The following is a 115,343-nucleotide window of genomic DNA, read 5'->3' on the forward strand; positions in this document are numbered from 1 at the left end:
AGCATGATCTGGTCATGGATCTCGCCTGTCGGGACCACCCTGGGGGTTACGTTCCAGCACCATTGAATCTTTCGTGTGAAGGTGCGAGTGCTGGTAGCGAAATCGCCTCGTGGCTGCGTGCTGGTCAGCCATACGATGAAGCTGGTGAAGTCGGCCTTCTTCGCCGAATCGGTGCGCTTCTGAGTCGCTGAACAGCCGCAGTGTTTGCACCGCCATCTGGTGCGTCCGGCACCGGTTTTGCCATTCTTGACGAGCTTGTTTGCACATACACGACAGACGGGGTGATTTCTGGGATTGGGCACTGAACATGGTTGCAGAGCATGTTCAATCCAGTCTTGCGCCACTGGCTACTGGGCAAGCAGGCTATCCTGTACACACATTTTGGCCTATAGCCCTCATCTGCGGCTCTTGATCCCGGGACGGACTCGATTGTCCATCCGAGTCCGGTACGGTCGGAGCGCCTTGTCGGAGACTCCGCACCCGGCCTCGCACTCGAGCAGCGGGGCATTCGCCAGTGGCGCCTCGGCGCCGGGTTCGATGGTGCCGGCGGTGTCGATGAGACGGCAGTAGCAGTCCGGACACAGGAATGGTGCATATCTCATACAGATGCTCCTCATGGGCCAGACTCCGCTGACCTGTCATTGGGCATGCGGGCCACGGGCCGACATGAGCGCATGCAATCTGCACGCACCGTCGTTTTCAGACTAGCAGTCGCAGATGTGTGCCGGACGCGATTCGCTCAGGCTTGGCCGGCCCGAGCATAGGCGCCGAGGACCTGACGCTCGGAGTCTCCGAGGTAGGTTGCAAGCTTCTCCGCGGCGGCGCCCGGGCTGTCCTCGAGGTAGGTCTCGAGCACCTGGTGATTGCGGCCGATGAACGGCGCGTGCAGATAGTCGAGGACCTCGACCTTGAGGAAGGCCAAACGCAGCTCGGCGAGCACATTGGCAAACGAACGCATCAGCCGCCTGCTGTCCGAGAGCGAGACCACCGCGTTGTGGAAGGCCATGTTCGCCGTGCCCACGCTCATCCAGTCCTCGGCCGCCGCCGCAGTTTCCGCGGCTTCGATGGCCGCTCTCATCTGCGTCGCGTTCGGGTGGTTCCTCTGCGCGTGCTCGAGCACCGAGCATTCGACGTGATGACGGACCCGGTAGATGTCGATGACGTCGGCCGTGCTCGGCGAGGCCACGGACACGCCTCGGTGCGGGATATGTGTGACCAGCCCCTGCTCCCCGAGCACCCGGAACGCTTCGCGCAGGGTATTGCGGGAGACGTCGAACTCCTTGGCCAGAGACGTTTCGGACAAGCGGTCGCCGGGGCGCAACTCACCGGCGATGAGCCGCTCGGTGAGTCTGTTGACCAGGGAGGATTCGTGATTCACACCTCCATCCTAATGACACATGCCCATCATCGGTGACGTTCTGTCGACAGTTTCCGCAAGAAAATGTGATCTGGGTCTACCTCTGTTGAACAATCAATGCTAGATTGTATAGCGATCTTCCGGATTGCGGTCGAGCGCCGACACTGCGGTCACCTCGATTTCGCTTTCGGATCGTCACCACACCAGGCCCCGTCACACAGTCGGAGACTCCAATGTCGCAATCACCGGAACCCCAACCATCCGGTTCCTCCTCGAACGCCGCCACCGGTTCGCAGCCGAACACCTTAGACGGCAAGATCAGCCGCACCGCCATCATCGGTGCCATCTTCCTCATGGCCACCTCGGCGATCGGGCCGGGATTCATCACGCAGACGGCCACGTTCACCGCCCAGATGGGTGCGGCCTTCGCCTTCGCGATCTTCGTGTCGATCCTCATCGACATCGCCATTCAGCTCAATGTCTGGCGGATGGTGACCTCCTCGGGCAAACGCGCCGCGCAGCTGGCATCCTCGGCCGTCCCCGGATCGGGCATCGTCCTCTCGATCCTCATCGTCATCGGCGGCCTGGCCTTCAACATCGGCAACATCGCCGGCGGTGGCCTCGGCCTCAACGCGCTGCTGGGCATCGACCCGAAGCTCGGCGGTCTCGTCACAGGAGTGCTGGCCATCGGGATCTTCCTGTTCAAACGCGCCGGCAAGGTCGTCGACACCGTCGTGCTCGTCCTCGGCGTCGGGATGATCATCCTCACCTGCATCGTCGCGATCGTGTCGAATCCGCCCGTCGGCGAGGCGATCAAGCAGTCCTTCGTCCCCGACACCATCAACTTCGCGACCGTGACGACCATCGTCGGCGGCACAGTCGGCGGCTACATCACCTACTCCGGCGCTCACCGCTACCTCGACTCGGGCAAGATCGGACCGCAGCACGCTCCCTCGGTCATGCGCTCGGCGCTGTCGGGAATCCTCGTCACCGGCATCATGCGCTACGTGCTCTTCCTCGCCATCCTCGGCGTCGTCGCCTCCGGAGTCGCCCTCGACCTCGACTCGAATGTCGCGAACCCGGCCGGTCAGGCCTTCGCCGCCGTGCTCGGCGATGCCGGAATGCGCATCTTCGGGGCGATCTTCTGGGCTGCGGCACTGAGCTCGGTCATCGGCGCCGCCTACACCTCGGCGACCTTCCTCTCGGCGTTCTCCACGCGCCTCGCAGGCGGCTGGCCGCTGCAGCTGGCGACCGTGACCTTCATCGTCGTCTCACTCATCGTCTACCTCATCGTCGGCACCGCACCGGCTACGCTGCTCGTCTTCGTCGGCGGCTTCAACGGCCTCATCCTGCCCATCGGCCTGACGATCTTCATGTACATCGGCTGGTTCAGACCACGCCTGCTGAGCACGGACGCGTACCCGAAGTGGTTGCTCATCATCGGCACCGCGGCAACACTGGTCACGTGGTACACGGCTGTGCAGTCCATCGGCCCCATCTTCGCAATGATCGGAATCGGAGGGTGACAATGACCACCACGAACGAACTGAGAATCGACCTCAACTCTGACCTCGGGGAGAACGTACCCGACCGTGTCGTCAGCGACGATGCGGCCATGCTCGGCCTCGTCACGAGCGCCAACGTCTCGTGCGGCTTCCATGCCGGCAACCCCGAAGGCATCCGGGCCACCGTCGATGCCGCCACCCGCGGCGGCGTCGTCATCGGCGCCCACCCCGGCTACGACGACTACGAAGGCTTCGGTCGACGCGCCCTCGACGTCCCGGCCGCAACCCTGCAGGCTCAGGTCGAATACCAGATCGGCGCCCTCCTCGGCCTGACCACCGCGGTCGGCGGCACGGTCTCCTACGTCAAGCCGCACGGCGGGCTGTACAACGCGATCGTCCGCGACCAGGCGCAGGCGAAGGTCGTCGTCGATGCGGTCAAGGCCGTCGACGACTCCCTTGTCTTCTTGGGCCTCGCCGGCAGCGTGGCCAACCGGGTTGCCGCCGAGGCCGGTCTGACGGTCGCCGCCGAAGCCTTCGCCGACCGCGCGTACAACCCCGACGGTTCCCTGGTCTCCCGCAGCGAGCCGAATGCCGTCCTCCACGACCCCGAGGCCGTGGCCGCCCGCGTGCTGCGTCTCGTCCAGACCGGTCAGGTCGAAGCGATCGACGGCAGCCTCGTCGATGTCGACGCCCAATCGATCTGCTTCCACGGCGATTCGCAGGGATCGATCGACATGGCCCGCGCCGCGCGCGAGCTCCTCGAATCCGAAGGGGTCACCATCGCCGCATTCGCCGGAGCCGGGCGATGAGCGCGAAGTCCACCGCCGGTGCCGAAGCCCGCGCCCGCATCCGGGCCGGGGCCTCGGAGCCCACCTCGGGGATGGCGCCGGGCCTCGTCCAGGCGAACCTCATCTCCGTGCCCGCCGACTGGGCCTTCGACGTCCTGCTGTTCACCCAACGCAACCCGAAGCCGTGCCCGGTCATCGACGTCCTCGAACCCGGGCAGGTCGAATCGGGTCTGGCCCCGGGCAGCGATCTGCGCACCGACATCCCCGGCTACCGGATCTGGGAGAACGGCCAGCTCACCGGAGAGGTCACCGACGCCACGCATGCGTGGGAGGAACACCCGAACCTCGTGTCCTTCCTCATCGGCTGCTCCTTCACCTTCGAAAACGGACTCACCGAGGCGGGCATCCCGATCCGCCACCAGGACGCCGGACGCAATGTGCCGATGTACCGCACCTCCACCGCGTGCGCCCCGGCCGGTCGGATCAGCGGAGACATGGTCGTGTCCATGCGCCCGATCCCGGCCGCCCAGGTCGCCGAGGCGGTGCGCATCACCGACCGCTTCCCCGCCGTCCACGGCGCTCCCGTCCACATCGGCGAACCCGCTCAGATCGGCATCACCGACCTGAGCACACCGGATTTCGGAGACGCCCCGGCCATCGCCGACGGTGACATTCCCGTGTTCTGGGCGTGCGGAGTCACCCCGCAGGCAGCCGTCCAAGCCTCGGGGGTGCCGTTTGCGATCACGCACTCACCAGGGAAGATGTTCATCACCGACGAACCGGAAGACACCTACCGCCGATGACGACCGACCTGACCTTCCACACCGCTTCCCGGCGTCACCTCCTCGTCGAATGCGCCGACCTGGCTGCGACGATGACCCTGCACCAGAGCCTGGAGACGGCTGACCTGCCCGGCGTCGTCGAGCTCATCCCCGCCGCCCGCACCGTGCTCATCGACTTCGATCCCCGCCGCACCGGCGCCGGGATCCTCGAGCGGGCGATCCGCGGGCTCGACCGCACCGAATCCGCCTGGGCTGCGGCTCGGGAGGTCAGCATCCCGGTGACCTACGACGGGGAAGACCTCGCCGAGGTGGCCGAACTCCTCTCCGTCTCCCCCACCGAGGTCATCGCCCGTCACCAAGCGGCGACCTGGGAGGTCGCATTCGCCGGGTTCGCTCCCGGTTTCGGCTACCTCGCCGGTGACGACGAACTCTTCGATGTTCCTCGCCGCTCTTCCCCGCGCACCCGTGTGCCCGTGGGTTCGGTGGCCCTGGCCGGCGAGTTCACCGGCGTCTACCCTCGATCCTCCCCCGGCGGGTGGCAGCTCATCGGACGCACCGAAGTGAGACTGTGGGATCTCGACCAGCAGCCCCCGGCTCTGTTCGTCCCCGGCACGATCGTGAAGTTCACCGATGCGGAGCGGGACTCCATCAGCGTGGGACACGAGGCAGCGAGCGCGAGCGCGGACGAACAGGCCGGCGCGTCTGCTCCGGCGACGGAGGCGAGCGCGTCATCGGCACACACCCTCGAGGTCCTCCGCCCCGGTCTGCAGCTGCTCGTCCAAGACCTCGGGCGTCCCGGCTTCGCCTCGATGGGCGTCAGCAGTGCCGGAGCCGCCGACCGCACGGCCCTGACGACCGCGAACCGGCTCGTCGGAAACGCCGAAGACGCGGCCGGACTCGAGAGCTTCGGCGGCGGGGCACGGCTGCGGTTCACCGGTGAAGGAGTCGCCGCGGTCGCCGGAGCCGACGGGACGATCACCGTCACCGCCGGCGATGGCAGGGTGTACACGCCCCGCCTCGGCGAGGCCTTCGCTGTGGCCGACGGGGACGAACTCGAACTCGGCACCACCACCCGCGGCATCCACCGCTACCTCGCCCTCCGCGGCGGCATCGACGTCACCACGGCCTTGGACAGTGCGTCGGCGGACACACTCGCGGGACTCGGGCCGGCAGCCCTCGGCAAGGGCACGACGCTCGACCTGCACACCCCCGTCGCCGCACCCCACCTCGTCGATCCGGTCCCAGCTGCCGCACGCGACCTGCCCCAGCCCGGTCAGACCGTGACTCTGACGGTGACCTTGGGCCCGCGGGAGGACTGGTTCACCTCGGCCGGCATCGACACGCTCCTGTCTCAGGAGTGGACGGTCACCCACGAATCCGACCGGGTCGGGCTGCGCCTGTCCGGTGAGGTCCCGCTCGAACGTGCCCGCACCGGCGAGCTGCCGAGCGAGGGCGCGGTCACCGGGGCGCTGCAGGTCCCGCCGAACGGACAGCCGGTGCTCTTCGGCCCCGACCATCCGCTCACCGGCGGCTACCCGATCATCGCCAGCGTCGACGACACCGACCTCGCCGCGCAGCTGGCTCCGGGTGTCACGCTGCGCTTCACCACCTCTGCCCGTGCACACGAGGCACCCCGCACACACGAGAACGAAAGCTGAATCATGTCGACCATCCTCATCGCCAATCGCGGAGAAATCGCCGTCCGCATCATCCGCGCCTGCGCCGAACACGGGCACACCTCGGTGGCCGTCTACGCCGATCAGGACGCCGACGCCATGCATGTGCGCCTCGCCGACGAAGCCTTCGCTCTGCCCGGGACCGGTGCGGGTGAGACCTACCTCAACATCGAATCGATCCTCAGCGCGGCGCGGGCCGCCGGGGCCGATGCCGTCCACCCCGGCTACGGTTTTCTGTCGGAGAACGCGGACTTCGCCGCCGCCGTCGAGGCCGCCGGGCTCATCTGGATCGGCCCGAGCGCGGAGACCATCACGGCACTCGGCGACAAGGTCACTGCCCGCCAGCTCGCGCAGAAGGTCGGCGCTCCCCTGGCGCCGGGCATCGACCAGCCCCTGAAGGATGCGAGCGAGGTTGAGTCCTTCGCCGCCGAGGCGGGACTGCCGATCATCATCAAGGCCGCCCACGGCGGCGGCGGGCGCGGCATGAAGATCGTCCACGAGCTCACCGACGTGGCCGGCGCCTTCGATTCAGCGACCCGTGAGGCCGCCGAGGCGTTCGGTCGCTCCGAATGCTTCGTCGAGAAATACCTCGAACGTCCCCGTCACCTCGAAGTCCAGATCGTCGGCGACGGTCAGGGTCGTGTCGTGGCCGTCGGTGATCGCGACTGCTCCGCGCAGCGCCGCAACCAGAAACTCATCGAGGAGGCACCCGCCCCGGGTTTGTCGGCGGATCAGCGCGAGCGCCTGCACCGTTCGGCCGAAGCGATCTGCGCCGAGGTGGACTACCGCGGTGCCGGCACCGTCGAATTCCTCCTCGCCGCCGACGGCACCATGACGTTCCTCGAAGTCAACACCCGGCTCCAGGTCGAACACCCTGTCACCGAGGCGACGACCGGGATCGACCTCGTCGCCGAACAGTTCCGCATCGCCTTCGGCGACGGCCTGTCGCTCGACTCGACACCACGGCCGCAGGGGCATGCGATCGAGCTGCGCATCAACGCCGAGGACCCCGGCCGCGGCTTCCTGCCCACCCCGGGCCGCATCGACGTCCTCGACGTGCCCGGCGGGCCCGGCATCCGCTGGGATTCCGGTCTCCGTGCCGGTGACACGGTGCAGCCGGCCTTCGACTCCCTCTTCGCCAAGCTCATCGTCCACGGTCCCGGCCGGACTGCGGCAATCGCCCGGACGATCACCGCGGCCAAGGAACTCCACGTCGAAGGGCCGGCCACCGTGCTGCCGTGTTCGCTGGCGATCCTGTCCGACGAGGCGTTCACCCGCCTCGGGGAAGACGGCGTCGAGGGCATCCACACTCAGTGGATCGAATCCGAGCTGCTGCCGCGCTTCGAGGCGCAGGACCGTCCCACACCGGGATCGGGTGGTCAGATGCAGCGGATGCAGATCGAGATCGACGGGAAGCTCACGACCCTCGGGCTGCCCGCCGGGCTGCTCGCCGCCCTCGGTTCGGCCGGTGGGGCCGGTCAGGGCAGCACCGATCAGGGCGGTGACAGCAGTGCCGCCGGCCACGGTGGAGCCGCCTCGGCGAGGGGAGGCGAAGGAGGGGCCGTCGCCGGGGATGTCACCGCACCTGTGCCCGGCAGCCTCGTCGACTTCCTCGTCGACGACGGTGCCGAAGTCGCCGCCGGAGACGAGGTCGCCGTGCTGTCGGCGATGAAGATGGAGACCCGGGTCGAAGCACCGGTCGCGGGCACGTTCCACCGGGTCGCGGCCGTCGGCGATGTCGTCGCGGTCGACCAGGCCATCGCACGCATCGGCTGAGGCATCGGCCAGTCCATCGCACGCATCGGCTGCGGCATCGCCCAGTCCATCGCACGCATCGGCTGAGGCATCCCAGGCGACAACGGAATAGAGTGGTGGACAGCAATGGTTATCCACCACCGATAGCGTCCACCTCAGGAGGAACATTCATGTCACGTCTGTCAGTCGGCGACACCGCCCCGGACTTCACCCTCGTCAATCAGGACGGGAAGTCCGTGAGCCTCAGCGACTTCAAGGGCCAGCGGGTCGTCGTCTACTTCTACCCGGCCGCCATGACCCCGGGCTGCACGACCGAGGCGTGCGATTTCCGGGATTCGCTCTCGGCGCTCAAGGCCGCCGGGATCAACGTGCTGGGCATCTCTCCGGACAAGCCGGAGAAGCTGCAGCAGTTCATCGAGAAGGAGGGCCTGAACTTCGACCTCCTCTCCGACGAGGACAAGTCGATGATGACCGCCTGGGGTGCCTTCGGCGAGAAGAAGAACTACGGCAAGGTCGTCCAGGGCGTCATCCGCTCGACCGTCGTCGTCGATGCCGAGGGCAAGGTCGAACTCGCCCAGTACAACGTCAAGGCCACCGGACACGTCGCCCGCGTGCGCAAGGCGCTGGGCATCGACGCAGCCTGAGCGACCGCTCGCGCGACCGCGGCCGAGGTTTTCAGCATCCCGCGACGCCCCTGCTAATCTTGAGGGCGTCGCGGTCGCCTCGGCGGGCGTTCGGCGCGAGTGGCGGAATTGGTAGACGCGCTGGATTTAGGTTCCAGTGTCTTCGGACGTAGGGGTTCAAGTCCCCTCTCGCGTACCGCAGTCCCCGGTGTGGAGATCGAACAGTTTCCGCACCGGGGATCTTTCATTCTCCGACGCTCATCGTCCACGCTCGTTCGCCCATCACAAAAGATGCACACCGCCCTACATTTCGTACACCGATTTCCACATTGCGTCCCTGCCATCAGTACGCAAACAGAGGTGCTGAACGTAATGTGGTGATTGCCCCAGAACCGGAGAGGTTTGTTGCCCCGGGACCGCAGAGGTAGCCGCGCCGGAACCACAGAAAGGACGACGATGACGTCATCTTCAGCACCGACGATCCGCCCCACCGCCCCTGCCGACGAAGCCCGCTGGAAGGAACTCTTCCGCGCCTATCGTGAGTTCTACCGGCTGCCCGAGTCCGAAGAGATCGTCTCCCGGGTGTGGGGATGGATCACCGAGCCTGATCATGAGGTGCAGAGCCTCGTCGCCGAGGTGGACGGGCGGATCATCGCCATCGCCGACTACCGCCGCTTCGCTCGCCCGTCGACCGGGTCGACGGGAATCTGGCTCGACGACCTCTTCACCGACCCCGAGGAACGCGGTTCCGGCGCCGGACGTACCCTCATCGCCCGGCTGCAGACCATCGCCGCCGAGGAGGGGCGCTCCGTCGTCCGCTGGATCACCGCATCCGACAACGAGCGGGCCCAGGTGCTCTATGAGAAGGTCGCCTCGCGGACGAACTGGGTCACCTATGACGCGAAGCCGGCAGCCGAAGCCGCGGGCTCTTAGGCCATTCGTTCGCGCAGTTCGGCGCGGAAGAGGAGCCGGAAGCGTTCACCAATCGCACACCTCCTGGCGCAGACCCGCGATGAGGGCTCGCAGTCCGAGGTCAAATGCGGCCACAGCTGATGACGACTCAGCGAAGCGCGGGTCGAGTGCCGCTCGGATCTCGGAGAACCGCTCATCCGCAGAGTCTTGGGCGATGAGGTCGTCGGGGGCGATGATGTCGAGGGCAGAACCGAGGACGTGGGCTTCGACCGTGCGCATGACCGCCACCGTCCTCGTCTCCGGCCAGCCGCCTCGGCGCAGGCCCGCGACTACTGCGTCGTACATCTGATACGTCGAAAGATCGCTGATCGATGTCGTCGCGAGCAGGCGGATGAGGTTGGGGTGGGCGGCGAACGCACGCAGATACGAGCGGGCCCACGACTCGAGCGCTTCGTCCCAGCGCACCCTGTCCGCGGATGAGGACACCGAGGCGAACGGACCGACGTCGATGTCGGAGACGATGCGGGCGCGCATGAGTTCGATGAGTTCGGCACGCCCGGAGACATGGTTGTACAGGGAGGACACCTGTCTGTCGACACGTGAGGCCAGCGTACGCATCGACAGAGCTTCAGCACCCTCCTCGTCGACGAGGACGAGCGCGGCATCGACGAGCCGCTGCCGATTGAGCCTCATTTTGCTCCTGCCTTCCTCTTCCATCGTTCCCGCTAGGAGTGTATCGTGTTCTCAGTCACAGACACGAACACTGTTCGTATATCGTGACGGGACGACGAAGACGTGCAGCGAAGCGGGAGCAGAATCGACGTGACGATCTCACATTTCCACAATGGCACCATCTGGCTCGGGTCCGCCGGCGAGACGAGCGACGCACTGCTCGTCGTCGACGGCATCGTCGCCGCGGTGGGTTCGGCCCTGGTCACGGATTCGCTCGCCGAGGCGTCCCTCGCCTCCCGTGCAGACGTCGAGAGAGTCGACCTCGACGGCGGCTTCCTCATGCCCGCCTTCGGCGATGGTCACGCCCACCCGATCTTCGGCGGGCTCGAAGCGGAGGGACCGCAGGTGCGCTCGTGTCCCAGCGTCGACGAGGTCGTCGCCGAGGTGCGTCGTTTCGCCGCAGCGAACCCGGACATCGAGTGGATCACCGGCGCATCGTATGACGGCAGCCTCGTCGAGGGCGGACTCTTCGACGCCCGCTGGCTCGACGAGGCGGTTCCCGACCGGCCGGTCGTGCTGCGCGCTTGGGACTATCACACCGTATGGTGCAATTCGCGGGCCCTTGAACTCGCCGACATCACGGCCGAGACACCCGAACCGATGCTGGGTGAGATCCCCCGCCGGGGCGACGGGTCGCCGCTCGGCACGCTGCGCGAGTGGGGCGCGGTCGATCTCGTCGACGCCGTCCGTCCGCCGCTGGACGAGACCATTCGGCTCCGCGCTCTCGAATGTGCGGCCGACTACTACCTCCAGCGCGGCGTCACCTGGGTCCAAGATGCCTGGGTCGAGCCGGCCGACGTCGACACCTACTGCAAGGCCTCTGCCCAGGGGCGGCTCAAGCTCCGGTTCAACCTCGCCCTCTACGCCGACCCGCGCCATTTCGCGCACCAGATGCCGGACATGATCGAAGCCAAGCAGCGCGTGGATGCTCTGGCCGATCCGCACCTCAGTGCCAACACCGTGAAGTTCTTTGCCGACGGGGTCGTCGAGAACGAGACCGGGTCACTGCTCAATCCCTACTGCTCCTCGCTGCACAATCACGGGCTGCGGGTGTGGGAGGGAGAGACCCTCGCCGAGGCGGTGCGAGCCGTCGACGCCGCGGGCTTCCAGGTTCACATCCACGCCATCGGCGATGCCGCCGTGCGGCAGGCCCTCGACGCCATCGAATCGGCGATCGTCGCGAACGGGCCCCGCGATCGCCGCCCAGTGATCGCCCACGCCCAGATCGTCGATTCCGCAGATCTCGCTCGCTTCGCCGAGCTCGGGGTCATCGCGAACATGCAGCCTCTGTGGGCACAGCTCGATGACCTCATGACCGTCCTCACGATCCCCCGCCTCGGCGAGGAACGGGCAGCCACGCAGTATCGGATGCGCAGCATCCTCGACAGCGGAGGGGATCTCTCTTTCGGCTCGGACTGGCCGTGCACCTCGGGCACGCCCGTCGAAGGTCTGGCGATCGGCACAAGCAGACAGAACGAGCAGGGCGAACCAACCGGCGGATGGACACCGGAGGAGATCGTCGATATCGATCGTGCCCTCGACGCGTACTCGACGGCGGTGGCCCACCAAGCCTTCGCCGATCACTCTCCCGCAGCCTGGGGCGAGATTCGGCCCGGGGCGAGCGCTGATCTCATCAGATTCGACCGCGACCTTCGAGAACTGCCTCCGCGGGAACTCGCTGTGATGCCTGTTCACACCACCTACCTCGGCGGCGTTGCCGTGCATTCAGCACCCTGAGCGAAAGGACGACGATGCCCCACCCACAAGACACCACAGCCCCTCACGGCGACGAGAAACCTCAGGCTGGCGGCGAAGGACAGCTCCGTCGAGCGCTCGGGGTCCCGTCTCTGGTGTTCTTCGGCCTTGTCTACATGGTGCCCCTCACGGTTTTCACGACCTACGGCATCGTCACTCAGGTCAGCGGCGGTCGGGTGCCGCTGGCCTACGTGATCACTCTCCTCGCAATGGTCTTCACCGCCAGATCATACGCAAAGATGGCCCACGAACTGCCCTACGCCGGGTCCGCCTACACCTACACGCAGAAGAGCTTCGGGGCAGGCATCGGCTTCGTCGCCGGATGGGCACTGCTCCTCGACTACCTGTTCCTGCCGATGATCAACTACCTCGTCATCGGCATCTACCTGTCCGCCGCGTTCCCGATGATCCCCTCCTGGGTATTCGTGCTCACCGCGATCGTTCTCGTCACCCTCCTCAATGTCATCGGCATCGTCTCCGTGGCACGTGCCAATATCGTCATCATCGTGGCGCAGGCGATCTTCATCATCACCTTCGCGGCCCTTGGCATCGCCTCGATGTCGGGAACCGGCAGCGTCGACCTCGCCGTCCCGTTCACCGGCGATGGGACCGCGGAGGGATTCGGCAATGTCATGGCCGGCGCCGCGATCCTGTGCCTGTCGTTCCTCGGCTTCGATGCGGTCTCGACCCTGTCCGAGGAGGCCAAAGATGCCAAGCGCACCGTACCTCGCGCGATCGTCATCGCCACCATCACGGGCGGTCTCATCTACATTGTGCTCTCGTTCCTCGCTCAACTCGTCTACCCGTCGAATGACTTCGCCGACGTCGACTCGGGCGCACTCGATGTCATGGCCGCCGCGGGAGGTGAATTCCTCACGATCTTCTTCACCGCCGCCTATGTCGCCGGCGCCTGCGGGTCCGCACTGACCTCGCAGGCCTCGGTCTCACGCATCCTCTTCGCAATGGGACGTGACGGTGTCCTGCCGAAGAGATTCTTCGGACGCCTCTCACCGCGTTTCCACAGCCCGATTCCGGCGACGCTGTCGGTTGGAGTGGTCTCACTGTTCGCATTGGCCATCGACCTCGGGTTCCTCTCGGAGATGATCAGCTTCGGCGCGCTCATCGCGTTCTCCGCAGTCAACCTCGCGGTGATCAAACACTTCATCATCGATGGGAAGCGGCGCGGAGCCCACGCCGTGATGAGCTTCATCGTGCTGCCGGGAATCGGGTTCTGCCTCACTCTGTGGCTGTGGACGAGCCTGTCACCGCGCACCCTGCTCATCGGCCTGGTCTGGCTCGTCATCGGCACCAGCTACCTCACATTCGTCACACGAGGCTTCAGACGTCCGACGCCGATGCTTGACCTGAGCGAGTGACCCCTCGTCGATCATGCTTCGAAGGTCGGCAGAGGCCCAGCCGATTCGAACCGACCGGAAGGACACCTGCCCAGTTCAGCCCTCCTGCTGAAGAAACTGCTCAATCGTCTCGATCGTCGAGGCATTGCCACGGTGCACGGTTGCGTTCATGCCCACGGCACGAGCACCCTCTGCGCAGATGTCGTGGTCATCGATGAAGAGCACGTCCTGAGGTTCAGCGCCCATGCGTTCGAGCGCATTCTCATAGGCCTCCGGTTCCGGCTTGAGCAGACCGGTCTCGTGACTGTAGAGGATCGGATCGAAGACTGCACTGAACCCGAATCGGCGTTCCTCTTCGCAACGAGCGCCGTCGACCGAATTCGACAGGATCGCGACTCCAGCACGCGATCGGAGTGAGTCCGCATAGTCGAACAGTTCGGTGTTGAGTCGACCGCAGTACTCGTCCCACATGTCCGCCTGCATCGCCTCGGCCAGGTCCGAATCCATCTCCAGCGCTCGGCCCACCTTCGACCAATACTCGGTTCTCGTGTCCGCTCGACGATCGATGACCGGCAAGTCCGCCGCCCGGAGACGTGCTCGGTACTCCTCCACTGAAAATCCGGATCGCTCCTGCCACCGACGCTGGAATTGCGGCCGCACAGTGTCGTCATCAACAACCTCGAGGACTCCCCCGATGTCGAAGAGCACCCATCTTCTCAAGTCCATGCGGCAACCCTACCTGCCGATACCCGCACCCCTTGAGTGAATAGCCCAGTTAGAGGCGAATAGCCCAGGTTCAAATCTGGGCTGCCCACCTTAAACTGTGCCGTGGCGAAAAATACCCCGCCTCTTGCAATAGTGTGTCCCACACACTAAAGTGTGTCGCATGAACGAGGATGCGCAGAAGGCGCTGACCACACACGAACTGGAGCTGCGGCGCGGCACCGTCGTCTTCGCCAGTCTCGTCGCCTGCAGCCGCCCGCAGTACGGCTACTCGCTGCTGACGACGCTCACCGAGGCGGGAATTCCCACCGAGGCGAACACTCTCTATCCCCTGCTGCGACGACTCGAGAAGCAGGGCCTACTCACATCCGAGTGGAGCACCGAGCAGGCTCGCCCCCGCAAGTACTACACCGTCACTGACAGCGGCGCCGAAGTCGCTGCCGCACTCCACTCTCAGTGGCTCGAACTCGACTCCAGCATCACGAAGCTCTGGAAGGACGGCACACCATGAGTGCGCTCACCGAAATCTACGTCGACAACGTCGTCCGTCATCTGCCCGAGAACACGCGTGCGGACATCGCCGCCGAGATCACCGCCACGATCGACGATACGGTCGAGGCCCGCCTCGGCGAGGATCCTCAGCCGAACCCCGAACACACGGCCGCCGTCGAACGCGAAGTGCTCGAAGAACTCGGCGATCCGGCCGTGCTGTCGCGGGAGTATTCGAACTCGCCGCAGCACTTCATCGGCCCGAAGTCGTACCCCCTCTTCCTCTGGACACTGCGCTGGATCCTGCCCATCGTCGGTCTGATAGCGGTGCTCGCCAACGTGGTGGTCACCGTCGCCACCACCCCCGATGTCCAGCTCGGGGAACTGATCGGCAGCACTGTCGGCAACACCGTCTCCGCACTGCTGACCGCCTTCGCCGTCATCGCGATCATCATCGGCCTCGGCGACCGCCGTGCCGACGGCGCGGCCCTGCCCCGCATGCCCGGGCAGCAGAAGGGCGCGTGGACGATCGATGATCTCGATCGTCGCGATGTCCGCGGCAGGCAGATCCGCGCCGAGGCAGCCCTTGGGCTGGTCTTCATCCTCGCGTTGGCGACGATCCCCTTCATCCCGACGAGCCTGCTCTACGTCGGCCACATCAACCACGGCGGGACGTTCATCAATCCGGACCTCGGCACGGGCTGGCTGCTCGGCTACTGGGGCTTCCTCGCCCTCCTGGCCGTGGTCGAGATCATCAGGTTCGTGAATGCCTCGACGCGACCGACCGTGGCGATCATCGGCGGGATCATCGATGTGGCCATGGCCGTCTTCCTCACCATCGCCCTGCTCACCCAGCCGGTCCTCCACCCTGAGATCACGAGCGCTCCGAACGCCGACATCCAACAGATCATCGCGGCCGCAGCAATCTGGATCATCACGATCTGGGACCAGGTGAGTACGTGGCGGACGTATCGCGCCCAGCAGAGCCGATGAGGACGGCAGCAGTCCTCTGACGCCCGGCCGCAGTACTCGTGCAGCTCAGCTGCGGCGGCTGGAGATGACCGTGAACTTCTTGTTCCGGGCCAGCTGTTCGCTGGGCCCGATGATGGCTTCGAGGCGATCCCGGTAGCGCAGGTGCGTGTTGAACACGGTGATCACCTGTCCGCCGGGCGCCAGATGTGCCGCGGCCGTGGCCATGAGTGCCGCGGCGGTCTCGGTTTCGATCGTCGTGCCCTGATGGAACGGCGGGTTGAGGACGACGAGGTCGAACTCCCCCAAGGCCGCCACGTCGGCATCGGCGCCGTCCGCGGCATCACCGAGGACGATGTCGACGTCGATTCCGTTCGCCTCCGCTGTGGCCCTCGCCGAGGCGACCGCCGCCTTGGACACATCCACGCCGGTTCCCCGTGAAGCCCCCGTGGCACGCATGGCAGCGGTCAGCAGCCAACCGTTCCCGCAGCCGAGGTCAAGGATGGAATCCGCAACAGCGGCGGGTAAGGCGGTCGAGACCGTCGTCGGAGACGAAGAGTCAGAGTCAGTTCCGGGCAGAGTCGCCAACAGCGCATCGAGGAGCAGCGTCGAACCTTCGTCGCTGCGCACCCCGGAGAAGCAGGCACCGTGGGCTCTGACCTCAAGGTCTCCGACTGTTGAGTGAGCGATGATTCCGCGCTTCGGGAAGCTCGGCAGGCTCGGTGACGACAGCGGTCGGCTGCCGATGATCATCCGGTGCTTGCCCACTCCCGGAGAGACGTCGACCCGACCGAAGCCGCGGGAGAGCTCCTTGTTCACCGCCCGACTCATCGAGTCGCTGCGGCCGATGACGATGATCAGCGACACATGCGGCTGGAGTGCGGCAATGGACTCGGCGAGCGCGTTCGTGGCCTTCGGCGCGTTGATGATCGCCCAGGTCTCCCGGCCACTCTCCCCCGCGAGGACGTCTCCGCCGGCCGCCGTGTCGCACCCGAGCGTCGAGCGCCCACGCCCCGCCTCGGCGGGCGAGGCGATCTCCTCGAGGGAGGTGATCAGCGCAGCGTCGGCAGCCTCGGCGGCAGCACGGGATTCGTCGATGCGATCGTGATGGACGGCCACCTCGGCGAGTTCGCTGAGCAGGCGAGCCTGGAGTCCGCGGGCATCATCGACGACGATGAGGCGATGCGGGGCGTCGGCGATCGCTTCGGCGTCGATGAAGGCACCGGCCGCGTCACGACCGGACACGTCGAGTTCACGGAGGCGGCGGCCGATGATGTATTCGACGAGCATGCGCGCCTGCGGCAGACCAGGCACATCGCGCAGCTGCGGAAATTCCGCCAGCAGATCCCGGCTGCGATGGGCGGCGACAGAATCAGGGGACAGCAGGGAGGCGGACATTCGATCAGTCTAATCCGACCGGACCGCTTGCCGCCTCATCGGCTGTGCAGCGATCAGCCCTCAGCGTCGTGATCGGACTCGATGAGCTGTTTGAGGGCAGCCAGTGCCTCATCGGCACCGTCGCCTTCGGCGCGCAGAACGACCTTCTGCCCGTATTCCGCGCCGAGGCCCATGAGGGAGAGCACGCTGGCCGCGTCGAGAGCATCCTCGGCGGATTCGCCCTCGAGGGCGATGGTGATCTCGAGATCATAGTCTCCGGCCGCCTCGGCCAGCAGAGCTGCTGGGCGGGCATGCAGGCCGACGGTGCTTCCAACGGTTGCGATGGTCTCTGCCATGTCGCTGTCCTTCCTGTTCAGACCGCCCGGGTGCGGGTCGATCGAGTTCTTCGACGCTACTTGGTGGTGCGGTTGTCGCGCTGGGTGCCTCTCGGGCTCACGCCCGGACGAGCCGGCTCACAGACCGAGCTCGTCGAGGATCGGCAGCTCGGCTCGAACCGCGGCTTTCGCCTCGCCCGGACTCCGTGCCGTAAGAGCACGCCGGGCAATCTGCTGTGCTTGGTCCATGGTGACACCGGTCAGCACTTCTGCCACAGCCGACAGGGCACGCGGTGCCATCGACAGGCTGGTGACTCCGAGTCCGACGAGCACGACGGCCAATGCCGGATCGGCTGCGGCCTCTCCGCAGACCCCCACCGATTTCTCGGCAACGGTGCCTTGGGTCGCGGCCATGCCGATCAGTTGGAGGACGGCCGGCTGCCACGAGTCGCTGAGTTCTGCCAGACCGCCGAGCATGCGGTCAGAGGCCATGACGTACTGGGTCAGATCATTCGTGCCGATGGACGTGAACTCGACCTCAGCAAGGATCGATGACGCCTGCAGCGCCGCCGAGGGGACCTCGACCATGACACCGGCAACCGGCAGGCCGGCCGCGTGGACGAGCGTCGAGAACTGCTTGGCCTCCTCTGCTGTGGCGATCATCGGAGCCATGACGTGAACGGTGACCGCATGTTTCTGCGCGGCCACGGCGATGGCCTCCAGCTGACGTTCGAGCACGCCCTGGGCCCTTCGGCTGGTCCGGAATCCGCGCACCCCCAAGGCCGGGTTCGGTTCTTCGCTGTCGGTGAGGAACGGCAGCGGTTTGTCGGCTCCGGCGTCGAGGGTGCGCACGACGACCTTGTGATCGTCGAAGGCCGCGAACACCTCCCCGTAGGCTTCGGCCTGCTCTTCCACGGTCGGTTCGGTGTCACGATCGAGGAAGCAGAATTCCGTGCGCAGCAGACCGACTCCTTCGGCACCGGCAGCAGCAGCCGCCCGTGCCTGAGTTCCGTCACCGACATTGGCACGCAGCGGGATCCTGGTGCCGTCCTTGAGCAGGCAGGGACCGGTGAAGGACTGCAGCCGACCGGCCGTCTCCTTCCACGCTTCGACGAGCTCGGCCTCGGCGGCACCGGGTTCGGTGCGCAGGACGCCGGTGCCGCCGTCGACGAAGACGGAGGTGCGATCGGGGATGTCGCGGACCCCGGCGGCTGCGACTACGGCGGGAATGCCCAACGAGCGGGCGAGGATGGCCGTGTGACTCTGCGGTCCGCCCTCCTCGCAGACCAGGCCGAGCACGAGCTCGGGATCCAAGGTGGCGGTGTCGGCAGGAGCGAGATCCGTGCCGATGAGCACGAAGGGTTCGGCCGAATACGGGATGCCGGGTGCCGGCACTCCGCGCAGTCGGGCGACGAGGCGGGCACGCACATCGAGGACATCGGCCGCGCGTTCGGCCATATAACCGCCCAGCTTCTCCAACTGGGCTGCGGTCTCCTCAGCCACCGTCCAGATCGCGGTCTCCGCATCGGTGTCGGACAGGCGTTTGATCGCCGTCTTCACCAGCGTGGGGTCCTTGGCCATGAGCGCCGTGGCTTTGAGCACGTCGCGGGCATCACCGGTGACCGTTTCGGACCGCTCACGCAGTTCGGCGTGCACGGCGGCCGAGGCCTCACGGATCCTGTTCGCCTCCGCTTCCTGGTCGGCCGGGGCCGGCTTCGCCACGGGCGCGGACACCGGTTCGGGCATGTTCAGCGCCGGGGCGATGACACGCCCGGGCACGACTCCGATACCTGAGAACTCTGCGGACATCCCCATTCCTTCCTCTCTTGCCGATCTTGCCGAAGCGTTCAGACTCGCGAAGCGTCAGCCTTCGAGGACACCGGTTCGTCGGCCTGCGCCGCATCGGACGCAACGGCTCCGGAATCGGTCGATGCGGTCGCGGTCGACTTCGATGCCGCCGGAGCGGTCGCCTCGGCGAGGCCGGCTGCACCGCCCTTGCGGACGAAGATCTTCAGCACCAGCACCAGCAGGGCGCTGATGATCGTGCCGACGACGATGGAGAGCAGGAACAGCAGGAACGAGTCGATGGCGAAGAAGACGAACACTCCGCCGTGCGGGGCCTGGCTGGTCACGGAGAAGGCCATCGTCATGCCGCCCGTGACGCCGGCGCCGACGATCGAGGCGGGGATCACGCGCAGCGGATCGGAGGCGGCGAAGGGAATCGCTCCTTCGGAGATGAACGCGGCACCGAGCAGCCACGCGGCCTTTCCGTTCTCCTTCTCCGCTTGGGAGAAGATGCGGGGACGCAGCGCTGTGGCCAGCGCCATGGCCAGGGGCGGAACCATTCCGGCGGCCATGACCGTGGCCATGATCTCCCAGGGCACCGGGTTCTCGACGGAGCCTGCGGCGAGTCCGGCGACGGCGAACGAGTACGCGACCTTGTTGACCGGCCCGCCCAGGTCGACGGCCATCATGACGCCGAGGATGAGTCCGAGGAGGACGGCAGCGGTTCCGGTCATCGAGCTCAGCCAGCTGTTGAGGCCCTCGGTCAGGGCGCTGATCGGTCCGCCGAGGACCATGAACATCAGACCCGAGGAGACGAGGGAGGCCACCAGCGGAATGATCACGACCGGCATCAGCCCGCGCAGCCACCTCGGCGCGGCGAAGGAACCGATCCAGTGGGCGATATAGCCGGCGAGGAGTCCGCCGATGATGCCGCCGATGAAGCCGGCGCCCATGAGCACGGCCACGGCACCGACGGTGAATCCGGGGGCGATTCCGGGCCGGTCGGCGATTGCGTAGGCGATGTAGCCGGCCAGTGCGGCGACGAGGAAGCCCATCGACAGGTTGCCGATCTGGAAGGAGACGGCCCCCAGGTAGGCACCGACCGGTCCCAGCGCCAGGTCGCCGTATTCGGTGGGCAGGTTCCACAGGGAGTTGCCCAGGACGATGTCCTCGGAGTAGTCGGGAATGTCGAATCCGCCGAGGAGGAAGCCCAGAGCCATGAGCAGACCGCCGGCGGCGACGAAGGGGATCATATAGCTGACGCCGGTCAGCAGCACCCGCTTGAGGTGGGCACCGATGCTTTCCCGTGAGCTTGTCGAGTTCGACGATTCCTCGTCGGCGGTGTGAGCGGCGGCGAGTCTGCGGCCGTTCGGGGTGTCCGCCTCGGCGAGGGCTTTGCGGATGAGCCCCTGCGGATCGTCGATTCCGGCTTTGACCGGCACCTGCACATAGGGTTTGCCCGCGAAACGGGCCTTGTCGCGGACGTCGACATCGACGGCGAAGACGACGGCGTCGGCGCCATCGATGATGGACTGGTCGATCGGGGTCGTGCCGCTCGAGCCCTGGGTCTCGGTGACGACGTCGATGCCCATTTCGGACCCGGCCTGGACGAGGGCGTCGGCGGCCATGTAGGTGTGAGCGATTCCCGTCGGGCAGGCCGTGACGGCAACGACGCGGCGGGGGTCTTCGGCGGCCGAGGCTGAGTCTGCGGAGGCTGGGGCCGCGGCGGTTGCGGACGCTGCTGCAGTTGCGGACGCTGCGGCGGTGTCACCGGGGTTCGCTGCGGTGGAGCCGGCGGGTGCGTGCTCGGTGTCCGCTTCGCGCAGGCCGAGGGCGGTCTCGACGAGGTCGACGACTTCCTGCTCGGTCGCGGCAGCGCGCAGGGAGGCGACGAAGTCCTTCTTCACCAGGGAGCGGGCGAGCTTCGACAGCAGTGCGAGGTGTTCCTTCCCGGCACCGTCCGGGGCGGCGATCATGAATACGAGATCGGCGGGTCCGTCCTTGGCGCCGAAGTCGACCGGCGGGTTGAGACGAGCCATCGCCAAGCTCGGCGTGGTGACCGCGTCGGTGCGGGCGTGCGGGATGGCGATGCCGCCGGGAACACCCGTCGGGGTCTTCTCCTCGCGGGCGATCGCCGCGGTCGCCAGCCCTTCGGCGGAGTTCGCGCGGCCCTGTTCGGCGATTGCGGTGGCCATGGCGCGGATGACAGCGGACGACTCCGTCCCCTGATCCGCGTCGAGGATCACCAGTTCCGTTGTGATGAGCGATGTCATCGTGCCTCCTCGGCTTCGGGGACTGAGCCCTGTTGATGATGTCGGTGGGAAAGATCGTCGATCGGTGCGTATGCGGATGTGTGCTCGGGTGTGCCCGCGGATGGTGTTTCGGGGGCAGTCAGGGGTGTCACGGTCACCGCGTCGGTTCGTGCATCCTCCGGGCTCGGCACCCCGGTGCCGCGCATCCGGGCGGCAGCGGCTCCATAGGCGACGGCCTGGGCCAGCGCCTCACCGGGTTCACGACCGCGGGTGAGACCGAGCAGGTACCCGGCCAGAGTGGAGTCGCCTGCGCCCACGGTGCTCACGACCTCCATCGGCGGGTGCTTGGCGTGCCAGACGGTCTCGGGCAGAGCGAGAACTGCGCCTCCGGCACCCAGGGTCGCAAGTATCGAACGAGGGCGAGGGCCGGCCGCTGCGAGCAGGGTCGAAGCGGCTCGGGCGGTGAGCTGCGGTGACGATTCCAGCCGTGCGGCGATCTCGAACAGCTCCGCTGTTTCGAGCGGTTCCGGGGCCTCGAGCGGTTCTGTGGTCTCGAGCGGCTTTGGGACCTCGAGCGGTTGGGCCGATGCGGGCTGTCCGCTCGGGTGACCGTCGCAGTGCGGCTGAGCTTCTTCGCGGAGACCGGCGGCCTGCAGCAGTCCTGCGGCGCCGAGGAGCTCGGCGAGCTCTTCCGCGTTCGGCTTGATGAGATCCGGTGATGCCTGCAGTGCCGCAGCCAGGGGACCCCCGGAAGTGTCAACGGCGATGGAGGGAGGTTCGTCGAGTTCACGGATGCGTACGATGGCCCGGGCGTAGAAGTCATCGCCGACTCCCGGAGGCAGAGATCCGGCCAGGACGACCCACTCTGCCTCGGCGGCCAGCTCTGCCACGAGGTCGAGCAGATCGGCCTGGCTGTGCGGGCTCAGGGAGGAGCCGGGTTCGTTGATCTTCGTCGTCGTGCCGTCGGGCTCGGTGACGGTGATATTGGACCGCAGCGGTGTGCCGGTGGGAACGGAGCGGTGAGCCAGTCCGATCGCATCGAGTCCGGTGAGCACGGGATCGTCGCTGTCTCCGGGCAGAACCGCCAGGGTCACGCGATCGGCCGCTGCCACTGCACGAGAGACGTTGACGCCCTTGCCGCCGGGCTGCTGTCCGGCCCAGACCGCCCGCTGCACCTGACCACGGAGAACGGGGCCGCCGAGTTCGATGGTCCGGTCGAGACTCGGATTCGCTGTCAGGGTGAGGATCATGGAGCGACCACCTCGACCTCCGCATTCTCCAAGTGAGTCGACATCGGCTCGCCGGGCACCGCGTCGGTGATGAGGACATCGATCTGGTCCAATGCGGCGAAGCGCACCAGGGAGACGGCACCGAATTTCGCAGAGTCGGCGAGCACGACGACCTTGCGTCCGGAGTTGACGAACGCCGACTTCGTCGCCGCCTCGTCGTGGTCGGGAGTGGAGACGCCGTCGTCGCCGAGTCCGTTGGTGCCGAGCACAGCGAGATCGACACGGTGACCGTCGATGGCCGCAATCGTCTGCGGTCCGACCATGGCACGAGTGACCGGACGAAAACGACCGGGAAGGACGAAGATCTCGACCCCGGGTGCTCCGGCCAGACTGTCGATGACCGACAGGGAGTTCGTGATCACGCGCAGCTGCCGGGGAGCCTGTCCGGCAGAGCGACGTTCATGGGCTTCGTGTGCGATCGCTCGGGCGAACGCCGCGCAGGTCGTCCCTCCGTCCAAGGAGATGCTCATCGTCTCGTCCAACAGGCTCAGCGCGGACTGCGCGATCGTGGTCTTTTCGTCGAGATTGTGGATCTCGCGGTCATCGAATGTCAGCTCTTCGAGGCTGTGCGGGCGACACGGCACCGCTCCCCCGTGGACGCGCTGCAGAGATCCGGCCTTCTCGAGTGCGGCGAGATCGCGGCGGACGGTTTCCGTGGTGATGTCGAAGTCGGCTGCCAGATCGGTGACACTGACCCGCCCCGCTTCGCTGACCAGATCAGCGATACGTCGTTGCCGTTCTTCAGCGAACACGTCCGGCCCTTTCCTTCGCGCGGTTCGTCGTCGATCCGGACGAAACCCACGTGGTTATCTGTTGGTTTGAATGATCTTATGACGCTATTCACGTATCGTCAATCACACTCCAACGCATATCCACTTATTCCAACATCATGTTCTTACGGAACGTCACAGCGTCGGTCCGCGAGCGGCGATGCAGATGACAAGTGCCCCAGAACTCGGCGTTCTGGGGCACTCGTCAGACGCGGCCGCGGCGGGCCGCCTCGGTGATGGGATCAGGGCCGACGAATCAGCGCCCGACGCGCTTGTACGCCGAGGAATCGGCATTGTCGATCGTCGAATGCTTCCGGTTGTCGTGCATGAACAGCACGGCCACGAAGCCGACGATCGCGACGATGACGACATAGATGGCGAACCAGGTGGCCATTCCGGCGTCGCGGAACCACAGGGCGACGTACTCGGCGGACCCGCCGAAGAGCGAGTTGCCGATCGCGTAGGTGAACCCGACGCCGATGCCGCGGATGTGGGCGGGGAACATCTCGGCCTTCACGATGCCGGAGATCGAGGTGTACATGCTGATGAACGCCATGGCGATGATGATGAGGATGCCGGCGGTGACCATCGACTGGGCCTTGCCGATCATGCTCAGCATCGGGATGGGCAGGGCGATCATGCCGATGACGAAGATGAGCATGTTGTTCTTCCGGCCGATCTTGTCCGAGAGCATGCCGGCCAGGGGCTGCATGAAGACGAAGATGAGCAGACAGATCGTCATCAGATCAGCGATGGAGCCCTTGTTGAAGATCTCCTCGCCGGGGGTGCCTTCGTTCTGCAGCAGCAGGAACTTCTGCATATAGGTGGTGAAGACGTAGAACACGAGCGAACCGACGCAGGTGATGCCGAGCACGACGAGGAAGGCGCGAGGGTGACGCAGAACCTCGCAGAAGCTGCCCGAGTTCTCATCCTTGCGGGTGTCAGCCGAGGTGGTCTCGGTGAGTCCGCGGCGCAGCCAGATGGAGACGATGGCGGCCGCGGCCCCGATGACGAACGGCAGACGCCACCATCCGTCCTCGATCTGCTCGGTGCCCAGGGTGTGGGTCATGATGACGGCCAAGAGGCTGGCCAGCAGCTGTCCGCCGATGAGGGTGACGTACTGGAAGGAGGAGTAGAAGCCGCGCTTGCCTTCGGTGGCGACTTCGGACATGTAGGTCGCGGTCGCACCGTACTCACCGCCGACGGCGAGTCCCTGGACCATGCGCACGAGCAGCAGCAGGATGGCCGCCCAGGATCCGACGGTCGCGCTGGTCGGCAGGATCGCCATGCACAGGGAGCCGGCGCACATGAGCAGGATCGAGATGAGCATCGAGTTCTTACGGCCCATCCGGTCGGCGGCGCGACCGAAGATGTAGCCGCCGATGGGACGCATGAGGAAGCCGACGAAGAAGACGCCGGCGGACTGCATGAGCGACAGGGTCGGGTTGCCCTCGACGAAGAACTGCTCAGCGAAGTAGACGCTGAAGAAGGCGTAGATATAGAAGTCGAACCATTCGACGAGGTTGCCCGACGAGGCCGCGATGATGGCCTTGACGGTCTGCCATTCCGATTTCTTCTCACCATCGGCGCCGGAGGCGCTCACCCGGCCGAGCTTCTCTTGCGAATCTGTCACTGAGTCTTCCTTCTGTTTCGTGTATGACGCACAGAGCGCCCAGGTCACCTTACTGCCCCGGACAAGCGGCTGACGCATCGTTGCCGCCATCGAAATCCGCAACCGGACGCACGAAACCTCGCCGAATACGGCCAGGCGGTCGCTGCTGACGCCCGTGCTCTGGCGGGCCGAGTGAGGAATGTCTCAATCTCGTCTGCGCGATTCTCGCTCCGAGATGCGAACCGCCGCCCGGTGGACAGGGGCGGGTGTGCTACAAATTGAGGGAGCTTCGTCCAATGTCGCACCAGGAGAGATCATGACAATCCTCGTCGGTTATTCCCCCTCGCCCGAAGGCAAGGCCGCTGTCGAATTCGGAATCGAGCAGGCCCGCGCATTCGACGATGTCCTCGTCGTGCTCAATGCCGGAATAGGTGAGACTCCCGACGAACGCGGTGTGGCCACCAGCAAAGACATCGAAGAGCTCAAGGAGACGCTGCAGTCTTCCGAGGTCTCCCACGAGATCCTTCAATTCCTCCGCGGCAACGATCCCGTCGAAGAGCTCCTGGCGCTGGCCGAGGCGACCGCCGATACCCGAATGATCGTCATCGGCTCCCGTCGCCGCTCCCCCGTCGGCAAGCTCATCATGGGCTCGACGGCGCAGCGGATCATCCTCGACTCCGATGTTCCCGTCGTGTCTGTGAAGGTCGACCGCACGAAGAAGTAGTCGCGCGCGCCGGCTCGCCAACCGACTTCAGTCATCGGTGCGAACCGGTGCGTCCCATTCGTCCAGGTCGGATTCGCTCCAGTCGCCATAAGTCGGATTGGGCAGGACGATCCATTCGGTGCCGAACTTCGCACGGTTCTTCTCCACCAGCTCCCTCTGCTCGTCGACGGACGCATCCGCGAATGCGCCATCGAAATCGTGCAGGGTGTCACCGAGCTGCATGAGCAGGGTGTGGTTCGCCTCGACCTTCGCACGCCGTTCGTCCTTCGGCGGGCCCAGCAGCATCACGTGGTCGTCATCGGCCTGGGGCAGGCCCAGCTTGGCAATGGCTTCGACATTCTCCGCCCGATTCTCTTCCGTCCGGTCCGAGACGTAGTAGATGTCGACTCCGAGCTGGTCGGCATGTTCGAAGAATGCCAACGCACCGGGGATCATGGTCGGCTCCCCGTTCTTCTCCCAGTCGTCCCACGTGTCCCAGCCGCTGAAGTCATGGCACTTGGCGATATCGCGGGCCAGCAGCTTCGAATTGTCGATGGCAGTCTCATCGAGGTCGGTCATGATGGCCAGATCTTCCCCGTCCGGGGCCTTGGAAACGGCCTTGTCGAGCTGACGCGCAGCCATCTCATAGGTCTGTCCCTGCAGTGCCATCGCCTCGGCGCTCTGCTGCTGCCACTTCACACCCATGGTGTAGGCCGAGACGTCGCAGTCATCCGCCGCTTCGTCACCCGATACCGGACCCGAATTGAGGATGTATCCGATCACCCCGACGATGAGCACGAGCAGAATCGTCAGGGCAGGAACGAGGGCCTTCTTCATTCATCTTCCTTCTTCAGTGTTCTTCTTTACGGACAACTGTCAGCTCAGGCGGGCATCAGCCGTCGTGGCCGGCACGGCCGCTCGACGGCTCCGCAGCAGCCTGGGAGCGTCGGATCAGTCGTTGCCGGCGATGGCGGCGACGAGCGCGTCGACGTCCTCTCTCGTCGTGTCGAAGGCGCACATGAGACGGACGATGCCCGTCTCCAAGGGCCAGTCCGCGAAAGCGAACTTCTGTCGCGCACGCTCGGCCACCTCGGCGGGCATGCGCACGAACACGACGTTCGACTCGACCCTCTGCACGATCTCGAGCCCGACCATGCCCTTGCTCTCGGCGGCCTCGGCGAGTCTTTCGGCGAGGTACTCGGCCATGTCGTTCGACGCGGTCGCCGAAACCCGCCACAGGTCGCCTCCGTACAGCGCGTTGAGCTGGGCGGACAGGAAGCGCATCTTCGACGCCAGCTGCAGATTCATCTTTCGCAGGAAACGCATGCCCTGGCTGATGTCGGGGTTGAGGACGATGACTGCCTCGGCGCCGAGCAGGCCGTTCTTCGTTCCGCCGAGGCTGACGATGTCGACCCCGACCGCGGTCGTGATGTCGCCCAAACCGACCCCGAGATGGGCGGCGGCGTTGCCGAGGCGGGAGCCGTCGACGTGGACGAGCATGTCGAGTTCATGCGCGGTGTCGGCGATCGCCGCGCTTTCGTCGGGGGTGTAGGTCGTGCCCCATTCCGTGGACTGGGAGATGCTCACAGCCAGCGGTTGGGCATTGTGCTCGGAACCGCGGCCGACGATCGCACCCCTGATGGTCTCCGGGGTGAGCTTGCCGTTCTCGGTCGCGGCACCGACGATCTTGAGTCCGCCGACTTTCTCGGGTGCGCCGGTCTCGTCGTAGTTGATGTGCGCCGAGGCGGCCGTGATCACCGCAGCCCAGCGAGGCAGTGCCGACTGCAGGGCCAGCACATTGGCACCGGTGCCGTTGAAGACCGGGAACGCCTGTGCGCTGGGGCCGAAATGTCCCTTCATCACCTCGTGGAGATGCGCCGTCCACGGGTCGTCGCCGTAGCCGGGCGCATGGCCGACATTGGCCTCGGCGATGGCGGTGATGACCTCCGGGTGGGCACCCGCCCAGTTGTCCGAGCCGAAGTTGCGCGGATGGGCCGCGAGGGAGGATTCGGGTGCCGGGGCTGACGTCCGGCCGTCTGCTGTCAGTGTGTCGTCGTTCACAGCTTCAGGGTATCGCCACTTCCCGACCGGCGCATTCTGATCCGAAGCCATGGCTCATCCGCGATCGCTGAGCTGGGCTCTGGTCTGCCTGATCACCTCGGCGCTGTCGAAGCCGTGTCTGTCATTGTCGACGTCGACGATCCTCACTCCCCGCCACAGGCACTCGACGGCTGAGGCACGCGACCAGAATTCGTCCCAGTTCTCGAGCTTCCAATGATCGCGCGACAGCCCTCGGGCCGCTACCCGCTCGCGGATGGCCTCACCATCGACGGCGACGCGGACGACGACCCATTCGGCCTGCGGCCAGTCATGGTCGCCGGCATTGTCCTCGAGGAAGGAAGCATCGGGAAGGTAGCGGCCGAAGGGGGCGTCGAGGACGACGCTGCGGCCCAGCCGCAGGTTGTCGCCGGCGACCGCGAGCAGCGTCTGGTACTCGAGGTCCATCACGCGATCCTGATAGATGGGGTTGTCGTCTCGTCCGCAGGGGTCGGTTCCGGCGATCTCGAGCAGTGCCTCGGTCAGTCGCCCGCAGACGACGTCCTTGTCGAGGAGGGCGGCTCCGAATTCGGCGGCAAGTGCCGTGCTCACGCTGGACTTGCCGCTGCCGGCGGGGCCGATGACGACGAAGACCGTCGGGGTCTCTGAGCCGATCACTGCCGCTCCCGGCTGCGGTCCTTGACGAAGAAGCCATAGGAGATCGCTCCGATGACGAGCAGCACTGCGCCGACGAGGAACACCGAGTTGAAGTTTCCGGTGGTGTCGACGAGCCAGCCGGTGACGACCGGGGCCAGGGCAGCGCCGATGAACCCGCCGAAGTTCTGGATCGCGCCCAAGGAGGCGACCTGCTCGCTCGGTGCCACATCGGAGGCCAGGGTCCACAGGCAGCCGATCGGCACCTGCGAGAAGAAGTAGCCCAGGCACAGCAGCACGATGATCAGCGGCACATTGTCGACATAGGCCGTCGGGAACACCGAGGCGGCCGCGAGGACGGCGCCGCCGACGATCGGAACCTTGCGGGCGAAGATCGCGGGCCTGCCCTGTCGGATGAGGACGCCGGAGAACCATCCTCCCGCGAGGACTCCGAGCACACCCATGAGGAACGGCAGCGCCGCGAGCCACCCGGTCTCCTGCAGGCTGAAGCCGAGATCGGTCTCGATGTAGCTGGGCAGCCAGGTGAGGTAGACCCAGACCGTGTAGAAGATGCCGAAGGCGCCGATGATCATGAAGTAGGTGTTCGGCTTCGTGAACAGAGTCCCCCAGCCGACCTTCTCGGCGCCTTCGACCACGGCGTCGGCTTCGGCCTCGGTGGCCTCATCGAGCTGGTCCGAGATCTCGTCGGCTGCGGCATCGGCGGCGTCGTCGCCCTTGAGGATGTGCTCCTCACGCAGCGTCGGGTCGCGGTAGATGCGCAGCCACACGAGCATGACGATGATGCCGAGGGCGCCGACGATGATGAACATGCCGCGCCAGGACATCGTGAGCATCAGGAAGGTCAGCAGAGGTGGCGCCAGCGCGTTGGCGATCTGCGAACCGGTGTTGACCAGGGCGATCGGGAACGCGCGCTCCTTGGCGGAGAACCAACGTTCATTGACCTTGAGACCGGCCGTGAAGAACGGAGATTCCGCGACTCCGAGCGCCACTCGCAGCGCATAGAGCACGCCGAAGGAATTCGCCGCAGCGGTGACCATGCCCACCAGTGACCAGGCACCGGAGGCGAACGCGAACATCTTCTTCGCACCGAATTTGTCGACGAGGTAGCCGGCCGGCAGATTCGCGATCGCGTAGGGCCAGGAGAAAGCCGAAAGCAGAAGGCCCATCTGGGTCGCGCTGAGGTCGAACTCCTGCGCGATGGTCGTATTGCCCACGCTGAGGGTGGAGCGGTCGAGGTAGTTGACGATGCCGCCGATGACCAGCAGGGTGACGAAGATCCAGCGGATCCGTCGCGGGTTGCGCGTCCTCGCCGTGCGACGGGGGCTGGCCACGGCGCTCATTCCTGATCTCCGTGTCCGCGCGCCGAAGCGATGGCCGCGAGCATGGTGCGGGCAGCGGTGGTGACGTCACCGCAGTCTCCGCTGCTGCGAGCCGCCTTGGTCACTGAGCTGCCGACACCGATCGCCGCGGCACCCGCGTCGATCCACTCCGAGACGTTCTCGGGGGTCGCACTGCCTGCGGGCAGGATCGGCGCTTGGGCCAAGGGGGCGCGGACGGTCTTGAGATATCCGGGACCCGAGATCTCGGTCGGGAACAGTTTGACGATGTCAGCACCGGCGCTGAGGGTCTCGACCACCTCGGTGGGGGTGAACGCGCCGCTGATGCTCACCGCCTGGTAGCGGTTGGCGACCTCGAGCATCCCGCGGTCGAGGTTCGGGCTCACGAGCATCTGCGCGCCCGCCTCGATGCAGCTGTAGGCCGACTGCGCGTCAAGGACGGTTCCTGCCCCGATGACGACGCCCTGAGCGGAGTACTCTTCGCTCAGCGCTGTGATGATGCGCTTGGCGCCGGGCACCGAGAGCGTGATCTCAAGGGCACGGATTCCGCCGGCGATCGCCGCATGGGCGACGGCGAGTGCTTCGTCTTCGGAATCGAGTCGGATGATGAGCACGGCTCCGGTGTCATGGATGGCTCGGAGGGCCTCGAACTTCGTTAACATATTCACGCACGCTATCACATATATTCACACGCTTTGGGAATCGATGTGAACATGTGTGCATTGTTGGTACCCTGGAATCGTGCCCCCACATCCGAAGCCCTCCGCCCCGCTGATCCCCGATCAGCGACAGCACGAGATCGTCGAGCTGCTCCGTGCCTCCGTGGCGCTCAGCGTACGTGAACTCACCGAGACGATGAACGTCTCCCATATGACGGTGCGTCGCGATATAGCGGCACTCGAAGAGGCGGGTCTGGTCGAATCGGTCCCTGGGGGCGTCCGGCTGATCGGCTCTCCGCGCCAGCAGACACCCGTCGAGCGGGCACCGCGCACCGAGCTCGAGACGCCGGCGAAGCAGGCGATCGCTCGAGCGGCCGCCGCTCATGTCCGTCCGGGTTCGACGGTCTTCCTCGATGCCGGCACCACCTGCGAAGCGATCGTCGAACGCCTCCTGACCATCAGCGATATCACCGTCGTGACCAACGACTTCCTTTCGGCCATGCGGCTCATGGCCGAAGACGTCATGGCGATCCACACCGGCGGCACCATCGACAGCAACAGCGGCTCCTCGAGCGGTCCCCTGGCAGCAGCGACACTGAACGCCATGTCGATCGACATGGCCTTCCTCAGCGCCGGCGCCTGGGACCTCGATCATGGCCTGACCACCTCGGAGACGGACAAACTGACGCTCAAACGCGCGGCGGATCAGGCGGCGGAGCGCACGATCCTCGTGGCCGATTCGTCGAAGTTCGGCACTCATGCCAGGTTCAGGGCCCTCAACCTCGACGAACTCGACCTCATCATCACCGATGACCGTCTGCCCGAGAAGGAACGCACCCGCCTCGAGGACTCCGGAATCCACCTCGAGTACGCCTGAGACCTACGCTCGTCGGGCGTCTTCCACCGGGCATCACCCACCGGCAACTCCACACACTCCCGTTGCACCGGGGTGTTCCGCGGCCGCCGAGGCGAATTGTGCCGAACGCGGTGTTCTGCCGCCAACGGTGTGGGGCGCTCCCCACCAGTGCGGTTTGCTCCCGGTCCGGCTCAGTGCCGGCACGAGCAGGCACGAACCGCGCAGGCACGAGCCGAAAACCCGGTCCGAACGCGCACGATCCGAACGCGCACGGTCCGGATACGCACGGTCCGAACACACAACAGCGCGCCAGGAGTGCCTCCACACGTCACGTGTGACGTACGTGGGCACCTCTGGCGCGCTGGTGTCAGCCTCGGCCGGACCGCGCTGGTATCAGCGACGGCCGGTTCGCACTGGGACTCAGGCGAGGAGTTCGCGCATGAGTTCGGCGGTCTCGGTCGGGGTCTTGCCGACCTTGACGCCCGCAGCCTCGAGGGCTTCCTTCTTAGCCTGGGCGGTTCCCGAGGAGCCGGAGACGATGGCGCCGGCGTGGCCCATGGTCTTGCCCTCGGGAGCGGTGAAGCCTGCGACGTAGCCGACGACCGGCTTCGTCACGTTCTCCTTGATGAAGGCGGCTGCACGCTCTTCGGCGTCGCCGCCGATTTCGCCGATCATGACGATGGCTTCGGTCTCCGGGTCGGCCTCGAAGGCTTCGAGCGCATCGATGTGCGTGGTGCCGATGACCGGGTCTCCGCCGATGCCGATGGCGGTGGAGAAGCCGAGGTCACGCAGCTCGTACATCATCTGGTAGGTCAGCGTGCCGGACTTCGAGACCAGTCCGAGCTTGCCCTTCTTCGTGATGTTGGCCGGAATGATGCCGGCCAGCGACTCGCCGGGGGTGATGATGCCCGGGCAGTTGGGCCCGATGATGCGGGTGGCGTTGCCGGCCGCCTGAGCACGAGCCCAGACTTCGGCCGAGTCCTGGACCGGGATGCCCTCGGTGATGATGACGAGCAGCCCGATCTTCGCGTCGATGGCCTCGATCGCGGCGTCCTTGGAGAAGGCCGGCGGCACGAAGGCCACGGACACATCGGCACCGGTGGCTTCCATCGCTTCGGACACGGAGGCGAAGACGGGGAGCTCGACCTCGTTGCCGTCCTTGTCATTGTGCTTCACGGTGGTGCCGGCCTTGCGGGCGTTGACACCGCCGACGATGTTCGATCCGGCAGCGAGCATGCGAGCAGTGTGCTTCGAGCCCTCTCCGCCGGTGATGCCCTGGACGATGATCTTCGAATCGGAATTCAGAAAGACAGACATTGTTGTAAAGACCTTTCCTTACTTGGCAGCAGCCAGTTCGGCGGCCTTGTCGGCTCCACCGTCCATCGTGTCAGTGAGCGTGACGAGCGGGTGCGCGGCCTTCTGCAGGATGGCGCGCCCCTCTTCCACGTTGTTGCCGTCGAGGCGGACGACCAGCGGCTTGGTGGCCTGCGACCCAAGGATCTCGAGGGCCTTGACGATGCCGTCGGCCACGGCGTCACAGGCGGTGATTCCGCCGAAGACGTTGACGAAGACGGACTTGACCTGGTCATCGCCGAGGATGACGTCGAGTCCGTTGGCCATGACCTCAGCCGAGGCGCCGCCTCCGATGTCGAGGAAGTTCGCGGGCTTGACGTTCGAGTGCTTCTCACCGGCGTAGGCGACGACGTCGAGGGTCGACATGACCAGACCCGCACCGTTGCCGATGATTCCGACTTCGCCGTCGAGCTTGACGTAGTTGAGGTCGAGCTTCTTGGCCTTGAGCTCGAGAGGGTTCTCTGCGCTGATGTCGCGCAGCTCCTCGTGCTCCTTGTGGCGGAAGTCGGCGTTGTCGTCCAGGGAGACCTTGCCGTCGAGGGCGATGATGTCGCCGGCACCGGTCTTGACCAGAGGGTTGACCTCGACCAGGGTGGCGTCCTCGGACTCGAAGACGGTCCACAGGCTCGTCAGGACGGGAGCGATCTTCGCGGCGGTGTCGGCGTCGAAGCCGGCAGCCTCGGCGATCTCGGCAGCCTTGGCATCGTTGATGCCGTCGATGGCGGAGACGGGGATCTTGGCGAGCGCTTCCGGGCGTTCCACGGCGAGCTGCTCGATCTCCATGCCGCCTTCCTTCGAGCACATGGCCAGATAGGTGCGGTTGGAGCGGTCGAGGAGGACGGAGAAGTAGTACTCCTCCGCGATGTCGGCACCTTCGGCGATCATCACCTTTTCGGTGACGTGACCCTTGATGTCGAGTCCGAGGATGTCCTTGGCCCGGGCTTCGGCCTCATCAGGGTTCTTCGCGACCTTGACGCCGCCGGCCTTTCCGCGGCCGCCCATCTTGACCTGAGACTTCACGACCACGGTTCCGCCGCCGAGAGCCTCGGCTGCCTTCTTCGCTTCTTCTGGCGTCGTCGCGACCTGAGCCTTGAGCACGGGCACTCCGTGCTTCTCGAACAGGTCACGTGCTTGATACTCGAAAAGATCCACGTGTATTCCTTCGTTTCTGCTGCCGGGTGGTTGGCCCCTGCAGGTTCGTTGACGGATGCAACAACCAAGGACAACCATATTCCCAAAGGCACCCGTCCATCCAAACGCGCATGTCAAATAGACGTTGGGGGTAAGCAATGTCTCGTCAAAAAGTATCTTTGGCGTCAAGATTCTTGATATGGACGTAAAATCGTTGCATGGACGAAGTAGATCGAATAGTCGCAGCCTGGCGGCGTGAGCGTCCGGACCTCGATGTCTCTCCGATGGAGATCCTCTCCCGCGTCTCGCGATTGGCCAGGCAGTTGGATCTGGCTCGGAAGTCGAGCTTCTCCGATTACGGCATCGAGGGATGGGCCTTCGATGTCCTCTCCGCCCTGCGCCGCTCGGGCGAACCCTATCAGCTCTCCCCCTCGACGCTGCTGCAGGAGACCCTGGTCACCAGCGGGACGATGACCAACCGCATCGACCGGCTCGTCACCCGCGGCTGGGTCGAACGTCGGCCGGATCCCGGAGACCGACGCGGGGTGCTCGTCCACCTCACCGAGAGCGGTCGCGCCACCGTCGACTCCGCACTGGCCGATCTGCTCGTGAAGGAACGGGCGATCCTCAGCGGACTCACGGCCGCGGGAAGCCGCAATCTCGCGTCCCTGCTCCGAGAGCTCTCCACCGGATTCGACAGCGACGAGGACTGAGACCATGCCACCTGCTGACCTCACGGACTTCACCGGCGCACAGCCGCCTCGGCGAGAGACGATCCACGGTCGATTCGTCGACCTCGAACCCTTGGATTCGGCCGCTCACGGCGATGACCTCTTCGCGGAAGTCACGGCACCGACCGGGATCGACGACCGGTTCCGGTACCTGCCGCAGACTCCGCAGACCGATCGCGGGGAGTTCGATTCCTGGATCGCCGAGGCGGCCGGCAGCCCCGATCCCCTGTTCTTCGCCGTCGTCGACCGGTCCACCGGTCGGGCGCTGGGGCGGCAGGCGCTCATGCGCATCGATGCCGCCAACGGAGTCATCGAGATCGGGCACATCCTCTGGGGTCCGAGTCTGTCGCGGACCGCCGCGGCCACCGAGGCGCTCTTCCTCTGCGCCGAGCTCGTCTTCGCTTCCGGATTCCGCCGCTTCGAATGGAAGTGCGATGACGACAATGTGCCGTCGAAGCGGGCGGCCGAGCGCTTCGGCTTCACCTTCGAAGGCGTGTTCCGTCAGCACCTCGTGGTCAAGGGACGCAACCGCGATACCGCGTGGTTCTCGATCATCGACAGCGAATGGCCGTCCCTGCGGCAGGGATACCGGGCCTGGTTCGACGAGGCGAACTTCGATGCAGACGGCCGCCAGCGTGAGAGTCTGCGCGCGCTCATCGCCGCTGCCCGCCACGGCTGAGGCCCTCTGTGCGTCGCCGGCCCGTTCGCCGTTTCGCCGCGCGTCCGCCCGGGCTCGGGCACGGGCGGACATTAGGCTGGAACTGACACCACACGGCCCCTGACGACACCTCGAGGAACCATGCGACTTCGCCCCCTTGCCCTTCTGTCCGCCGCTGCGCTGCTGGCCACGACGACGGCCTGCGTGTCGACTCCCGAGGAGACCCGCCCCCAGCCCCGCCCTTCGGTGAGCAAGGAGGAGGTCACGCCGATCGAGACGCCCAAGGATGCGCCGAAGGTGTCCATCGTCGACTCCTCACCCGGCGGGGCGAAGGACACCGACCCGCTGTGGCAGGGCCTCGCCGAGGCGGCCGAGAAGAAGTCCGAGGCCTACCTCAAGGTCTACGTGCACACCGGCAATCCCGAAGTGCCCGACTCCGGAGAGATGACCGTGACCGCCGACAGCCCAGACAGTGTCAGCGTCACCCTCGATGCGGACAGCGTCGATGACGACCTCTCCCCGTTCCTGCTCCTCCACGGCACTTTCGAGGTCGAGGAGATCGGCAACTCGGCGTTCACGCTCAAGAACGTCGACGACAAGGACATCCCCGAGCTCGATCCGAAGGGCCCGGACGACGAGAAGCGCTGCACTGCCGAGGACGCGCAGGAGCGGATCGGTCTTGCCGCGGACGACCTCGCCGAGGATCCCGGCCGCCGCGAAGAGTTCCGACAGCAGTGGGGCGGCTCACCTCGCGTGTGGTGGGGTATCCAGATGACGGCGATCAGCCTCGGGGAAGAGGGCGAAGTCGCCGGCGACTTCCTCACCGAAGCCTGCGGCGACTACCTCCAGTAAGACCAGTCGCGTGAGCCTATGAAGATCGCCATCGTCGGAGCCGGAATCGGCGGGCTCTCTGCGGCCGTCGGGCTGCAGAGAGCCGGTGCCGAGGTGACCGTGTTCGAACGCGCTCCCGAAGTCAGGGCCGGCGGTTCGGGTCTGTCGATCTTCGCCAACGGTCTGGCGGCACTGGACGCATTGGGCCTCTCCGAGGACTTCGACGCGGTGACCGACCGCAGTGTCGAAGGTTTCGCCGCAGGTCAGCGTCGCGCCGATGGACGCTGGATCGCCCAGGTCCCCAACGACTCCGTCGGGGCGCTGCGCATCGTCGACCGCGCCGATCTCCACCGGATCCTCTTCGGGGCTCTGGCACCGGGGACCGTCCGCACCGACGCGGCAGCGGTCGCGTCCGCGACCGACGGCACCCTGACTGTCACCGCGGGTGCGGTCGGCACGGATTCCGAGGCACAGCTTGCGGCCGAGCAGCGTTTCGACCTCATCATCGCCGCCGACGGCCTGCACAGTCGGATCCGCTCAGTCGTCGCCGGAAGAACGGTCGCACCGCGGTACTCCGGTTATTCCGCGTGGCGGGGCATCACCTCGGTGCCGGTGGATCTGGAGCGTGCCGCCGGGGAATCGGTGGGATGCGGGCGCCGCTTCGGCATCGCTCCGCTGGCCGATGGCCGCGTCTACTGGTTCGCCGTGGCGAACATGCCCCAGGATGCCGTTTTCGCCCGTGAGAAGGCGACCGTCGAGGCGATGTTCGCAGGTTGGCACCGCCCCATCGCCGAACTCATCGAAGCCACCCCCGCCGAGGCGGTCCGTCGCACCCCGATCAGCGACCTCTCCCACCGGTTGGCTCGATTCCATCGGGGCCGGGTGGTGCTCCTCGGCGATGCCGCGCACGCGATGACGCCCGACCTCGGGCAGGGAGGCGGCCAGGCGCTCGAGGACGCGGCGACACTGACCGCGCTGCTCGCCCCGCTGGCTGAGCGCGGTGCTGCGCTGCGTGCAGAACTCGATGAGGCCCTGCACCGGTACGATGCGCTGCGCAGGCCGCGCTCACAGTCGATCGCCCGGAAGTCACGTCTCATGGGGCATATGTTCCAGCTCGACTCCCCGCTGTTGGCACGGGTCCGCAACGCGGTGTTCTCGGTCGTTCCCTCGCGACTCATCGCCGCGCAGGCCGCGAGCGTGCAGAGATGGTCACCGCCGGCTCCGCCTCGGTGAGTTCGCTCCCCCGCGGTGAGGAGTCCCCGCGGCCGAAACGGCACAGCGGTTCAGTCGGCCAGGGCGCGGTTCAGTCGGCCAGGGCGCGGTTGTAGGCCTCGACGACCGGGGGCAGGAAGAAGCCCATGATCACGGCGATGGCGGTGAGCAGGCAGGCCAGGCCCAGCCACAGAGATCCGCCGATGACGCTGAAGGCGAAGACGATGACGAGCAGCTCGAACGCGATCGCCGCGGGTCGCGCCCACCGGTGCAGCCGCCACGCCCCACGTGCCGCGGCACCGACTCCGGCCGCGAAGATGAGGAACATGACGGCCAGGCCGACCAGCGATGCGGCCAGCTCACCCGCGCCGATGGCCGTGATGATGAACGACAGCGCCGAACCGACCAGGGCCAGCGCCTGAATGCCGAGGACGACGACGACCAGGGTCATCGCCCGCGGAGTCGGGACACCGTGCCCGGCAGGATCCTGTGAGCCTCCGGGCACGGCAGACCGGTCACTGCGAGAACTCAAATGTTCACCCGAGCGAATCCGGGGATGAGGATCTCGTCGAGCATGCGCTCGCGCACATCCAGCGGCAGGAAGGCAGCGGTCACCGCGTTCACGGTGGCCCATTCGAGATCCGTCTGCGTCCATCCCGCCTCATCGACGAGCAGACGCATCTCCCGCGACATGGACGTGCCGGACATGAGCCGGTTGTCCGGGTTGATGGTCACGGCGAAGCCGAGATCCTTCAGCCCCGTGATCGGGTGGCTGGCGATGGTGCCGCCGATGTCGGTCTGCAGGTTCGAGCTCGGGCACAGCTCCAGCGGGATCTGCTGGTCGAGGACCCACGCGGCGAGGCTGCCGAGCTGTCCCTCTCCATCGACGATCTCCATGTCCTCGACGATCCGGGCGCCGTGGCCCAGACGCTGAGCGTGGCAGATGGTGATCGCCTCGTGGATGGATTCCTTGCCTGCGGCCTCACCGGCGTGGATCGTCACGGGCACATAGGCCTGATGGAGGGCGTTGAACGCGGAGAGGTGCGCCGAGGGCGGGAAGCCGTTCTCCGGTCCGGCGATGTCGAAGCCGACGACACCGGATTCCGAGCCCTTCTCACGGTGACGGATGGCCAGTTCCGCGATCGCCAGGGAATTGTCGGCCTGACGCATAGCGGTGATGAGCTGGCCGACGCGGATGTACTTGCCCTCGGCGGCAGCTTCCGAGACACCGGCCTCGAGCCCGTCCTGGACTGCCTCGACGACGGTGTCGAGCTCCAGCCCGCCCTCGAGATGCTGTTCGGGAGCCCACCGGGCCTCGGCATAGAACACGCCGTCGGCGACCTGGTCGAGCACCCATTCCTTGGCCACGCGACGCAGATTGTCTTCGGTCTGCATCACGGCCACGGTGTGAGAGAAGGTCTCGAGGTAGCGGACGAGATCACCGGAGTTCGCGGATTCCGCGAACCATCTGCCCAGCGACTCCGCGTCGGCGGCGGGCAGGGTGTGGCCGATCTGATCGGCCAGCTCGATCATCGTCGACGGGCGCAGCCCGCCGTCGAGGTGATCGTGGAGGGACACTTTGGGCAGCTGCAGGATGGGGTCGTCGGAGGCGACGCCGGCGGGTACATTCATCACCGTCTCAGCTTATCCGATGACACCGCCGTCGGCCGCTCATCATTTCTCCAGGTCGATGTCCCCGCTCTTGATCCGCTCGCGCAGGTCCGTGATGCCTCGACCGGCATCGGAGACGCGGGAGAGGAACCCGTCCTCGGCGATGATGCGGACCCCGCCGTTGTCGAGCGTGCCCATGTAGTCCCGGTCGCCGACGCGGAAGCCGCTGATCTCCTCCGGTCCGCGCTTCGGCGCGGGGGCCACCTCGTCGGGGTTCTTGCTCTGCGGCCAGTCGGGGAACATCGTGCGCAGCCCGCGGCGGACGTTGGGTTCGATGCTCGCCACGATCGACTGCGAGAACCCACCCGCGGTGCCGTACCACACGAGCTTCGGCAGGATCGGGCTCTTCTCGTCCTCGACCTCGGTGTCGTCGGCGGCCTCGGCCAGATCCTTGCGCTTCTCGTCCGCCGCGGTCACCGCCCCCATCGCTGCGGCCGAACCGAAGGGCACGAGGACGTCGGCGTCATCGTCGAAGGACTCATCGAAATAGTCCTCACCGGCCGTGCGGGTATCGGAGATCGATCTGCTCGCCGAGGCGGTGCTGCGATAGGACGTCACCGTCGCCGCGCCTTCGTCCTTCTCGTCGTTGTACAGATCGACCCCGGCGTCGAAGGCGCTGAGGATGGCTCCGGCCTGCGGGAACCCGTGGGAGACGACGACGCCGACCTTCCCCGTCTCCGAGGCGGTGGCCGCGGTGTACCCGGCGATGAACGCCGGCGGGACGAGGTCGAAGTCGATGCTCAGCACGTTCTTCGGCAGGTCTTCGGTGCCGCTGGAGACCCCGAGGAAGAGCTCCTTCGGATGCGCGGCGGCGAAGTCGGCGAGCTCGTCGGCACCGCCGGGTCCGATCACCGTGGTCAGTGCGCAGTCCTGCCGGTGCATCCGATCCAGGGCCGCCGAGGTGGCCGACCCTCCCGAGACCCGTTGACTCGAGGTGCCGGAGAAGACACCGGCTTCGCGGGCCAGTTCCGTCTCGGCGAGTGTGAGGGCACCGGCCGCATGATCGTCGAATCCGGCGGGAGCGGAGACGAGGCAGCCCAGCCGGGTCTCCTCGAGCGGTTCGGGAGCGGTCACGGAGCAGGCGCCGAGCGCCAGCGTGCTCACCGCACCGAGTGCGGCCAGCAGGGTGGACCGGGCTCTCATCCTCATGAGTCCTAGATTATCGGCCGGCGGTGCGGGCAGGGTAATCAGCCGGCAGGCCCGGGCCCGCGGCGGCGGGGCCCGTGCTCAGCTGCGGCTCGGGAGATCAGCGATCACGGTCGAGGACCCTGAGCGCGGTGGCGGTGAAGACGCGGGCTGCGATGGCCACCGCGCGTTCGTCGATGAGCAGATCACCCTGATGGATGTCATAGGTGATGCCGCCGGGCGTGCGGGTGCCCAGCCGGATGAGCGCGCCCGGGCAGTGGGTGAGGTACCAGGCGAAGTCCTCTCCGCCCATCGACTGCGGAGTCAGCTGCACTGCGTTCTCTCCCAGCTCACCGCGCACAGCGGATTCGATGAGTGTCACCTGGTCTTCGGTGTTGACCACGGGAGGCACACCTCGGCGGTGCTCGAGATCGACGTCGACTCCGTACGGACCGGCGATGCGATCGACGAGTTCGGGAAGCACCTCGGCGACCTGGTTCCACCCGTCGACGTCGAGACAGCGCAGGGTCCCGCGCAGAATCCCCTCGCTGGGAACGACGTTCGCGGCATGACCGGCGCTGATCTCACCCCACACCAGAGAGATCGCGTGGCGGGGGTCGATGAGACGGCCCAGCGTCGAGGGCAGATCGGTGGCGAGCTTGCCGAGGGCGTAGACGAGGTCCTCGGTCAGGTGCGGCCGGGAGGTGTGCCCGCCGTGCCCGGAGAGACGGATGATGACGGTGTCTCCGGCAGCCGTGATCGCACCGATGCGCGAACCCACCTTGCCGATGTCGACATTCGGATCGCAGTGGACGGCGTAGACCTCGGGCACATCATCGAGGACGCCCTGGGAGATCACGCGCAGCGCCCCGCCCGGGGTGACCTCCTCGCCCGGCTGGAAGATCAGGCGGACGCGACCGCCGAGTCCGCCGGGACGGGTCTCGTGGATGCGCTGCAGGGCGATGCCGGCGCCGATGAGGGAGGTCAGGTGCACATCGTGGCCGCAGGCGTGGGCGACACCGGGCACCGTCGAACGGAACTCCTCGTCGATGAGGTCGTCGACGGGCAGAGCGTCGATATCGGCACGCAGCCCCACGGCCACCGGCCCCTCCCCGACCTCGCAGACGACACCGGTGCCCTCGAGTCGCCGCGGCTGGAGCCCGGCGGCTTCGAGGCGGGCGACGATCTTGTCGGTGGTCTCGAACTCTCGGAAGGACAGTTCCGGGTGGGCATGGATGTCGCGGCGGAAATCGATGAGCTCTGCACCGATGTCAGCGATTGTCGAGCTGATCATGTCAGGTCCTTCGTCAGCGGGAAGTTCGGGGATGGCTGGTGTCGACCATTGGAAGCAATGCTAAGCACAGACCGTCACATCTGTGCTCACTGCGACCAATTTCGACATACTTCCCGCGACGGGCATCGGCCTTCCTGCGAAGGGCATCGGCTCAGAGCAATTCGTCGAGCCCCCGCTCCCCTGCCGCGGACACGGCCTTCTTCACATCCTGAGCGTGAGAGCGGGAGGTGATGAGCAGAACGTCGTCGGTGTCGACGACGACGAGGTCTTCGAGTCCGACGATCGCCACCGTCCGCGGCCCTTCGGAGAAGACCACGCCCGAGGCATCGACTTCGAGCAGATCGGTGTTGCCGCCGATGGAGATGACCCCACGCGGTTCGCCGGGCACGGGCTGGCGCAGTCGGGCCACGGAGTCGAAGTCGCCGACGTCGTCCCAGCCGAAGTCGCCGGGGATGACGATCACACGGCCGGCGGCAGCAGCGGGTTCGGCCACGACATAGTCGATGGCGCGCTTCTCCAGGCCCGGCCACACCTCCTCGAGCACCTCCTGATGCTCGGGGGTGTCCCAGGCCTCGGAGATCCGGGAGAGTCCGGCGAAGAGGGCGGGGTCCTCCTCGGCGAGGATCTCGAGCAGGGATTCCGCTTTGGCGATGAACATGCCGGCGTTCCACCGGTAGCGTCCGGAATTCACGTACCGACGGGCAGTGCTCGCGGCGGGCTTCTCCGCGAACGCCAGCGCCCGACGAGCGGTGGGCGCCCCGTCGAGGCCGAGCAGATCGCCGGTCTTGATGTAGCCGTAGGCGGTCGCGGGGTTGCGGGGCATGATGCCGACGGTGACGATGTCCCCGGTCTCGGCGGCAGCCACGGCTTGGTCGATGACGAGGCGGAACTCGTCGACGTTCGTGATCGAGTGATCGGCGGAGAACGACCCGACGATCGCCGCAGGGTCTTCGCGGGCGATGAGCATGGTGGCCAGGCCGATCGCCGCGGCGGAGTCCTTGGGTGAGGGTTCGGCGACGATCTGAGTCCGTGAGATCCCGGGCAGCTGGGAGGCGACCTGGTCGAGGTGGGTCTCGCCGGTGACCACCCAGACCTTGTCCTCACCGACCATGGGTGCCACCCGATCCCAGGTGGCCTGGATCAGGCTGCGACCGAGCCCGAGCACATCGTGGAGGAACTTCGGGTTGGCGCGACGGGACAGCGGCCAGAGGCGGGTTCCCGAACCGCCTGCGGGGATGATGGCGTGGAAATGGGTATTCACGGATTCAGTGTCCCAGAGTTCGGGCATCGCTTCCCCGAGGTTGTCCGCCGTGTCGGAAGAGCTCAGCTGCAGTGTGGCGGTGGGGACAACCCCACCCCGGGGCCGCCTCGGTGACGGTCGGGGACTGCGTCGACGTCAACCGCGGGGCTCGGAAGGGTCGTGCAGGTCAGGCCGGAGATCTCATCATTTAGCGCACACGACTGTGATGTAAATGAAAATCCGTGAGACGGGAAATCCCAGTTTTGAGGGAATTGCCAGGGTTGAGGTGTGATCCGGCACGCTGAGCGGTGTCTCGACTGGCACCGGAGCGGTCTTCGGCGTAGTTTCTAGACGTACACACCCCAATACTCAAGATGGAGGATGCTCCGTGGCCAAAGCGTCTACGGGCACTCTGTACCGAGGAAACGAAGGAATGTGGTCCTGGGTCGCGCATCGCGTCACAGGCGTCGGAATCTTCTTCTTCCTTCTGGTCCACGTGCTCGATACTGCACTCGTCCGCGTCTCGCCCGAGGCCTACAACGCAGTGATCGGAACCTACAAGACACCCGTCATGGCATTCGGTGAGATCGCCCTGGTCGCCGCAATCGCGTTCCACGCGTTCAACGGGCTGCGCGTCATTCTCGTCGATTTCTCGAAGAGTGGCCCGAAGAATCAGAAGAAGCTGTTCTGGGGAGTCATGGTCCTTTGGCTCATCATCATGATCGCCTTCATTCCTCGCCAGCTGATGCACACTTTCGGAGGCTGACATGAGCACAACATCCATTCCGGCTCCGCGGACCGGCTACTCCCGGCACAAGTCGACGCGTTCGAAGTTCGAGATGTTCGCATGGCTGTTCATGCGCGTCTCCGGCGTCATCCTCGTGATCCTCATCTTCGGCCACCTGTTCGTCAACCTGTGGGCCGGCGACGGTGTCCAGGCCATCGACTTCGGATTCGTCGCAGGCAAGTGGGCCAGCCCGTTCTGGCAGATCTGGGATCTGCTCATGCTGTGGCTGGCGATGCTGCACGGCACCAACGGCCTGCGCACCATCATCATGGACTACTCCGAGAAGCCCAGCACCCGCATGGCTCTGCAGGTGATCCTCTACATCGCCTCGATCATCGTCATCGTGCTCGGCACGCTCGTCATCTTCACGTTCGATCCCTGCCCGGCCGGAGCGGACCCCTCGGTCCTGGCTGAGTTCTGCAAGGCCTAAAGGAGAAACATGCAGGTACATCATTACGACGTCGTCATCGTCGGCGCCGGCGGCGCCGGCATGCGTGCGGCGATCGAATCGGGCCAGCGCGCCCGGACCGCCGTTCTCACGAAGCTCTACCCCACCCGTTCGCACACCGGTGCCGCCCAGGGCGGAATGTGCGCCGCACTGGCGAACGTGGAAGAGGACAACTGGGAATGGCACACCTTCGACACCGTCAAGGGCGGTGACTACCTGGTCGACCAGGACGCCGCCGAGGTGATGGCCAAGGAAGCCATCGACGCCGTGCTCGATCTCGAGAAGATGGGGCTGCCCTTCAACCGCACCCCCGAAGGCAAGATCGACCAGCGTCGCTTCGGCGGTCACACCCGTGACCACGGCAAGTCGGCCGTGCGCCGTTCCTGCTACGCGGCCGACCGCACCGGCCACATGATCCTCCAGACCCTGTATCAACAGTGCGTCAAGCACGGCGTGGAGTTCTACAACGAGTTCTACGTCCTCGACCTCGTCATGACCGAGGTCGACGGGGTCAAACGCCCGGCCGGCGTCGTGGCCTACGAACTGGCCACCGGCGAGATCCACATCTTCCAGGCCAAGTCGGTCGTCTTCGCCACCGGCGGAGTCGGCAAGGTCTTCAAGACCACGTCGAACGCCCACACCCTGACCGGCGACGGAATGGCCGTGACCTACAACCGCGGCATCCCGCTCGAGGACATGGAGTTCTTCCAGTTCCACCCCACGGGCCTCGCCGGTCTGGGCATCCTGCTCTCCGAGGCGGCTCGCGGTGAAGGCGGAATCCTCCGCAACTCCGACGGTGAGCGCTTCATGGAGCGCTACGCCCCGACGATCAAGGACCTCGCTCCGCGTGACATCGTCGCGCGTTCGATGGCCAACGAGGTCCGTGAGGGTCGCGGCTGCGGTCCGAACAAGGACTACGTCCTCCTCGACCTCACCCACCTCGAACCGGCGCATATCGATGCCAAGCTGCCGGACATCACGGAGTTCGCCCGCACCTACCTCGGCGTCGAGCCCTACACCGAGCCCGTGCCGGTGTTCCCGACCGCGCACTACGCCATGGGCGGCATCCCGACGAACATCAAGGCCGAGGTCCTCGGCGACAACGACACCGTCGTGCCCGGCCTCTACGCCGCAGGCGAATGCGCCTGTGTGTCCGTGCACGGCTCGAACCGTCTGGGCACGAACTCGCTTCTCGACATCAACGTCTTCGGCAAGCGCGCCGGCATCGCCGCCGCGGAATACGCCCAGACCGCCGATTCCGTGGAACTTCCGGAGAGCCCGGAGACACAGGTCGTCGAGATGCTCGAGAAGATGCGCACCTCGGATGGCACCGAACGCATCGGCGCCATCCGCAAGGATCTGCAGGAGATCATGGACTCCAACGTCCAGGTGTTCCGCACCGACGAGACTCTGCGCGAGGCACTCGACGAGATCGCCAAGCTGCGCGAACGCTACAACAACGTGGGCATCCAGGACCGCGGCAAGCGCTACAACCTCGATCTGCTCGAGGCTGTCGAGCTGGGCTTCCTGCTCGAACTCGCCGAGGTCATCTCCGTCGCGGCCATCCACCGCAAGGAATCGCGCGGCGGACACTTCCGCGAGGACTTCCCCGATCGTGATGACGAGAAGTTCATGCACCACACGATGACCTACCTCGATCCCGAAGCGGAGACCGACGGCATCAAGGGCATGCGTCTTGAGACGAAGCCCGTCATCGTCACCCGTTACCAGCCGATGGAGCGTAAGTACTGATGAGCACCGACACCACCCCAGAGCCAGCCTCGAAGATCGATCTACCCGAGCATGTCTCGGGCGAAGGCGGAAGCATTCCGTCCTTCGACTGCACCTTCCAGATCGCACGGTTCGACCCCGAACTCGATTCGGAGCCGCACTGGGAGGAATACAACATCACGATGTACGGCACCGACCGCGTGCTGGATGCCCTCCACAAGATCAAATGGGAGATCGACGGCTCGCTGTCCTTCCGCCGGTCCTGCGCCCACGGCGTCTGCGGCTCCGATGCGATGCGCATCAACGGCCGCAACCGCCTGGCCTGCAAGACGCTGCTGAAGGACCTCGACACGTCGAAGCCCATCATCGTCGAGGCGATCAAGGGCCTTCCGCTCGAGAAGGACATGATCGTCGACATGGAGCCCTTCTTCCAGTCGTACCGTGAGGTCATGCCGTTCCTCGTCACCTCCGGTCACGAGCCCACCCGTGAGCGTCTGCAGTCGGCCGAACAGCGTGCGGCCTTCGACGACACCACGAAGTGCATCCTCTGCGCGGCCTGCACCTCCTCGTGCCCCGTGTTCTGGACCGACGGTCAGTACTTCGGACCGGCCGCGATCGTCAACGCGCACCGTTTCATCTTCGATTCGCGTGACGAGGGCGGCGACATGCGCCTCGAGATCCTCAACGACAAGGAAGGCGTGTGGCGCTGCCGCACCACCTTCAACTGCACCGAGGCCTGCCCTCGCGGCATCGAGATCACCAAGGCCATCGCCGAGGTGAAGCAGGCGATCCTGCAGCGCGCCTTCTGATCGCGACTGCCTGAAGTCCTACTGCTGCGGCCCCGCACCGATCGGTGTGGGGCCGTTTTCGCATTCTGCCGCCTCGGTTCCGGTGGGGGGTGCCCCTATGTTTTAAGTCAAGGGGCAGATACGAGTTTCTTCAAGAATATCTGGTGGGCCCGAAACGGCAGGGATGATCGGTCCGGGAACCGTCTCCCGAACTGGTCAGGCACTTCGTGACCGGTCGGTTCAGGCGGCGGTCGCCGCCTCGGGTGCGTGGAAGTAGGCACCGTCGCGAAGCATCGCGTACAGGACGTTGCAACGACGGCGAGCCAACGCGATCAACGCCTGATTGTGCTTCTTATGCTCGGCGCGCTTCTTGTCGTAATACGCCCTCGACAATGGGTCCTTCAACGCCGCGAAGGCCGACAAGAACAGAGCCCGCTTGAGGATCTTGTTCCCCCGCCGCGACGAGTGGTCTCCCCGAATCGATGTCCCTGACCGCCAGGTCACTGGTGCCAGTCCGGCATAGGATGCGAGGTGTCCGGCGGATTCGAAGTCCTTACCCACGACCTCGGTCAGGATCCTCGCCGCGGTCCTGACGCCGACTGCCGGCATCGACGTCAGGAGCCCGAAAAGCGGATGCGTTTTCACCAGTTCCTCGATGCGCACCAACACCTCATCCCGCGACGCACGTATCTGCGCCAACGAGTTCGCCAACTGCGGCAGCACGAGTCCCGCCGCGTCCGTGCCCGACACCACCACGGTCTGCCCGTCCAAGGCGGTGAAGATCGCCGCGGCCCACCGCTTCCACGCCCTGGGCGCCTGTCTACGCAGCAGAGTCTCGACGCGGTGTTTGCCGGCATGCCGTAGCGCTTTCGGTGTCGGGTACTTCGCCAACACGGCCAGCATGGCGGGATGATCCAAGTGCGGGCCGATGACGGTCTCCAACCCGGGGTGGATCTGGGTGAGCAGTCCGCGGATCCGGTTCGACGTGGCCGTTGCCTGTTTGGCGAGGTCATCGTCGTAGCCACACAGCATCGACAACTCGGCGACGTTCTCATCCGCCACCCGGATACCCCGCAGAGTGTGGGGCATCGTCCTGGCGGCTTCAGCGATGATCGCGGCATCGCGTGCATCCGTTTTCGCCTCACCCGGGTGTAGGTCGGCGATGCGGCGCATCGCCAACCCAGGCAGATAGGCGACCGTGATGGACTCGGCTTGGGCGACCGCGACCGGCAAGGCGCCGATAGTGGCGGGCTGGTCGACGACCACCAGCAGAGTTCCGTGCTTGCGCAGCCGGCCAAGCAAAGCCCGGAGTTTCGTTTCGTTCTGCGGCAGAGCTTTTGACAGTAACTGTTTGCCGTCGCGGTCGAGTGCGACGGCGTGGTGGTTGTGTTTGCCGACATCGATGCCGATGAATACGTCGATGTCAGCGTGGTTGGTGATCATGTCACTCATCTTCTTCGACTCATGTGACCGAATATTTGGTTGTGGTTCGGCTGGCCGGTACTGCTGGATGGCTCCTGGGCTCGGCATCCACGTTACGGTCGGGCTCAAGGCATGTGTTCTGCCAGTGGTTCTGGCCCCTATCAGCGATTTCCCTGGTGCCTTCGAACCCCGGTGACTACACCCCCCGGATCATGATGACTGGGGGCATCAATCATGCCGGGGTCCTCAGGCCAGCGACCCCTTTCTATCCTGACGGATGAAGGGGCTACTTAAAAGGTAACGGGGCGTCCGGTCCACGGCGCCTCGGCGCGGGTGGAGGACGGCGCGTCGGCGCGGGTGGAGGATCACGACCTGCTTCACTTCGGTGCGGGTGAGGCAAACCTGAGGACAGCGGGACGGACGCGAAAGTAGACTGGGGCGCATGCGTTTCACCCGCTCGTCAGCTTCCTCACTGCTCGCACTGCTCCTCGGTGCCGTGGCCGCAACAGTTCTGGTCGCGGCCCAGCTCGCCTACTCCCCCGCACCGGCGAAGGCAGCGCCACAGCCGGCGGAGTCGACGGCGCCGGCGTACGTGACGCCTGACGACCTCGGCGATGGGGCGAAGCCGCCGAAGCCGGTGGGCGTCTCCTGGCTCGTCGGTGACCTCGACAGTGGGAATCTGCACGCGGCGAAGAACACCGAGAAGCGGCACGCACCGGCTTCGACGATCAAACTGCTCACGGCTCTCGCTCTCGTCGATGTGCTCGATGACAAGAAGCAGAAGGTCAAGGCCGAATTCGAGGACATGGAGATCGACGGCACGAAGGTCGGGCTCATGCAGACGAACAGCTACACGGTCGATCTGCTCTTCCACGCCATGCTGATGTCGAGTGCCAATGATGCCGCGAACGCCCTCGGGCGGGCCGCCGGTGGTCAGGACAAGGCCGTGAAGCTCATGAACGACAAGGCCGCCGAGCTGGGGCTGGAGAACACGCATGCGGTGAACACCTCGGGCCTCGACGCGAAGGGGCAGTACACGAGCGCCGAGGACCTCATGAAGCTCGCGTGGGCCGTCTGCGAGGACGACTATCTCATGAAGGTCATCGGGACCGAGACTTATAAATTCCCCGGCGGGAAGAATCCGCAGACGAAAGAGAAGTTCAAAGGCTACGAGATTCAGAACCACACAAAGATCGTCGGGCAGGTCGACGGCGGACTGGGTCTGAAGAACGGCTTCACTCGCGCCGCGAAGGGCTCGTATGTGGCCGTAGCCGAACGAGACGGACACCGTGTCGTGGCGACGATGCTCGGCATCGACAACAACTCCCGGCAGGCCGCCGTCGACCTCCTCGAATGGGACTTCGCGCAGAAGGATCCGAAATCGCTGCAGACCGTTCCGGTGGGGACTCAGGCAACCGCCGAGGCGGACCCCACCGCTTCGGGCAGCGGCAGCGATGCCGGTGGAACCGACGAAGGGACGGCAGCGGCGTCGGCGGAGAAGTCGACGCCCGAAGAATCGGAGGGGGCGGCTGCCTCGGTGGCGTCTCGCTCCTTGGGTGCGGCGATGGACAATCCCCTCGCTCTCGGACTGCTTGCCGTGGGCGTCGTTCTGCTCACCCTCACTGCCGTGTTCTGGGTCAGGCTGCGGGCGCGCATGCAGGGGCGTCGCTGAGCTCTCGTCGCCCTGCATCGGCACGAAGCACCCTTCTCGACGAAGGTCTCACGGCGGTCACCGGCCGCGCATCTATGACCTCACGGGCCTCGAGTGGACAATTCTCGCTCGCGTCGGATATGCTGGTTCTTTGCGTTCGAAGTTGTCCGCATTCATCGAACCGGTCGATGAGTTGCTCCTGACGACCGACAGTGAGAGTCGTAGGCCCCGATCCTGGTTCGCCCTTGCAGATGAATGTTCCGGACACCGTGTCTCTTCGAAACGCAGATCCCCATTGGCGATCACCCAGTCGCCGACTTCAGAACCTGACGAATAGCGTGCGTAGTTGCCTGCTATTCACAACCGAAGAAAGGAGGGAACCATGTCTGAGTTCCCACAGTGGGTCCAGCGCGGACTCATCCACGCAGGAATGATCGATCCCAAGATCAGCCGCGAATCCCGCGGTGAGACCACGATCGAAGATTCGACCGGTCGCATCGTGCTGTTCACCGGCACCTCGCTGCGCGAGATCACGCCGATGGCAGCCGCCTGACCGCCTGAACTGAAGAGGACGCCCACTCGCTGCCGGGTTTTACGCAGCGTGTGGGCGTCTGCTCATTCACTCCGGCCTCCGGCGGCCGGGTCCGACGCAGCCGACGATCGCCGTGAGCATGCCCATTCGCTCAGCGCATCGATTCCCGATACTGTGAATGCCGAAGAGACCTCCCAACCCCACCGGCTATGTCTGATCTCCGCACTGATTCTGCGCACCTGGACGCTTCCCCCGCAGCGTCGACCCGATTTCAGCATCTCGAGGGGCTCCGCGGGTTCTCCATTGCCTTGGTCGTCATCTTCCACGTCTTCATCGGACGCGTCTCCTCCGGGGTGGATGTGTTCCTCTTCCTCGGTGGCACACTCCTACTGTCTTCACAGATCCGCAACGCTGAGCGACTCCACGGACGTTCCTTCACCCGTTCGGTGCTGCGCGTCCTCCTGCGTCTGCTCCCCGCGCTCCTCGCAGTCGTCGCCGCGACCGTCGGCGGAGTCCTCATCTTCTACCCGCACCTGGACTGGGGACAGTGGCTGACGGATGCTTCAGCCGCCGCGAGCTTCTGGATCAACTGGCGTTTCGTCTCTCTCGGTTCCGATTACGATGCAGCGGGGATCGACAGCAGTCCCCTGCAGCATCTGTGGTCGATGTCGGTCCAGTTCCAAATCTATATTGCGATCATCGCACTCGTCTTCGCCTCACGTGGCCGTTCGGCACGGGTGCGGATGCGTCCACTGGTGTGGATCATCGCCCTGTTGTCGATGCTCTCGCTCCTCTGTGCGACCTGGATGACCCTCGCCGGCGATCAGGGGGTGAACTACTACTCGACCTTCTCACGCTTCTGGGAGATCGGTGCCGGTGCGCTCCTCGGCCTGGTGCTGTTCGACGCCGAGCGCATCCGGGGCTCATCATGGCCCCGGTGGCTCAGCGCCGTGCTGTCATGGGTCGGAGTGGTCATGATCTTCTCCGTCGGGCTGTTCTTCGACGGTGCCGAACAGTTCCCGGGACCGCTGACTCTCGTTCCCCTCCTCGGTGCTCTGCTTCTCATCGGGGCCGGGCTCGTGCGCCAGAGGAAGCCGCCGATCATCATCCGAGTTTTGGAGTCGGCACCGCTGACCCGCCTCGGCACGATCGCCTACTCCTTGTACCTGTGGCATTGGCCGCTGCTCATCCTCACCGTCAGAGTCACCGGCATCGATGCGAAGAACCCTCTCGTCGGCGTCCCGGTCATTCTCGCTTCTCTGCTGCTGGCCGAGCTCACGCATCGGTGGGTGGAAATCCCTCTGCGCCAGCGGACGGGGCCGGAGCCGCTGTCTCCCGCCATCGCCCGGGCGCGGGTCGGCATGGTGGCGGTTCTGGTCCTCCTCCTCGTCTCTCCCCCGGCCTGGGCCGTTGGTCTCGTCGCGAACAGGGCCTACGTCGAGCACAAGATCTCGGCTGTCATCGCTGAAGGCCGCCCCGACTCCTACCCGGGCGCCGGTGAGATCCTCGACGGAATCGAACCACGCCTCGATGTGCCGATCATGCCGGGCCTGGCCTCACGGGACCCGATGATGCCGCCGACGGAGGCCGACCGATGTACGACACCGCAGAGCGACGACGCGATCATCTTCGACAAAGCCGACGGCGATCCGTGCTGGTACGGTGACACCGACTCGGAGCGATCACTGTATGTCGTCGGCGGATCACACAGCGAACAGTGGCTTGGAGCTCTCGACATCATCGGCAAGCGCCGAGGCATCCGGATCGTGCCTTTCACCCGCGCCGGCTGCCCTCTGCACTACAGTCCCACCGATGATCCGGACTGCATCTCGTGGTCACGAAAGGTCGAAGAACACATCAGAATGCATCCGCCTTCGGAGGGCATATTCATGTCCTCGACCCGACCCACCGGAGACCAGGAGGAGGAGCCTGACTACGTCCCGGACGAGTACATCGACGTCTTCGAGCGTCTGGCCGAAGAGGAGAACACGATCTTCGCCGTTCGCGACACTCCGTGGCTGCAACTCGGCGACGGCGAGCACGTCGATCCGCGCGTCTGCGTTGGCGAGGACCCGAGCCGACGCTCATGCACCGTACCCGCCGAGTCGGTTCTGGCCGAGACCAACCCCGCTGCGGAAGTCTTCGATACCGACAGCTTCATCCATCTCGACCTGAGCGAATCACTCATCCAAGACGGTCACGTGCAACCCGTGATCGGAAACGTCCTGGTCTTCCGTGACTGGAACCATCTGACCCATCAGTATGTGCGCACTCTGGCCGCGGAGGTAGAACGGCAGATGTTCTCGGACGCCGCCGATTCATAACCGACCACACCGCACGCTGAGCCTGCGGTCAGCTGCGTCCGGCCATCTCGCAGGTCCACCCCTCAGGGATGTCCGGGTTCGCCAGAGTCTCGAGAATCTCTGCGCCGAGATCATCGGTGAGCAGATCGTCGCCAGCCGGGTAGAGGATCTTCTCCTCCTTCTCATTGTGCGCTTCGAGTCCGTCTTCGAGGGACTTCCAGACCGGGGCGATCTCGGCCTTGTCGGCACCCGCATCCAGCTTGGCTGCGATCTCGTCCATCCGATCCCACAGCTCACCATGCTCACGGAGCATGACGAAGACCGGACCCATGAGTCCTCCGGTCTTCATCGCCGGAAAGTGCAGAACCTCTTCGACATAGATGTGGTGGCGCAGCCCCGCTGCGCCCGTGTTGAAAGCCTCGACGTCGAGCGGTCCACCCGCCGACAACGTCCGCGCGAAGGTCTCGAAATATCCGTCGATGCGATGGTGGTCACGCTCAAGGACCTCGCCGACGCTGAGTCGTCCGTTCTCCTCTGTTCCTGAGCCTGTCATGGTGTGCAACTCCTTCGACTGTCGGTGCGAGGAAATCGTCCTCGTCTGTCGATTGTGCCACTTCTGCCGAGGCGTCGGGTGAGCAGAGAAAGAGCGGCCCACCCGAGCCGGATTGCTCGAATGGGCCGCTTCAGTTCTCAGGACTCAGCGGTCTCAGAAGTCCCAGTCGTCGTCTTCGGTGTTCTCGGCCTTGCCGATGACGTAGGACGAACCGGAGCCGGAGAAGAAGTCGTGGTTCTCATCGCTGCCGGGTGAGAGCGCCGCCAGGATGGCCGGGTTGACCTTCGTGACCTCCTTGGGGAACATCGCCTCGTAGCCGAGGTTCATCAGCGCCTTGTTCGCGTTGTAGTGGAGGAACATCTTGCAGTCCTCGGCCAGTCCCACCGAATCGTAGATGTCGTGGGTGTAGGCGACCTCGTTCTCGTAGAGCTCGAACATGAGATTCATCGTGTAATCCTTGAGCTCGGCCTTGCGCTCTTCGGACTGCGACTCCAAGCCCTTCTGGTACTTGTAGCCGATGTAATAGCCGTGCACGGCCTCATCGCGGATGATCAGACGGATGAGGTCAGCGGTGTTCGTCAGCTTCGCATGTGCCGACCAGTACATGGGCAGGTAGAAGCCGGAGTAGAAGAGGAACGACTCGAGCAGCGTCGAAGCGACCTTGCGCTTGAGCGGGTCGTCACCTCGGTAGTAGCTGAGGATGATGTCAGCCTTCGACTGCAGGTAGGTGTTCTCTCGCGACCAGCGGAACGCCTCGTCGATCTCCTTCGTCGAGCACAGGGTGGAGAAGATCGAGGAGTAGGACTTCGCGTGCACGCTCTCCATGAACGCGATGTTCGTGAGCACTGCCTCTTCGTGCGGGGTGACAGCGTCGGGAATGAGCGAGATCGCGCCGACCGTTCCCTGAATCGTGTCGAGCAGCGTCAGTCCCGTGAACACGCGCATCGTCAGCGTCTTCTCGTCATCGGTCAGCGTCGCCCACGAGGGGATGTCGTTGCTCAGCGGCACCTTCTCCGGCAGCCAGAAATTTCCGGTCAGGCGATCCCACACCTCGTCGTCGATCGGATCGACGACGCGGTTCCAGTTGATGGCGTCGACGTGCGAGGCCAGAGTCAGATTCTCCAACGCTATCTCTCTTCCCAAAAAGTCTTGTTCTGCAAAAATCACGAAGTCGTCTTCGTGCTGAGTTTCAGCGGTCTGCTCGACAGACGGATGTCCGCTGTGCAGGGCCCCTGCTGCAGCGGCCCTGCACAAAGCCGGCGGACCGATTCACATCGGTCCGCCGTGCCAGTGGATCAGAGCATGCAGGAGACGCAGCCTTCGACCTCCGTGCCCTGCAGAGCGAGCTGCCGGAGCCGGATGTAGTAGATGGTCTTGATGCCCTTGCGCCAGGCGTAGATCTGCGCCTTGTTGATGTCACGAGTGGTGGCGGTGTCCATGAAGAACAGAGTCAGCGACAGTCCCTGATCCACGTGCTTCGTGGCCTCGGCGTAGGTGTCGATGATCTTCTCGTAGCCGATCTCGTAAGCATCCTGGTAGTACTCGAGGTTGTCGTTGTCCATGAAGGGCGCCGGGTAGTACACGCGCCCGACCTTGCCTTCCTTGCGGATTTCGATCTTCGAGGCCACCGGGTGGATCGACGAGGTCGAGTTGTTGATGTAGGAGATCGAGCCCGTCGGAGGCACGGCCTGCAGGTTCTGGTTGTAGATGCCGTGCTCGGCGACCTGGGCCTTGAGCTCGCGCCAGTCCTCCTGGGTCGGGATCTGCACACCCGCCTCGTCGAAGAGCTCCTTGACGCGTGTGGTCCGCGGCTGCCACACCTCATCGGTGTACTTGTCGAAGTATTCGCCGGTGGCGTACTTCGAACGTTCGAAGCCGGCGAAGGTCGCGCCGCGCTCCTTCGCAATCTCCATCGACGCCCGTACACAGTGGTAGGCGACGGTGTAGAAGTACATGTTCGTGAAGTCCAGGCCCTCATCGGAGCCGTAGTAGACGTGCTCACGGGCGAGGTAGCCGTGCAGGTTCATCTGGCCCAGACCGATGGCGTGCGACATGTCGTTGCCGCGCGCGATCGACGGCACGGACTGGATGTCCGAGGTCTCGGCGACTGCGGTGAGGCCGCGGATCGCGGTCTCGATGGTCTGACCGAAGTTCTCCGAATCCATCGTCAGCGCGATGTTGAGCGAACCGAGGTTGCAGGAGATGTCCTTGCCGACCACGTCGTAGCCGAGATCATCGTCGTACTTGCTGGGTTCGGAAACCTGGAGGATCTCCGAGCACAGGTTGGACATGATGATCTTGCCGTCGATCGGATTCGCCTTGTTGACGGTGTCCTCGAACATGACGTACGGGTAGCCGGACTCGAACTGGATCTCGGCGAGAGTCTGGAAGAATTCGCGCGCTTTGATCTTCTTCTTCTTGATCGCTGCGTTGTCGACCAGCTCCGTGTACTTCTCGGTGACATTGATGTCGGAGAAGGGCACACCGTAGACGCGCTCGACGTCATAGGGGCTGAAGAGGTACATGTCCTCATTGCGCTTGGCCAATTCGAAGGTGATGTCGGGGATCACGACGCCCAGGGACAGAGTCTTGATCCGGATCTTCTCATCGGCGTTCTCGCGCTTGGTGTCGAGGAACTTGTAGATGTCGGGGTGGTGGGCGTGGAGGTACACGGCACCGGCACCCTGACGGGCGCCGAGCTGGTTGGCGTAGGAGAACGAGTCCTCGAGCAGCTTCATGACCGGGATGACGCCTGAGGACTGGTTCTCGATCTTCTTGATCGGGGCTCCGGACTCACGGATGTTCGTCAGGGCGAAGGCCACACCGCCGCCGCGCTTGGACAGCTGCAGAGCGGAGTTGATGGAGCGGCCGATCGACTCCATGTTGTCTTCGATGCGCAGCAGGAAGCAGGAGACGAGCTCGCCGCGCTGGCGCTTGCCGGCATTGAGGAAGGTCGGGGTGGCCGGCTGGAAGCGGCCGCTGATGATCTCGTCGACGAGCTGGGTCGCCAGCGTCTCATCGCCACGGGCGAGGAAGAGAGCGACCATGACGACGCGATCCTCGAAGCGCTCGAGGTAACGCTTGCCGTCGAAGGTCTTCAGCGTGTACGAGGTGTAGAACTTGAAAGCTCCGAGGAAGGTCTGGAAGCGGAACTTGTGATCGTAGGCCCGTTTCGACAGGTTCTCGATGAACTCGAAAGAGTACTGTTCGAGGACTTCGGGCTCGTAGTAGTCCTTCTCGACGAGGTAGTCGAGCTTCTCCTTGAGGTCATGGAAGAAGACGGTGTTGTTGTTCACGTGCTGCAGGAAGTACTGCCGAGCAGCCTGCTTGTCACGTTCGAACTGAATCCGTCCGCTCTCGTCATACAGGTTCAGCATGGCGTTGAGCGCGTGGTAGTCCAGATCCGTCTCTTCGCGGATGATGTCCTCTACATTGCGGTCTTCAGCGAGCTCGCGCACAGTTTATCCAATCCTAGATTCACAGCGTCGACGTCCTCCTGAGTGCCCAGGAGTTCGACTCGATACATGAGGGGTACTTGACACTTTGCTGCGACCTTGTGGGCCGCGCGGCAATAGTCCTCGCCGAAGTTCGTGTTTCCGGCGCCGATGACTCCGACCAAATGGCGGCGGTTCTCTTCGACATTGAGGAATTTGATGACTTGCCTGGGAACAGCCCCGCGATTGCGACCGGCCCCGTAGGTGGGGGTGACGAGAACGAATGGCTCATCCACTCGAAGCGTCTCTTCCTTGGTCAACGTCGGCAACCGCACTGCCGGGTGGCGCAGCTTGCTGACGAAGCGGTGCGTGTACTCGGAGTTGGCAGAGAAGTAGACCAGAAGCATTTCAGGCCACGACGGAAGCGTTCTGCTCGCCGACGAGAGTGGCGATCTTGTCCGGACGGAATCCCGACCAGTGATCGTTGTCGGTGACAACGACGGGGGCCTGCATGTAGCCCATGGCCTTGACGACGTCGAGGGCGTTCTCGTCGACGCTGAGATCGACCGACTTGTACTTCAGCCCTTTGGCATCGAGCGCACGGTAGGTTGCATTGCACTGGACACAAGCCGGCTTGGTGTACACGGTGATCATGACGACTCCTTCATTCTGCCTTGCGGCTCCGCGTTCTGGGTGGTGTGGCCGGCCTCTTCACCCGCCGATTCATGATGAAAATCACGAGGCGCAGGCTCAAGGGTGACCACTAGATGTTGTGTTCGGGTACGACCTTACCCCTATATCCAGTGTTACACCAGTGTGATTACGAGGTTCCACACCCTGTGACTTCACCGTCCACATTCGTCCACAGGCTGTGAACGACACCTATGTAGTTCGATGACCAGCGCGGACACTGGGAACAACGCTCGACAACCGAATTCTCTTCCCGTTTTCCACCGCCGTTATCCACCGGTTTCCACAGGAAAAATTTTTGCCTGTGGGTGTGTCGGGGCCTCCTCGGCGATCGTCTGCACACGGTGGAGTGAGGCACCCGTCACGCAGTCGTGGAGGCCGCGATCACACTGCTCTGCACTCCTTGTTCCGCGCTTCGTCCTCAACCTTCTTCCATCCGTCCCCCCGACCGATTCCCAGCGGTCCCTTGTCGTCTCACCGACGGTACAGATCGGTCCGGACATGAGATCTTCGCAGGCACCCCACGCCGGGACGTGTGTCAGCACTGGAACGACTTCGGCTGTCTCTGTGTCAGGGCCAACCAATATGCTGGAGACCACACCGCACCGAATCGAGAGGCTCCAGGACTATGACGGCAACGGCACCGGCCAATACTCAGGAGATCGCGCACGCACAGTCGATCCTCAACGGCCTCGAGTCCTACCTCGACCATTTCGTCGTCGGCCAGCAGCGTCTGCGCGAGTCGCTGCTCATCGGACTCCTCTCCAGCGGACACCTGCTGCTCGAAAGCGTCCCGGGCCTGGCGAAGACCACCGCCGCCGCGGCATTGGCCAATGCGGTCGCCGGGAAGTTCTCCCGCATCCAGTGCACTCCTGACCTGCTGCCGGCCGACATCATCGGTTCGCAGATCTACAACGCACATGAGGGCTCGTTCAACACCGTGCTCGGACCGGTGCATGCCAATATCGTCCTCCTCGACGAGATCAACAGGTCCTCGGCGAAGACCCAGTCGGCGATGCTTGAGGCCATGCAGGAGAAGCAGACGACGATCGGCGGCAGACGCTTCGAACTCCCCCGTCCCTTCCTCGTCATGGCCACACAGAACCCGATCGAGCAGGAGGGCACCTACCAGCTGCCCGAAGCCCAGCTCGACCGGTTCATGATCAAGGACCTGCTCACTCACCCGAACCCCAACGAAGAGGTCGAGATCCTCTCTCGCCTCGATTCCGGCGTCTTCGACAAGGACTCGGTTCCCGAACCCGCCTGCACGCTCGACGATGTCACGACCATGCAGCGCTACGCTCGCACCATCTACATCGACCCCGCGATCACCCGATATCTCGTCGAACTCGTCCACGCCACCCGCAATACGGGCAAATACCTCGGCCGGTTCGCCCCGTTCATCGAGTACGGGGCCAGCCCGCGCGCCTCGATCGCCTTCACGAACGCCGGCCGGGCGCTGGCGATGCTCCGCGGCCGCAACTACGTCATTCCCGAAGACATCAAGGATCTTGCCCACCGCGTGCTCGCCCACCGCATCCAGCTGAACTTCGAAGCCGCCGCCGAGAACATCACGAGCGCCCAGATCGTCGATGCCCTTCTCATGGCCGTTCCCACTCCCTGATCGGCGCACGCCCATGACTGTTCTGCTCAATCGCATCAAGGCGCGGATGACCATCCACGCTCACCGGCGGACCCGACGCCTCCTCGACGGCGACTACTCCTCGGTCTTCCACGGTCACAGCCTCGACTTCGACGACCTGCGCGACTACATCCCCGGCGATGAGATCCGCGACATCGACTGGAAGGCCACGGCCCGCCACACCGAACCGCTGGTCAAACGCTATGTCGCCCACCGTCGGCACATCCTCGGCCTCGTCGTCGACACCTCCCGGAACTTCGACGCAGTGACCTCCGCCGGCACCGACAAGCGTCACCTGGCGATCCTCATGGCCGGCATGGTCGGCTACCTCGCCGTGCGGCACGGGGACGATGTCATGCTCATCCACGGCGGCGCCGACCGCACCACCGCCTCGCCCAAGAAGGGCAGCGAAGCCCACCTCGAACACCTGCTGCAGCAGATCCTCGCCGAATCCGGGACCGACTCCCCCGGGGCGATCAGCACGCAGCTGCAGTGGATCACCAGCCATATCAGTCACCGGATGCTGCTCGTCGTCATCTCCGATCAGGCACCGTTGGGTCCCGAGGAGGAAGCGACGATCCGTCGGCTGCGTGCCCAGCACGAGGTCCTGTGGATCACGGTCACCGACGCGGACCTCGCGGGCCTTCCGGCCGCCTCGGCGCCGTTCGACGTCGCCCGGCCCGATCACGGGCTGCCCACCTCGGTGATGCGGAAGCCGCAGGTGAGACAGGAATTCGCCCTCGCCGAGGCGGCCCGCCGCCAACAGCGCAGCGACCTCCTCGCGAAGCTGGGCATCGCCCACACCGAGATCGACCACCCGAAGTCGGCCCTCGGCCGACTCCACACCCTTCTGCTGAGGCATCGCCGTGGGCCCCGCTGAACTCGTCGGACCGCTGCAGATCTCACCCGCGTGGTATGTCGCGGCGACGCTCGTGCTCCTCATCGTGCTCGGCAACTACTTCGCCCCGCTCTTCCGGCTCGCGGCCGGCGCCACGGGCGCATCCGGCCCGCGGGTCCCGATCCCCGTGCGCAGCACCTACCTCTCACGCATCGCCGCAGTCGAGACCGGGCTGAACACGGAGCGCCCGGACGTCCGCGATGCGGCCAGGCAGCTGGCGAAGATCGTCCGCGAATTCGCTCACGACGCCTGGGGTGTCAAGGCCGAGCATCTGACCTACCGGGATGCCGCAGTCGCCGGTCTCGACGACCTCGCCGCCTGCCTGCTCGGTCTCTACGAAGCGGAGTTCGCGAAGACCGAACCGGCCGGCCTGGATGCACAGATCGCCGATGCCAGGAAGCTGGTGGCTCGATGGTCCTGATGTTCTGGTGGCTGGCCCTCATCCTGCTCGTTCTCGCGGTCGTCGCCGTGTACTGCTTGCGCCGCCCCAAGGCCACCGCCTCGTCGTTGGCCGTGGCACACAGCGGTCGGATGACGAACCTGCCGAGTTTCCGGCGAGCGATGCGCACCCGCCTGACCATGACGGTCGCGTCCCTCGGCGTCATCGCCCTCACCGGTGTCTCTGCGCTGGCCGGAATCGCCCGACCGGCGTGGATCGAGACGGTCAATCCGGAGAAGAAGATGCGCGACGTCATGCTCTGCCTCGACGTGTCCGGATCCATGCTCGGCTACGATGCCGACCTGCTCGAGGCGTATCAGGAACTCGTCGACCGCTTCGACGGCGAACGCATCGGCATGACCGTCTTCAATGCCACAGCCGTCTCCGCGTTCCCACTCACCGACGACTACGACATGGTGGAGAACTTCCTCGCCGAGGCCGAGGACGGGTTCCGCACATGGGGGTCGGAAGGCACCGACTATTCGTGGTCGACCTCCCCACCGAACATCGGCGGCTCCTCGCTCATCGGCGACGGACTGGTCAGCTGCGTCGACAACTTCGACCGCAAGGACGAGGATCGTTCCCGCTCGGTCATCTTCGCCACCGACAATATGCTCGCCGGCGATCCCCTGTTCGAGCTCAATGAAGCCGCCGATATCGCCGTCGAGGCCAAGGTGCGCGTCTACAGCCTTTCCCCGCCGTCGATCCTCACGACCACACAGACGAAGGAGCTGCGTTCCGTGTCCGATCGCACCGGCGGCAAGCAGTTCGACATGGGGTCGGCGTCGACCATCGACCGCATCGTCGAGGAGATCCAGAGCCAGGAGGCCGAGAACACTCCCGGCCGTTCGTACACGGTCGTCCATGACATGCCGGCGATCCCGCTCGGTCTCGCCGTCTTCGGCCTCGCCGGAGTCTTCGTGCTCGCGTGGAGGACTCGCTCATGATCTTCGACCCCGCGTTCTCCTGGTTCGGGTGGGGCTTCATCGTCCTCGCCCTCCTCACCGTGTGCCTCATCCCCGCCATCCGCGGCGATGGCCCACGGTGGAAATGGTTCGCCCGCATGGGCACCGTTGCGGTCCTCGCCGTCGCTCTGGCCCGCCCGGGCATCCCGATCAAATCGTCGACCGAGGAATACGAGGCGCGGGCCGACGTCTACTTCGTCGTCGACACGACGACGTCGATGGCCGCCGAAGACTTCGCCGGTGACGGGACTCGCCTGTCAGGGGTGAAGAAGGACATGCTCGCCCTGGCCGATCAGTTCCCCGGCACCCGGCTGTCCATCATCACCTTCGCCTCGACCGCAGCGACCGTGATGCCGCTGACGACCGACCATGCGGCGTTCGCCTCCGCCGTCGATGTCCTCACCCCGGAGGCCTCTCAGAACTCGAAGGGCTCATCCATCACCGAGGCGGGTGAGGAACTCGAGAAGCGGATAAGCGCGAACGACGAGGACCGTCCCGAGAACAAGAACGTCGTGTTCTACTTCGGCGACGGCGAACAGACGACCACGCAGAGCCCCGACTCCTGGTCATCATTCGCCTCCCGCATCGACAGCGGAGCCGTCTTCGGCTACGGCACCTCAGCCGGTGGGAAGATGCGCGAATCCCAACCCTTCGGCTACGGATCGGGCATCGGCGACCCCGGTGGCACCGATGACGAACCCGGTCTCGGCAGTGACGACGACTCCCCGGACGAAGGTGGGGCCGGCGATTACGTGCGCGACCGCAACGGCAACCCCGGCATCTCGAAGATCGATGAGTCGAACCTCAAGCGCATCGCCTCTGACCTCGGCGTCGACTACCACCACCGTGACGGCAAGGGGGCGATCTCCAGCATCTACACGGCCCCGAAGTACGACCAGGCGCTGGTGAAGAAGGACGGCCGCGTCACCGTCGACGAATACTTCTGGATCCCCCTCATCCTCGTGTTCGCTTGGATCGCCGTGGAGTTCGTCTTCGGCTTCCGGGAATATCTCCGGCTCAAAGCGATCACTCCACGCCGGCCTCGCCGAGGCGGCCCGCCCGGTCCCGGAGGCGTGCCCCACCAGCCCGGCCCAGGACAGTCAGGAGCCCCGCGATGAACCGCTTGGTGACCCTGTGGTCGCGGTTGCGCCGGATCACGAAGATCAACCTCATCCTCGGCACCGTCTTCGCCCTGGTCTTCGGCTATGTCGCGATGGCCACGTACTTCGGCACCGCCTCCCAGGTCCGCTACACCTCGAATGACTTCCCCGGGGCGAAGAAGGCCGCGACCGCGTTCCTGCGCGTCAGCCCGATCCAACGCCACATCGGCTACTACAACCGAGGCACCGCCGAGGCGGCCGTCGGCGACTTCGACGCGGCGCAGACCGACCTCGAGTCCGCCCTGGAGATCGCTCCGACCTCCGCCGAATGCGCCGTGCGGATCAACCTTTCCTACGTCTACGAGAAGCAGGCCGATCAGATCGCCTCGCAGGACCCCGACCAATCACAGGAGCTCTACGACCGGTCGCTGAAGACGCTCGAGGAGGCCCCTGAGGAATGCCAGCCGGACAAGAGCGAAGAGAAGCAGAAGAACAAGCAGGCCAAGGAACGCGTCGAGGACAAGAAGAAGAGCGAAAAGGCCAAGGAAGACGGCACCGACGACGATTCGCAGGATCAGGACTCACAGGACGAGGACTCGAAAGACAAACCCGAGGACGGCTCCTCATCCGAGGACGACGATGAACAGGACGAGAAGGAGCCCGACGACTCCGAAGGCAGATCAGAGCGCGAGAAGAAGCGAGAGGAGCTGGAGAAGCGCGGTGAGGATTCCGACCGTCAGCAGCGCCAGCAGGGCCCCGGAGGCAACGGCGGACGCTCGACACCGGAAAAGCCGTGGTGAGTCGCGACCCCGTCACACCGGTTCGTCGCTGACCGGCGAGGACCGTTCGCTTCGCCGGCCGACGCCTGTGACATCATGAATCCATGAACGCCGCAGACTCGACCCCCACTGCCTCAACGACACCTCGCCTCCGGGCCGTGCTGGAGACCTTCCCGCCCTATATCCCGGGCAAGCCTCCCCGCGAAGTCACCGGGTTGCAGCCGTTCAAACTCTCCTCCAACGAGAACTTCCTCGCTCCGCTGCCCGAGGTCCTCGACGCCATGGTCTCCCACGCGAAGGATCCCGCTCACTACCCCGACGACGCGGCGGTGGCACTGCGTGAGGGCCTGGCCGATCGCCTCGGCGTCGGACTCGACGAACTCGTCGTCACCACCGGTGCCTCCGAACTCCTCGTCGCTCTGACCCAGATCACGTCGGATGCGAACACCGAGGCGATCTATCCGTGGCCGTCGTTCGAGATGTACCCGCAGACGACCGGGCTCGCCGGTTCGGTCCGCCGCGAAGTGCCGCTGAGCGCCGACGGCCGCCACGACCTCGACGCGATGGCCGAAGCGATCACCGATCGCACCGGCCTCATCATCCTCTGCTCACCGAACAACCCGACGGGTCCGGTGCTGCGCGATGCCGAAGTCCGCGCGTTCCTCGATCGGGTGCCCGCACATGTCCTCGTCGCCCTCGACGAAGCCTATTGGGAGTTCGCCACCGTCCCCGACCGGGTGCGCGGCCTCGACCTCGTCAGGGACTATCCGAACCTCGTGCTGCTGCGCACCTTCTCCAAGGCCCATGGTCTGGCGGGGCTGCGCGTCGGCTACGCCGTGGCACACCCGCCGGTCATCGAGGGTCTGCGCAAAGCCGTCATCCCCTTCGGCGTGACCGACATGAGTCAGGCCGGCGCTCTCGAATCGCTGCGCCACTGGGACGCCGTGCTCGACCGAGCGGCGCAGATCGCCGATACTCGCGACGCCTTCGCCGACGCCCTGCGCGAGCAGGGGTGGGAGGTGCCCGAAGCGCAGGCGAATTATGTGTGGCTGCCGCTGGGCGAGAAGTCCGCGGCCTTCGAAGACGCCTGCGTCGAACAGGCCGTGGCGGTGCGCAACCTCGACGCCGGCGTGCGCATCAGCATCGGCGAAGACGAAGCGCTGGCCCGCGTTCTCGAGATCGCCGAGAGATTCCGCGCCGAACACTTCGCTGAGGTTCGCTCAGAGTCTGCTGAGGTTGGCCCAGAGTCTGTGTAGCCGACCACCGTGCGCACCGGTTCGGGCCACGGCAGCAGCGGTTGTCAGAGTTCGGCGAGTTCAAGCGCGATCGATACCGCCTGGACGGTCTCGGCGCGGGAGAGGTCGCGACCCAGCAGCTTCTCGACCTTCGCCATCCGGGCCCGAACCGTGTGCCGGTGGATTCCGAGTTCTGAGGCAACGGCCTCCTTCGCCCCGGCCGCAGCGATATAGGCTCGCAGCGTCTCCAGCAGCTCCTGCCCGCCCCGCGCCCGGATGAGTTCACCGAGCACCCGATCGACGAAACGGTCCGCGGCTTCTTCATCGACCGCCGACAGCAGTGCCTTGACTTCGGAGGCCTCGGCTTCGTGCTGAGTCCTCCACAGCATCCATGCGTGGTGGATCTGCCCCACAGGGATCCGCTTCTCTGCCAGAGGTTCGAGCCCGGCCACCTCGGCGGCCTTCGTCACGAGGTCGCTGAGCCCCAGGTCTCCGGCACCCGCGACCCCGAGGAGGGAACCCGCGCGGGTGAGCAGGGAGGCACCGACGATATCGGCGATGAGATGCTCAGCCGTGTCACCGCGAACCCCGCCGAAGAACCTCACGTCCATCGTCGCCACCGGCGCCGCACCCGTGACTCGCGTCCATTCGGCGCGCTTCTCCTCGGCACTCAACTCCGACTCGAACAGCCGTGAGTACCCGGTGAGGACCGGCAGGTCGCTCAACGTCATCGCCAACAGAGCAGCGGCGGTCGACAGCAGCAGGGCACGTGTCTTCGGAGAACCGGCCGCCTCGGCGGGGGTGAGGATCCATCCGAGAGGATGATCGCTGCCCAAGGGCACGGCCTCGATGATCCGCGAACCGGTGCGGATCAGACGAGGGCTCAGCGTCGGAGTGAGGTACTCCTCGATGAGCGCCGCACGCACATCGTCTTCCGCATCCTCACCGGTCAGAGCCCTGCCCGTCGGCGAGACGAAACGCACCTCAGCGTCCAGGGTCTCGGCCAGGTCGGTCACCAGCGCGGCGGAACCCTGATGCGCCAGGGCATTGGCGAACCGACGGGCGGCGCTGCTCGCTCGGGTCAGCTCCCGGTTGGTCTCGGCTTCGCGCATACGGGTGAAGGCGTCGACGACGGCGACGAAGGGCACCGGCTCGGGCACGCCGAAGACGGCCAGGCCGACCGCCTCGGCGTGGGCGATGAGCGAGTCCGGCACCTCCTGCCACGGCAGATCGGAGCCGAGCCCGATGCCCAAGGCGTGCACCCCGACGGTCTTGAGCCGACGCACATAGTCCACGACCGTGTCCGCCCCGAGATCCTGACCGACGCCGATCGTCAGCAGAACCTCTCCCCCGGCCAGCCATTCATCGACTTCGGGAAGCTCCGAGGAGTGGACGATCGTGACGTCCTGCACGGCAGCGGTCGGCGAATCGACGATGACGTCGAGGGCGAGTTCACTGCGCGACCACAGCTGTTCCAAGGTGACCATGCCTTCGATTCTATCCGCATTGGACAGGACCGATTTCAAACGCTCCGTCGTGGATATCGGTGTTGCCTGGGCCACGTCCTAGGCTGAGGACAATGCATCCGACCCTCCCGGGTCGAATCCGCCCCACGACGAAGGAGAAGCCAGTGACGTCTCAACCGCTCGGCCCCGCCGACTACAGCAAGACACCCCGGTACGCCGGTCCCCCGACCTTCGGACTGCTGCCGCGCATCGACGAGGTCGAAGCGGCACGCCCGGGCGAGAAGATCGACGTCAAGGTCATCGGCATCCCCTTCGACGCCGGTGTCAGCTACCGTCCCGGTGCCCGCTTCGGCCCCGCACACATCCGTCAGTCCTCGAAGCTGCTGCGCCCCTACAACCAGGCCACGAACGTTCATCCCTTCACCTGGCAGCAGGTCGCCGACTGCGGTGACCTCGGCGTCAACCCCTTCGACATCGAAGAGGCCATCACCACGGTCGAGGCCAATGCCGACCAGATGCGCGCCGACGGAGCCAAACTGCTCACCCTCGGCGGTGACCACACCCTGGCCCTGCCCAACCTGCGCTCCCTGCACAAGACGCACGGGAAGATCGCCGTCCTCCACTTCGATGCCCACCTCGACACCTGGGACACGTACTTCGGTGCCCCCTATACGCACGGCACCCCATTCCGTCGTGCCAGCGAAGAGGGCCTGCTCGACCTCGAGTCCTGCATGCACATCGGCATCCGCGGACCCCTCTACGGGAAGAAGGACCTCGAGGACGACGAAGTGCTCGGCTTCCAGATCATCCGCAGCGACGAGTACCAGTTCACCTCCGTCCAGGACGTCGTCGCTCGGATGCGCAAGCGCCTCGGTGATGCCCCCGTCTACCTCTCCGTCGACATCGACGTCCTCGATCCGGCCGCCGCACCGGGCACCGGCACCCCCGAGGCCGGAGGCATGACGAGCCGGGAGCTGCTCAACTCGATCCGCGGACTCCAGGGACTCAACGTCGTCGGCGCCGAGGTCGTCGAAGTCGCTCCCGCCTACGATCATGCCGAGATCACGGGCCTGGCCGCCGCCCACGTCGGCTACGAAGTGCTGTCGCTGTGGGCGGCAGAGAACAACGGCATCGCCGAGCCCACGGGACCCGCCGGCGAAGCGCTCGGACAGTGACGATGGACCAGGGGCAGAACTTCCGCAACGGCGGTCGCGCAGTGGTCGCGACACTGGCCGCCCATGGTGTCGATACGATCTTCGGCATCCCCGGCACCCACAATCTCGAGTTCTACCGGCACCTGCCGGAGTTCGGGATCCGCGCCGTGACACCCCGCCACGAGCAGGGAGCCGGCTACGGTGCCGACGGGTACTTCCTCGTCTCGGGCAAACCCGGGGTCATCATCACGACCTCGGGTCCTGGCCTGACGAACGTCGTCACGGCGGCGGCGACCGCCTACGCCGAATCCCGCCCGATGCTCATCCTCTCCCCCGGTGTGCCCACCGGGTTCGAACGCGCCGATGTCGGGATGCTCCATGAGACGAAAGACTCGTCGGGGGCGCTCAACCGCCTGCTCGTGTCCTCCCAACGCACCCGCACGGCCGAGGGCGCAGCGCAGGCCGTCGCCGAGGCGTTCGCCATGTTCGACTCCGCCCGGCCCGGTCCCGTCCACATCGAGGTTCCCCTCGATGTGCTCGAGGGCGCGTGGAACGGCCACGTGCCGGTGCCCTTCTCCGGTCACCGTCCTGGACTCGATGAGCATGTCGTCGCCCGCGCCGCCGAGGCGATCCGTGCCTCCCAGCGTCCGCTCGTCATCGCCGGTGGCGGAGCCAGGCGCGCCCACGCTCAGGTGCGTGCCTTCGTCGAAGCCCTCGACGCTCCGGTGGCGACGACGGCCAACGGCAAGGGCATCCTGCCGGAGGAGCATCCGCTCTCACTCGGGTCGAACGTCCGCTTCCCCAGTGTGCAGGCCGAATCCGCTGCCGCCGATGTCCTCATTGTGTTCGGCTCGGAATTGGCCGACTCCGACCTGTGGGGCGGAGCCATCGGCGCTCAGACCACGATCGGCGTCCGTGATGAAGCGGCTGATCAGACCGTCATCCGCTGCGATATCGACCCCGACCAGCTCAACAAGAACCTGCCCGGAGACATCCTCGCCTGCGCGGATGCCTCGGAGTTCCTCACCGCGCTCCTGACCGCGCTCGGACACGGGGAGGCTGCGGCCACCTCGGCGAGGGAATCCGGCGCCGACCGAGTCTCCCGGATCCGGGAGAGCTGGGGTGCCGATTTCGACTTCGCCTCGATCGGGGCTCGGGTCACCCGCCTCGTCGAGGAGGGTGCGGGTCCGGGCGTCGTCATCGCCGGCGACTCCTCGCAGGTCACCTATGACGGGACGGTGCACGCGCTGACCGCGCGCACCCCTGACCAGCTGCTCTACATGCCGGGATTCGCCACCCTCGGGTACGGGATCCCTGCCGCGATCGGCGCGAAACTCGCCGATCGCACGCGTCCGGTCACCTGCATCCTCGGCGATGGCGCGGCGATGTTCTCGATCCAGGAGTTCATGACCGCGGCCGAGCTGGGCCTGGGCATCCCCTTCGTCATCGTCGACAACGGCGGGTACGCGGAGATCGAGGGACAGATGGTCGAGCGGGACATGGAACCGTTCGCCGTCCGCCTCGCCCGCCCCGACTTCGCCAAGCTCGGCGAATCCATGGGCGGAGCCGGAGTGAAGCTGGCCGAATCGGTCATCGACGAACAGCTTCCGACCGCCGTCGCCGAGGCGATCGAGCGCGATCTGCCCACCGTCATCCACATCACCGTCGGCTGCTGAGCCGGCCACCATCGAAGGAGTCACAGTGGACTCATTGGTCGTCATCATCTATCTCGCCGCCATGGTGGGATTCGGCGTCTGGGGCCGTTTCAAGGCGAAGAACCAGGACGATTTCCTCGTCGCCGGCCGTCGCCTCGGCGGTTGGCTGTACACGGGAACCATGTCCGCGGTCGTCCTCGGCGGCGCCTCGACGATCGGCGGCGTGGGCCTGGGCTACACGTCCGGATTGTCGGGAATGTGGCTGGTCTTCAGCATCGGACTGGGCATCATCGTCCTCTCCCTGCTGTTCGCGCCACGGATTCAGAAACTGGAGATCTACACGGTCTCCCAGATGCTCGAACTGCGCTACGGGAAGGGTTCGCGACTGGTCTCCGGCGCGATCATGACCGCCTATGGGCTGATGATCTCGACGACGTCGACGGTCGCCTATGCGACGGTCTTCCACGCCCTGTTCGACCTCAACAAGTTCTGGTCGGTGCTCATCGGCGGCGGCATCGTCATCCTCTACTCGATGCTCGGCGGCATGTGGTCGATCACCTTGACCGACTTCGTCCAGTTCTTCATCCAGACCATCGGCATCTTCCTCATCATGCTGCCGATCGTGCTGAGCAAGTCGGGCGGAATCGGTGAGCTGTTCTCCAGTCTGCCCGCCTCGCACACCTCACCGGTGGGCATCGGTTGGCAGGCGATCATCGGCTACATCCTCATCTACACCCTCGGTCTGCTGATCGGACAGGACATCTGGCAGCGCGTGTTCACCGCGCGCAGCCCGGGTGTGGCGCGGTGGGGTGGATTCTCCGCCGGCGTCTACTGCCTGCTCTACGCTCTGGCCGGGGCGCTGGTCGGCATGGCGGCAACGAAGATCGTGCCCGGCATCGAGGTCCAGGACGATGTCTTCGTCGCCGTCGTCGATGCCGCGATGTCGCCGCTGATGGGCGGGTTCGTCCTCGCCGCAGCACTGGCGGCGATGATGTCGACGGCATCGGGCTCCCTCATGGCCGCCTCCACCGTGTGCCGTCAGGACATCGTCGAACCGCTGCTGGCCAAGCGGGACGTCGACCCCGATTCGGGGATCGCGAAGACCCTGGTGCGCGAGACCGGGGACGAGATCCGCGATTCGCGCTTCTACCTCATCGGCCTCGGCGTCGTCACCCTCGTGCTCGCGATGATCATGCCCAGCGTCGTCGAAGCGCTGACGGTGGCCTACAACCTCCTGGTGGCGGGCCTGTTCATCCCGATCCTCGGCGGGCTCGTGTTCAAGCGCGGCACGATCGTCGGAGTCATGGCGGGCATGATCCTCGGTGCGCTGACCACCATAGTCATCATGATCACGATGGGCATCTACGCCAACGAGGCGATCTACCTCGGGCTCATCGCCTCGCTCATCGGCTACCTCGTCGGCTCGTTCGCCTCGAAGCCGACTTCGCCGGAGATCATGACGGCATGGAGGGAGCGCATCAACCGCTGAGGGCGCTCGCGCCCCGGGCGCCCTCGGCGCCCCAAGCGCCCCAGGGCCCCAGGGACCAAGCGCCGAGACACGCACGCAGCGCCGAAAAACGCCGGTGTGCATGTGTGTCTCGGCGCTCCGTGCGTTTTTCGACGTCGCGGTGCCGGCGGACTTGGACGACCAGCCGGTTGTCGCCTATATTCGAGAAGTCAGGCCGGTTTCACCGTCGGATCCGGTTGATGCCGACAGCCGGTGCTCGAAAAAGGAGCACGAAGCCGCGAAGAACCGCGTGTGAGACATATATGGATCGTTCTTCCATATCTCATCCGCGAAAGGTCTTCCATGGCTCATACCTCGGCGCATGTCGCCACCACTCTCACTCAGCACATCGATGAGGTCTTCGGACTCATGGGCAACGGCAATGCCTATTTCCTCGATGCCCTCCTCACCTCCACCTCGGCGCATTACACCGCTGTCCGCCACGAGGCCGGCGCGGTCGTCGCCGCCGATGCGCATTTCCGCACCTCCGGTCGGATAGCGGCGGCCACGACGACCTACGGCGCCGGGTTCACGAACACGCTCACGGCCCTGGCCGAGGCGGCGCAGGCGAAGGTGCCGCTCGTCCTCGTCGTCGGTGATGAGCCGACCTCCGGGCCGCGCCCATGGGACGTCGACCAGGTCGCCATGGCCTCAGCGGTGGGTGTGCGCACCTACACCGTCGGCCGAGTCGATGCTGCGGCGGCGACCGTCACCGCGATCGAGCATGCTCTGACCTACCGGGTTCCCGTCGTCCTCGCGATCCCCTATGACGTGGCGACTCTCGACATCGGCGATATCCCCTCGGTCCCCGGGCCCGGTCGGGCTGCCGCCCTGGCGCCGACGAGCGAGTTCGCGCAGCTGTCCCTCGATCGTCTTGCCGCCGAACTCGCCGAGGCGAAACGCCCGGTCCTCCTCGCCGGTAGAGGCGCCTGGTTGGCTGGGGCTGAAGACGCACTCGGTGCGCTGGCCGCTGCCACGGGGGCACTGACGACGACCACGGCCTTGGGGCGCAACCTGTTCCCGGATGCCGAGTTCGACCTCGGCGTGGCTGGAGGATTCGGTGCCCCGGCGGCGATGGAGAGAATCCGCGAGGCCGATGTCGCCGTGGTCTTCGGAGCCTCACTCAACCAGTTCACCATGCGCTTCGGTGAGCTGTTCGCCCCGTCCACCGCCGTGTGGCAGATCGACACGGACGATCGTGCGACGAATTCCCGCGTCAGCGGTTTCATCCGCAGCGATGCGAAGCTGGCCGCAGCTGAACTCGTGTCGCGAGTGGAGGCCCGCGGTGCCGTCGCTGCGGGGTGGAGGACGGAGGTCGACACGACCGCTGACCGCGTCTACGACGCCGGCACGGAATTCGCCGAGGATGGTCGGCTCGATCCTCGCGCCGCCGCCGCTCGTTTGGGAGAGCTGCTGCCCGAGGACCGGGTCATCGTCTCCGACGGTGGTCATTTCCTCGGCTGGGCGAACATGTTCTGGGAGCCCAGCGCGCCCGATCGTCTGGCCATGGTCGGGACCGCATTCCAATCGATCGGCTTAGGCTGGCACAGCGTCGCCGGTGCCGCCCGCGCGAACCCGGAGTCGACGGTCGTGCTGGCCACCGGCGATGGCGGTGGCGCCATGGCCCTGTCGGATCTCGATACGGCGGTTCGCTCAGCGGGAGGCCGCGGACTGGCTGTGGTCTTCAACGATGCCGCCTATGGTGCCGAGGTCAACCTCTATGGGCTCAAGGGGCTCGAGAAGTCCCCGATGCTCATCGACGAGATCGATTTTGCGGCACTGGCGACAGCCGCTGGTGGCCACGGCGTCGAGGTTCGGTCGCTGGCCGATCTCGACGTCATCGACGATTGGAAGACGGCCCCGGTCGAAGAGAGGAAGTTCCTCGTCCTCGACCTGCGGATCTCCGGAGCCGTCATCGCTCCCTATCAGGAAGAGGTCATCCGCGTGAACTCGTGAGCTCGGCTCGAGCTTCCGGCAGACCCCCATGTGACGGTCCGCCACAGCTTCTCCAGCGGGCCTTGGCCGAAGCGACGCAGCCACAGGCTTGAGATCACGACCTGCAGAGCGAGGATTCCCAGGCAGACGACCAGGCCTGCAACATAGCCTCCTTGGGAGTCGAAGCGGCTCAGCTCGGGCAGGAACGTGCGGACGGCGATGATGAGGATTGTGGCTCCGACATAGTTGCTCAGTGCCATCCGACCCAGCGGGGAGAGCACTCGGTGCAGCACCACCTCGGCGGGGGTCCGCAGGAGCAGCAGGACGACGACGATATAGGTCAGTGCCATGGCGATCCCCAGGCCGGCGTTGATCCACTGGTTGGCCTGACGGGTCACGTAGTCCGTGACCGCGAACCCGATGATCGAGATGACCACTGCACCGGCTCCCACGAGAGCCAGGCGGCCGGGGTGGCGGAGGACCGAATGGAGGAATCCGCTCCAGCCGATCGCGAAGCCGAGGAGGAAGAGCCCGGGGATCAGTGCGGGGCCTCCCCCGGTGAGGATGCCGACGGCCAAGAGAATGCCGCCGAGGACCGAAGTGATCGGTGCGAGCACTCGGACGGGAATCCACGTCGAGGGCAGGAGGACGACGATTCCGGCGAGGGCGTAGGGCAGCAGGGCCTCCCCCGGCTGCAGGAACTGATGGAGGAGTCCGATGACTGCGAGGAAGAGGAAACGGCGGAGCAGCGCCAGCCGAGGCCGCGGACTGCGTTCGGAGGCGGTCAGCCACATCAGCCCGAACCCGATTCCGAAGAGGAAGGAGAAGATCGGGAAGAAGCGGTTCTGCACGAAGTCCTCGTAGAACCGGTAGAAGCCCAGCGGGTCACCGTGGGCGTCGATGGCGCCCAATTGGAGCATGGGCGGCAGGTTGACCAGGAGGATGCCGCAGAGGGCGAAGCCGCGGATGACGTCGAGGGCGACGATTCGGCGGCGGGTTGCCGGGCGGGCTGATCGTGTCAGTTGTGTGTTCATGACATCCATCGTCGGTGTTCGGCGGTGTCTGTGGCATCGGCCGTGGGGCCGAAAGTCAGTCTCAGGGGTCAGCCATTCGGCCGATTCATCACTCCCGATTCCCACATCCGTGCCGCGATCTCGACCCGGTTGCGCGCCTCGAGGCGATTCTGGATGCTGCCGAGGTGGGTCTTGACGGTGCCGAGCGAGATATAGAGTTCTTGACAGATCTCCTGATTGGTCCGCCCGTCGGCGACGAGCTTCGCCACTTCGATCTCGCGCCCGCTCAGTCTCTCGACGGCATGGGTCTGTCGGGTCGGAGTCGAGCGGCGCCGCTTGAGCAGGTCGAGGGTGAGCGAAGGAGAGATGAGCGCGTCGCCGTTCGCCGCAGCCCTGACGCCGGCGATGAGGAGGTCGGCTCCGGCGTCCTTGAGCAGGAATCCGCTGGCGCCTCCGTCCAGTGCGGCATCGACGTAGTCATCATCGTCGAACGTGGTGACCATGATGACCTTCGAGTACGGAGTGATCTTCGGCAGGGCCGCGAGCCCATCGAGTCGCGGCATGCGGATGTCGAGGAGGACGACATCGGGCGTCTCGCGTCGGGCGAGGTCGATCGCCTCGGCACCGTCGGCGGCCTGCCCGATCACGCTGATCGTCTCCTCGGCGTCGAGGATGAGGGAGAACCCCATCCGCACCATCTCCTGGTCGTCGACCACGGCGACTGTGATCATCCATCGTCTCCCTTCGTCGTCAGCGGCAGCCGGGTGCGGACCATCCATCCGCCCTCGTGGACTCCGGCATCGATCGACCCGCCGAGGTGGCTCACCCGGGTGCGCAGACTGCTCAGTCCCGTGCCGCTGCCGGCACCGATTCCGCCGGAGCCCGGACCGTTGGCCACGGTCATCTGCAGTGTCTTCGGCGCCTCGTCGCTCATCGTGAGGCTCACGGTCACCGGGGCGTCGGGGCCGGCATGTCGGCGCACATTGGTCAGGGATTCGACGAGCACACGGTCGAGCACCGGCCATACAGCCTCGTCGTCGATCTCACCGGTATCGATCGAGATCTGTGCTCGTTGCCCGTAAGCCTCGACGCGGTCGCGCAGCGCCTGCGGCCCCTCGGCGATCGGAGTCCGCGATGCCGCCTCGGTGCGCGTTTCGGAGACGAGCCGTCGGATCTCCTCGAGGGCACGGGTGCCGGAGGCCTCGATCTTCTGCAGTGCTGTGGAGGTCAGCTGCGCATTGTCGCTGCGCCCGGCGGCCTGGGCGAGAACGACGATCCCGGTCACCTCGTGGGCGATGACATCGTGGAGTTCGGTGGCGATGCGACGGCGTTCCGCCTCGGCGGCGGTGGCCTTTCGTTCGACCAGCGACCGGTCGGTGAAGCGCAGCATCAGGCCGATCGAGATCGCGACGATGATGACGGTGGTGAAGGCGAGGCCGAAGAGCAGACCATCGGGCAGCAGACTGGGGACGATGATGTTCGCGACGGCGAGGACCGCGATGAGGGCGATCGAGCCCGACCCCGATCCGAGACGACCGAGCATCGTCAAGGTGACGAGGCTCAGCCACAGCACCGTCAGGCTCATCGATGCGGCGATGGCCACGAGGCCGAGAGCGACGAACAGTCCGAGGACGGCTGCCCCTAGTATGCGCCAAGATGTCCTGCCCAGTTGGATGCGGATGAGGATGGGCAGGACCGCCGCCACTGGGAGCACGGCACCTGCGATCAGCGGCCACCCCGTGCTGGTGAGCAGATCGATCCCGAATGCCAGGGGCACCGGGATCAGCCACAGCCATGCGATGAGTCGTCTCATTGGCTCCCAGTTTAGTCTGATAGGCACAGACTCAGCGGCAGCTGCTCGAAGCGTACTCGAGTTCGACGACGACTCCGTCATCGGTGGCGGAGACGTTCCTGACCGATGCTGACTGCGACAGACTGACTTCTCCGGCCTCGCGGCCATCGGCGAACATCCGAACAGCGGCGGCATCGCTCTCGGCAGAGAACGTCACCGTCGTACCGCCGATTGTGGCCGAGTCCGAGAACGAACCGTCGGAGTTCTTGATCGGAGTGGCCTCGGAGGGGTAGTCGAAGGTGATGAAGCGGGTGAGGCGGTCGGCCTCCCCGTCGACGAGGCGGTGGACGAGGAGCTGATCCTTGTTCGTGCCGGTCGCCGGAGTCGTGTCGACATAGGTGAGGTCGGCCCGATCCTGTGCGGCGTAGATGAGGTAGGGCCGACCGTGGACCTCGATCGATGTGGGCTCGACACCGCAGTCATCGAGGTAGGCGGTGACCTGGGATTCGAGTTCGGCCTTGGCACGGAATTCCGCGACGACTGCGACGCCGATGACCCCGGCGATGAGGGAGCAGGTGACGACGAGAGCGATGATGGCCTTCTTCATGAGGTGTCCTTCCGGATGTCAATGGCTTTGCACCATCGATACTTCCGGAACGGGGACTCGGCAACCTCGGCCGAATGGCCGGTCATGCTCGGCCGAACGGTCAGAAACACGGTCAGGCGAATCGCGAGAGGCAACCGATAACGGCAATGCCCGCGAGAGTCGCACCATGGGGGCTGCGAACGCAGAAGCGCCCAGGAACCGTAACGGCTCCTGGGCGCTCAATAGTGGAGATGGCGGGAATCGAACCCGCGTCCGTCGGCAGATTGTCAGGACTTCTCCGGGCGCAGTTCGTGAAGTAGTTTCTTAGGTTCTGGCCCTGGCACGAACACATGGACCAACGAACGGAGTTGAGTAAGAGTCCCTCAGATACCCTCAACGAATATCTGAAGCAGTGGCTTCCTAAGCGACGCCAGGATCTAGAGCGGAAGCAACTCTAGGCTGACGGATTCGCAGCTCGGCCTTATCAGGCAGCGAGGGCGAAATCGGTGCGGTTGTTAGACTTAGCACCTATTGTTTTGCAGAGGACATTAACGAGATGACTCTGCATTCTCGGCCCGCTTCTCCCGACGCAGTGTCCAACGTCGAAACCGATCATCCCCATATTCTGTTACCAAACCTGACCAGCTCATTCTCCCGCCGAGGCGGTCGCTGGCGTTGGTCAGGAACACCAGCTTACTCGTACAACACACACCGGGCCAATTGCATTCCCGAGCTTCTCCGACCAACGGTAGGGCCGCCTCGGTGATGGGATCGGTGGAGATGGCGGGGATCGAACCCGCCGGCTCAATCCCGCTCAGTCTTTACAGGAACTGCTTGGCCTTCATCGCACGCTCGGCTTCGCGCTTGTCCTGGGCCTCACGCAGAGCCTGACGCTTGTCCCACTCCCGCTTGCCCTTGGCCAGAGCGATCTCGACCTTGACCCGTGACCCGTCGAAGTAGAGCTCGAGCGGAACCAGGGTGCGACCGGATTCCTTGACCTTCTGCGAGAGCTTGAGGATCTCCTCGCGGTGGAGCAGCAGCTTCCGGCGGCGCCTCGCCGAATGGTTCGTCCACGTCCCGTTGGTGTACTCGGGAATGTAGACACCTTCGAGCCAGGCTTCATTCTGGAAGATGAGCGCGAACCCGTCGGTCAGCGATGCCCGGCCTTCGCGCAGCGACTTCACCTCGGTGCCGGTGAGCACGAGACCGGCCTCCCACGTGTGTTCGATGTGATAGTCGTGGCGTGCCTTGCGGTTCCTCGCAATGACTTTCTTGCCTGTCTCCTTCGGCATGACCGGCCTCCTCTCTGCTTCTGCGCCTCTGTGTGCGCATTCGCACACAGCCGTCCATTCTATCTCATCGGCAGTCGCGTCTCACACACCGAACGGCGACCGTGAAAGCCCCCTGCCCCTCCGCAATTACTACCCGACGGGCGCCCAGCAACGTGGCGCCACGTTGCTGCGCCGCCGTCGGGTAGCAGTTGGGTCAGAAGATGTAGGGTTTGGGATCGACGTAGCCGCCGTTCTTCATGATCTCGAAGTGCAGGTGGCAACCGGTCGAGGCGCCGGTCGTCCCCGAGTACGAGATGACCTGCCCCTTCTTGACCTTCTGCCCGTCGTGGACCTTGAGCTTCGTGTTGTGGTTATACGTCGACGCGATCGAATTGCCCTTGATCTTGCCGTGGGAGATGACGACGCGGTTGCCGTAGCCGCCGGTCCAGCCTGAGGTGACGACGATGCCGTCGCCGGCCGCACGGATCGGGGTCCCGCACGGCACGCCGAAGTCCATGCCGGTGTGCAGCTTCTTCGCCCCTGTGATCGGGTGGATGCGGTAACCGAACGGAGAGGTCGTCGGGTATCCCTTGGCCGGGTTGGCCAAGACGCCGTCACCGAAGACGAATTTGCCCTTCTTCTCCTGCTCCTTCTCCCAGTCGCGGACCTTCTTCGCCAAGCGGTCCTGCTCGGCCTTCTCATCGGCCAGCTGCTTCTCGGTCTTGTCCTTGTTGTCGGAGATCGTCTTCTCCGCGTCGTCCTTCGCCGAGATCAGGTCGTTGAGGCTGTCAGCCTTCTTCTTCGCATCGATCTGCGCGGCCTCTTTGGCCAGCACCGCCTCGGCGGCTTCGTCCTTGAGGTCGGAGATCTTCTCGGTCACGCCCGACAGGCGCTCCTCGTTGTTCTTGTTCAGCGCCCGCTGTTCGGAGAGCTTGTCGATCGTGCGCTGCTGGGACCGCACCGCCGAATCCACGCGACCGATTCCGCCGTCGGCGCTCGTACCCTCCGCCATCTGCAGCAGCATCGCCAGATCCGAGGTGATGCCCGAGTTCTGGTAGGCCTGACGCCCGATCCGTGCGGCCGAGGTCTTGTGCTTGTCGATCTCCTCGGTGCCCGATCTGATCGAGTCCTTGAGGTCCTTCTGGGCGTTCTCGGCCGAGGTCAGGCGCGCCGCCATGTCCTCGTCCTTCTCGATCGCCTCGGCCAGCGCATCGTCGGCGGCCTTCGATTCCGCCTCGGCGTCGGGCAGCTTCTCCTCCGCGGCATCGCGTTCGGCGATGACCCGGGCGAGATCCTTGTCGAGACCCTCGAACTCCTGCTGGAGCTCCTTGACCCGCTCGTCGACCTGGCTCTTGTCGTCGCGCGGATCGGCCACCGCCGAGGTGACCGGTAGGACCAGCGCAAGCGCGGCCGCGGTGAGGACGAGTCCGAGTCTGCGTCTCATCTCAGACCTTCGTGTACTTGTTCAGGGTGATCAGCGAAGATGCACCGGCCATGAGCACGCCGATGATGATGAGCACGGGAGCGATGAGGAGGACGTCCCACCCGGAGATGAGACTGAACCCGGTCGCCTGCCCCTGCAGCCAACCGCTGACACCGAAGTGGACGAGGAGGCCCAGGGCGCCGGCGGACAGGCTCGCGCCGATCGCCGAGGCGATGACGCCCTCGAGCAGGAACGGCAGCTGGATGAATGTGTTCGACGCACCGACGAGCCGCATGATTCCCGTCTCCCGCCGCCGCGAGAACGCGGAGAGTCGGATGGTCGTGGCGATGAGGAGCATCGCGCAGATGAGCATGATTCCCGCGATGGCCACGGCGACGATGGTCGCGACATTGAGCACCCCGAACAGCCGGTCGAGCAGCTGATTCTGGTCGACGACCTCCTCAACTCCCGGGGTCGAGGAGAACGTCTCCTTGATGATGTCGTACTTCTCGGCGTCCTTGAGTTTGACCCGGAAGGACTCGCTCATCTCGTCCTCGGGCACGGTTCCTTCGAGGCTCGTGCCCTTGAACTGCTCTTGGAAGTGGTCGTAGGCCTCGGACTTGCCCTCGAAGTAGACCTTGTCGACATAGGGGGCGAGTTCGGAGCTTTCGAGTTCGGCCCGGATCTGATCCTTCTGATCGCCGGTGACTTCACCGTCGACGCAGTTCGTCGCCTCCGAATCCGGCGGGCACAGAAACACGGAGACCTGCACGCGGTCGTACCAGAAATCCTTCATCTGCCCGACCTGCATCTGCAGCAGGATCGCGGCGCCGACGAAGAGCAGGGACACGAAGGTCACGAGGACGACCGAGAGCACCATGGAGAAGTTCCTCCGCAGGCCCGACCACACCTCGGAGAGGATGAAACCGGCCCTCATGAGGCGACTCCGTAGGTGCCCTCTTCGACGTCACGGACGATCGTGCCTTCGCGCAGTTCGATCACGCGTCTGCGCATCCGGTTGACGATCTCGCCGTCATGGGTGGCCATGAGCACGGTCGTGCCGTTGCGGTTGATCTTCTCGAGCACGTTCATGATGTCGGCACTCGTCGTCGGGTCGAGGTTGCCGGTGGGCTCGTCGGCGAGCAGGATTCCCGGTTTGTTGACCACGGCGCGGGCGATCGCCACACGCTGCTGCTCACCGCCGGAGAGTTCGCTGGGATACCGCTTCTCCTTGCCGGCCAGGCCCACGGTCTCGAGCACGTCGGGCACGAGCGTCGACATGGCCGCACGGGACTTCCCGATCACTTGGAGGGCGAAGGCGACGTTGGCGAAGACGGTCTTGTTCGGCAGCAGACGGAAGTCCTGGAACACGGTTCCGATCCCCCGCCGCAGGTAGGGCACCTTCCAGCTGGGCATCTTCACAACGGATTTTCCAGCGATGTGGATGCGTCCGGTCGTGGGCACCTCTTCTCGCAGGATGAGCCGGATGACCGTCGATTTTCCCGAACCGGATGCGCCGACGAGGAACACGAACTCCCCACGGTCAGCTTCGAACGAGATCTCGTCGAGTGCCTTGCGGGAGCGTGAGTCGTAAGACTTCGAAACGGAGTCGAATCTGATCAAGTTCGTCTTCAATCATGTCGCGGGTGGCTCGGCCGGTTCCACTGTACGTAACAGTTCCGTGATGTTCGGGGAGGCGGCCGGGCGTGTGTTGCGATCCGAATGAAGTTCACAGTCACCGCGATGAGACGGCCGACCTCGCCGAGGAGGCTGACCGTCAGAAGGTCAGGCGTCGGCCTCTTCGGCCATCTCCTGTTCCTTGCGCCAGCGGATGCCGGCTTCGATGAGTCCGTCGAGGTCGCCGTCGAAGACCGCCGAGGGGTTGTTGACCTCGTACCCGGTGCGCAGATCCTTGACCATCTGGTACGGGTGCGTGACGTAGGAGCGCATCTGGTCGCCCCAGCTGGCCTTGATGTCGCCGGCGAGCTCCTTCTTCTGCGCGGCCTCTTCCTGGCGCTTGCGCTCGAGAAGACGCGACTGGAGGACGCGCATCGCGGCCTCACGGTTCTGGATCTGGGACTTCTCGTTCTGCATGCTCACGACCACACCGGTGGGAACGTGGGTGATGCGCACGGCGGAGTCCGTCGTGTTCACCGACTGACCGCCCGGGCCCGAGGACCGGTAGACGTCGATGCGCAGGTCGTTCTCGTCGATGTCGATATGGTCGGTCGACTCGATGAGCGGGACCACTTCGACAGCGGCGAACGAGGTCTGGCGTCGGCCCTGGTTGTCGAAGGGGCTGATGCGCACGAGACGGTGGGTGCCGGCTTCGACGGACAGGGTGCCGTAGGCGTAGGGGGCGTTGATCTGGATCGTCGCCGACTTGATGCCTGCGCCCTCAGCATAGGAGGTGTCGAGTTCCTGGACGTTGTAGCCGCGGTTCTCCGCCCACCTCACGTACATCCGCGTGAGCGTCTGCGCCCAATCGGTGGCATCGTCGCCGCCGGCGCCCGAGCGCACGGTCACCACAGCGGAACGTTCGTCGTATTCGTGGTTGAGCAGCGTCGAGATCTCGAGTTCGGCCAGCTGATCGTGGAGCTTCTTGATGTCACGGTCGGCCTCTGCAAGGGAGTCCGCGTCGCCTTCGTCCTGGGACATCTCGACGAGCAGTTCGGCGTCGTCGATGCGCTCACCGAACTTCTCGAGCTTCTCCAGGGTGCCCTGCCTGTGGGAGAGCTTGGCCGAGGTCTTCTGCGCCGAGTCCGGGTCGTCCCAGAAAGTCGGCGAAGACGCCTCCTCCGTGAGCTCAGAGACCTCGTCACGCAGATTCTCCAGGTCGGACACGTCGAGAATCGCTTTGTACGTCTGGCGGAGGTTGGCGATTTCAGAAGGGTAATCAGTGGTGGCCATAATGACTCGATTCTAAAGCATGCCCGTGCCTCGCCCTCAATCGAGGGATGCGCGCCGAGGTGGGGCCACCTCGGCGCGCATCCGACGAATCCCCCGGCTCACCGGGGATGAGCCCGCCCGCGCGGGGACGGGCCCGACCCGGGCAGAACACCTGCCCGAGACAGGCCGGACACCGGCCCGCCTCAGGCGGGAACGAGTTCGGGAACCGTGGCCCAGGTGTCGGGGCCGAAGACCTCGAAGTGGATGTTGTCCTCGGGCACGTCGAGGTCGTCGAGTCCGCGGCGCACAGCGCGCATGAACGGGGGCGGGCCGCACAGGTAGACCTGTGCGTCGGCGGGCACGCTCACCTCGGTGAGGTCGATGAACCCTTCGTGGACGGTTTCGGTCGTCGTCCGGGCACCCAGCTGTTCGTACCAGTGATGCATCCGGGCCCCGGGCAGCTGACCGACCAGCTGCGCCATCTCCTGCCGGTGGGCGTGAGTGGCCATGGACTGGTCGGCGTGGAGGACCGTGACCTCACGCTGGGACTCCTTGGACACGAGGTCGTTGAGGGCACCGAGGATCGGGGTGCAGCCGATGCCGGCGGAGACGAGCAGCAGCGGGGCCTCGGCCTCTTCGACGACGAGGTCGCCGTACGGCAGGGAGCAGCGCAGCCCGTCGCCTTCGAAGACGTTGCCGTGGATGAAGTTCGAGACCTCGCCTGCGGGGATGCCGGCCTCGGTGCGGCCGGGTTCGGCCTTGATCGTCACGGTCCAGGACACCCGCGAGGTCGCCCGGGTGAGGCTGTACTGCCGGATCTGGCGGGCGCCGTCGGGCAGCTGCACCTGGACGGAGATGTATTGTCCGGGACGGGCCTGCGGCAGGACCTCCCCATCGGGGCGGGCGAGGACGAGGCTGACGGTCTGCGGGGACTCCTGGCGACGGCGGACGACGACGAGTTCGGACCAGACTTCGCCCGGGTCCACCTCGTGCCGGGCGTAGAGATCGCGCTCGGCGGCGATGAGAGTGTTCGCCATGTCCCAGTAGACCTCGGTCCAGGCGTCGACGACCTCGGGGGTGGCCGCCTCGCCGAGGACCTCACCGATGGCGGCGAAGAGGTGCTCGTAGACGATCGGGTACTGGTCTTCGGTGATACCCAGGGAGGCGTGTTTGTTCGCGATCCGGCTCATCATCGCATCGATGTTCGGGGCATCCTCGGACACGAGCAGACTGGCATAGGCCGCGATCGCCCCTGCCAGGGCCTTCTGCTGCTCACCCTGGGCCTGGTTGCCGCGGTTGAACAGGTCGCGCAGCAGGTCAGGACGGGCGGTGAACATCCGGTCGTAGAAGATCGGGGTGATGTCACCGATCGCGGATCCGATGACGGGCAGGGTGTCCCTGACGATGGCGAGAGCGGGTTGGGAGATCACTTCAGCTCCTTTTGCGGCGCCCGTGCGCCGCGCAGCGGGAACGGCCTTTCCAGGTCGCTGTTCTTCTTGCAGTTTCGACCGTACTTCCGCGCGTAGAATGTTTTCTACACGCTGTAGAATGTGAGATTTTTCGTACCGCCCTCGCAGTCACAGCGGGGCGATCGCCTCAATCCGTGACGTCGACGATCCCGTGGGCACCGCGTTCGGCATCGACCATCACGTGGGAGACGAAGGGATAGTGCCCCGCCTCGGCGAATTCGAGTTCGACGAACCCGCCCTGCGAGGCGGCCAGGTCGAGCGTCTGACTCGCCCCCTGCTCCTCGTTGTCGGGTTTGAGTCGGTAGGCGCCTTCCTTGAACACGGTGTCGAACTGTCCGCCGATGATGTGGAAGGCGCTCGGCCGGTTGGGGCCGGCGTCGACGACCCAGATGCGTACCCGTTCGCCGACCTTCGCCTTGAGCTGATCGTGATCGTACTGATTGGCGAAGCCGTTGAAGACCACGGCATCGGGTTCCTCGCGGGCGGCCTTGTCGGAGTCGACGATTCCGCCCTGGGGTCCGAGATAGAGCTCGGATTGGACCATGAAGTATTCGCGGTCGACCTCCGGCAGCTTCGGCGGATCGATGATCACTGCGCCGAACATGCCGTTGGCGATGTGGTCGGTCATCGGCATCGTCGCGCAGTGGTACATCCAGGCACCCGAGTGCGTGGCCGTGAAGGTGTAGGTCAGCGATTCGCCGGGGGCGATCGTGCGCATCGGCTGGTCGGGGGCGAGCTCGCCGGCGTGGAAGTCGATCGAGTGGCCCATGGAACCGTCGTTGACCAGGGTGATCTCGAACCGGTCGCCGACCTTCCCGCGCAGGGTGGGACCGGGCATGGTGCCGTTGAACAGCCACAGCTTCTGCTTGACCCCGACGGCGACCTCGCGTTCTTCCTCGGTGACGGTGAAGGTCTTCCTGATCGTCTTCGGCTCCTCCGACTCATCGGGCTGCGGCAGCCGCGCGTCGCGGGCAGAGAAGTCCGCTCCGGGTTCGGCCATGAAGTCGAGGTCTCCGGCCGCGGATTCCTCACTGCCGGAGGTTCCGTTGCCGCTGCCGTGCTCCATGCCGCCGTGATCCATGCCGGCCATGCCGTCCGTGTCGGAATCCCCGGAGTCGCCGGAGTCGTCATGGCCCGCTGCCGTATTCTCACCGGCACCGCCGATCGCGTTGACGGCGAAGACCATTCCCATCTGCCGGTGCCCGGCGATCGAGCACCAGCCCTCGAGATCTTCGCCGACGATGCCGACGTCGACGGTGGCGGATTCGCCGGGGCTCAGTCGTCCGCTGTCGACGCCGTTGTCGAGCACGAGATCGTGGACGTCCTGGTCATCGGTGTTCTTCAGCTCGATGACGAGCCGGTTGCCGGCGGGCACGTCGACGCTGTCGGGACTGAAGCGCATGTCCTTCGCCTCAACGCGCACCGTTGTGGTCTCCCCCGTCGGTGTCACTCCCGCCGAGGCGGCTCGCGCGGTGACCGCGGTCGTGGCGTTCGGGTCGAGGGCCACTCCCCCGGCCACGGCGACGAGCACGAGCGCCATGCCCGCAGCCGCCGATGCCAGTGCACGCCGGTCGTCGAGTTTGGATGCGGCGGCTCGCTGCTCCTTCGTCGGACGTTTCGTCCGGTGGATGTCCGGGTTCGCTTTGGCCTTGCGGGAGGCGCGGAGGCCGCGGAAGAGGAAGGGCAGGAACAGTGCCAGCCCCAGCGCCACGAGCCCTGAGCACAGGACGCGCACCCAGCTGGGCACGGGCAGCAGACAGATCGCCAGACCGAGATTGATGATCGTGATGCGGAAGGCCGCGAGGCGGTTGAATTCCCGGTTCGCGGCGCGCACGGCCGTCGGCCCTCCGCCGAGGACGACGGGCAGGAGATAGGACAGGGCACCGAAGAGGACCTGTGCGGCGAAGCCTGCCGCCAGTGCGGGGGCCAGCCAGGTGAACCCGTGGGTGGCCGAAGTCCAATCCGCGGAGGTGAAGAACACCCAGGCCGTGGCGAGGAGGCAGATGACCAGCCAGACCATTGCGGCTGCGGCCGAATAGGTCGGGTACTCCCGTGGCGGTTTGGCCGCTGCGGAGAGCACGAAGGGCCGGGCGATGAGTCCGATGCCGGCCAGGTAGGCGAGCAGCCCGATGCCGGCCGCCCAGGGGGCCGAGAACAGGGTCGCGGCCAGAGCGATGACCAGGCCGGTGAGCAGGAGCGGGAGAGCGCGACGGGCGGCCACCTCGGCGCCGGGGACGATCTTCGTCCGCAGCATCGTCGGCCACAGGGTCATGAGGGTGCCGATGACGGTCAGGCCGATCCAGCCGAGCAGGTTGAGCAGCGCATGGGCGGCCAGCAGCCGCGAGTGCCAGGGGTCGGCGAGGTCATCGGCGAGGATAACGCCGAAGGTCACGCCGACCGGCAGGATCGCGGCCGCGGCGACGTAGTAGTGGAGAGTTCCGGCGAAGCGGGAGGCCAGCGCGTGGCGGGCCCCGTTCCACAGCGAGGCCCCGTGCCAGACGACAGCGGCGACGACAGCCGCGGCACCGAGGATGACGAGTGCCCAGATGCCGGCCATCATGCCGATGATGACGACGAGGGTGCCGATGTTTAGCAGCCCGAGGCGCAGGCTCTGGCTGCGGCGGCTGGCCGCGGTCGAGGGGGTGTGCAACAGCGCCTGGGCGAAATGCTGGGACCAGACGAGGATCGAGTGGCTGACCGCGCCGAGGAGGAGGAGGTGGATCATCAGCCAGCGGGCCACCGGCAGGCCCGGATGGGCGGCGATGATGACGAGGAGGAAGACGAGCCAGATGACGACGGGGATGTCGCGGATGAGCCAGCGTCCGCGCCCGATGCCGAGGTCGTCGTCACGCTCGCGCGGTGAGGACAGCTGCGGGCTCATCGGGTGGGCTCCGATCTGCGAGCGACCGAACCGGTACGCTTCTTCGTCGCCGTGATCGCCGAGGAGGCCGCGACGATGGCGAATCCGAGGACTGCGAGCACGTTGAGCACTCCGCCCAGCTGTGTGGCCCAGCCGAGGTCGAGTCCGTCACCGATGCCGATGCGCAGGATGAGGCTGATGTGCAGCAGCCCGGCCGGGATCCAGAAGCCCGGGTGGTAGGGCAGACGGATGCGCAGCACCGCGGGCAGGATCACCGAGGCATGGGCCATGATCATCGACAGCGCGAAGCCGAGGAAGACCGCGTGCACGAGGGCGTCGAATCCACGTCCCGAGGTGATCGGGCCGCCGAGTGTCCAGATCAGTCCGGCCACGGCCAACCATACGTACCCGGCGAGCAGGCAGGCACCGATGAAGCCGGTCTGCCCCGGGCCGCGCACGGTCTTGCGGGCGACGTCATTGCCCACCAGCCAGGCGACGAGGCTGAGCAGGCTGATGCCCAGCACCGGTCCTCCGACGGCCGGCCACAGCAGAGAGGCGAGAAGGGCGAGGACGAAGACGGAGACGAGGAGTCGGAAGATGCGGGTGGCCGGTGCGCTGATGCTCACCCGAGCGAGCTCGAGTCGTTCGGCGCTGATCGTGAGCACGACAAAGCCGGTCAGCCAGCCGATGAGGCCGGAGACAGGGGCTCCCCCGATCCACATCAGACCGGCTCCGGCCAGCAGCGCTGCCCCGATGGCCTGGACGAGGATGGCATCGTCGAGGTTGCGTCTGAACAGAGGGATGTAGAGGACGGTGAGGGCAAGGCTGCCGGCCAGCAGGGCCAGCTGCCCGACGATGAGCGGAGCCGGTGTGAGCACGGCGATGGCGCCGAGCCCGAGCAGGCCGGGAGCGAGGAAACCTACCGGGCGGGCCAAAGCCACGGCTCGCTCCAGAGCGATGACCGTGCCGAGGAAGCCGAAGACCATGAGGATGCCGTGGAGTTCGGGCAGATCGTCACCGGCGACCGGGGCCCAGACGCCGAGCAGCATGAGTGCCGCATCGAGGCCGGCCAGCAGGGCCAGTCCGGCGGGGAGGAGGAAGGCGAGGCGGCGGATCACTTCAGCGGCTTTCGGGTCGCGGCGGGACCGGCAGACTCACCGGATGCCGGCGCGGTCTGCGGATCGGCGGCGGGCGCGGTTGGAGAATCGGCGACCGTGTCGTCGTGCAGGTGCAGGCGGCAGGCCCCGGGTTCGGAGAAGGGCTCGAGTTCGCTGTCGGCACCGGGCCCGCCGAAGGACTCGAGACTGCCCCGGACGAGGCCGAGGTGGACGCCGCAGACGATGTCCGGGTATTCGTGAGCGGCTTCGAGCAGGGGACAGCGGGTGAGACGGAAGCTGCGTCGGCCGGCGTCCGTCGCTTCCGCTGGAACGGGTTCAGGCGCGAAGCCGAGACTGTCGAGCAGGGCGAGAGTCTCGTCGGTCGCTGTCGATTCGGCGGGGGCGGCCTCCTCGGCGTCGACCCGCATTTCGGCGACGCCTCGAGCGAGGTCGCGGCCCCAGTCGATTCCGGCCGCGATCCCGTCTGCTCGCGGGTTCGGGCTCGTGCGATCGATCTGCGCGGCCAGCACCGAGGCGAGACCGAGGTATTCCGATGCTCCCTTCCGCGGTGACCCGATCGCTCGATACAGCCAGGCCGGTCGGCCGCGGCCCGAGGAGGCGGCCTTGGACTTCGTGGCCGCACCGGCCTCGACGAGTTGGTCGAGGTGTTCGCGCACGGTGTTCTGATGCAGTCCGGTCATTGCGGCCAGCGCCGAGATCGTCACGGCCCCGGCCTGTGCCGCGAGGTGCTCGTGGACGAAGGCAACGGCCGGCGTCAGGCCCGTCTGCGGGACCGCCGGCTCCGGTCCGAGAGCCGCGGAGTCGCTGTCTGAGCGGTCACGTCTGTTTTTCACGATTTCCATTGTAATAAATGGTACCCGTCCGTGGATACGCCGCCCGGGCCCGCCTCGGCGAGTGAACGCGGAACTTCCCGCATGGGCCCAAAAGCGCCGCCGGCGGGAGATCCTATTCATCCCGCCGGCGGCGCGGCTCAGGTGGAGTCAGCACGTCGGCTCAGACGGCGTCGCGCTTGCGGCAGGAGTGAAGTCCACCATCGGTCGCGAGCTGCCGGTGGTTGGATCATACCCGAAATGACACGCCTGAAACTACAGAGTCAGCATTTGAATGCCCTCGATCGCGTTATCCACAGATTGCAGAAATCACTGGATTCTTCATTCGACTACAGCTAGGTTAAAAAGCAAATCTCGCTGTCATTCGAATGATCAGGGCAAGGGTTCAGAGTGGAAGCCACCGATGTCATCACCAGCGAGGTCCACAAGCGGATCAGAGATCTCGACGTGGACCCGCGCGCCGATATACAGCGTTCTCGCGAGCTCATACGCACCGTCATCGCCGAGTACGACGAACGCAGCCTCGTCGCCGATCTGCCGCTGCTCGAAGACAGAGAAGCGACCTTTCGCCAGATCGACAATCAGCTCTCGGGGTTCGGCGCCCTGCAGGATTATTTCGATGATCCGCACGTCGAGGAGATCTGGGTGAATTCCCCGAGTGAGGTCTTCATCGCCGTCGACGGCGTCCACCAACTGACGACGACGAAGCTGAGCTCCGGCGAACTCGATGACCTCATCGAACGGATGCTGCGCACCTCGGGTCGACGCGTCGACCTGTCCCAGCCCTTCGTCGATTCCATCCTGCCCGACGGGTCCCGACTGCACGTGGTCCTTCCCGATATCACCCGCACCCACCCGGCAGTGAATATCCGCAAGTTCATCGCTCGGCCACGCAATCTCAGGAACCTCGTCGCCACCGGCTCGATCACCCCCGGTGCCGCCGAGTTCCTCGACGGGGCCGTCGCCTGCGGAGCCAACATCCTCGTCTCCGGTGCCACACAGGCCGGCAAGACGACGATGCTCAACGCTCTGGCCGGGTCGATTCCTGCCAGGGAGCGCACGATCTCCTGCGAAGAGGTCTTCGAACTCAACCTGCCCAGCCGCGACTGGGTGCCCATGCAATGCCGGCAGCCGTCCCTGGAAGGCACCGGCGAAGTGACCCTGCGGGCCCTGGTCAAAGAGGCGCTGCGGATGCGGCCGACCCGCATCATCGTCGGTGAGGTCCGGGAAGCCGAAAGCCTCGACCTCCTCGTGGCACTCAACTCGGGCCTGCCCGGAATGGGCACGATTCATGCGAACTCGGCACGCGCGGCGATCACGAAGATCTGCACCCTGCCGCTGCTGGCCGGGGCGAACATCTCCTCGGCGTTCGTCGTTCCCACCGTTGCCGTCAGCCTCGACGTCGTCGTCCACCTGCGACGCGATCCCAACGGGGTCCGCCGCGTCGACGAGATCTGCGCGGTCCCCGGTGGAGTCGAAGGCGATGTCGTCGAACTCGATACGATCTTCCATTCGCCGCGCGGAACGCTCGTCCGCGGTCAGGGCTTCGGCCACCTCGGCGAGAGATTTGCCGGCATCGGTCGGGACCTGCACGCCGTTCTGGAGGCGGCGTGAGCTATTCGCAGTTCGCTCTGCTCATCGGCGCGGGACTCGGCGCCGGGCTGTTCCTCATCTGGATGTCTCTGTGGCAGCGTCCGCAGGGAGCACGGACACAGCGGCGATGGGTGCGCGAACTCGACGATATGCTCACCGGTGCGGGATTTCCGCGGCTGCGGCCCGGGCATCTGCTGCTCATCTGCGTTGCCGTGTTCGGTGTCGTCGCGGTCCTCGCGACCGTGTTCACCGGGTCGTGGGCGATCGCCCTGTGTTTCGGCCTCTTCGCCTCCTGGCTGCCCCACCGGCTTCTGCAGCATCGGGCCCGCAGCAAGCAGGTGATGCGTCGGGAGCTGTGGCCGGAGACGCTCGATCATCTCAATTCCGGTGTCCGGGCGGGGCTGTCTCTGCCCGAGGCGCTCAGTTCCTTGGCCCATCGCGGTCCGGAACCGCTGCGGCCGCTGTTCGAAGTCTTCGCTGAGGAATACCGAGCCAGCGGGTCCTTCGCACTCGCGTTGGAGAGGTTCCGCCAAGTCAGCGCCGACCCGGTGGCCGACCGCATCGTCGTCGCCCTCAGCGTCACCCGGCAGGTCGGCGGCAGCGATCTGGGCACGATGCTGCGGGCCCTGGCTCAGTTCGTCCGCGATGACGCCCGCACACGCAACGAGCTGTCCGCGAGACAGCAGTGGACCGTCAATGGAGCCCGGCTGGCCGTCGCCGCACCCTGGGTGGTGCTCGCGTTCCTCTCGACCCGGCCCGAGACGGCCACCGCCTACAATTCCCGGACCGGACTGCTGCTCTTGGCCTCCGGCTTCGTCATCTCTCTGCTCGCGTATCAGGCGATGAAGCGCATCGGTCGGCTCCCTGCCGAACCTCGCGTCATCGAAGGGTCCTCCCTCAGCGCGGCACACCGCAGGTACGCCGCTGCTGAGGGCTCTGCCGGCGAGGCCGATCCGCAGGCGAGCACCGGCTTCCGTTGTTTCGGTGCGTCCGGGACGCATGGTTCGCGGGACGGTCGGGCGGCATGAACATCCTCGATGATCCCCTGTCCGTCCTCGCCCTCGGGCTCTTCAACGGCTTCGCCCTGTGTGTCTTCGTCCTCTCCCTTCCGCCGCTGCGCCGACCGACCCTGTCCTCACGGATCGCGCCCTATCTGCGCGATCAGGAGTCGTTGATCGATGTCTATGCTCCGCCGACGCCGCGTGCCGAGGGCTTCCTGGGACTGGCGAAGTCGGTGCTGCTGACGTCGACGCTGTGGGTGACCTCGCGCATCACCACGGATGCGACTCTGCGGCTGCGCATCGACCGCCTCGGCGGGAATGCCACGATCGAGAAGTTCCGCATCAATCAGGTGCTGAGCATCCTCGTGGGGATGATCGCCGCCGGCGGTCTGGCCGGGCTGCTGTCGGCTCAGCGCGGGTTCTCCCCCATCGTCACGCTCGTCCTTGTCATCAGCGGCGGCATCGCAGGTCATGTCTTCAATGATTGGCGCCTGAGCCAGGCCATCAACCGTCACGAGTCCCGGGTGCTGGCCGAGTTCCCCACCGTCGCGGAACTCCTCGCCTTGTCCATCACCGCGGGTGAGGGCATCATCGAGGCGCTGGAACGGGTGTGTCGGACCTGTTCGGGTGATCTCATCGACGAACTGCGCGCGGCCCTGGCCGCCACCCGCACCGGAACTCCTCTGGTCGAGGCACTCGACGGGATGGCCACGCGGATCGCGATCCCCGAGATCGTCCAGTTCGTCGACGGACTCGCAGTATCGATGACCCGCGGCACGCCTTTGGCCGAAGTCCTCCGCTCCCAGGCCGCTGACGTGCGCGAACAGTCACGCCGACGCCTGCTCGAGCTCTCGGGCCGCAAAGAGATCGGCATGCTCGTTCCAGTGGTCGTCTTCGTCCTTCCCGTCACCGTCATCTTCGCTGTCTTCCCGTCCCTGACCGTGCTCGACCTCAGCCCGTGACCGTCTGGTCCGCCCCCGATTGCTTCCCGATGGAATCCGTGACCGTCCGATCCATCCGCACAGAAGAAGGAGACACCATGTTCCGCCAGTTCGGCAGCCGACTCATCCTGCTCATGCTCGCGCTCATCCCTGCCCCACCTCCTCGCCGTGAGGGCCCCACCATCACCGAGGCGGCCGACCGGGACATCGACCCCGACCTCATAGCCGATGTCGACCCGCCCGATCGTGGGGATGTGCCCGGGTGGGTGCTCATCACCTTGATGACTGCTGGACTCGTGGTCGCCCTGTGGGCACTGGCCGGTGAGGCGTTCACCTCGATGTTCCAGGATGCGATGAACAAGGTCCGCGGGGCCGGGTGACAACGCGGTGGCCGAAGACGCTCTGACCGATGACGTCACCGATTCGGGTTCGGCAGTCGCCGAGTTCGCGCTGGTCGCCTCGCTGCTGGCGCTCATTCTTGCCGGTGCCCTGCAGATCGGGCTCGTCATCCATGTCCGCAACACGGTCATCGACTCCGCGATCGCCGGGGCCCGGCAGGCGAGCCTGGCCGATCAGAGCCCCCGCGACGGGAAACGGCTGACGAGCGATCTCATCCGTGTGTCCGTCGGCGAGCGCTATGCGCAGAAGGTCACCGTCTCGACCTCACGACGAGGTGCGGTCGAGATCGTCGAGGTCCGGGTGCGGACACCGCTGCCCGTCCTCGGCCTGTGGGGACCGGCCGAAGTCTGGGATCTGCGTGGACGCTCCATCGTCGAGGACATCGACCGTGACTGAGCGCGAGCTGGAGGCACCCGAGGAGGTCGACGCGGTCGGTGGAGCTGAGGCTGTTGGCGGGGCTGACCCTGTTGGTGGGGCTGACACGGGCACCGCCGTCATCGAGTTCATCTTCGCTTCGGTCGTTCTGCTCATTCCCGTCATCTACCTCATGCTCACCCTCTCTCAGCTGCAGGCCGCCAGCTATGCGACCACCTCGACGGCGATGTCCGCCTCCCGCATCGCCGCCCGCGACGCGAACCCGTCCGAAGCTCGGGCCCAGGAGGTGGCGAAGATGCACTTCGCGGACTTCGGGCTGCGCGATGCACCGACCTCCATCACCTACTCGTGCACCGGTCCCTGTGGACAGGCGGGTTCTCTCGTCACCGCACGTGTGGAGACGAAGGTGATCCTGCCCGGCTTCCCGCTGCTCTTCGGCTCCGCACATGCCCCACACATCACTCTGCGTGCCAACCACACTGACGTCGTCGCCGTCGGAGACCAGTGAGATGGCTGCGGACGGCTCCCATGAATCGGATTCCGGGTCGATCACGCCCTTGGCCATCGGCTTCGTCGTCATCGCGCTGCTGCTCGCTTTCCTCATCGCCGCCCTGACCGACCTGCACATGGCCAGGCGGGAGCTGCAGGGCCTGGCCGATTCTGCGGCATTGGCGGCGTCGGACTCGTTCGAACCCGCTCCCGGCGACGAGCCCGGGCTCGTGTTCTCACCTCGCGCGGCCGAACGGGCGGCCGGGCGCTACCTCAGCGCCGCTCCGACCCCGAAGGACATGCACGATCTGCGGTTGAGCGCCGACGCGGATGGGACGCATTCGGTGCGGATCCGGATCGAGGCCCGGTACTCCCCGGCTCTGCTCTCACCGTTCGTACCCGGACTCATCGACCTCCATGCCACGGCCTACGCACGGGGTGCTCTCCGCCTGGATTGACGAGTCAGCCGTTCGCCTCGTCACGGATGTCGAGTGGGCCCAGGGAGCCGGCTGCCGGGTCGGAGAGCGGGCTGTCGGACCCGGAGTACCCGACCGACTCCGACACCGATTCCTGTGGGCGGCGAACTCACTGGCACACCGCCGGCCTGTGGACGGCCGGGGCATATGCACAGGTCCTCTTCGACCTCTTGCCTCACCCGTTCGCCCCGAACAAGCTGTGGCCATGAGAACCCTGGGCCTCGTCCACCGCATCGAAACGAACGGAGCAGTCACAAGCGTGAGCGTCGAGGCCGACGCGGACAGTTCGGCTCTCGAGGTCTTCCGCTCCGCCTTCGGCCCGGAGCTGCTGCCTGAGGGCCTTGAAACGGGCAACCGGTGCCCCGGTGGGAGTCTTGAGCGCATCAGTTGGGGGCGGTGGCTGAACCTCAATCCGATCACCGTCATCGGCGCGAATGCCCTGCGCACGGTCGACCGCAGCGTTGATCATCGTGCCGCGTTGCAGCCGGCCGTGGTGTCGGTCCTCGCCGGACCGGACTCGGGGTACGCGCTCGCCGTCGATCCGAGACGTCTCAGCCTGTCCCGGCTGCCGCATGAGCAGTCGCTGACCGTCATCGACCCGTGCATTTCGCGCGAGCCGCAGCTGCTGACGCTCGATGCCACCGATGGTCAGGGAATCAGCCTTCTGGGAGCGACTGTCCTCGCTCCGAGTCCGGACACGGACTCACGCCGCGGAACGGATCCGAATTCCGACTCCCCTTCCGCGTCGTCGACGGCCGCACATGCTCCGCAGATCCGGTCCCCGCCGCAGGCACTGGCCGACGACGTCCACATCGCCCCGAAGACGGTCGACGATCCGCGCCCAGCCAGACCCCCGCAGTGGTGGACTTTCCTCATCCCGATCGGCATCGGGGTGGTGCTGGCCGCAGCCACCGGCATGTGGTGGTTCCTGCTGTTCAGCATCTCCGCCCCGATCTCCGGATACGTCGCCTACCTTGTGGAGAAGAAGCGTTTCACCCGCGATTGCCGGCAATGCCGCCGGGACCGTTCCGCGGCGACCGCTGACGCGCGCAATCGGCTGGATGAACTCGTGGCGGCACACCGTCGCAGTGCTTTCACCGCACCGGGTCTGTGCTTGGGCTTCGGTCCGATCCTCAGCAGCCTCACCGTCGATGAACAGCTGCAGGCAGGAATCGACCACGTCGACGGACGCATCGTGCTCGACGCGATGCCGATCCGCATCGATCCGCTGACCACGACCGTCACGGCCAGCGGAGATCCCGTCGTGCTGCGCACCATGGCGTTCGCATGGCTGTCCGATCGCCGCTATGCCTGGCGTCCCGGCCCCGAACTCGCTGAGCTGCCGGAACTGGCCGGCACGACGGTCTCCGCCGACTCCGCACAGACATCCGAGCTCCTCCTCGGCCGCGCCGGCCACGATATCGACGACACCATCACCGTCCGCCTCGACGAGCGCACCGGCCGCGGCGTCCTGACGCTGTCGGGCCCACGCCCCGCCTCGGCGATCTCGCTGTCGGTGGGCACTCTCGCTCAAGCCCACACCACCTCCTCGACGGCACTCCACGGTCCGGTTCCCGGCAGGCCGCTGACCGCCACGCTCATGCCGGCTGCCCGGTTCGTCACCCTGGACCGCCGCGGCGATACGGGCCAGGGCTGTCAGCCCTGGCCCAGCCACGGTCTCGGCGAACTGTGCGACGACGCACCGGAGGCCATCACCGCGCGGTGGCGAGCCGGCCGGCCGGGACCGGTCATCATCGGCCGCGGTGCCGACGGGGAGGTCGGCATCGACCTGTTCGCCGACGGCCCCCACGCCCTTGTCGCGGGCACCACGGGCAGCGGAAAGTCGCTGCTCCTCCAGACCTGGCTGCTGTCGATGGCGTTGGTGCTGTCGCCTCGGCGATTGCGTTTCGTGCTCGTCGATTTCAAAGGCGGTGCCACCTTCGCCCCGCTGCAGGATCTGCCGCACACCGACAGCGTGCTCGACGATTTCGATTCGGGCCTCGCCTTCCGCGCACTCGTGTCGATCCGTGCCGAGATCACCCGCAGGGAACGAATGCTGGCCGATCACGGATGCGCCGATATCGAGGAGCTCACCGACCCGCCGCCGCGCCTCGTCGTCGTCATCGATGAGTTCCACGCGCTGATGGCCACGCACCCGCGCGCCGCTGACCTGCTCGAACACCTCACCGCGCTCGGACGATCCCTCGGCGTCCACCTCATCCTCGCCACCCAGCGGCCCTTAGGCGTCGTGACCGGGCAGATGAAGGCGAACATCAACATCCGTGTGTGCCTGCGGGTCCGCGATGAGACCGATTCCTTCGACGTCATCGGCACCGAGGCCGCCGCCCTGCTGCCCGCGGACAAGCCCGGTGCCGCCTGCATCGACGATGGGATGAGCGTCTCTTCGTTCCGTGTCGCCGTTCCCTTCGGAACCGATTCCCGCACCGAGGCGGCTCTCCGTCCCCGGGTCAGGCCCTGGGTGCGGGGACCGATGCCGTCCGCAGCCGGTGGGGTTCGAGGCGTCAGTGTCGCGGGCATCATCGCCGCGGCCGGTGACAGCAGGTTTCGCGCGGAGATGCGCCAGGTGGTGGTCCCACCGCTGCCCGATCCGGAAGAGATGGCCGGCGGGACGGAGCTCGGGGTCGCCTCGTCCGGTGTGCAGGGCGCGGCTGCTGCCACGGGGATCATCGATATTCCGGCCGATCAGCGCCAGCAGCTGTGGACCTTCGACCCGGATGTGGACGGGTCGACGATCCTCACCGGAGGAGACCCTGAGGTCGTGGATTCTGTGCTCATGACGATGGCCCGGGCTGCCGGACCGAAACGGCGCATCATCGCTTTGGGCCGGATCGCCGGTGCACTCGAAGGTGCCGAGATCACCTGCGGAATGAACGCAGGGTGGAGAATCCAGGCGGTGCTCGACCATCTCGCCACGGGGGCAGGGACACCACCGGTCTCGGATGCACGAACTGGTCGGCACGCGCGAGTCGGCCGACAACCTCCGAGTCTGCTGGTCTGCGGCAACTGGGCCGAACTCGTCGACTCGCTCGACCACTATTGGGCCGAGCGCATCGAACGATTGGTCGGCCACGGAGCCGCTTCCGGTCTTGATCTTCTGCTAGCCGGCTGCCGGACTATGACGGGCAGAAACTCACGGTTCGCCACTCAGATCATCTTCCCGCCGGAGGCCGGTCAGGACGGCACGAACTTCGGCCTCAGCCGGCAGCGGTTCGCAGGCACCTGGCCGGGTTTCCGAGCCGTCATTCGAGGACCCCGGGTGCAGGCTTGCGGAGGGGAAGGAGCCGATGTGCAGCTCGTTCCCGATGACATGGCGAGGAGCCATCGGCTCCCTGCACTCGGCGAACCGACCGACAGCGGCGGTTTCGCACCGCGCTGGCGAGGTCTGGCAGCCCCGGCGGGAACCGCACTGTCGCCGACACCGCACGGCCTCGTCGGTGCAGGGACGAATGATGCAGGTCCCGGCGCAGGGATGACCGGTGCTTTCACTGGGCCGGACCGCATTCCCATCGGCGTCGATGCCTTCGGTGAGCTCGTCACGTGGGACCCGCTGCGAGACGGGTCCGTGCTCACGGTTCGCGGCTCACCGCAGAGCGGCAAGACCGAGTTCGCGGCCCATTTGAGCCGTCTGGGCACGGTGGCCGTCCACGATGATGCCCACCGGGAGTCCGAACCGGTCGAATGGGATCCGCTCGACGGACGATTCCATGTGCTCACCGTGCCGACACGGTTCACTCCCGGCTATGGTTCCCCTCTGGCCAAGGCACAGAATCTCGGACCTCTGCTCGTGCTCGGTATCCACACCAGACAGGATCTCACCGGACTCGGACTGCTGCGACAGGCCCCGCTCGATGGGCTGCCGGGAACGGGCTGGTTCGTCACCGAGGTTCAGGCTCGCCCGGTCCGCCTCTTCACTGCCGACGAAGGGCGGAGGATGTTTCGGCTCAAGGCGGGCCGGTACACAGTCGGCGCCGATCAGCTCCCGTCGGCAGGAGACCCCGAAAGCGTCTCATAACGGTAGAGCTCGGTGGCCGTACCCGATGCGAGCAGACGGTCGGCGAGCGCCGAGATCACGGGCATTCCGCTCGTGACCTCGATGACGACATCGGCGTCGACGGACAGCCGTGCCAACAGCAGTTCGGCATCGGCGACGGCCGCAGCGAAGTCCTCACCGGCTACGTCGGCGGCATCCTCGCGGGTTTCGAACATCGACCCGAGGATGAGCTCGGTCGGAGCCTCCTCCACGGACTGGTCGACGACGGCCGACTCGGCTCGGTCGGCACCCGAATGTCCCGCACCGGTTTCGCCCGCGGCCGGCAGAGTTCCGGCGGTCTCATCGGCCTCCCGCGCATAGGACACGGCGAAGGCACTGAGCCCGTCCGCCTCGGCGGTCCCGGCTGCACCGTTCAGCAGTGCCGCACCGTGGGCACCGGCGGCTTCGGAGAGGAACGCATTGTTGACCTGTCCGATGGTCAGCGGACCGACGGCATCGTCACGGTTGACCGCGGTGTACCAGGCGAGGAACGCCTTCGTCAGCTTCACCGAACCGGTCGCGACGATCTCGAGATCCTCGGCTCTGCCGCCCCCGGCCGGCGGCAGAGCACCGGCGGGAACCTTGATGACACGGGTCGTCGTCAGCGGGATGAACCCGAGTGCCTGAGCGAAACGCTCCCCCGCGCTGCCGGCCTGCACACGAGCTCGCAGGTCGAGTCCCTCGATCGCGGTTCCCCGCGTTTCGGCGCACACGGCGTCGAAGAGTTCACGACCCTGCCCATGGCCCTGCTCCTCGGCAGCCACCTCGACGTGCACCCACGCACGGTGGGGGTGAAGCGGGGACTCGGCGATCGCGGCGGCACCGACGGGGACGTCGGGGACCACCTCGGCGATGACGGAGCGGATCAGCGGAGAATCCGAGGACGGACGGAACAGTGACCGGGCCATATGACCGGCCGGAGTGGTCGCATCCGCGAACACCTCGTTCAGGCGCAGATCGTCGCCGTCGCTCAGCTCTCGAATCGGCATGTGCTCGCTCCTTGGGCGGTGGGGAACTTGATAATCTTGGCGTCATGACTGACTTAAGCGATCCTACCGCCGCCGCCCATGCCGCGGCCACGACCATCAACGCGAACGCGGGCGTCGAATCCCACGACATCGCGCTCGTCCTCGGCTCCGGTTGGGGTGGGGCGGCCGACCTCCTCGGCGAAACCGTCGCCGAGATCTCGGCCGCCGAGGTCCCGGGATTCCACGCTCCTGCAGTCGAAGGGCACGGTGCGACCCTGCGCACCGTGCGCATCGAAGCCAGCGGCAAGCATGCGCTCGTGCTCGGCTCCCGCACGCACTACTACGAAGGCAAGGGTGTGCGCGCCGTCGCCCACGGTGTGCGCACCGCTGCCGCGGCCGGCTGCTCCAGCCTGGTGCTGACCAACGGCTGCGGCGGGCTCAACCGCAATTGGGCCGCCGGCACCCCGGTGCTCATCTCCGACCACATCAACCTCACCGGCACCTCCCCCATCGAGGGCGCGAACTTCGTCGACCTCACCGACCTCTACTCGCCGCGCATGCGCGCCATCGCCAAAGAGATCGACCCGACCCTGGATGAGGGCGTGTACGCGCAGTTCCGCGGACCTCACTATGAGACTCCCGCCGAGGTGCGCATGGCCGGGGTCCTCGGCGCCGACCTCGTGGGCATGTCGACGACGCTCGAGGCCATCGCCGCCCGGCAGGCCGGGCTCGAGCTCATGGGCATCTCACTGGTGACGAACCTCGCCGCGGGCATCCAAGAGACCCCGCTCTCCCACGCCGAGGTCATCGAAGCCGGCGTCGCCGCTGCCCCGCGCATCTCGCAGCTGCTTGCCGACATCGTCGCGAAGCTCTGAGTCTGCGCTTTCGACGACGCAGCCTTCCCCACCCCCTCACCGCGAACTCGCAAAGGACCGAACATGACCCGCGTAGCCGATCGCTTCACGAATGGATTCGACGCCGAGGTGGTCCGCGCCTGGATCGCCGATGACCCCGATCCGCAGACAGCCACGACGTTGGAGCACATCCTCGCCGAGGCCGAAGCCGGGGACGTCGCCGCGATCGCCGACCTCGAGGACCGGTTCGCCGGCCCCCTCGCCTTCGGCACGGCCGGACTGCGCGGCGAGATCGCCGCGGGACCGAATCGGATGAATCGGGCGGTGGTCATCCGTGCCGCCGCCGGACTCGCTTCGTTCCTCTCAGGCACCGTCGGGGAGGGTTTCCGCGTCGTCATCGGCTGCGATGCCCGGTACAAGTCTGCAGACTTCGCCGCCGATACCGCCGCTGTCATCACTGCTGCGGGCGGCACAGCCATCCAGCTTCCCGAACAGCTGCCGACTCCGCTGCTCGCCTTCGCTCTGTCCCACCTCGACGCCGATGCCGGTGTCATGGTCACCGCCAGTCACAATCCGCCGGCGGACAACGGCTATAAGGTCTATCTGGGCAGACGCCCGCTGCTCGCCATCGAACCCGATCCGGCGGCGTCCGAGGCAGGAGCCGGTGCACAGATCGTCAGTCCGGCCGATGCCCTCATCGGCGAGCAGATCGCGGCTGTCGATTCCGTCGCCTCGGTGCCGCGTGCCGAATCCGGCTGGGAACACCTCGGCGAGGAGATCGTCGAGACCTACCTGAGCCGCATCGATGCTCTGGGCGTGCGGGCGGAGTCCGACTTGTCGATCGTGCTCACCTCCCTGCACGGTGTCGGAGCCGGCGTCGCCGAGGCGGCACTGATGCGCACCGGCTTCACGAACCTCCACCCGGTGACCTCCCAACAGGCACCGGATCCTGACTTCCCGACCGTGGCCTTCCCGAACCCCGAAGAAGCCGGTGCCCTCGACGAGTCCTACGAACTTGCTCGGGAGGTCGGTGCGGAACTCGTCATCGCCAACGATCCCGATGCCGACCGGTTCTCCGCGGCGATCCCGGATCCCTCTGCGGCGACCGGGTACCGGCAGCTGTCCGGCGACGAGGTGGGGCTCCTCCTCGGCGAGGATGCCGCCACCCGGCTGGCAGCCGGGACGCACCATGCGGGGCAGGGAGCGGACTCGGCTGCGCCGGTGTTCGCGAATTCGATCGTGTCCTCTCGCGCGCTGGCCGCAGCGGCCGCCGGTCACGGTTTCGCGGCGGTGAACACGCTCACCGGTTTCAAGTGGATCTCTCGCGTCGCCGGCCTCGTCTTCGGTTACGAGGAGGCGCTGGGCTACTGCGTCGACCCGACGGCGGTGCGCGACAAAGACGGAATCTCCGCGGCAGTGACCTTCGCGGCCCTGGCTTCGCGACTCAAGGCGGACGGGTCGAGCATCGAGGCCGAGCTCGATCGGATCCGGGGGCGCGACGGCTTCTTCGCCACCGCCCCGCTGAGCTTCCGCCTCGACGACGTCTCCCTCATCGCCACGGCCATGGCCAAGCTGCGGGAGAACCCGCCGACCACTCTGGCCGGCTCCCCTGTCGCCGAGGTCCATGATCTCTCGACCGGATACCAGGGGCTGCCCCCGACCGATGGGATCCTGCTGCTCTCCGATTCGGGTTCCAGGGTCATCGTCCGCCCCTCCGGCACGGAACCGAAGCTCAAGTGCTACCTCGAGGTCGTGGCCGAGCCCACGGAACTCCAGGCAGCCACCGATGCCGATGCGCGTGCGGCCGCCAGCGCGGGAGTGCGACTGCCGGCCACCTCGGCGAGTGCCTCGCTCAAACCCGCACTGCGGGAACGTCTCACCTCGATCAGCACCGAACTCAAAACCTACTTCGGACTATGACCCAATTGCTACGTGACGGCGGCCCAGCAACCTCGCGCGAGGTTCCTGGGCCGCCGTCGGGTAGCAATTAGAGGGAGTTGAGGATTGCGGCGGAGCCGGAGAGGCCGAGGCGGGAGGCACCGGCGGCGATCATCTCTTCGGCGGCCTCGACGGTGCGGATCCCGCCGGAGGCCTTGACGCCGAGGCGGTCACCGACGGTTTCGCGCATGAGCGCCACCGCGTGTGCACTGGCACCACCAGCTGGGTGGAAACCGGTGGAGGTCTTGACGAAGCCGGCCCCGGCGGCCTCGGCACGGCGGCAGACCTCGACGATCTGCTCATCGCTCAGCGCCGCCGATTCGATGATGACCTTGACCAGGGAGTCCCCGCTGGCCTCGACGACTCCGCGGATATCGGCCTCGAGGCCGTCGAAGTCACCGGCGATGGCCTGGCCGATGTTGATGACCATGTCGACCTCGGCGGCACCGTCGGCAACGGCACGGACGGCCTCGGCGGCCTTGACCTCGGCCTTGACCTGCCCGGACGGGAACCCGACGACGGTGGCGACCACGAGCTCACCGGGGTCGGTGACCGGCAGCATCGACGGAGACACGCAGATGGCCAGCACGCCCAGCTCCTTCGCCTCGGCGACAAGCGCCTCGACATCGGCGGGGGTGGCTTCGGGCTTGAGCAGGGTGTGGTCGATGATCGCGGCGACGTCCGAACGGCTGGTCATGGGTTCCTCCAAGATGATTGGTGCAGGGTCTTCGGCGGCTTCGAATGCGCTGGTTCCAGCGTAGCGGCGCCGGGACCGGCACAGAACCGACGCTGCAGTGGTCTTTGACTCAGGTGATCTTTTCGAACACGATCGATTCCGGCACCGAGGCGGCGTCCCCACCGATCTCGACCGCGTCGTCGAGCGATGCGATCGCCCGGGAGAAACGTTCCGGAGTCGCCGTGTGCAGAGTCATGAGCGGTTGACCGGCGGTGACGCTGTCACCGGGTTTGGCGTGGAGTTCGATGCCGGCGACGTCCTGAACCGGATCCTCCTTACGGGCGCGCCCGGCACCGAGCCTCCACGAGGCGACTCCCACCGACAGTGCGTCGAGCTTCGTGAGCACCCCGGACTCAGTCGCGGTGACGACCTCGGTGTGCTCGGCGACCGGCAGCGGTGCCTCAGGGTCGCCGTTCTGTGCCCGGATCATCCGCTTCCAGACGTCCATCGCCCGCCCGTCAGACAGCGCGGCGCGCACGTCGACATCGGTCTTGCCGGCCAGGCGCAGCATCTCCTCGGCCAGTGCGACGGTGAGGTCGACGACGTCGGCCGGTCCACCGCCGGCGAGGACCTCGACGGATTCGCGCACCTCGAGAGCATTGCCGACGGTCAGACCCAGAGGTGTCGACATGTCGGTCAGCAGCGCCGAGGTGTTCACCCCTGCGGCCTGGCCGAGGTCGACCATCGTCTGCGCGAGCGTCCGAGCCTTCCTCAGATCCTTCATGAACGCCCCGGAGCCGACCTTGACGTCGAGGACGAGGCCGGATGTGCCCTCGGCGATCTTCTTCGACATGATCGACGAGGCGATGAGCGGGATGCAGTCGACCGTCGAGGTGGTGTCGCGCAGGGCGTAGAGCTTCTTGTCCGCCGAGGCCAGACCGGTGCCGGCGGCGCAGATGACCGCGCCGATGTCCTCGAGCTGGTCGACGATCGCCGCGTTGCTCAGCCCCGCCTGCCAGCCCGGAATGGACTCGAGTTTGTCCAAGGTCCCGCCGGTGTGGCCGAGTCCGCGCCCGGACAGCTGCGGGACGGCGACGTCGAAGACCGCCACCAGCGGAGCCAGGGGCAGAGTGATCTTGTCACCGACTCCCCCGGTCGAATGCTTGTCCGAGGTGGGCCGCGTCAGGGACGAGAAGTCCATCCGCTCACCGGAGGCGATCATCGCCTGCGTCCAGTTCGCGATCTCGACCGGCTCCATATCGTTGATGAAGATCGCCATGGCCAGCGCGGCCATCTGCTCCTCGGCGACGACGCCGCGGGTGTAGGCGTCGATCACCCAGTCGATCTGCTCCTTGCTCAGAGCCTGGCCATCGCGTTTGGCGGCGATGACGTCGACGGTGTCGAATGCCTCTACAGTCACGGTCTCAGTCCTTCGTTGTCAGCGCACCGGCAGGTGATTCCCGCATCGGCGGGCCACCTCGGTGAGGGTGTCAGTGTTTCGCGTTGTGGTCGGTCCGGCCCGCGCTCAGGTGGTCGGGCCCGAACGCTTCGGGCAGGACCACCGACAGCGGGGACCGTCCGCTGGGCATATTGAGGATGAGTTCATTGCCGCCGTGTTCGAACAGCAGCTGCCGGCAGCGTCCGCAGGGGACGAGGGTGTTGCCGTCCCCGTCGACGCAGTCGAAGGCGACGAGGCGGCCCCCGCCGGACATGAGCAGGTCGGAGACGAGCGAGCATTCGGCGCACAATGTCACACCGAACGAGGCGTTCTCGATATTGCAGCCGCCGACGATGCGCCCGTCGTCGACGAGTCCGGCCGCGCCCACGGGGTAGGACGAGTACGGCACATAGGCCTTCGTCATCGCCCGCTTCGCTTCGGCTCGCAGCAGCTCCCAGGTGCCTTCGCTGAGGTCATCGGGGCAGACCGGGGTGGGTTCCTCGCTCCAGATGTGTTCGGAGGCGTCGTGCCCGGATGGGTCGTGCCCGGAGGCGCCGTGTTCGGGTGCGGGGGTGTCGGGGACAGCCATGGGGATACCTCTTCCTGCAGAGTGCGACTGTTGGGTTCTCGAGGGGTGGTGCGATCACGTCGCCGAGGATGGACTCACTTCACGTAGGGCACACCTTCCGCCGCCGGCGGGCGGACCCGACCGACGAAGCCGGCGACCGCGAAGACGGTGACGATGTAGGGCAGCATGAGCAGCAGTTCGTTGGCCACCGGGGTGCCGATCGACTGCAGCGTGTTGCCGAGGCTCTTGGAGAAGCCGAACAGCAGCGCGGCGAACAGGGCACCCTTCGGGTTCCATTTGCCGAGGATCATCGCCGCCAGAGCGATATAGCCCTGCCCGGCCGACATCTCTTTGCCGAAGGCCAGTCCGGAGCCGACGGTGAAGAAGGCGCCGCCGAGTCCGGCGATGGCACCGGCGAGCAGCGTGTTGCGCACGCGGGTGAAGTTGACCTTGATGCCCACGGTGTCCGCGGCCTTCGGGTGCTCGCCGACGGCCCGCATCCGCAGACCCCACTTCGAGCGGAAGACGAAGATCTGCAGAGCGATGACGACGACGTACATGATGTAGACGAGGATGTTCTGATCGAACAGCACCCGTCCGAGCACCGGAATGTCCGAGAGCAGCGGGATCGGCAGGTTCGGCAGCTTCTGGCGGGCGTTCCACAGCTCGGGGTCCTGGGTGAGGACGGTCGAGTAGAGGAAGCTCGTGACACCCACGACGAGCACGTTGAGGACCACGCCGATGATGATCTGGTTGACCCAGTACTTCACCGCGAAGAAAGTGAGGATCACGGCGACGAGGGCACCGGCGATCGGGGCCGCGAGCAGACCCGCGTACGGGTTCTTCACCACCGAGGCGACGACCGCGGCGAGGAAGGCACCGGCCAGCAGCTGACCTTCGATGGCGATGTTGATGATGCCCGAACGCTCGCCGACGAGACCGCACATGGCGCCGAAGATCAGCGGCACCGACAGGGCCAGGGCACCGGCGAGCAGCGTCGTCAGCGGGATCACTCCGCCGGATCCGCCGCCTGCCCAGGCGAGGAAGGACACGACGAAGAGGATGCCGAAGAGCATCGGGAACCAGGATCCGATGTCGAGACGCTTGACGCTCAAGTAGATCGACACGGCGGCCATGATGACGAGCAGGATGCCCAGTGCCAGTCCCGCCACGGTCGAGGACACGACGAAGTCAGGGATCGCGAAGAAGTCTCCGCCGCTGGCGAAGCGGAAGGTCGTCTCCCCGTCACGGCCGATGAGGCCGAAGAAGACGAACGAGACCAGAGCCAGGATCGAGTAGACGATCGGGAACTTCCAGGCGATCGGCGCGAGCGCCTTGACCTGGGATGAAGGTGTGGTTTCCACGGTCTGAGCAGTCATCTCAGTCCTCCTTCCGCTTGAGCACCGGTGTGGGCAGCCGGAAGATCGACCTCACCAGGGGCGGGGCCGCGATGAGCAGCACGATGACGGACTGGACGACGAGGACGATGTCGATCGGCGTTCCCGTCTGCGACTGCATGAGGTAACCGCCGGCCTTGAACGCACCGAAGAGCAGACCAGCGAGGAACGTGCCCAAGGGCTTCGAGCGTCCCAGCAGAGCCACGGTGATCGCGTCGAAGCCGATCGAACCGCTGATGCCGCCGGTGAGTTTGTATTCGGTGCCGAGCACCTGTGCCGCGCCGCCGAGTCCGGCGAGGGCACCGGCGACGATCATGACGATGATCGTCACCTTCGACACGGAGATGCCGGCGGTGCGGGCCGCATGCGGGTTCGCACCGACGGCTTTGAATTCGAAACCGATGGTCGACCGGTCGAGCAGCCACCACACGAAGATCGTGGCGAGGATCGCGATGATGAAGCCGAAGTGGAGGCGGAACGGTGCCGGCAGGAGCAGGAACATCTGCGAGGAGTCGTCGATGACGCGTGACTGCGGGTTCGCCGATGTCGTGTGCGTGAACCAGTTCTGCTTGAGCAGGTAGCCCAGCGCATAACCGGCGATCGAGTTGAGCATGATCGTCACGATCACTTCGTTGGCTCCGGTCCGTGCCTTGAGCACACCGGCGATGCCGGCCCAGATCGCGCCGCCGATGATGCCGCCGAGGACGGCGACGAGCATGTGCACGACCGGAGGCAGCGGAAGCGCGTAGCCGAGGAACCCGGCGATGGTCGCGCCGAGGATGACCTGGCCCTGACCGCCGATGTTGAACAGCCCGCAGCGGAAGGCCAGAGCGATGCCGAGACCGGTGAGGATGAGCGGGGTGCCCGAGACCATCGACTCGGTCAGCGGACGGATAGCCCGTTCGGCCGTCCGGGCGTCCCAGTCGAAGACCGCGCCGCGGAACAGGGCCGAATACGCGTTGCCGATGGTCGAGAAGAGAGTGGAGAAGAACTCGCCGGGGGCGGCGAAGAAGTTCTCGGCCGCCGCGACGACCTCCGCGTTGGACACGGCGATGAGGACACCGCCGAGCAGGAGGGCGAGCACGATCGCCAGCAGCGAGACCAGCCAGGACCCCGACAGGATCTCCTGGAGGAGAGTCTGCTGCTTGCCGTCCTCGGCCTCGCTCTCCGGCGGCGGTGCCGCAGAGGGGGCCGCCGGTGAGATATCAGTCGTCATTTGGTCTCCTCCGCCGAGGTGGTGGCTGAGTCGTCGTCCGCGGTTCCCGCTGCGGTGGCAGCGGTCCCCGCCTCATCGGTGGCGGCCTGCGCATGGTCAGAGCCATCGCTCGTCCCGGTGGTCGCGGCCAGCGCTTCGTCGGCAGGGACACCGGCCATCATCAGGCCCAGGGCCTCGCGGGAGGTGTCTGCGCCGACGACGCCGACAATGCGCCCGGAGTACATCACGGCGATGCGGTCGGCCAGCCCGTAGACCTCGTCGAGCTCGGTCGAGACGATGATGCAGGGGGTGCCGGAGTCGCGTTCGGCGATGACGCGCTTGTGCACGAACTCGATCGAACCGACATCGAGGCCGCGGGTGGGTTGGCTGGCGATGAAGAGCCGCAGTTCGCGGCCGAGCTCACGGGAGAGCACGACCTTCTGCTGGTTGCCTCCCGAGAGGGTCGAGATCGGGTCGACGACGCTGCCGAGGCGGATGTCGAATTCCTCGACCTTCTTCTTCGCCTCCGCGGTGATGGTCTTCGATCTGAGGTTGAGCCCCTTCGCATAGGGTTCACGGTCGTAGACGTCGAGGATCATGTTGTCGCGGATCGCGAATTCCGCGATGATGCCGTCGGTCGACCGATCCTCGGGCACGAATCCGATGCCGGCGCCGAGGCGGTCCTTGACGGATGCTCCGCCGAGGCTCTTCCCGTCGAGGGTGATCGTGCCCAGGCGCGGTTCGGTCAGACCGATGATCGTCTCAGCCAGTTCCGTCTGGCCGTTGCCCTGCACGCCCGCGACGGCGAGGATCTCGCCGCGGCGGACGTCGAATGACACATCGTCGACGACGACGTTCTCGGCCTTGTCGACGACGGTCAGGTTCCTGACCTGGAAGGTCGCATCACCGGGGTCGGCATCGTCCTTCTCGGTCGTCAGGGAGACGGCACGGCCGACCATCTGGCTGGCCAGCTCGGTCTCGGTCGAGTCCGGGGAGGCCTCGCCGACGATCTTGCCGCGACGGATGACCGTGATCGAGTCCGCGATCGCACGGACTTCGCGCAGCTTGTGGGTGATGAACACGATCGAGGTGCCCTGCTCCTTGAGCTGGCGCATGATCGAGATGAGCTCATCGGTCTCCTGCGGCGTGAGCACGGCTGTGGGCTCGTCGAGGATGAGGATCTCCGCGTCGCGGGACAGGGCCTTGATGATCTCGACCCGCTGCTGGGCGCCGACGGGCAGATCCTCGATGAGCGCATCGGGGTCGATGTTGAAATTGAAGCGGGAGGAGATCTCGGTGACCTTCTTCCTCGCCTCGGCGATGTCGAGGAGTCCCAGACTCTTCGTCGGCTCGTAGCCCAGCGCCACGGATTCGGCGACCGTGAAGACCGGCACGAGCATGAAGTGCTGGTGGACCATGCCGATGCCGGCGGCCACGGCGTCGCCGGGACCGGAGAACTTCACCGGTTCGTCGTCGATGAGGATGTCTCCCCCATCGGCGTCGTAGAGTCCGTAGAGGACGTTCATCATGGTGGATTTGCCGGCGCCGTTCTCACCCAGCAGGGCGTGGATCTCGCCCGGCTCGATGGTGAGATCGATGTGGTCATTGGCCACGAACGATCCGAACACCTTGGTCATCCCGCGAAGCTCGAGTTTCACTGCTCCCGGTTCTCCTCACAAATTTGAAAACTGCAGGGCCGAAGATCTCCGGCCCTGCAGTTTAACCGATGAGCTTACTTCGGCGTGCTCTCAGACTCGACCGTCAGGGAGCCGTCGATGATCTGCTTCTTGAGATCTTCGACCTTCTTCTTCACATCTTCAGGAACCTCGTCCTCGAAGTCGTGGAAGGGAGCGAGACCGACGCCTTCGTTCTCGAGGGTGCCGATGTAGGGCTCATTGGTGAAGTTATCCTCGGTGCCTTCCTTGATGGTGTCCTCGACCGCATTCGCGATCTCCTTGACCACCGAGGTGAGGATGATGTCGCCGTATTCGGTCGACTCGTAGCCGTCTGAGTCGACCCACACGAGCTTGACGTCGCCGGCATCCTTCGCGGCGGCGGCCGCTCCGAGGCCGACGGGGCCGGCGACGGGCATGATGACGTCGGCGCCCTGGGAGATGAGCTGCTTCGTCAGTTCCTGACCCTGGCCCTGGTTCTCGAAGTCACCGGAGAACGATCCGTCCTGCTTCTCCTTGTTCCAGCCGAGGAGCTTGACGTCCTTCTTGTTGTCTTCGTTGAACTTCTTCACACCATCGGCGAAGCCGTCCATGAAGATCGTCACCGACGGGATCTGGATGCCGCCGAAGGTGCCGACCTTGCCGGACTCGGAAGAGGCGGCAGCGACATAGCCGGCGAGGTACGCGGCCTCGGCGGTGTTGAAGACGACGGGCTTGGCGTTGTCGATGGTCACGGGCTTGCCGTCGGCGTCGGAGAACGTGGAGTCGATGAGCGCGAAGTTGAGGTCGGAGTTCGCCTCGGCGGCTTCCTGGATCGTGTCCTCGAGGAGGAATCCGACGCCGAAGGTGAGGTTGCAGCCGGCCTGGACCATGTTGTCGACGTTCGGCTTGAAGTCCGAGTCGCCCTGAGACTCTGCGTCCTTCTCCTCGATGCCGAGGTTCTTCACCGCGTTCTCCATGCCCTGCTTGCCGGACTGGTTGAACGACTGGTCGTCCCAGCCGCCCGAGTCAGAGACCATGCAGGCGAGGTAGTCGTCGGCGGAATCTCCGCCACCGCCGGAACCGCAGGCCGAGAGCACAAGGGCGGATGCGGCGATCATCGACACCGCTGAAGCGAGCTTCTTCACGTTTTCTCTTTTCTAGTCACAGACAGCGGACACGGTCGAGGCCCCTGGCTGCCCCTGCCGAAAATGTGAAACCACTGGACGATCTGTCATATTTTGGTGAGTTTCGGCCAGTCTAATGCACCGAAGACGTTTCGAACGGCTTGCTAGCACGTCGAACACGGACACCGATATGAAAACGCAATAATCGGTCACGGAACGCCGCTGCCGGTCCGGAATGCGAGCAGGATCGGCCTCGTGTTTGAGACGGGTACGGCGAGCGGCCCGAACAGCGAGGGCCGCATGGTGGGGCGGTCGGCGGCCCGCGGTGAATTAGGCTGGAGGACGATATGGCACATCTTCTCGGGGCCGAAGCCCTGCACCTCGAATACCCCACCCGCGTCGTCTTCGACTCCGTCACCCTCGGCGTCGAGTCCGGAGACATGATCGGCATCGTCGGCCGCAACGGCGACGGCAAGTCGAGCCTGCTCGGCATGCTCGCCGGCACCATCGAACCCGATGCCGGGCGGGTGACCTATCGCGGCGGGCTGCGCCTGGGCATGCTCGGGCAACGCGACGATCTCGATGATGAGGCGACCGTCGGCTTCTCCGTCGTCGGCGACGCCGCTGACCACGAATGGGCGGCGGACCCGAAGGCCCGGGACATCATCTCGGGCCTCATCTCCGACCTCGACTGGAATTCGACGATCGCCAGCCTCTCCGGCGGGCAGCGTCGCCGGGTGGCGCTGGCCGCCCTGCTCATCGGCGATTGGGACCTGCTCATCCTCGACGAACCCAACAATTCGATGGGTTGTTCGTTCCGGACACCTCGATTCTACCGTCGCGGCAGGGCGGCGTCACGCCCTAGTGCTCGTCGTCGGGCCTGTGGGAGGCGGTCTGGCGTGCCGTGTCGTACTGCGCTAGCCGGGAAGGGTGGTCGCTAATGGCTACACCTCTGCTGGGGGCCGAAGGGCTGCATTTGGAGTACCCGACGCGGGTGGTCTTCGACTCGCTCTCTGTTGGGATTGAGGAAGGCGACCGGATCGGGATCGTCGGCCGCAATGGTGACGGCAAGTCGAGTCTGCTGGGGATGCTCTCGGGGCAGATCGAGCCGCAGGCGGGTCGGGTCACCCGACGGGGCGGCGTGCGATTCGGGGTCCTGGGTCAGAGCGATGATCTGGCCCCGGAGGCTACAGTCGGGTACTCGATCGTCGGTGACGCGCCGGAGCATGAGTGGGCCAGCGATGCGCGCATCCGCGATGTGATCGGCGGGCTCGTGGCGGACATCTCCTGGGATGCTGTGATCGGCCGGCTCAGCGGCGGGCAGCGACGACGCGTGGCTCTCGCGGCCCTGCTGGTGGGTGACTATGAGCTCATCGCTCTCGACGAGCCTACGAACCATCTTGATGTGGAGGGCATCGCCTGGCTGGCCGAGCACATGAAGCGGCGCTGGCCCAAGAACTCCGGTGGGCTGCTGGTCATTACGCACGATCGCTGGTTCCTCGATGAGGTCTGCACCGAGACCTGGGAGGTGCACGACGGCATGGTCGAGCCGTTCGAGGGCGGCTACGCGGCGTACGTGCTCCAGCGGGTGGAGCGGGATCGAATGGCGGCTGCGGCCGAGAGCAAGCGGCAGAACCTGATGCGCAAGGAGTTGGCCTGGCTGCGCCGTGGTGCTCCAGCGCGGACGTCGAAGCCGAAGTTCCGGATCGACGCGGCCAACGAGCTGATCGCTGACGTGCCGCCGGTGCGCAATCCCATCGAGCTGCAGCGGGTCGCGGTCGCTCGGCTGGGCAAGCAGGTGGTGGACCTGGAGGACGTGAGCGTGAGTTTCGGGGGTCGGACGGTTCTCGATGAGGTGACCTGGCGTATCGCTCCGGGTGAGCGCACCGGCATCCTGGGCGCGAACGGTGCGGGCAAGTCCACGCTGCTCGGGCTGATCTGCGGCACTCTGGAGCCGACCGAGGGTCGGGTCAAGCGGGGTAAGACGGTGCAGGTCGGCATCCTCGATCAGCAGTTCTCCCAGCTCGCCGACATCGGCGGGGACCGGGTGCGCGAGGTGCTGGCCCGCACCAAGACGACGTTCCAGATCGACGGCAAGGACCTCACCCCGGCGCAGCTGCTGGAACGCCTGGGGTTCGCCCGCGAGCATCTGTCGGCGCGGGTCGATGACCTCTCCGGTGGGCAGAAGCGGCGACTGCAGCTGCTGATGCTGCTGCTCAGCGAGCCGAATCTGCTGCTCCTCGATGAGCCGACGAACGATGTTGACGCGGATATGCTCGCCGCGCTGGAGGACCTGCTGGACTCCTGGCCGGGCACGCTGATCGTGGTCTCCCACGACCGCTACCTGCTGGAGCGGGTCACCGACCAGCAGTACGCGATCCTCGATGGCGGGCTGCGGCATGTGCCCGGCGGGGTGGACGAGTATCTGCGGCTGCGAGCCGCACAGGAGCAGCAGGCCGTGACACCGTCGCCGATGAGCGCTCAGAGCAGCGAGGAGAAGACGGCGTCGTCGTCTTCGTCTTCGGAGTTGTCGGGTGCGGAGCGCCGGGCGGTGCAGAAGGAGATCGGTGCGATCGAGCGCCGGCTGGAGAAGCTGTCGGGAAGCATCGACCGTATCCACCAGCGTCTCGCCGACCACGATCAAAGCGACTACGAGGGCTTGCAAGGCCATACCGATGAGCTGCGCGAGGCGGAGGGCGAGGTCGCCGAGCTCGAAGAGCGGTGGCTGGAGCTGTCCGAATCGATCAGCTGACGGGCCAGGGCTCCCGCCCCGCAGACAGAGGTTCGCGCCTGCCGCTTCGTGAGCGACAGGCGCGAATGCTGATCCCGATGACCGGGGTGATCAGGCCTGCGGCGGTCTGTGCTCGTTTCCTGTTTCGGCGGGGGTGGGTTCTCGGTAGGTCTCGGGAACCTCTTCGGCGCGACGACTGGCTCGTGATTCTCCGATCTCCTGCAACGTGAGACGGATCAGCATCTCCGACAGCTTGTGCAGATCGGGTGGTTCGCGATGCACCGCCCTGATAGAGAAATGTCGTTCGTCGTACCGACGCTGCGAGGTCTTCTTCACGTACTTGCCCATCGTGCACTCCTACGCCGAGACCGTCGGTTCGGCGATAACGTGCTCCCGAGAGTTACGCTCCGTGCGCCGCTCGGTGTGCTCGTGGATGCGCACGCGGGCGAGCAGAACCAGGCTGACGGGGCCGATCCAGAGCAACTTGAGCGCCGACCAGATCGCGACCAGCACGATGAGGTTGAGCCAGCCCGGCTCGCCGTCACGGATGATGACGGTCAGTAGGCTCGCGGTGTAGAGGTAGGGGATCGCGAGCAGCATCGCCGGGATGCCCCACTTGAGGCCGCGACGGGTGCGGACCTTGTCGAGCACGATGTTGGTCGGCATCCGGCGGCGCATGAAAACGCGGATATGGATGCTGGCGAACCAGATGAGTCGGAACATGATGCCTCCAAGCACGTAACTGTGGTGAGGCAGTACGTGTGGAGTGTCCCGAAGGACGGCCCCAAAAAGGGGGCCTACATGGTGAGGGGCGAATCTGCCTCTGTGCTTCTCACTCTACGCCGCGCGTACGACGCGCGGTAGCCCCCGCGGGCCGTGCTCGGTCGCTGGCGGTGCACCTTGCCGGTGACCGTCTGGGAAGGGACACAGATCATGGCGAAGCTGGCAGAGCAGGCGAAGGGTGAGCGGCAGGCACGGATGATGCTGTCGATGATCGCCGAGCCTGACGACGCGGCCACCGGCCGCATCCTGCACCGACTCGGCGGGGTCGAGACGCTCCAGCTGCTCGAAGACGACCAGGCCGCGGTGCCGGAGATGAACCGCGCCGATGCGATCGCCTGGCGCAACCGCGTCGCCCCGCGCATTGAGGGCGACATCCCCGCACGAGTTGCGGAGGCGGAACGAGCCGGTATGTCCACGCTCATCCCGACCGATACGGACTGGCCGCACGCGCTCAACGACCTCGGCTCCCGCGCCCCGTACCTGCTGTGGACACGCGGGGCGACCTCCTTCCTCGCAGGCGCTCTCACGGATCGGGTCACGATGACCGGCTCCCGGGCGGCCAGCGAGTACGGCGTCCAGGTCGCCGGGCATCTCGCCGGAGACCTGGCCCAACAGGAGCGCACCATCGTCGCCGGCGGCGGCTACGGCAGAGACGCCGCAGCACACCGGTCGGCACTCGCCGGCGGTGGAGGCACGATCGCGGTACTGGCCGGCGGCATTGACCGTCCCTACCCGCGCGGGAACTCGGACCTGCTGGCCCGGATCGGCGATCTGGGGATGCTGGCCAGCGAGGCTCCTCCGGGGGCGACGCCGACCCGGTGGCGGTTCATGGCCCGCGCCCGTCTGCTGGGTGCGCTCTCGGGCGCGACGGTGATCCCAGAGGCAGGCTTCCGGTCGGGATCGCTGCTGGTGGCAACAGAAGCCCACCGGCATAGCCGCGCCGTCGGAGCGGTCCCCGGCCCGGTCACGTCGGCGGCGAGTGTGGGGCCGCATGAGCTCATCAAGCGCGGACGCGGTGAGATCATCACCGATACCGAGGTGCCCTTTACTCGGTTGATGGGTTGAGTGCAGCGGAAACTAGATCGTTGCCACTACTTCTCCGAGAAGCGAACGTTCAAAACTAGTAAGCGGTATTCTCTCTGTGCCACGCAACACCTGAATTGCTTCAAGCATCTCATCGAGACTTCGGGAGTTCCCAAGTCCGCGTACCAACTGTCGCGATATCTCAAGAGGCAGGCCGTACTCTTCCAACGTAGTGAGATGCGGAGCGGAGAACATGCTCTCAACTCGGGCCGAGAAACCGTCGAATGACCCAGATTCCAATCCGCGCTCCTCAAGAATCTCGCTCACGACTACATCGAGCGCCCTCAACGCAGTGGGAAAATTGTGGTCTAGCCAGTACCGCACGAAATCGAACGCCGCCTCAATCTTCTCGTCAACGCTGGGAGATTGGTCATGCTCGTTCTCAACAAACCCCGCGATAATGTCCTTCATTCGGCCTTCAACGAGAGATGCTTGATTGACTTGATAAGCGACTTGCTGCGCGCTGTATGCGCCGTGCCCACGATGATACGAAGGAGGAATGTAGTTCCACATCAGTTCGCAGACTGCCCGAAGCTCCGCCCATTTTGGGTAGGAAGTAGACCACTGCAGCGGCTGAAGCCGTGACGTGGGCAGCGTGCGAATATGCTTCGCAAGCTCGGTTGCAGCTTCCGGTTCTACCCCCTTTATCGAGCGCAGAACCTTCAGGCTAAGGCCCGACTCTTCTAATACAGGTGACACCCGCTCCCTGGTCTCGTCGCTCCAATCTCCTTCGTCGATCTGCACGAGTAGTGAACTCGGGGCAATATCGCTTTGGCTGACACCAGGAATGTCAATTTCGGGAAACTCTCTCGTCGGGGCATCATGAAAGAGTACGATCTCACCCACGAAATGCTTAAACATTCTGCCAACACGGCCACGTATGTTAGCGAATGTGAAGTAGTTGTATGCCCTATTAGCAACTTTGCGATCAAGAATTATGATGCGTTTTGCTCGGGTATTGACTCCTTCGATCAGAGAGTTCGTGCAGACAAGCGTGTCAAGATCACCGTCTTCGAATCCCTGTACCATCTTTTGTGCGCGCCAACGAGGAAGGCGTCCATGATGCACACCCACACCACGTCGCAGCGCTCTTGAGACAATCCAATCCGGATGGTAGTTCTCTTCGATCCACTCGGCTACTTCCGGTAAGCCCCGACTAACGGTCGCGCCACTTGACCGCTGTTCGATCAGCGCTTCCAAAGCCTTTCGCGTCTTTGCTGGGCTTTGGCAATATACCAACGTGGGGTCACAGGACGAACCAATCAATTCGGCTACTATCGCGAGGCGTTCTTCGTCGTTTGAAGCCTTGATTTTTCTGGTGTCAGCAGCAACGGTGGAGAAATCAGTTCTGATGAAAGAAGCACGAAGGTTAGAAGGGAGGACTGATGCGAGGCCATCCACGACTGGACCCGCAAAGTAAAACTGGGCGCCAGTCTTAGCGAGTCGCAAGAATGCCTGATTCAACATTGATGCGCGTTGTTCTAGAGTGCCTTCGCTCTCCTCCGCGAGCTTGTAGAACTCGTCAATGAAGAACAAATCAACCGCAGGGAGTTGAGGAACCGCGAGCAACCGCTCCTGTGTCATGACCAGGATGTTGCGTTCACTCAACTCCTGGTTCGGGTGGGTGACAATCTTGTACTCACGAAATTGGGAGAGGCGTCGGCGGGTCTCATCCAGAAGTGCGATGGTAGGAACCACGAGTACCAGGTTCTTGTACCTGCCAGTTTGAACTAGTGCATCTATAACCACGCTCTTTCCAAAGCTGGTTGGCGCCGAGAGAATTACATTCTCTCCTTCAACCAGGCGGTGAAATACTTGAGACTGAATGCGGTGGAAGACGGTCTCAGAGGCTGGGTTGGGTCGGTTCATTTCCATGATGACCGCATCCCGAAGAGAGTCATGGTCTGCACCTTGAACGGCATAGGGGTACAGTCCGTGCATCATTGCTAGACTTCGAAGGATTTCGCCCTCGGGTCCCGTCCTACTGATTTTCTCAAGCGCTCGAATTACAAGATCCGTGCTTTCAGATCCGATGCCATTAATTGAAGTGAAAGCAGCAATATCGGATAGGATCTCAAACTCGTCGTCAACCTCACCGCGTAGCAGAGATGTCAGTTCTGCGTGAGAGCCTGCCATGCTTTCAACCTCCCATCGAAAGCGGACGTGAGTTCGGCCTTGGTGTCCATTGGGAAGAAAAACACGTGTGCCCTGATCTGACGAGGAAGTGTCCAGTTCTCGTACCTGTCTCGCAGACTCTTCCAGTTGTTCATGACCTCGGTTCGTAGATCAGCGAGGTACTCCTCAGTGCTCTCCTTGTGCCTGCCCGCAGCTTCGCTGTCATAGGAAATGAAGATAGGAACTACGACACTCTTGAATGTTCTGTCCAACGAGGTCTTTCGAGACAACAGCGCGGTGATCATGTCCCGGTGAGGATAGTCGTCAGGAATCTTGTCGGTTATGGCGGCAAATTCGTACCGCAGGTAGTCGCGACTGAGATGTAGCTTCAGCTCATCATATATTGCGCTGGCTGCACCGTAGCTGTCCTTATAGAGCTTCGATTCGCCAAGCCAGAGTTCTAGTTCCCCGGAGGCTCCTGTATCGACAATGTGGGCACAGTCGAAACCTTTGACAGTGTCGTTGGCAGCGTCTTTGAAGTAGATCCGGGATATAAGTCGCGAACTTCCATAGAACTTGCGCAGAATCATGTGAAGGAGGAGTTCACCAATTTCTCCTCTTCTCTCAAAGTCGATGGTGGCGTAAACACGACTGAGAGCCTTCCCGAGCAGTGCTGTGCCAGTAGCGTGGTTGTACCCTTCCAGTTCTTGCGTAGGAAGAATCCAATCGGCTGCCCAATTGATCAGGTCGACGCTGAGGTCATCGGAGCGCCAT

General features: G+C 65.5%; 102 protein-coding genes, 1 tRNA gene, 1 other RNA gene and 2 pseudogenes (1 of these 106 running past the window's edge). 49 read left to right on the plus strand and 57 right to left on the minus strand.

Translation table 11 applies throughout. The features are described from left to right. Positions 1–125: 125 nt before the first annotated feature. From EB836_RS18510 to EB836_RS13710, 3 genes and pseudogenes are all read right to left on the minus strand, one after another. Positions 126–302: pseudogene (locus EB836_RS18510) on the minus strand (IS256 family transposase); the annotation flags it as partial. A 93-nt stretch (positions 303–395) separates the two neighbouring features. Beyond that, positions 396–602, minus strand: coding sequence for a hypothetical protein (locus EB836_RS13705; protein WP_135541357.1), 207 nt, complete (start codon positions 600–602; stop codon positions 396–398). A gap of 137 nt (positions 603–739) precedes the next feature. Then, on the minus strand, positions 740–1,378 hold the full coding sequence (locus EB836_RS13710; RefSeq protein WP_135541359.1) for a GntR family transcriptional regulator: 639 nt from the start codon (positions 1,376–1,378) through the stop codon (positions 740–742). A 332-nt stretch (positions 1,379–1,710) separates the two neighbouring features. Here EB836_RS13710 and EB836_RS13715 point away from each other — a divergent pair, with 332 nt between their 5' ends. From EB836_RS13715 to EB836_RS13750, 8 genes are all read left to right on the plus strand, one after another. Then, positions 1,711–2,883 carry an NRAMP family divalent metal transporter gene (locus tag EB836_RS13715; RefSeq protein WP_240690000.1) on the plus strand — a complete coding sequence of 391 codons (1,173 nt, stop codon included), beginning with the start codon at positions 1,711–1,713 and terminating at the stop codon, positions 2,881–2,883. 2 nt (positions 2,884–2,885) lie between these two features. Continuing rightward, positions 2,886–3,671 carry a 5-oxoprolinase subunit PxpA gene (locus EB836_RS13720; protein ID WP_205683373.1) on the plus strand — a complete coding sequence of 262 codons (786 nt, stop codon included), beginning with the start codon at positions 2,886–2,888 and terminating at the stop codon, positions 3,669–3,671. After that, positions 3,668–4,453 carry a putative hydro-lyase gene (locus EB836_RS13725; protein ID WP_135541363.1) on the plus strand — a complete coding sequence of 262 codons (786 nt, stop codon included), beginning with the start codon at positions 3,668–3,670 and terminating at the stop codon, positions 4,451–4,453. Before EB836_RS13720 ends, EB836_RS13725 begins: the two co-directional genes overlap by 4 nt. After that, complete coding sequence (locus tag EB836_RS13730; RefSeq protein ID WP_135541365.1) at positions 4,450–6,090, plus strand: urea amidolyase family protein; 1,641 nt, start codon at positions 4,450–4,452, stop codon at positions 6,088–6,090. The genes EB836_RS13725 and EB836_RS13730 overlap by 4 nt, the downstream gene beginning before the upstream one ends. A gap of 3 nt (positions 6,091–6,093) precedes the next feature. Then, positions 6,094–7,884: a biotin carboxylase N-terminal domain-containing protein gene (locus EB836_RS13735; protein ID WP_135541367.1), complete on the plus strand. Its 1,791-nt coding sequence runs from the start codon at positions 6,094–6,096 to the stop codon at positions 7,882–7,884. A 149-nt stretch (positions 7,885–8,033) separates the two neighbouring features. Further along, positions 8,034–8,507: a thioredoxin-dependent thiol peroxidase gene (gene bcp, locus EB836_RS13740; protein WP_135541369.1), complete on the plus strand. Its 474-nt coding sequence runs from the start codon at positions 8,034–8,036 to the stop codon at positions 8,505–8,507. Between the two features lie 93 nt (positions 8,508–8,600). Beyond that, positions 8,601–8,682: transfer RNA gene (locus EB836_RS13745), tRNA-Leu, on the plus strand. Between the two features lie 260 nt (positions 8,683–8,942). Further along, positions 8,943–9,419: a GNAT family N-acetyltransferase gene (locus EB836_RS13750; RefSeq protein ID WP_135541371.1), complete on the plus strand. Its 477-nt coding sequence runs from the start codon at positions 8,943–8,945 to the stop codon at positions 9,417–9,419. A gap of 45 nt (positions 9,420–9,464) precedes the next feature. Here the strand turns inward: EB836_RS13750 and EB836_RS13755 are convergent, their stop codons facing one another. After that, entirely contained in the window at positions 9,465–10,091 is a 627-nt protein-coding gene (locus EB836_RS13755; protein ID WP_135541373.1) for a TetR/AcrR family transcriptional regulator C-terminal domain-containing protein, read from the minus strand. Between the two features lie 129 nt (positions 10,092–10,220). On the opposite strand from EB836_RS13755, the gene EB836_RS13760 reads away from it, so the two are divergent. Together EB836_RS13760 and EB836_RS13765 are read left to right on the plus strand one after the other, a co-directional pair. Then, a complete protein-coding gene (locus tag EB836_RS13760; RefSeq protein WP_135541375.1) occupies positions 10,221–11,867 on the plus strand; it encodes an amidohydrolase in 1,647 nt (548 codons plus the stop codon). Between the two features lie 14 nt (positions 11,868–11,881). Further along, positions 11,882–13,261, plus strand: coding sequence for an amino acid permease (locus tag EB836_RS13765; protein WP_135541377.1), 1,380 nt, complete (start codon positions 11,882–11,884; stop codon positions 13,259–13,261). Positions 13,262–13,336: 75 nt separating this feature from the next. On the opposite strand, the gene EB836_RS13770 is transcribed toward EB836_RS13765, so the two are convergent. Next, entirely contained in the window at positions 13,337–13,966 is a 630-nt protein-coding gene (locus tag EB836_RS13770) for an HAD-IA family hydrolase (protein WP_240689983.1), read from the minus strand. 160 nt (positions 13,967–14,126) lie between these two features. Here EB836_RS13770 and EB836_RS13775 point away from each other — a divergent pair, with 160 nt between their 5' ends. Continuing rightward, complete coding sequence (locus tag EB836_RS13775) at positions 14,127–14,474, plus strand: PadR family transcriptional regulator (protein WP_135541379.1); 348 nt, start codon at positions 14,127–14,129, stop codon at positions 14,472–14,474. Next, complete coding sequence (locus EB836_RS13780; RefSeq protein WP_135541381.1) at positions 14,471–15,445, plus strand: hypothetical protein; 975 nt, start codon at positions 14,471–14,473, stop codon at positions 15,443–15,445. The genes EB836_RS13775 and EB836_RS13780 overlap by 4 nt, the downstream gene beginning before the upstream one ends. A 45-nt stretch (positions 15,446–15,490) precedes the next feature. Here the strand turns inward: EB836_RS13780 and EB836_RS13785 are convergent, their stop codons facing one another. The 7 genes from EB836_RS13785 to EB836_RS13815 all read right to left on the minus strand — a co-directional run bounded on the left by EB836_RS13785 (position 15,491) and on the right by EB836_RS13815 (position 24,862). Continuing rightward, positions 15,491–16,819 carry a methyltransferase gene (locus EB836_RS13785; protein ID WP_135541383.1) on the minus strand — a complete coding sequence of 443 codons (1,329 nt, stop codon included), beginning with the start codon at positions 16,817–16,819 and terminating at the stop codon, positions 15,491–15,493. A 53-nt stretch (positions 16,820–16,872) separates the two neighbouring features. Beyond that, positions 16,873–17,154 carry an HPr family phosphocarrier protein gene (locus EB836_RS13790; RefSeq protein WP_135541385.1) on the minus strand — a complete coding sequence of 94 codons (282 nt, stop codon included), beginning with the start codon at positions 17,152–17,154 and terminating at the stop codon, positions 16,873–16,875. A 117-nt stretch (positions 17,155–17,271) separates the two neighbouring features. After that, positions 17,272–18,942 (minus strand): phosphoenolpyruvate--protein phosphotransferase, encoded by a 1,671-nt coding sequence (gene ptsP, locus EB836_RS13795; RefSeq protein ID WP_135541387.1) that lies wholly within the window; start codon positions 18,940–18,942, stop codon positions 17,272–17,274. A 38-nt stretch (positions 18,943–18,980) separates the two neighbouring features. Beyond that, positions 18,981–21,191 (minus strand): fructose-specific PTS transporter subunit EIIC, encoded by a 2,211-nt coding sequence (locus EB836_RS13800; RefSeq protein ID WP_135541389.1) that lies wholly within the window; start codon positions 21,189–21,191, stop codon positions 18,981–18,983. Beyond that, positions 21,188–22,420 (minus strand): 1-phosphofructokinase family hexose kinase, encoded by a 1,233-nt coding sequence (locus EB836_RS13805; RefSeq protein WP_135541390.1) that lies wholly within the window; start codon positions 22,418–22,420, stop codon positions 21,188–21,190. The genes EB836_RS13800 and EB836_RS13805 overlap by 4 nt, the downstream gene beginning before the upstream one ends. Beyond that, positions 22,417–23,211, minus strand: a complete 795-nt coding sequence (locus EB836_RS13810; RefSeq protein WP_135541392.1) for a DeoR/GlpR family DNA-binding transcription regulator — start codon at positions 23,209–23,211, stop codon at positions 22,417–22,419. The genes EB836_RS13805 and EB836_RS13810 overlap by 4 nt, the downstream gene beginning before the upstream one ends. Positions 23,212–23,485: 274 nt before the next feature. Beyond that, a complete protein-coding gene (locus EB836_RS13815; protein WP_240689985.1) occupies positions 23,486–24,862 on the minus strand; it encodes an MFS transporter in 1,377 nt (458 codons plus the stop codon). A 295-nt stretch (positions 24,863–25,157) separates the two neighbouring features. On the opposite strand from EB836_RS13815, the gene EB836_RS13820 reads away from it, so the two are divergent. Then, the gene (locus tag EB836_RS13820; protein WP_135541395.1) at positions 25,158–25,565 is read left to right on the plus strand and encodes a universal stress protein; all 408 of its coding nucleotides are present in this window, start codon (positions 25,158–25,160) and stop codon (positions 25,563–25,565) included. Between the two features lie 27 nt (positions 25,566–25,592). Here the strand turns inward: EB836_RS13820 and EB836_RS13825 are convergent, their stop codons facing one another. From EB836_RS13825 to EB836_RS13845, 5 genes are all read right to left on the minus strand, one after another. Continuing rightward, positions 25,593–26,381 (minus strand): HAD family acid phosphatase, encoded by a 789-nt coding sequence (locus tag EB836_RS13825; RefSeq protein WP_135541397.1) that lies wholly within the window; start codon positions 26,379–26,381, stop codon positions 25,593–25,595. A gap of 114 nt (positions 26,382–26,495) precedes the next feature. Continuing rightward, positions 26,496–27,590, minus strand: coding sequence for a beta-eliminating lyase-related protein (locus EB836_RS13830; protein WP_240690001.1), 1,095 nt, complete (start codon positions 27,588–27,590; stop codon positions 26,496–26,498). Positions 27,591–27,659: 69 nt separating this feature from the next. Further along, positions 27,660–28,259 carry an ATP-binding protein gene (locus EB836_RS13835; protein ID WP_240689987.1) on the minus strand — a complete coding sequence of 200 codons (600 nt, stop codon included), beginning with the start codon at positions 28,257–28,259 and terminating at the stop codon, positions 27,660–27,662. Beyond that, positions 28,256–29,596 (minus strand): MFS transporter, encoded by a 1,341-nt coding sequence (locus tag EB836_RS13840; RefSeq protein WP_135541401.1) that lies wholly within the window; start codon positions 29,594–29,596, stop codon positions 28,256–28,258. The genes EB836_RS13835 and EB836_RS13840 overlap by 4 nt, the downstream gene beginning before the upstream one ends. Beyond that, on the minus strand, positions 29,593–30,255 hold the full coding sequence (locus tag EB836_RS13845; RefSeq protein WP_135541403.1) for a hypothetical protein: 663 nt from the start codon (positions 30,253–30,255) through the stop codon (positions 29,593–29,595). Before EB836_RS13845 ends, EB836_RS13840 begins: the two co-directional genes overlap by 4 nt. A 79-nt stretch (positions 30,256–30,334) precedes the next feature. On the opposite strand from EB836_RS13845, the gene EB836_RS13850 reads away from it, so the two are divergent. Next, positions 30,335–31,129 (plus strand): DeoR/GlpR family DNA-binding transcription regulator, encoded by a 795-nt coding sequence (locus EB836_RS13850; protein WP_240689989.1) that lies wholly within the window; start codon positions 30,335–30,337, stop codon positions 31,127–31,129. A gap of 399 nt (positions 31,130–31,528) precedes the next feature. Here the strand turns inward: EB836_RS13850 and sucD are convergent, their stop codons facing one another. Then, on the minus strand, positions 31,529–32,425 hold the full coding sequence (sucD, locus tag EB836_RS13855) for a succinate--CoA ligase subunit alpha (RefSeq protein ID WP_135541405.1): 897 nt from the start codon (positions 32,423–32,425) through the stop codon (positions 31,529–31,531). Positions 32,426–32,443: 18 nt separating this feature from the next. After that, entirely contained in the window at positions 32,444–33,613 is a 1,170-nt protein-coding gene (gene sucC / locus EB836_RS13860) for an ADP-forming succinate--CoA ligase subunit beta (RefSeq protein ID WP_135541407.1), read from the minus strand. A 197-nt stretch (positions 33,614–33,810) separates the two neighbouring features. Between sucC and EB836_RS13865 the strand changes: the two genes are divergently transcribed. The 4 genes from EB836_RS13865 to EB836_RS13880 all read left to right on the plus strand — a co-directional run bounded on the left by EB836_RS13865 (position 33,811) and on the right by EB836_RS13880 (position 37,045). Beyond that, positions 33,811–34,305, plus strand: a complete 495-nt coding sequence (locus EB836_RS13865) for a MarR family transcriptional regulator (RefSeq protein ID WP_135541409.1) — start codon at positions 33,811–33,813, stop codon at positions 34,303–34,305. Between the two features lie 4 nt (positions 34,306–34,309). Then, positions 34,310–35,002 (plus strand): GNAT family protein, encoded by a 693-nt coding sequence (locus EB836_RS13870; RefSeq protein WP_135541411.1) that lies wholly within the window; start codon positions 34,310–34,312, stop codon positions 35,000–35,002. 120 nt (positions 35,003–35,122) lie between these two features. Beyond that, entirely contained in the window at positions 35,123–35,833 is a 711-nt protein-coding gene (locus tag EB836_RS13875) for a hypothetical protein (protein ID WP_135541413.1), read from the plus strand. A gap of 18 nt (positions 35,834–35,851) precedes the next feature. Beyond that, positions 35,852–37,045, plus strand: a complete 1,194-nt coding sequence (locus tag EB836_RS13880) for an FAD-dependent monooxygenase (RefSeq protein WP_135541415.1) — start codon at positions 35,852–35,854, stop codon at positions 37,043–37,045. A gap of 70 nt (positions 37,046–37,115) precedes the next feature. Here the strand turns inward: EB836_RS13880 and EB836_RS13885 are convergent, their stop codons facing one another. The 5 genes from EB836_RS13885 to EB836_RS13905 form a co-directional block, all read right to left on the minus strand. Continuing rightward, positions 37,116–37,556 (minus strand): hypothetical protein, encoded by a 441-nt coding sequence (locus tag EB836_RS13885; protein WP_226829721.1) that lies wholly within the window; start codon positions 37,554–37,556, stop codon positions 37,116–37,118. Beyond that, positions 37,553–38,656: an adenosine deaminase gene (locus tag EB836_RS13890; RefSeq protein ID WP_135541551.1), complete on the minus strand. Its 1,104-nt coding sequence runs from the start codon at positions 38,654–38,656 to the stop codon at positions 37,553–37,555. Before EB836_RS13890 ends, EB836_RS13885 begins: the two co-directional genes overlap by 4 nt. A gap of 42 nt (positions 38,657–38,698) precedes the next feature. Then, positions 38,699–39,844: a BMP family ABC transporter substrate-binding protein gene (locus EB836_RS13895; RefSeq protein ID WP_240689991.1), complete on the minus strand. Its 1,146-nt coding sequence runs from the start codon at positions 39,842–39,844 to the stop codon at positions 38,699–38,701. A 97-nt stretch (positions 39,845–39,941) separates the two neighbouring features. After that, positions 39,942–41,114, minus strand: a complete 1,173-nt coding sequence (locus EB836_RS13900) for an amidohydrolase (protein WP_135541417.1) — start codon at positions 41,112–41,114, stop codon at positions 39,942–39,944. A gap of 151 nt (positions 41,115–41,265) precedes the next feature. After that, the gene (locus EB836_RS13905) at positions 41,266–42,375 is read right to left on the minus strand and encodes a mannose-1-phosphate guanylyltransferase (RefSeq protein WP_135541419.1); all 1,110 of its coding nucleotides are present in this window, start codon (positions 42,373–42,375) and stop codon (positions 41,266–41,268) included. Between the two features lie 367 nt (positions 42,376–42,742). Here EB836_RS13905 and sdhC point away from each other — a divergent pair, with 367 nt between their 5' ends. Genes sdhC through EB836_RS13925 form a run of 4 tightly spaced genes read left to right on the plus strand, consistent with a single transcriptional unit; the run spans position 42,743 to position 46,129 of the window. Continuing rightward, on the plus strand, positions 42,743–43,120 hold the full coding sequence (sdhC, locus tag EB836_RS13910; protein WP_135541421.1) for a succinate dehydrogenase, cytochrome b556 subunit: 378 nt from the start codon (positions 42,743–42,745) through the stop codon (positions 43,118–43,120). 1 nt (position 43,121) lies between these two features. Then, positions 43,122–43,571, plus strand: coding sequence for a succinate dehydrogenase hydrophobic membrane anchor subunit (locus tag EB836_RS13915; protein ID WP_135541422.1), 450 nt, complete (start codon positions 43,122–43,124; stop codon positions 43,569–43,571). A 9-nt stretch (positions 43,572–43,580) separates the two neighbouring features. After that, the gene (gene sdhA / locus EB836_RS13920) at positions 43,581–45,341 is read left to right on the plus strand and encodes a succinate dehydrogenase flavoprotein subunit (protein WP_135541424.1); all 1,761 of its coding nucleotides are present in this window, start codon (positions 43,581–43,583) and stop codon (positions 45,339–45,341) included. Further along, positions 45,341–46,129 (plus strand): succinate dehydrogenase iron-sulfur subunit, encoded by a 789-nt coding sequence (locus EB836_RS13925; protein ID WP_135541426.1) that lies wholly within the window; start codon positions 45,341–45,343, stop codon positions 46,127–46,129. The genes sdhA and EB836_RS13925 overlap by 1 nt, the downstream gene beginning before the upstream one ends. A 219-nt stretch (positions 46,130–46,348) precedes the next feature. Here EB836_RS13925 and EB836_RS13930 read toward each other — a convergent pair whose 3' ends face one another. After that, entirely contained in the window at positions 46,349–47,551 is a 1,203-nt protein-coding gene (locus EB836_RS13930) for an IS110 family transposase (protein ID WP_135541428.1), read from the minus strand. Positions 47,552–47,972: 421 nt separating this feature from the next. Here EB836_RS13930 and EB836_RS13935 point away from each other — a divergent pair, with 421 nt between their 5' ends. From EB836_RS13935 to EB836_RS13940, 3 genes are all read left to right on the plus strand, one after another. Further along, complete coding sequence (locus EB836_RS13935; protein WP_135541430.1) at positions 47,973–49,202, plus strand: serine hydrolase; 1,230 nt, start codon at positions 47,973–47,975, stop codon at positions 49,200–49,202. Positions 49,203–49,563: 361 nt separating this feature from the next. Next, positions 49,564–49,734, plus strand: coding sequence for a hypothetical protein (locus tag EB836_RS18210; RefSeq protein WP_167854462.1), 171 nt, complete (start codon positions 49,564–49,566; stop codon positions 49,732–49,734). Positions 49,735–49,922: 188 nt separating this feature from the next. Further along, positions 49,923–52,037 carry an acyltransferase family protein gene (locus tag EB836_RS13940; protein ID WP_135541432.1) on the plus strand — a complete coding sequence of 705 codons (2,115 nt, stop codon included), beginning with the start codon at positions 49,923–49,925 and terminating at the stop codon, positions 52,035–52,037. Between the two features lie 28 nt (positions 52,038–52,065). On the opposite strand, the gene EB836_RS13945 is transcribed toward EB836_RS13940, so the two are convergent. From EB836_RS13945 to nrdH, 5 genes are all read right to left on the minus strand, one after another. After that, positions 52,066–52,569 (minus strand): hemerythrin domain-containing protein, encoded by a 504-nt coding sequence (locus EB836_RS13945; protein ID WP_135541433.1) that lies wholly within the window; start codon positions 52,567–52,569, stop codon positions 52,066–52,068. A 153-nt stretch (positions 52,570–52,722) separates the two neighbouring features. Then, positions 52,723–53,694, minus strand: a complete 972-nt coding sequence (nrdF, locus tag EB836_RS13950) for a class 1b ribonucleoside-diphosphate reductase subunit beta (RefSeq protein ID WP_135541435.1) — start codon at positions 53,692–53,694, stop codon at positions 52,723–52,725. Positions 53,695–53,864: 170 nt separating this feature from the next. Then, on the minus strand, positions 53,865–55,991 hold the full coding sequence (gene nrdE / locus EB836_RS13955; RefSeq protein ID WP_240690003.1) for a class 1b ribonucleoside-diphosphate reductase subunit alpha: 2,127 nt from the start codon (positions 55,989–55,991) through the stop codon (positions 53,865–53,867). Positions 55,992–55,996: 5 nt separating this feature from the next. Next, the gene (nrdI, locus tag EB836_RS13960) at positions 55,997–56,410 is read right to left on the minus strand and encodes a class Ib ribonucleoside-diphosphate reductase assembly flavoprotein NrdI (protein ID WP_135541439.1); all 414 of its coding nucleotides are present in this window, start codon (positions 56,408–56,410) and stop codon (positions 55,997–55,999) included. Between the two features lies 1 nt (position 56,411). Further along, complete coding sequence (gene nrdH, locus EB836_RS13965) at positions 56,412–56,657, minus strand: glutaredoxin-like protein NrdH (RefSeq protein ID WP_135541441.1); 246 nt, start codon at positions 56,655–56,657, stop codon at positions 56,412–56,414. Between the two features lie 664 nt (positions 56,658–57,321). Here nrdH and EB836_RS13970 point away from each other — a divergent pair. The 7 genes from EB836_RS13970 (at position 57,322) to EB836_RS14000 (ending at position 63,772) form a co-directional block, all read left to right on the plus strand. Then, entirely contained in the window at positions 57,322–58,317 is a 996-nt protein-coding gene (locus tag EB836_RS13970; RefSeq protein ID WP_135541443.1) for a MoxR family ATPase, read from the plus strand. A 13-nt stretch (positions 58,318–58,330) separates the two neighbouring features. Continuing rightward, complete coding sequence (locus EB836_RS13975) at positions 58,331–59,215, plus strand: DUF58 domain-containing protein (RefSeq protein ID WP_135541445.1); 885 nt, start codon at positions 58,331–58,333, stop codon at positions 59,213–59,215. After that, positions 59,202–59,654, plus strand: a complete 453-nt coding sequence (locus EB836_RS13980; RefSeq protein WP_135541447.1) for a hypothetical protein — start codon at positions 59,202–59,204, stop codon at positions 59,652–59,654. The genes EB836_RS13975 and EB836_RS13980 overlap by 14 nt, the downstream gene beginning before the upstream one ends. Next, on the plus strand, positions 59,645–60,619 hold the full coding sequence (locus tag EB836_RS13985; protein WP_135541449.1) for a VWA domain-containing protein: 975 nt from the start codon (positions 59,645–59,647) through the stop codon (positions 60,617–60,619). Before EB836_RS13980 ends, EB836_RS13985 begins: the two co-directional genes overlap by 10 nt. Continuing rightward, a complete protein-coding gene (locus EB836_RS13990; RefSeq protein ID WP_135541451.1) occupies positions 60,616–61,755 on the plus strand; it encodes a VWA domain-containing protein in 1,140 nt (379 codons plus the stop codon). Before EB836_RS13985 ends, EB836_RS13990 begins: the two co-directional genes overlap by 4 nt. Further along, complete coding sequence (locus EB836_RS13995; RefSeq protein ID WP_135541453.1) at positions 61,752–62,537, plus strand: tetratricopeptide repeat protein; 786 nt, start codon at positions 61,752–61,754, stop codon at positions 62,535–62,537. The genes EB836_RS13990 and EB836_RS13995 overlap by 4 nt, the downstream gene beginning before the upstream one ends. A gap of 83 nt (positions 62,538–62,620) precedes the next feature. Further along, positions 62,621–63,772: a histidinol-phosphate transaminase gene (locus EB836_RS14000; protein WP_135541455.1), complete on the plus strand. Its 1,152-nt coding sequence runs from the start codon at positions 62,621–62,623 to the stop codon at positions 63,770–63,772. A 44-nt stretch (positions 63,773–63,816) separates the two neighbouring features. Here EB836_RS14000 and EB836_RS14005 read toward each other — a convergent pair whose 3' ends face one another. Next, positions 63,817–65,238: a PucR family transcriptional regulator gene (locus EB836_RS14005; RefSeq protein WP_135541457.1), complete on the minus strand. Its 1,422-nt coding sequence runs from the start codon at positions 65,236–65,238 to the stop codon at positions 63,817–63,819. Positions 65,239–65,381: 143 nt separating this feature from the next. On the opposite strand from EB836_RS14005, the gene speB reads away from it, so the two are divergent. From speB to EB836_RS14025, 4 genes are all read left to right on the plus strand, one after another. Next, entirely contained in the window at positions 65,382–66,392 is a 1,011-nt protein-coding gene (speB, locus tag EB836_RS14010; RefSeq protein WP_135541459.1) for an agmatinase, read from the plus strand. 2 nt (positions 66,393–66,394) lie between these two features. Beyond that, positions 66,395–68,047 (plus strand): thiamine pyrophosphate-binding protein, encoded by a 1,653-nt coding sequence (locus tag EB836_RS14015; protein WP_135541555.1) that lies wholly within the window; start codon positions 66,395–66,397, stop codon positions 68,045–68,047. Between the two features lie 25 nt (positions 68,048–68,072). Further along, positions 68,073–69,515: a sodium:solute symporter gene (locus tag EB836_RS14020; protein WP_135541461.1), complete on the plus strand. Its 1,443-nt coding sequence runs from the start codon at positions 68,073–68,075 to the stop codon at positions 69,513–69,515. A gap of 321 nt (positions 69,516–69,836) precedes the next feature. Next, positions 69,837–71,489: a thiamine pyrophosphate-binding protein gene (locus tag EB836_RS14025; RefSeq protein ID WP_135541463.1), complete on the plus strand. Its 1,653-nt coding sequence runs from the start codon at positions 69,837–69,839 to the stop codon at positions 71,487–71,489. On the opposite strand, the gene EB836_RS14030 is transcribed toward EB836_RS14025, so the two are convergent. The 14 genes from EB836_RS14030 to EB836_RS14090 all read right to left on the minus strand — a co-directional run bounded on the left by EB836_RS14030 (position 71,459) and on the right by EB836_RS14090 (position 86,722). Further along, positions 71,459–72,502: a DUF418 domain-containing protein gene (locus EB836_RS14030; protein WP_135541465.1), complete on the minus strand. Its 1,044-nt coding sequence runs from the start codon at positions 72,500–72,502 to the stop codon at positions 71,459–71,461. The two genes, EB836_RS14025 and EB836_RS14030, sit on opposite strands and share 31 nt — an antisense overlap. Positions 72,503–72,570: 68 nt before the next feature. Beyond that, a complete protein-coding gene (locus EB836_RS14035) occupies positions 72,571–73,212 on the minus strand; it encodes a response regulator transcription factor (RefSeq protein ID WP_135541467.1) in 642 nt (213 codons plus the stop codon). Next, on the minus strand, positions 73,209–74,294 hold the full coding sequence (locus EB836_RS14040) for a histidine kinase (RefSeq protein ID WP_167854463.1): 1,086 nt from the start codon (positions 74,292–74,294) through the stop codon (positions 73,209–73,211). Before EB836_RS14040 ends, EB836_RS14035 begins: the two co-directional genes overlap by 4 nt. A gap of 31 nt (positions 74,295–74,325) precedes the next feature. Next, on the minus strand, positions 74,326–74,880 hold the full coding sequence (locus EB836_RS18215) for a hypothetical protein (protein WP_167854464.1): 555 nt from the start codon (positions 74,878–74,880) through the stop codon (positions 74,326–74,328). 222 nt (positions 74,881–75,102) lie between these two features. Continuing rightward, positions 75,103–75,479, minus strand: a transfer-messenger RNA (tmRNA) gene (gene ssrA, locus EB836_RS14045). A gap of 201 nt (positions 75,480–75,680) precedes the next feature. After that, positions 75,681–76,151 carry an SsrA-binding protein SmpB gene (gene smpB / locus EB836_RS14050; protein WP_135541470.1) on the minus strand — a complete coding sequence of 157 codons (471 nt, stop codon included), beginning with the start codon at positions 76,149–76,151 and terminating at the stop codon, positions 75,681–75,683. A 193-nt stretch (positions 76,152–76,344) separates the two neighbouring features. Beyond that, positions 76,345–77,574: a M23 family metallopeptidase gene (locus EB836_RS14055; RefSeq protein WP_135541472.1), complete on the minus strand. Its 1,230-nt coding sequence runs from the start codon at positions 77,572–77,574 to the stop codon at positions 76,345–76,347. A gap of 1 nt (position 77,575) precedes the next feature. After that, on the minus strand, positions 77,576–78,490 hold the full coding sequence (gene ftsX / locus EB836_RS14060) for a permease-like cell division protein FtsX (protein WP_135541474.1): 915 nt from the start codon (positions 78,488–78,490) through the stop codon (positions 77,576–77,578). Continuing rightward, positions 78,487–79,176 carry a cell division ATP-binding protein FtsE gene (gene ftsE / locus EB836_RS14065; protein ID WP_135541476.1) on the minus strand — a complete coding sequence of 230 codons (690 nt, stop codon included), beginning with the start codon at positions 79,174–79,176 and terminating at the stop codon, positions 78,487–78,489. The genes ftsX and ftsE overlap by 4 nt, the downstream gene beginning before the upstream one ends. Positions 79,177–79,338: 162 nt before the next feature. Then, entirely contained in the window at positions 79,339–80,463 is a 1,125-nt protein-coding gene (gene prfB, locus EB836_RS14070; RefSeq protein ID WP_135541478.1) for a peptide chain release factor 2, read from the minus strand. A 182-nt stretch (positions 80,464–80,645) separates the two neighbouring features. After that, entirely contained in the window at positions 80,646–81,872 is a 1,227-nt protein-coding gene (locus EB836_RS14075; RefSeq protein ID WP_135541480.1) for a globin domain-containing protein, read from the minus strand. Positions 81,873–82,038: 166 nt separating this feature from the next. Beyond that, the gene (locus EB836_RS14080) at positions 82,039–84,792 is read right to left on the minus strand and encodes a multicopper oxidase domain-containing protein (RefSeq protein WP_135541482.1); all 2,754 of its coding nucleotides are present in this window, start codon (positions 84,790–84,792) and stop codon (positions 82,039–82,041) included. Further along, positions 84,789–85,889: a hypothetical protein gene (locus EB836_RS14085; RefSeq protein WP_135541483.1), complete on the minus strand. Its 1,101-nt coding sequence runs from the start codon at positions 85,887–85,889 to the stop codon at positions 84,789–84,791. Before EB836_RS14085 ends, EB836_RS14080 begins: the two co-directional genes overlap by 4 nt. After that, positions 85,886–86,722, minus strand: coding sequence for a helix-turn-helix domain-containing protein (locus EB836_RS14090; RefSeq protein WP_205683374.1), 837 nt, complete (start codon positions 86,720–86,722; stop codon positions 85,886–85,888). Before EB836_RS14090 ends, EB836_RS14085 begins: the two co-directional genes overlap by 4 nt. Positions 86,723–87,109: 387 nt before the next feature. On the opposite strand from EB836_RS14090, the gene EB836_RS14095 reads away from it, so the two are divergent. The 8 genes from EB836_RS14095 to EB836_RS14130 all read left to right on the plus strand — a co-directional run bounded on the left by EB836_RS14095 (position 87,110) and on the right by EB836_RS14130 (position 96,026). Then, on the plus strand, positions 87,110–88,333 hold the full coding sequence (locus EB836_RS14095) for an ATPase, T2SS/T4P/T4SS family (protein ID WP_135541487.1): 1,224 nt from the start codon (positions 87,110–87,112) through the stop codon (positions 88,331–88,333). Beyond that, entirely contained in the window at positions 88,330–89,340 is a 1,011-nt protein-coding gene (locus tag EB836_RS14100; RefSeq protein ID WP_135541489.1) for a type II secretion system F family protein, read from the plus strand. Before EB836_RS14095 ends, EB836_RS14100 begins: the two co-directional genes overlap by 4 nt. Then, positions 89,337–90,275, plus strand: coding sequence for a type II secretion system F family protein (locus EB836_RS14105; RefSeq protein WP_135541491.1), 939 nt, complete (start codon positions 89,337–89,339; stop codon positions 90,273–90,275). Before EB836_RS14100 ends, EB836_RS14105 begins: the two co-directional genes overlap by 4 nt. A 113-nt stretch (positions 90,276–90,388) precedes the next feature. Continuing rightward, positions 90,389–90,634 (plus strand): hypothetical protein, encoded by a 246-nt coding sequence (locus EB836_RS14110; protein ID WP_240690004.1) that lies wholly within the window; start codon positions 90,389–90,391, stop codon positions 90,632–90,634. Between the two features lie 7 nt (positions 90,635–90,641). Then, entirely contained in the window at positions 90,642–91,049 is a 408-nt protein-coding gene (locus tag EB836_RS14115; RefSeq protein WP_135541495.1) for a TadE/TadG family type IV pilus assembly protein, read from the plus strand. After that, a complete protein-coding gene (locus EB836_RS14120; RefSeq protein ID WP_240689993.1) occupies positions 91,042–91,536 on the plus strand; it encodes a hypothetical protein in 495 nt (164 codons plus the stop codon). The genes EB836_RS14115 and EB836_RS14120 overlap by 8 nt, the downstream gene beginning before the upstream one ends. Before the next feature lies 1 nt (position 91,537). After that, complete coding sequence (locus EB836_RS14125; protein ID WP_167854465.1) at positions 91,538–91,975, plus strand: pilus assembly protein TadG-related protein; 438 nt, start codon at positions 91,538–91,540, stop codon at positions 91,973–91,975. A 223-nt stretch (positions 91,976–92,198) separates the two neighbouring features. Continuing rightward, positions 92,199–96,026 carry an FtsK/SpoIIIE domain-containing protein gene (locus EB836_RS14130; protein WP_167854466.1) on the plus strand — a complete coding sequence of 1,276 codons (3,828 nt, stop codon included), beginning with the start codon at positions 92,199–92,201 and terminating at the stop codon, positions 96,024–96,026. Here the strand turns inward: EB836_RS14130 and EB836_RS14135 are convergent. Then, positions 95,987–97,033 carry a GNAT family N-acetyltransferase gene (locus EB836_RS14135; protein WP_135541500.1) on the minus strand — a complete coding sequence of 349 codons (1,047 nt, stop codon included), beginning with the start codon at positions 97,031–97,033 and terminating at the stop codon, positions 95,987–95,989. The genes EB836_RS14130 and EB836_RS14135 overlap by 40 nt on opposite strands. A gap of 44 nt (positions 97,034–97,077) precedes the next feature. Between EB836_RS14135 and EB836_RS14140 the strand changes: the two genes are divergently transcribed. Both EB836_RS14140 and EB836_RS14145 read left to right on the plus strand, forming a co-directional pair. Next, positions 97,078–97,887, plus strand: a complete 810-nt coding sequence (locus EB836_RS14140; protein WP_135541502.1) for a purine-nucleoside phosphorylase — start codon at positions 97,078–97,080, stop codon at positions 97,885–97,887. A 63-nt stretch (positions 97,888–97,950) separates the two neighbouring features. Beyond that, complete coding sequence (locus EB836_RS14145) at positions 97,951–99,786, plus strand: phospho-sugar mutase (RefSeq protein WP_135541504.1); 1,836 nt, start codon at positions 97,951–97,953, stop codon at positions 99,784–99,786. A 67-nt stretch (positions 99,787–99,853) separates the two neighbouring features. Here the strand turns inward: EB836_RS14145 and deoC are convergent, their stop codons facing one another. From deoC to EB836_RS14180, 7 genes are all read right to left on the minus strand, one after another. After that, positions 99,854–100,501, minus strand: coding sequence for a deoxyribose-phosphate aldolase (gene deoC, locus EB836_RS14150; RefSeq protein WP_135541506.1), 648 nt, complete (start codon positions 100,499–100,501; stop codon positions 99,854–99,856). Positions 100,502–100,610: 109 nt separating this feature from the next. Beyond that, positions 100,611–101,900, minus strand: a complete 1,290-nt coding sequence (locus tag EB836_RS14155) for a thymidine phosphorylase (protein WP_135541508.1) — start codon at positions 101,898–101,900, stop codon at positions 100,611–100,613. Between the two features lie 70 nt (positions 101,901–101,970). Beyond that, complete coding sequence (locus tag EB836_RS14160) at positions 101,971–102,429, minus strand: cytidine deaminase (protein WP_276606438.1); 459 nt, start codon at positions 102,427–102,429, stop codon at positions 101,971–101,973. 152 nt (positions 102,430–102,581) lie between these two features. After that, complete coding sequence (locus tag EB836_RS14165; protein ID WP_135541511.1) at positions 102,582–103,865, minus strand: ABC transporter permease; 1,284 nt, start codon at positions 103,863–103,865, stop codon at positions 102,582–102,584. A gap of 1 nt (position 103,866) precedes the next feature. Continuing rightward, positions 103,867–105,099: an ABC transporter permease gene (locus EB836_RS14170; protein WP_135541513.1), complete on the minus strand. Its 1,233-nt coding sequence runs from the start codon at positions 105,097–105,099 to the stop codon at positions 103,867–103,869. Beyond that, positions 105,096–106,736, minus strand: a complete 1,641-nt coding sequence (locus tag EB836_RS14175) for an ABC transporter ATP-binding protein (RefSeq protein ID WP_135541515.1) — start codon at positions 106,734–106,736, stop codon at positions 105,096–105,098. Before EB836_RS14175 ends, EB836_RS14170 begins: the two co-directional genes overlap by 4 nt. Before the next feature lie 74 nt (positions 106,737–106,810). Next, positions 106,811–107,878, minus strand: a complete 1,068-nt coding sequence (locus EB836_RS14180; RefSeq protein ID WP_240689994.1) for a BMP family ABC transporter substrate-binding protein — start codon at positions 107,876–107,878, stop codon at positions 106,811–106,813. Between the two features lie 326 nt (positions 107,879–108,204). On the opposite strand from EB836_RS14180, the pseudogene EB836_RS14185 reads away from it, so the two are divergent. Beyond that, positions 108,205–108,663 (plus strand): annotated as a pseudogene (locus EB836_RS14185) (ATP-binding cassette domain-containing protein); the annotation flags it as partial. Between the two features lie 134 nt (positions 108,664–108,797). Beyond that, the gene (locus EB836_RS14190) at positions 108,798–110,609 is read left to right on the plus strand and encodes an ABC-F family ATP-binding cassette domain-containing protein (RefSeq protein WP_135541517.1); all 1,812 of its coding nucleotides are present in this window, start codon (positions 108,798–108,800) and stop codon (positions 110,607–110,609) included. A gap of 90 nt (positions 110,610–110,699) precedes the next feature. Here the strand turns inward: EB836_RS14190 and EB836_RS14195 are convergent, their stop codons facing one another. Together EB836_RS14195 and EB836_RS14200 are read right to left on the minus strand one after the other, a co-directional pair. Then, positions 110,700–110,936 (minus strand): hypothetical protein, encoded by a 237-nt coding sequence (locus EB836_RS14195; RefSeq protein WP_135541519.1) that lies wholly within the window; start codon positions 110,934–110,936, stop codon positions 110,700–110,702. A 9-nt stretch (positions 110,937–110,945) separates the two neighbouring features. Continuing rightward, positions 110,946–111,311 carry a sulfate permease gene (locus EB836_RS14200; protein ID WP_135541521.1) on the minus strand — a complete coding sequence of 122 codons (366 nt, stop codon included), beginning with the start codon at positions 111,309–111,311 and terminating at the stop codon, positions 110,946–110,948. Positions 111,312–111,521: 210 nt separating this feature from the next. On the opposite strand from EB836_RS14200, the gene EB836_RS14205 reads away from it, so the two are divergent. Beyond that, complete coding sequence (locus tag EB836_RS14205; RefSeq protein ID WP_240689996.1) at positions 111,522–112,436, plus strand: DNA-processing protein DprA; 915 nt, start codon at positions 111,522–111,524, stop codon at positions 112,434–112,436. A 12-nt stretch (positions 112,437–112,448) separates the two neighbouring features. On the opposite strand, the gene EB836_RS14210 is transcribed toward EB836_RS14205, so the two are convergent. Next, positions 112,449–114,590 carry a DEAD/DEAH box helicase gene (locus EB836_RS14210; RefSeq protein ID WP_135541524.1) on the minus strand — a complete coding sequence of 714 codons (2,142 nt, stop codon included), beginning with the start codon at positions 114,588–114,590 and terminating at the stop codon, positions 112,449–112,451. Further along, on the minus strand, positions 114,566–115,343 hold the 3' portion of the coding sequence (locus EB836_RS14215) for a DUF1837 domain-containing protein (RefSeq protein WP_135541526.1). 107 nt of this gene lie beyond the right edge of the window; the window shows 778 of its 885 coding nt (coding positions 108–885); the start codon falls outside the window, past its right edge; it ends in the stop codon at positions 114,566–114,568. The genes EB836_RS14210 and EB836_RS14215 overlap by 25 nt, the downstream gene beginning before the upstream one ends.

The organism is Brevibacterium sp. S111 (assembly GCF_004745075.1).
GTDB lineage: Bacteria > Actinomycetota > Actinomycetes > Actinomycetales > Brevibacteriaceae > Brevibacterium.

Coding starts and splice junctions, on each gene's coding strand:
- EB836_RS14005 (WP_135541457.1), bottom strand. CDS start 65,238: ATGGTCACCTTGGAACAGCTGTGGTCGCGCAGTGAACTCGCCCTCGAC.
- EB836_RS14105 (WP_135541491.1), top strand. CDS start 89,337: ATGAACATCCTCGATGATCCCCTGTCCGTCCTCGCCCTCGGGCTCTTC.
- EB836_RS14200 (WP_135541521.1), bottom strand. CDS start 111,311: ATGTTCCGACTCATCTGGTTCGCCAGCATCCATATCCGCGTTTTCATG.
- EB836_RS14055 (WP_135541472.1), bottom strand. CDS start 77,574: ATGAGACGCAGACTCGGACTCGTCCTCACCGCGGCCGCGCTTGCGCTG.
- EB836_RS13925 (WP_135541426.1), top strand. CDS start 45,341: ATGAGCACCGACACCACCCCAGAGCCAGCCTCGAAGATCGATCTACCC.
- EB836_RS14145 (WP_135541504.1), top strand. CDS start 97,951: ATGACCCGCGTAGCCGATCGCTTCACGAATGGATTCGACGCCGAGGTG.
- EB836_RS13890 (WP_135541551.1), bottom strand. CDS start 38,656: ATGAATGTACCCGCCGGCGTCGCCTCCGACGACCCCATCCTGCAGCTG.
- EB836_RS14040 (WP_167854463.1), bottom strand. CDS start 74,294: ATGAGACGACTCATCGCATGGCTGTGGCTGATCCCGGTGCCCCTGGCA.
- EB836_RS13870 (WP_135541411.1), top strand. CDS start 34,310: ATGCCACCTGCTGACCTCACGGACTTCACCGGCGCACAGCCGCCTCGG.
- EB836_RS13845 (WP_135541403.1), bottom strand. CDS start 30,255: ATGTTAACGAAGTTCGAGGCCCTCCGAGCCATCCATGACACCGGAGCC.
- EB836_RS13770 (WP_240689983.1), bottom strand. CDS start 13,966: ATGGACTTGAGAAGATGGGTGCTCTTCGACATCGGGGGAGTCCTCGAG.
- EB836_RS13785 (WP_135541383.1), bottom strand. CDS start 16,819: ATGTCCGCCTCCCTGCTGTCCCCTGATTCTGTCGCCGCCCATCGCAGC.
- EB836_RS13990 (WP_135541451.1), top strand. CDS start 60,616: ATGATCTTCGACCCCGCGTTCTCCTGGTTCGGGTGGGGCTTCATCGTC.
- EB836_RS13985 (WP_135541449.1), top strand. CDS start 59,645: ATGGTCCTGATGTTCTGGTGGCTGGCCCTCATCCTGCTCGTTCTCGCG.
- EB836_RS14000 (WP_135541455.1), top strand. CDS start 62,621: ATGAACGCCGCAGACTCGACCCCCACTGCCTCAACGACACCTCGCCTC.
- EB836_RS13725 (WP_135541363.1), top strand. CDS start 3,668: ATGAGCGCGAAGTCCACCGCCGGTGCCGAAGCCCGCGCCCGCATCCGG.
- EB836_RS13840 (WP_135541401.1), bottom strand. CDS start 29,596: ATGAGCGCCGTGGCCAGCCCCCGTCGCACGGCGAGGACGCGCAACCCG.
- deoC (WP_135541506.1), bottom strand. CDS start 100,501: ATGACCAGCCGTTCGGACGTCGCCGCGATCATCGACCACACCCTGCTC.
- EB836_RS14190 (WP_135541517.1), top strand. CDS start 108,798: ATGGCTACACCTCTGCTGGGGGCCGAAGGGCTGCATTTGGAGTACCCG.
- EB836_RS13720 (WP_205683373.1), top strand. CDS start 2,886: ATGACCACCACGAACGAACTGAGAATCGACCTCAACTCTGACCTCGGG.
- EB836_RS14205 (WP_240689996.1), top strand. CDS start 111,522: ATGGCGAAGCTGGCAGAGCAGGCGAAGGGTGAGCGGCAGGCACGGATG.
- smpB (WP_135541470.1), bottom strand. CDS start 76,151: ATGCCGAAGGAGACAGGCAAGAAAGTCATTGCGAGGAACCGCAAGGCA.
- EB836_RS14170 (WP_135541513.1), bottom strand. CDS start 105,099: ATGACGACTGATATCTCACCGGCGGCCCCCTCTGCGGCACCGCCGCCG.
- bcp (WP_135541369.1), top strand. CDS start 8,034: ATGTCACGTCTGTCAGTCGGCGACACCGCCCCGGACTTCACCCTCGTC.
- EB836_RS13865 (WP_135541409.1), top strand. CDS start 33,811: ATGGACGAAGTAGATCGAATAGTCGCAGCCTGGCGGCGTGAGCGTCCG.
- EB836_RS13945 (WP_135541433.1), bottom strand. CDS start 52,569: ATGACAGGCTCAGGAACAGAGGAGAACGGACGACTCAGCGTCGGCGAG.
- EB836_RS14130 (WP_167854466.1), top strand. CDS start 92,199: ATGAGAACCCTGGGCCTCGTCCACCGCATCGAAACGAACGGAGCAGTC.
- EB836_RS13915 (WP_135541422.1), top strand. CDS start 43,122: ATGAGCACAACATCCATTCCGGCTCCGCGGACCGGCTACTCCCGGCAC.
- EB836_RS13790 (WP_135541385.1), bottom strand. CDS start 17,154: ATGGCAGAGACCATCGCAACCGTTGGAAGCACCGTCGGCCTGCATGCC.
- prfB (WP_135541478.1), bottom strand. CDS start 80,463: ATGGCCACCACTGATTACCCTTCTGAAATCGCCAACCTCCGCCAGACG.
- EB836_RS13935 (WP_135541430.1), top strand. CDS start 47,973: ATGCGTTTCACCCGCTCGTCAGCTTCCTCACTGCTCGCACTGCTCCTC.
- EB836_RS14140 (WP_135541502.1), top strand. CDS start 97,078: ATGACTGACTTAAGCGATCCTACCGCCGCCGCCCATGCCGCGGCCACG.
- nrdH (WP_135541441.1), bottom strand. CDS start 56,657: ATGATCACCGTGTACACCAAGCCGGCTTGTGTCCAGTGCAATGCAACC.
- EB836_RS13805 (WP_135541390.1), bottom strand. CDS start 22,420: ATGATCCTCACCCTGACAGCGAATCCGAGTCTCGACCGGACCATCGAA.
- nrdI (WP_135541439.1), bottom strand. CDS start 56,410: ATGCTTCTGGTCTACTTCTCTGCCAACTCCGAGTACACGCACCGCTTC.
- EB836_RS14030 (WP_135541465.1), bottom strand. CDS start 72,502: ATGAACACACAACTGACACGATCAGCCCGCCCGGCAACCCGCCGCCGA.
- EB836_RS13750 (WP_135541371.1), top strand. CDS start 8,943: ATGACGTCATCTTCAGCACCGACGATCCGCCCCACCGCCCCTGCCGAC.
- EB836_RS13765 (WP_135541377.1), top strand. CDS start 11,882: ATGCCCCACCCACAAGACACCACAGCCCCTCACGGCGACGAGAAACCT.
- EB836_RS14135 (WP_135541500.1), bottom strand. CDS start 97,033: ATGCCGATTCGAGAGCTGAGCGACGGCGACGATCTGCGCCTGAACGAG.
- EB836_RS13775 (WP_135541379.1), top strand. CDS start 14,127: ATGAACGAGGATGCGCAGAAGGCGCTGACCACACACGAACTGGAGCTG.
- EB836_RS13895 (WP_240689991.1), bottom strand. CDS start 39,844: ATGAGGATGAGAGCCCGGTCCACCCTGCTGGCCGCACTCGGTGCGGTG.
- EB836_RS13715 (WP_240690000.1), top strand. CDS start 1,711: ATGGCCACCTCGGCGATCGGGCCGGGATTCATCACGCAGACGGCCACG.
- EB836_RS14015 (WP_135541555.1), top strand. CDS start 66,395: ATGGACCAGGGGCAGAACTTCCGCAACGGCGGTCGCGCAGTGGTCGCG.
- EB836_RS18215 (WP_167854464.1), bottom strand. CDS start 74,880: ATGAAGAAGGCCATCATCGCTCTCGTCGTCACCTGCTCCCTCATCGCC.
- EB836_RS13735 (WP_135541367.1), top strand. CDS start 6,094: ATGTCGACCATCCTCATCGCCAATCGCGGAGAAATCGCCGTCCGCATC.
- EB836_RS14125 (WP_167854465.1), top strand. CDS start 91,538: ATGGCTGCGGACGGCTCCCATGAATCGGATTCCGGGTCGATCACGCCC.
- EB836_RS13800 (WP_135541389.1), bottom strand. CDS start 21,191: ATGACATCGCTCATCACAACGGAACTGGTGATCCTCGACGCGGATCAG.
- EB836_RS14165 (WP_135541511.1), bottom strand. CDS start 103,865: ATGACTGCTCAGACCGTGGAAACCACACCTTCATCCCAGGTCAAGGCG.
- EB836_RS13825 (WP_135541397.1), bottom strand. CDS start 26,381: ATGAAGAAGGCCCTCGTTCCTGCCCTGACGATTCTGCTCGTGCTCATC.
- EB836_RS14110 (WP_240690004.1), top strand. CDS start 90,389: ATGCTCGCGCTCATCCCTGCCCCACCTCCTCGCCGTGAGGGCCCCACC.
- sucD (WP_135541405.1), bottom strand. CDS start 32,425: ATGTCTGTCTTTCTGAATTCCGATTCGAAGATCATCGTCCAGGGCATC.
- EB836_RS18210 (WP_167854462.1), top strand. CDS start 49,564: ATGTCTGAGTTCCCACAGTGGGTCCAGCGCGGACTCATCCACGCAGGA.
- EB836_RS13995 (WP_135541453.1), top strand. CDS start 61,752: ATGAACCGCTTGGTGACCCTGTGGTCGCGGTTGCGCCGGATCACGAAG.
- EB836_RS13730 (WP_135541365.1), top strand. CDS start 4,450: ATGACGACCGACCTGACCTTCCACACCGCTTCCCGGCGTCACCTCCTC.
- EB836_RS14080 (WP_135541482.1), bottom strand. CDS start 84,792: ATGAGCCCGCAGCTGTCCTCACCGCGCGAGCGTGACGACGACCTCGGC.
- EB836_RS13705 (WP_135541357.1), bottom strand. CDS start 602: ATGAGATATGCACCATTCCTGTGTCCGGACTGCTACTGCCGTCTCATC.
- EB836_RS14035 (WP_135541467.1), bottom strand. CDS start 73,212: ATGATCACAGTCGCCGTGGTCGACGACCAGGAGATGGTGCGGATGGGG.
- EB836_RS14210 (WP_135541524.1), bottom strand. CDS start 114,590: ATGGCAGGCTCTCACGCAGAACTGACATCTCTGCTACGCGGTGAGGTT.
- EB836_RS13970 (WP_135541443.1), top strand. CDS start 57,322: ATGACGGCAACGGCACCGGCCAATACTCAGGAGATCGCGCACGCACAG.
- EB836_RS13900 (WP_135541417.1), bottom strand. CDS start 41,114: ATGATCAGCTCGACAATCGCTGACATCGGTGCAGAGCTCATCGATTTC.
- ftsX (WP_135541474.1), bottom strand. CDS start 78,490: ATGAGGGCCGGTTTCATCCTCTCCGAGGTGTGGTCGGGCCTGCGGAGG.
- EB836_RS13880 (WP_135541415.1), top strand. CDS start 35,852: ATGAAGATCGCCATCGTCGGAGCCGGAATCGGCGGGCTCTCTGCGGCC.
- EB836_RS13780 (WP_135541381.1), top strand. CDS start 14,471: ATGAGTGCGCTCACCGAAATCTACGTCGACAACGTCGTCCGTCATCTG.
- EB836_RS13755 (WP_135541373.1), bottom strand. CDS start 10,091: ATGAGGCTCAATCGGCAGCGGCTCGTCGATGCCGCGCTCGTCCTCGTC.
- ptsP (WP_135541387.1), bottom strand. CDS start 18,942: ATGTCCGCAGAGTTCTCAGGTATCGGAGTCGTGCCCGGGCGTGTCATC.
- EB836_RS13975 (WP_135541445.1), top strand. CDS start 58,331: ATGACTGTTCTGCTCAATCGCATCAAGGCGCGGATGACCATCCACGCT.
- sdhA (WP_135541424.1), top strand. CDS start 43,581: ATGCAGGTACATCATTACGACGTCGTCATCGTCGGCGCCGGCGGCGCC.
- EB836_RS13930 (WP_135541428.1), bottom strand. CDS start 47,551: ATGATCACCAACCACGCTGACATCGACGTATTCATCGGCATCGATGTC.
- EB836_RS14025 (WP_135541463.1), top strand. CDS start 69,837: ATGGCTCATACCTCGGCGCATGTCGCCACCACTCTCACTCAGCACATC.
- EB836_RS13940 (WP_135541432.1), top strand. CDS start 49,923: ATGTCTGATCTCCGCACTGATTCTGCGCACCTGGACGCTTCCCCCGCA.
- EB836_RS13875 (WP_135541413.1), top strand. CDS start 35,123: ATGCGACTTCGCCCCCTTGCCCTTCTGTCCGCCGCTGCGCTGCTGGCC.
- EB836_RS13820 (WP_135541395.1), top strand. CDS start 25,158: ATGACAATCCTCGTCGGTTATTCCCCCTCGCCCGAAGGCAAGGCCGCT.
- EB836_RS14195 (WP_135541519.1), bottom strand. CDS start 110,936: ATGGGCAAGTACGTGAAGAAGACCTCGCAGCGTCGGTACGACGAACGA.